The 115,343-nt window shown below is 39.4% G+C and carries 113 protein-coding genes (2 of these 113 running past the window's edge); 92 read left to right on the top strand and 21 right to left on the bottom strand.

Going from position 1 to position 115,343, the window contains the following annotated elements:
- From rplM to IGL36_RS12895, 6 genes are all read left to right on the top strand, one after another.
- Nucleotides 1–141: the end of a 50S ribosomal protein L13 gene (gene rplM, locus IGL36_RS12920; RefSeq protein WP_048670019.1), read on the top strand. 288 nt of this gene lie to the left of the window's left edge; only the last 141 of its 429 coding nucleotides appear in the window; its start codon lies off the left edge, out of view; the stop codon is at nucleotides 139–141.
- Between the two features lie 13 nt (nucleotides 142–154).
- The gene (rpsI, locus tag IGL36_RS12915) at nucleotides 155–547 is read left to right on the top strand and encodes a 30S ribosomal protein S9 (protein WP_002354786.1); all 393 of its coding nucleotides are present in this window, start codon (nucleotides 155–157) and stop codon (nucleotides 545–547) included.
- Between the two features lie 138 nt (nucleotides 548–685).
- On the top strand, nucleotides 686–3,703 hold the full coding sequence (locus tag IGL36_RS12910; protein ID WP_002398506.1) for an LTA synthase family protein: 3,018 nt from the start codon (nucleotides 686–688) through the stop codon (nucleotides 3,701–3,703).
- 189 nt (nucleotides 3,704–3,892) lie between these two features.
- On the top strand, nucleotides 3,893–4,453 hold the full coding sequence (locus IGL36_RS12905; RefSeq protein ID WP_002354788.1) for a hypothetical protein: 561 nt from the start codon (nucleotides 3,893–3,895) through the stop codon (nucleotides 4,451–4,453).
- Nucleotides 4,454–4,915: 462 nt separating this feature from the next.
- Nucleotides 4,916–5,056 carry a hypothetical protein gene (locus tag IGL36_RS12900; RefSeq protein ID WP_002392821.1) on the top strand — a complete coding sequence of 47 codons (141 nt, stop codon included), beginning with the start codon at nucleotides 4,916–4,918 and terminating at the stop codon, nucleotides 5,054–5,056.
- A 542-nt stretch (nucleotides 5,057–5,598) separates the two neighbouring features.
- Entirely contained in the window at nucleotides 5,599–8,526 is a 2,928-nt protein-coding gene (locus tag IGL36_RS12895; protein ID WP_430609056.1) for a CHAP domain-containing protein, read from the top strand.
- Between the two features lie 55 nt (nucleotides 8,527–8,581).
- Here IGL36_RS12895 and IGL36_RS12890 read toward each other — a convergent pair whose 3' ends face one another.
- The 5 genes from IGL36_RS12890 to IGL36_RS12870 form a co-directional block, all read right to left on the bottom strand.
- A complete protein-coding gene (locus IGL36_RS12890) occupies nucleotides 8,582–11,101 on the bottom strand; it encodes a sigma 54-interacting transcriptional regulator (RefSeq protein WP_002398196.1) in 2,520 nt (839 codons plus the stop codon).
- A gap of 147 nt (nucleotides 11,102–11,248) precedes the next feature.
- Nucleotides 11,249–12,076, bottom strand: a complete 828-nt coding sequence (locus tag IGL36_RS12885; protein ID WP_002360964.1) for a PTS system mannose/fructose/sorbose family transporter subunit IID — start codon at nucleotides 12,074–12,076, stop codon at nucleotides 11,249–11,251.
- Nucleotides 12,073–12,888 carry a PTS mannose/fructose/sorbose/N-acetylgalactosamine transporter subunit IIC gene (locus IGL36_RS12880; protein WP_002365419.1) on the bottom strand — a complete coding sequence of 272 codons (816 nt, stop codon included), beginning with the start codon at nucleotides 12,886–12,888 and terminating at the stop codon, nucleotides 12,073–12,075. The genes IGL36_RS12885 and IGL36_RS12880 overlap by 4 nt, the downstream gene beginning before the upstream one ends.
- Before the next feature lie 16 nt (nucleotides 12,889–12,904).
- Complete coding sequence (locus IGL36_RS12875) at nucleotides 12,905–13,396, bottom strand: PTS system mannose/fructose/N-acetylgalactosamine-transporter subunit IIB (RefSeq protein ID WP_002354800.1); 492 nt, start codon at nucleotides 13,394–13,396, stop codon at nucleotides 12,905–12,907.
- 12 nt (nucleotides 13,397–13,408) lie between these two features.
- A complete protein-coding gene (locus tag IGL36_RS12870) occupies nucleotides 13,409–13,828 on the bottom strand; it encodes a PTS sugar transporter subunit IIA (RefSeq protein WP_002354802.1) in 420 nt (139 codons plus the stop codon).
- Nucleotides 13,829–14,085: 257 nt separating this feature from the next.
- Between IGL36_RS12870 and IGL36_RS12865 the strand changes: the two genes are divergently transcribed.
- The 3 genes from IGL36_RS12865 (at nucleotide 14,086) to IGL36_RS12855 (ending at nucleotide 16,946) form a co-directional block, all read left to right on the top strand.
- On the top strand, nucleotides 14,086–15,021 hold the full coding sequence (locus IGL36_RS12865) for an ABC transporter ATP-binding protein (protein WP_002354809.1): 936 nt from the start codon (nucleotides 14,086–14,088) through the stop codon (nucleotides 15,019–15,021).
- Entirely contained in the window at nucleotides 15,014–15,784 is a 771-nt protein-coding gene (locus tag IGL36_RS12860) for an ABC transporter permease (protein WP_002354811.1), read from the top strand. The genes IGL36_RS12865 and IGL36_RS12860 overlap by 8 nt, the downstream gene beginning before the upstream one ends.
- Before the next feature lie 187 nt (nucleotides 15,785–15,971).
- Complete coding sequence (locus IGL36_RS12855) at nucleotides 15,972–16,946, top strand: tRNA dihydrouridine synthase (RefSeq protein ID WP_002413934.1); 975 nt, start codon at nucleotides 15,972–15,974, stop codon at nucleotides 16,944–16,946.
- 199 nt (nucleotides 16,947–17,145) lie between these two features.
- Here IGL36_RS12855 and IGL36_RS12850 read toward each other — a convergent pair whose 3' ends face one another.
- From IGL36_RS12850 to rpsN, 5 genes are all read right to left on the bottom strand, one after another.
- Nucleotides 17,146–18,681 carry a zinc ABC transporter substrate-binding protein AdcA gene (locus IGL36_RS12850; RefSeq protein WP_002398195.1) on the bottom strand — a complete coding sequence of 512 codons (1,536 nt, stop codon included), beginning with the start codon at nucleotides 18,679–18,681 and terminating at the stop codon, nucleotides 17,146–17,148.
- A gap of 20 nt (nucleotides 18,682–18,701) precedes the next feature.
- On the bottom strand, nucleotides 18,702–18,824 hold the full coding sequence (locus tag IGL36_RS12845) for a putative metal homeostasis protein (RefSeq protein WP_002383181.1): 123 nt from the start codon (nucleotides 18,822–18,824) through the stop codon (nucleotides 18,702–18,704).
- Nucleotides 18,825–18,857: 33 nt separating this feature from the next.
- Complete coding sequence (locus IGL36_RS12840) at nucleotides 18,858–19,832, bottom strand: CobW family GTP-binding protein (RefSeq protein WP_002367488.1); 975 nt, start codon at nucleotides 19,830–19,832, stop codon at nucleotides 18,858–18,860.
- A 15-nt stretch (nucleotides 19,833–19,847) separates the two neighbouring features.
- A complete protein-coding gene (rpmG, locus tag IGL36_RS12835; RefSeq protein WP_002354818.1) occupies nucleotides 19,848–19,997 on the bottom strand; it encodes a 50S ribosomal protein L33 in 150 nt (49 codons plus the stop codon).
- A 110-nt stretch (nucleotides 19,998–20,107) separates the two neighbouring features.
- Complete coding sequence (gene rpsN / locus IGL36_RS12830) at nucleotides 20,108–20,377, bottom strand: 30S ribosomal protein S14 (RefSeq protein WP_002354822.1); 270 nt, start codon at nucleotides 20,375–20,377, stop codon at nucleotides 20,108–20,110.
- 200 nt (nucleotides 20,378–20,577) lie between these two features.
- Between rpsN and IGL36_RS12825 the strand changes: the two genes are divergently transcribed.
- The 8 genes from IGL36_RS12825 (at nucleotide 20,578) to lrgB (ending at nucleotide 27,380) form a co-directional block, all read left to right on the top strand.
- Complete coding sequence (locus IGL36_RS12825; protein WP_002398194.1) at nucleotides 20,578–20,976, top strand: OsmC family protein; 399 nt, start codon at nucleotides 20,578–20,580, stop codon at nucleotides 20,974–20,976.
- 361 nt (nucleotides 20,977–21,337) lie between these two features.
- Nucleotides 21,338–22,060 carry a methionine ABC transporter ATP-binding protein gene (locus IGL36_RS12820; RefSeq protein WP_002354824.1) on the top strand — a complete coding sequence of 241 codons (723 nt, stop codon included), beginning with the start codon at nucleotides 21,338–21,340 and terminating at the stop codon, nucleotides 22,058–22,060.
- Nucleotides 22,057–22,728: a methionine ABC transporter permease gene (locus IGL36_RS12815; protein ID WP_002368484.1), complete on the top strand. Its 672-nt coding sequence runs from the start codon at nucleotides 22,057–22,059 to the stop codon at nucleotides 22,726–22,728. Before IGL36_RS12820 ends, IGL36_RS12815 begins: the two co-directional genes overlap by 4 nt.
- Before the next feature lie 12 nt (nucleotides 22,729–22,740).
- On the top strand, nucleotides 22,741–23,559 hold the full coding sequence (locus IGL36_RS12810) for a MetQ/NlpA family ABC transporter substrate-binding protein (protein WP_002354826.1): 819 nt from the start codon (nucleotides 22,741–22,743) through the stop codon (nucleotides 23,557–23,559).
- 91 nt (nucleotides 23,560–23,650) lie between these two features.
- A complete protein-coding gene (locus tag IGL36_RS12805; protein ID WP_002367484.1) occupies nucleotides 23,651–25,420 on the top strand; it encodes a sensor histidine kinase in 1,770 nt (589 codons plus the stop codon).
- Entirely contained in the window at nucleotides 25,401–26,129 is a 729-nt protein-coding gene (locus IGL36_RS12800; RefSeq protein WP_002367483.1) for a LytR/AlgR family response regulator transcription factor, read from the top strand. The genes IGL36_RS12805 and IGL36_RS12800 overlap by 20 nt, the downstream gene beginning before the upstream one ends.
- Nucleotides 26,130–26,280: 151 nt before the next feature.
- Nucleotides 26,281–26,700: an antiholin-like murein hydrolase modulator LrgA gene (lrgA, locus tag IGL36_RS12795; protein ID WP_002354829.1), complete on the top strand. Its 420-nt coding sequence runs from the start codon at nucleotides 26,281–26,283 to the stop codon at nucleotides 26,698–26,700.
- Nucleotides 26,697–27,380: an antiholin-like protein LrgB gene (lrgB, locus tag IGL36_RS12790; RefSeq protein WP_002365411.1), complete on the top strand. Its 684-nt coding sequence runs from the start codon at nucleotides 26,697–26,699 to the stop codon at nucleotides 27,378–27,380. The genes lrgA and lrgB overlap by 4 nt, the downstream gene beginning before the upstream one ends.
- A gap of 188 nt (nucleotides 27,381–27,568) precedes the next feature.
- On the opposite strand, the gene IGL36_RS12785 is transcribed toward lrgB, so the two are convergent.
- The gene (locus IGL36_RS12785) at nucleotides 27,569–28,114 is read right to left on the bottom strand and encodes a cysteine hydrolase family protein (RefSeq protein WP_002398192.1); all 546 of its coding nucleotides are present in this window, start codon (nucleotides 28,112–28,114) and stop codon (nucleotides 27,569–27,571) included.
- Nucleotides 28,115–28,279: 165 nt separating this feature from the next.
- Here IGL36_RS12785 and IGL36_RS12780 point away from each other — a divergent pair, with 165 nt between their 5' ends.
- Together IGL36_RS12780 and IGL36_RS12775 are read left to right on the top strand one after the other, a co-directional pair.
- A complete protein-coding gene (locus IGL36_RS12780) occupies nucleotides 28,280–29,293 on the top strand; it encodes an alpha/beta hydrolase (RefSeq protein WP_002370135.1) in 1,014 nt (337 codons plus the stop codon).
- Nucleotides 29,294–29,659: 366 nt separating this feature from the next.
- A complete protein-coding gene (locus IGL36_RS12775; RefSeq protein WP_002398191.1) occupies nucleotides 29,660–34,516 on the top strand; it encodes a hypothetical protein in 4,857 nt (1,618 codons plus the stop codon).
- Nucleotides 34,517–34,642: 126 nt separating this feature from the next.
- Here IGL36_RS12775 and IGL36_RS12770 read toward each other — a convergent pair whose 3' ends face one another.
- Nucleotides 34,643–34,807, bottom strand: a complete 165-nt coding sequence (locus IGL36_RS12770) for a hypothetical protein (RefSeq protein WP_224799222.1) — start codon at nucleotides 34,805–34,807, stop codon at nucleotides 34,643–34,645.
- 19 nt (nucleotides 34,808–34,826) lie between these two features.
- Between IGL36_RS12770 and IGL36_RS12765 the strand changes: the two genes are divergently transcribed.
- From IGL36_RS12765 to IGL36_RS12720, 10 genes are all read left to right on the top strand, one after another.
- Nucleotides 34,827–34,925: a hypothetical protein gene (locus tag IGL36_RS12765; RefSeq protein WP_229201436.1), complete on the top strand. Its 99-nt coding sequence runs from the start codon at nucleotides 34,827–34,829 to the stop codon at nucleotides 34,923–34,925.
- Nucleotides 34,882–35,616, top strand: coding sequence for a WxL domain-containing protein (locus IGL36_RS12760; protein WP_002365407.1), 735 nt, complete (start codon nucleotides 34,882–34,884; stop codon nucleotides 35,614–35,616). The genes IGL36_RS12765 and IGL36_RS12760 overlap by 44 nt, the downstream gene beginning before the upstream one ends.
- Before the next feature lie 4 nt (nucleotides 35,617–35,620).
- Nucleotides 35,621–36,421 (top strand): WxL domain-containing protein, encoded by an 801-nt coding sequence (locus IGL36_RS12755; protein ID WP_002385162.1) that lies wholly within the window; start codon nucleotides 35,621–35,623, stop codon nucleotides 36,419–36,421.
- On the top strand, nucleotides 36,422–37,180 hold the full coding sequence (locus IGL36_RS12750) for a WxL domain-containing protein (RefSeq protein ID WP_002385163.1): 759 nt from the start codon (nucleotides 36,422–36,424) through the stop codon (nucleotides 37,178–37,180). It begins immediately after the preceding gene.
- Nucleotides 37,181–37,285: 105 nt separating this feature from the next.
- On the top strand, nucleotides 37,286–38,368 hold the full coding sequence (locus IGL36_RS12745) for a DUF916 and DUF3324 domain-containing protein (protein ID WP_002358992.1): 1,083 nt from the start codon (nucleotides 37,286–37,288) through the stop codon (nucleotides 38,366–38,368).
- Between the two features lie 101 nt (nucleotides 38,369–38,469).
- Nucleotides 38,470–38,955, top strand: coding sequence for a hypothetical protein (locus tag IGL36_RS12740; RefSeq protein WP_002354843.1), 486 nt, complete (start codon nucleotides 38,470–38,472; stop codon nucleotides 38,953–38,955).
- Nucleotides 38,930–40,411, top strand: coding sequence for a helix-turn-helix domain-containing protein (locus IGL36_RS12735; protein ID WP_002398190.1), 1,482 nt, complete (start codon nucleotides 38,930–38,932; stop codon nucleotides 40,409–40,411). The genes IGL36_RS12740 and IGL36_RS12735 overlap by 26 nt, the downstream gene beginning before the upstream one ends.
- A 236-nt stretch (nucleotides 40,412–40,647) precedes the next feature.
- Complete coding sequence (locus IGL36_RS12730; protein ID WP_002360979.1) at nucleotides 40,648–41,145, top strand: RNA polymerase sigma factor; 498 nt, start codon at nucleotides 40,648–40,650, stop codon at nucleotides 41,143–41,145.
- 24 nt (nucleotides 41,146–41,169) lie between these two features.
- Nucleotides 41,170–42,054: an RsiV family protein gene (locus tag IGL36_RS12725; protein ID WP_002354846.1), complete on the top strand. Its 885-nt coding sequence runs from the start codon at nucleotides 41,170–41,172 to the stop codon at nucleotides 42,052–42,054.
- A 129-nt stretch (nucleotides 42,055–42,183) separates the two neighbouring features.
- Nucleotides 42,184–43,320: an ArgE/DapE family deacylase gene (locus tag IGL36_RS12720; protein WP_002367472.1), complete on the top strand. Its 1,137-nt coding sequence runs from the start codon at nucleotides 42,184–42,186 to the stop codon at nucleotides 43,318–43,320.
- Nucleotides 43,321–43,372: 52 nt separating this feature from the next.
- Here IGL36_RS12720 and IGL36_RS12715 read toward each other — a convergent pair whose 3' ends face one another.
- Complete coding sequence (locus tag IGL36_RS12715) at nucleotides 43,373–44,164, bottom strand: hypothetical protein (RefSeq protein WP_002354848.1); 792 nt, start codon at nucleotides 44,162–44,164, stop codon at nucleotides 43,373–43,375.
- 163 nt (nucleotides 44,165–44,327) lie between these two features.
- On the opposite strand from IGL36_RS12715, the gene IGL36_RS12710 reads away from it, so the two are divergent.
- The 3 genes from IGL36_RS12710 (at nucleotide 44,328) to IGL36_RS12700 (ending at nucleotide 45,913) form a co-directional block, all read left to right on the top strand.
- Entirely contained in the window at nucleotides 44,328–44,711 is a 384-nt protein-coding gene (locus tag IGL36_RS12710) for a YccF domain-containing protein (RefSeq protein ID WP_002358999.1), read from the top strand.
- An 88-nt stretch (nucleotides 44,712–44,799) separates the two neighbouring features.
- The gene (locus IGL36_RS12705; protein ID WP_002383201.1) at nucleotides 44,800–45,225 is read left to right on the top strand and encodes an Rrf2 family transcriptional regulator; all 426 of its coding nucleotides are present in this window, start codon (nucleotides 44,800–44,802) and stop codon (nucleotides 45,223–45,225) included.
- 58 nt (nucleotides 45,226–45,283) lie between these two features.
- Complete coding sequence (locus IGL36_RS12700) at nucleotides 45,284–45,913, top strand: NAD(P)-dependent oxidoreductase (protein ID WP_002354854.1); 630 nt, start codon at nucleotides 45,284–45,286, stop codon at nucleotides 45,911–45,913.
- Nucleotides 45,914–45,992: 79 nt separating this feature from the next.
- Here the strand turns inward: IGL36_RS12700 and IGL36_RS12695 are convergent, their stop codons facing one another.
- Entirely contained in the window at nucleotides 45,993–47,192 is a 1,200-nt protein-coding gene (locus tag IGL36_RS12695; RefSeq protein WP_002398187.1) for a hypothetical protein, read from the bottom strand.
- Nucleotides 47,193–47,383: 191 nt separating this feature from the next.
- Here IGL36_RS12695 and IGL36_RS12690 point away from each other — a divergent pair, with 191 nt between their 5' ends.
- From IGL36_RS12690 to pepG1, 11 genes are all read left to right on the top strand, one after another.
- Entirely contained in the window at nucleotides 47,384–48,628 is a 1,245-nt protein-coding gene (locus IGL36_RS12690; RefSeq protein WP_010716771.1) for a competence/damage-inducible protein A, read from the top strand.
- Nucleotides 48,629–48,741: 113 nt separating this feature from the next.
- The gene (gene recA / locus IGL36_RS12685) at nucleotides 48,742–49,788 is read left to right on the top strand and encodes a recombinase RecA (RefSeq protein ID WP_002354860.1); all 1,047 of its coding nucleotides are present in this window, start codon (nucleotides 48,742–48,744) and stop codon (nucleotides 49,786–49,788) included.
- Between the two features lie 396 nt (nucleotides 49,789–50,184).
- A complete protein-coding gene (rny, locus tag IGL36_RS12680; protein ID WP_002354863.1) occupies nucleotides 50,185–51,741 on the top strand; it encodes a ribonuclease Y in 1,557 nt (518 codons plus the stop codon).
- Between the two features lie 159 nt (nucleotides 51,742–51,900).
- On the top strand, nucleotides 51,901–52,698 hold the full coding sequence (locus IGL36_RS12675) for a TIGR00282 family metallophosphoesterase (protein WP_002354864.1): 798 nt from the start codon (nucleotides 51,901–51,903) through the stop codon (nucleotides 52,696–52,698).
- A 73-nt stretch (nucleotides 52,699–52,771) separates the two neighbouring features.
- Nucleotides 52,772–53,158, top strand: a complete 387-nt coding sequence (locus IGL36_RS12670) for a RicAFT regulatory complex protein RicA family protein (protein ID WP_002359008.1) — start codon at nucleotides 52,772–52,774, stop codon at nucleotides 53,156–53,158.
- Nucleotides 53,159–55,735, top strand: a complete 2,577-nt coding sequence (gene mutS / locus IGL36_RS12665) for a DNA mismatch repair protein MutS (RefSeq protein ID WP_002398185.1) — start codon at nucleotides 53,159–53,161, stop codon at nucleotides 55,733–55,735. It begins immediately after the preceding gene.
- Nucleotides 55,736–55,766: 31 nt separating this feature from the next.
- The gene (gene mutL / locus IGL36_RS12660) at nucleotides 55,767–57,899 is read left to right on the top strand and encodes a DNA mismatch repair endonuclease MutL (RefSeq protein WP_010716772.1); all 2,133 of its coding nucleotides are present in this window, start codon (nucleotides 55,767–55,769) and stop codon (nucleotides 57,897–57,899) included.
- 24 nt (nucleotides 57,900–57,923) lie between these two features.
- Nucleotides 57,924–58,478, top strand: a complete 555-nt coding sequence (locus tag IGL36_RS12655) for a Maf family protein (RefSeq protein WP_002354869.1) — start codon at nucleotides 57,924–57,926, stop codon at nucleotides 58,476–58,478.
- Nucleotides 58,479–58,610: 132 nt separating this feature from the next.
- The gene (msrB, locus tag IGL36_RS12650) at nucleotides 58,611–59,048 is read left to right on the top strand and encodes a peptide-methionine (R)-S-oxide reductase MsrB (protein WP_002354871.1); all 438 of its coding nucleotides are present in this window, start codon (nucleotides 58,611–58,613) and stop codon (nucleotides 59,046–59,048) included.
- A 174-nt stretch (nucleotides 59,049–59,222) separates the two neighbouring features.
- Nucleotides 59,223–60,194 (top strand): ribose-phosphate diphosphokinase, encoded by a 972-nt coding sequence (locus IGL36_RS12645; protein WP_002381060.1) that lies wholly within the window; start codon nucleotides 59,223–59,225, stop codon nucleotides 60,192–60,194.
- Nucleotides 60,195–60,425: 231 nt separating this feature from the next.
- Nucleotides 60,426–60,569, top strand: a complete 144-nt coding sequence (gene pepG1 / locus IGL36_RS12640) for a type I toxin-antitoxin system toxin PepG1 (RefSeq protein WP_002392696.1) — start codon at nucleotides 60,426–60,428, stop codon at nucleotides 60,567–60,569.
- Nucleotides 60,570–60,808: 239 nt separating this feature from the next.
- On the opposite strand, the gene IGL36_RS12635 is transcribed toward pepG1, so the two are convergent.
- The 3 genes from IGL36_RS12635 to IGL36_RS12625 form a co-directional block, all read right to left on the bottom strand.
- Complete coding sequence (locus tag IGL36_RS12635; RefSeq protein ID WP_002398183.1) at nucleotides 60,809–61,402, bottom strand: PBECR4 domain-containing protein; 594 nt, start codon at nucleotides 61,400–61,402, stop codon at nucleotides 60,809–60,811.
- Nucleotides 61,403–61,863: 461 nt separating this feature from the next.
- Nucleotides 61,864–62,514, bottom strand: coding sequence for a beta-phosphoglucomutase (gene pgmB, locus IGL36_RS12630; RefSeq protein ID WP_002398182.1), 651 nt, complete (start codon nucleotides 62,512–62,514; stop codon nucleotides 61,864–61,866).
- Nucleotides 62,515–62,528: 14 nt separating this feature from the next.
- Entirely contained in the window at nucleotides 62,529–65,273 is a 2,745-nt protein-coding gene (locus IGL36_RS12625) for a glycoside hydrolase family 65 protein (RefSeq protein WP_025189669.1), read from the bottom strand.
- A 260-nt stretch (nucleotides 65,274–65,533) separates the two neighbouring features.
- Between IGL36_RS12625 and treR the strand changes: the two genes are divergently transcribed.
- The 3 genes from treR to IGL36_RS12610 all read left to right on the top strand — a co-directional run bounded on the left by treR (nucleotide 65,534) and on the right by IGL36_RS12610 (nucleotide 68,156).
- Nucleotides 65,534–66,247 carry a trehalose operon repressor gene (gene treR, locus IGL36_RS12620; protein ID WP_002367455.1) on the top strand — a complete coding sequence of 238 codons (714 nt, stop codon included), beginning with the start codon at nucleotides 65,534–65,536 and terminating at the stop codon, nucleotides 66,245–66,247.
- Nucleotides 66,248–66,646: 399 nt separating this feature from the next.
- Nucleotides 66,647–67,345: a WxL domain-containing protein gene (locus tag IGL36_RS12615; protein WP_002398179.1), complete on the top strand. Its 699-nt coding sequence runs from the start codon at nucleotides 66,647–66,649 to the stop codon at nucleotides 67,343–67,345.
- A 94-nt stretch (nucleotides 67,346–67,439) separates the two neighbouring features.
- Nucleotides 67,440–68,156, top strand: coding sequence for a WxL domain-containing protein (locus IGL36_RS12610; RefSeq protein WP_002398178.1), 717 nt, complete (start codon nucleotides 67,440–67,442; stop codon nucleotides 68,154–68,156).
- Nucleotides 68,157–68,196: 40 nt separating this feature from the next.
- On the opposite strand, the gene mscL is transcribed toward IGL36_RS12610, so the two are convergent.
- The gene (mscL, locus tag IGL36_RS12605) at nucleotides 68,197–68,646 is read right to left on the bottom strand and encodes a large conductance mechanosensitive channel protein MscL (RefSeq protein WP_002354883.1); all 450 of its coding nucleotides are present in this window, start codon (nucleotides 68,644–68,646) and stop codon (nucleotides 68,197–68,199) included.
- Nucleotides 68,647–68,854: 208 nt separating this feature from the next.
- Here mscL and yfmF point away from each other — a divergent pair, with 208 nt between their 5' ends.
- The 11 genes from yfmF (at nucleotide 68,855) to IGL36_RS12550 (ending at nucleotide 77,935) form a co-directional block, all read left to right on the top strand.
- A complete protein-coding gene (yfmF, locus tag IGL36_RS12600; RefSeq protein WP_002398177.1) occupies nucleotides 68,855–70,123 on the top strand; it encodes an EF-P 5-aminopentanol modification-associated protein YfmF in 1,269 nt (422 codons plus the stop codon).
- On the top strand, nucleotides 70,116–71,420 hold the full coding sequence (gene yfmH, locus IGL36_RS12595; protein WP_002380969.1) for an EF-P 5-aminopentanol modification-associated protein YfmH: 1,305 nt from the start codon (nucleotides 70,116–70,118) through the stop codon (nucleotides 71,418–71,420). The genes yfmF and yfmH overlap by 8 nt, the downstream gene beginning before the upstream one ends.
- Nucleotides 71,421–71,587: 167 nt before the next feature.
- Nucleotides 71,588–72,454: a RodZ domain-containing protein gene (locus tag IGL36_RS12590; RefSeq protein ID WP_002360992.1), complete on the top strand. Its 867-nt coding sequence runs from the start codon at nucleotides 71,588–71,590 to the stop codon at nucleotides 72,452–72,454.
- Nucleotides 72,455–72,756: 302 nt separating this feature from the next.
- The gene (locus IGL36_RS12585) at nucleotides 72,757–73,011 is read left to right on the top strand and encodes a hypothetical protein (RefSeq protein ID WP_002398175.1); all 255 of its coding nucleotides are present in this window, start codon (nucleotides 72,757–72,759) and stop codon (nucleotides 73,009–73,011) included.
- 9 nt (nucleotides 73,012–73,020) lie between these two features.
- Complete coding sequence (locus IGL36_RS12580; RefSeq protein ID WP_002354889.1) at nucleotides 73,021–73,383, top strand: hypothetical protein; 363 nt, start codon at nucleotides 73,021–73,023, stop codon at nucleotides 73,381–73,383.
- Nucleotides 73,374–74,774, top strand: a complete 1,401-nt coding sequence (locus tag IGL36_RS12575) for a T7SS effector LXG polymorphic toxin (RefSeq protein ID WP_002371653.1) — start codon at nucleotides 73,374–73,376, stop codon at nucleotides 74,772–74,774. Before IGL36_RS12580 ends, IGL36_RS12575 begins: the two co-directional genes overlap by 10 nt.
- A gap of 22 nt (nucleotides 74,775–74,796) precedes the next feature.
- Complete coding sequence (locus tag IGL36_RS12570) at nucleotides 74,797–75,096, top strand: hypothetical protein (protein WP_002365383.1); 300 nt, start codon at nucleotides 74,797–74,799, stop codon at nucleotides 75,094–75,096.
- A gap of 9 nt (nucleotides 75,097–75,105) precedes the next feature.
- The gene (locus tag IGL36_RS12565) at nucleotides 75,106–75,399 is read left to right on the top strand and encodes a hypothetical protein (protein ID WP_002354892.1); all 294 of its coding nucleotides are present in this window, start codon (nucleotides 75,106–75,108) and stop codon (nucleotides 75,397–75,399) included.
- Between the two features lie 132 nt (nucleotides 75,400–75,531).
- Nucleotides 75,532–75,996, top strand: a complete 465-nt coding sequence (locus tag IGL36_RS12560) for a hypothetical protein (protein WP_002354893.1) — start codon at nucleotides 75,532–75,534, stop codon at nucleotides 75,994–75,996.
- A 98-nt stretch (nucleotides 75,997–76,094) separates the two neighbouring features.
- Nucleotides 76,095–76,673 carry a CDP-diacylglycerol--glycerol-3-phosphate 3-phosphatidyltransferase gene (gene pgsA, locus IGL36_RS12555; RefSeq protein ID WP_002365382.1) on the top strand — a complete coding sequence of 193 codons (579 nt, stop codon included), beginning with the start codon at nucleotides 76,095–76,097 and terminating at the stop codon, nucleotides 76,671–76,673.
- Nucleotides 76,674–77,218: 545 nt separating this feature from the next.
- Entirely contained in the window at nucleotides 77,219–77,935 is a 717-nt protein-coding gene (locus IGL36_RS12550; protein WP_002354895.1) for a PBECR4 domain-containing protein, read from the top strand.
- 1,126 nt (nucleotides 77,936–79,061) lie between these two features.
- Here IGL36_RS12550 and IGL36_RS12545 read toward each other — a convergent pair.
- Nucleotides 79,062–79,949, bottom strand: a complete 888-nt coding sequence (locus tag IGL36_RS12545) for a MurR/RpiR family transcriptional regulator (protein ID WP_002383224.1) — start codon at nucleotides 79,947–79,949, stop codon at nucleotides 79,062–79,064.
- 376 nt (nucleotides 79,950–80,325) lie between these two features.
- Here IGL36_RS12545 and gnd point away from each other — a divergent pair, with 376 nt between their 5' ends.
- The 13 genes from gnd to IGL36_RS12480 all read left to right on the top strand — a co-directional run bounded on the left by gnd (nucleotide 80,326) and on the right by IGL36_RS12480 (nucleotide 90,243).
- On the top strand, nucleotides 80,326–81,261 hold the full coding sequence (gnd, locus tag IGL36_RS12540; protein WP_002378979.1) for a phosphogluconate dehydrogenase (NAD(+)-dependent, decarboxylating): 936 nt from the start codon (nucleotides 80,326–80,328) through the stop codon (nucleotides 81,259–81,261).
- Between the two features lie 12 nt (nucleotides 81,262–81,273).
- Nucleotides 81,274–82,275 carry a D-isomer specific 2-hydroxyacid dehydrogenase family protein gene (locus IGL36_RS12535; RefSeq protein WP_002398173.1) on the top strand — a complete coding sequence of 334 codons (1,002 nt, stop codon included), beginning with the start codon at nucleotides 81,274–81,276 and terminating at the stop codon, nucleotides 82,273–82,275.
- A gap of 14 nt (nucleotides 82,276–82,289) precedes the next feature.
- The gene (locus tag IGL36_RS12530) at nucleotides 82,290–83,396 is read left to right on the top strand and encodes an iron-containing alcohol dehydrogenase family protein (RefSeq protein WP_002388614.1); all 1,107 of its coding nucleotides are present in this window, start codon (nucleotides 82,290–82,292) and stop codon (nucleotides 83,394–83,396) included.
- Nucleotides 83,397–83,408: 12 nt separating this feature from the next.
- A complete protein-coding gene (locus IGL36_RS12525; protein WP_002354902.1) occupies nucleotides 83,409–84,245 on the top strand; it encodes a PTS mannose/fructose/sorbose/N-acetylgalactosamine transporter subunit IIC in 837 nt (278 codons plus the stop codon).
- Nucleotides 84,246–84,265: 20 nt separating this feature from the next.
- Nucleotides 84,266–85,138, top strand: coding sequence for a PTS system mannose/fructose/sorbose family transporter subunit IID (locus IGL36_RS12520; protein ID WP_002354903.1), 873 nt, complete (start codon nucleotides 84,266–84,268; stop codon nucleotides 85,136–85,138).
- A 21-nt stretch (nucleotides 85,139–85,159) separates the two neighbouring features.
- Nucleotides 85,160–85,666: a PTS system mannose/fructose/N-acetylgalactosamine-transporter subunit IIB gene (locus tag IGL36_RS12515; protein WP_002354904.1), complete on the top strand. Its 507-nt coding sequence runs from the start codon at nucleotides 85,160–85,162 to the stop codon at nucleotides 85,664–85,666.
- A gap of 77 nt (nucleotides 85,667–85,743) precedes the next feature.
- Entirely contained in the window at nucleotides 85,744–86,196 is a 453-nt protein-coding gene (locus IGL36_RS12510) for a PTS sugar transporter subunit IIA (protein ID WP_002398171.1), read from the top strand.
- Between the two features lie 23 nt (nucleotides 86,197–86,219).
- Nucleotides 86,220–87,293, top strand: coding sequence for a mannonate dehydratase (gene uxuA, locus IGL36_RS12505; RefSeq protein ID WP_002388613.1), 1,074 nt, complete (start codon nucleotides 86,220–86,222; stop codon nucleotides 87,291–87,293).
- Nucleotides 87,294–87,297: 4 nt separating this feature from the next.
- Nucleotides 87,298–87,951, top strand: coding sequence for a bifunctional 4-hydroxy-2-oxoglutarate aldolase/2-dehydro-3-deoxy-phosphogluconate aldolase (locus IGL36_RS12500; RefSeq protein ID WP_002359031.1), 654 nt, complete (start codon nucleotides 87,298–87,300; stop codon nucleotides 87,949–87,951).
- A 165-nt stretch (nucleotides 87,952–88,116) separates the two neighbouring features.
- A complete protein-coding gene (locus IGL36_RS12495) occupies nucleotides 88,117–88,587 on the top strand; it encodes an ASCH domain-containing protein (protein WP_002398170.1) in 471 nt (156 codons plus the stop codon).
- A 175-nt stretch (nucleotides 88,588–88,762) separates the two neighbouring features.
- Complete coding sequence (locus IGL36_RS12490) at nucleotides 88,763–88,981, top strand: YdbC family protein (RefSeq protein WP_002381076.1); 219 nt, start codon at nucleotides 88,763–88,765, stop codon at nucleotides 88,979–88,981.
- 16 nt (nucleotides 88,982–88,997) lie between these two features.
- Nucleotides 88,998–89,882 carry a YicC/YloC family endoribonuclease gene (locus tag IGL36_RS12485; protein ID WP_002398169.1) on the top strand — a complete coding sequence of 295 codons (885 nt, stop codon included), beginning with the start codon at nucleotides 88,998–89,000 and terminating at the stop codon, nucleotides 89,880–89,882.
- A 55-nt stretch (nucleotides 89,883–89,937) separates the two neighbouring features.
- Nucleotides 89,938–90,243 carry a hypothetical protein gene (locus IGL36_RS12480; RefSeq protein WP_002383233.1) on the top strand — a complete coding sequence of 102 codons (306 nt, stop codon included), beginning with the start codon at nucleotides 89,938–89,940 and terminating at the stop codon, nucleotides 90,241–90,243.
- A gap of 43 nt (nucleotides 90,244–90,286) precedes the next feature.
- Here IGL36_RS12480 and IGL36_RS12475 read toward each other — a convergent pair whose 3' ends face one another.
- Nucleotides 90,287–91,768 (bottom strand): DUF1958 domain-containing protein, encoded by a 1,482-nt coding sequence (locus tag IGL36_RS12475; RefSeq protein WP_002398168.1) that lies wholly within the window; start codon nucleotides 91,766–91,768, stop codon nucleotides 90,287–90,289.
- 222 nt (nucleotides 91,769–91,990) lie between these two features.
- Here IGL36_RS12475 and gmk point away from each other — a divergent pair, with 222 nt between their 5' ends.
- From gmk to IGL36_RS12415, 12 genes are all read left to right on the top strand, one after another.
- Nucleotides 91,991–92,605 carry a guanylate kinase gene (gmk, locus tag IGL36_RS12470; protein ID WP_002354915.1) on the top strand — a complete coding sequence of 205 codons (615 nt, stop codon included), beginning with the start codon at nucleotides 91,991–91,993 and terminating at the stop codon, nucleotides 92,603–92,605.
- A 4-nt stretch (nucleotides 92,606–92,609) separates the two neighbouring features.
- Nucleotides 92,610–92,912: a DNA-directed RNA polymerase subunit omega gene (gene rpoZ / locus IGL36_RS12465; protein ID WP_002354916.1), complete on the top strand. Its 303-nt coding sequence runs from the start codon at nucleotides 92,610–92,612 to the stop codon at nucleotides 92,910–92,912.
- Between the two features lie 148 nt (nucleotides 92,913–93,060).
- On the top strand, nucleotides 93,061–93,207 hold the full coding sequence (locus IGL36_RS12460; protein WP_002383235.1) for a putative holin-like toxin: 147 nt from the start codon (nucleotides 93,061–93,063) through the stop codon (nucleotides 93,205–93,207).
- 345 nt (nucleotides 93,208–93,552) lie between these two features.
- Nucleotides 93,553–95,985 (top strand): primosomal protein N', encoded by a 2,433-nt coding sequence (gene priA / locus IGL36_RS12455; protein ID WP_002398167.1) that lies wholly within the window; start codon nucleotides 93,553–93,555, stop codon nucleotides 95,983–95,985.
- A gap of 26 nt (nucleotides 95,986–96,011) precedes the next feature.
- A complete protein-coding gene (gene def / locus IGL36_RS12450) occupies nucleotides 96,012–96,506 on the top strand; it encodes a peptide deformylase (protein ID WP_002371656.1) in 495 nt (164 codons plus the stop codon).
- Complete coding sequence (fmt, locus tag IGL36_RS12445) at nucleotides 96,499–97,440, top strand: methionyl-tRNA formyltransferase (protein ID WP_002398166.1); 942 nt, start codon at nucleotides 96,499–96,501, stop codon at nucleotides 97,438–97,440. Before def ends, fmt begins: the two co-directional genes overlap by 8 nt.
- A 5-nt stretch (nucleotides 97,441–97,445) precedes the next feature.
- Complete coding sequence (gene rsmB / locus IGL36_RS12440; RefSeq protein WP_002354921.1) at nucleotides 97,446–98,825, top strand: 16S rRNA (cytosine(967)-C(5))-methyltransferase RsmB; 1,380 nt, start codon at nucleotides 97,446–97,448, stop codon at nucleotides 98,823–98,825.
- Nucleotide 98,826: 1 nt separating this feature from the next.
- Nucleotides 98,827–99,576 carry a Stp1/IreP family PP2C-type Ser/Thr phosphatase gene (locus tag IGL36_RS12435; RefSeq protein ID WP_002354922.1) on the top strand — a complete coding sequence of 250 codons (750 nt, stop codon included), beginning with the start codon at nucleotides 98,827–98,829 and terminating at the stop codon, nucleotides 99,574–99,576.
- On the top strand, nucleotides 99,573–101,729 hold the full coding sequence (ireK, locus tag IGL36_RS12430) for a serine/threonine protein kinase IreK (RefSeq protein ID WP_002370103.1): 2,157 nt from the start codon (nucleotides 99,573–99,575) through the stop codon (nucleotides 101,727–101,729). The genes IGL36_RS12435 and ireK overlap by 4 nt, the downstream gene beginning before the upstream one ends.
- Nucleotides 101,730–101,977: 248 nt before the next feature.
- The gene (gene rsgA, locus IGL36_RS12425) at nucleotides 101,978–102,871 is read left to right on the top strand and encodes a ribosome small subunit-dependent GTPase A (RefSeq protein ID WP_002359046.1); all 894 of its coding nucleotides are present in this window, start codon (nucleotides 101,978–101,980) and stop codon (nucleotides 102,869–102,871) included.
- Between the two features lie 23 nt (nucleotides 102,872–102,894).
- Nucleotides 102,895–103,548 (top strand): ribulose-phosphate 3-epimerase, encoded by a 654-nt coding sequence (rpe, locus tag IGL36_RS12420; RefSeq protein WP_002354925.1) that lies wholly within the window; start codon nucleotides 102,895–102,897, stop codon nucleotides 103,546–103,548.
- Nucleotides 103,545–104,189, top strand: a complete 645-nt coding sequence (locus tag IGL36_RS12415; protein WP_002361010.1) for a thiamine diphosphokinase — start codon at nucleotides 103,545–103,547, stop codon at nucleotides 104,187–104,189. Before rpe ends, IGL36_RS12415 begins: the two co-directional genes overlap by 4 nt.
- Nucleotides 104,190–104,291: 102 nt before the next feature.
- On the opposite strand, the gene rpmB is transcribed toward IGL36_RS12415, so the two are convergent.
- A complete protein-coding gene (rpmB, locus tag IGL36_RS12410; RefSeq protein WP_002354928.1) occupies nucleotides 104,292–104,480 on the bottom strand; it encodes a 50S ribosomal protein L28 in 189 nt (62 codons plus the stop codon).
- A 273-nt stretch (nucleotides 104,481–104,753) separates the two neighbouring features.
- Here rpmB and IGL36_RS12405 point away from each other — a divergent pair, with 273 nt between their 5' ends.
- The 10 genes from IGL36_RS12405 to opp2A all read left to right on the top strand — a co-directional run.
- Nucleotides 104,754–105,116 (top strand): Asp23/Gls24 family envelope stress response protein, encoded by a 363-nt coding sequence (locus tag IGL36_RS12405; RefSeq protein ID WP_002354933.1) that lies wholly within the window; start codon nucleotides 104,754–104,756, stop codon nucleotides 105,114–105,116.
- 82 nt (nucleotides 105,117–105,198) lie between these two features.
- Complete coding sequence (locus IGL36_RS12400; RefSeq protein WP_002354936.1) at nucleotides 105,199–106,875, top strand: DAK2 domain-containing protein; 1,677 nt, start codon at nucleotides 105,199–105,201, stop codon at nucleotides 106,873–106,875.
- A gap of 115 nt (nucleotides 106,876–106,990) precedes the next feature.
- Nucleotides 106,991–109,027, top strand: a complete 2,037-nt coding sequence (gene recG / locus IGL36_RS12395) for an ATP-dependent DNA helicase RecG (protein WP_002398164.1) — start codon at nucleotides 106,991–106,993, stop codon at nucleotides 109,025–109,027.
- A 102-nt stretch (nucleotides 109,028–109,129) separates the two neighbouring features.
- The gene (gene plsX, locus IGL36_RS12390) at nucleotides 109,130–110,131 is read left to right on the top strand and encodes a phosphate acyltransferase PlsX (protein WP_002395966.1); all 1,002 of its coding nucleotides are present in this window, start codon (nucleotides 109,130–109,132) and stop codon (nucleotides 110,129–110,131) included.
- 136 nt (nucleotides 110,132–110,267) lie between these two features.
- Entirely contained in the window at nucleotides 110,268–110,507 is a 240-nt protein-coding gene (acpP, locus tag IGL36_RS12385; protein ID WP_002354939.1) for an acyl carrier protein, read from the top strand.
- Nucleotides 110,508–110,770: 263 nt separating this feature from the next.
- Nucleotides 110,771–111,811, top strand: a complete 1,041-nt coding sequence (opp2D, locus tag IGL36_RS12380) for an oligopeptide ABC transporter ATP-binding protein Opp2D (RefSeq protein ID WP_002367425.1) — start codon at nucleotides 110,771–110,773, stop codon at nucleotides 111,809–111,811.
- Nucleotides 111,811–112,755: an oligopeptide ABC transporter ATP-binding protein Opp2F gene (opp2F, locus tag IGL36_RS12375; protein WP_002354942.1), complete on the top strand. Its 945-nt coding sequence runs from the start codon at nucleotides 111,811–111,813 to the stop codon at nucleotides 112,753–112,755. The genes opp2D and opp2F overlap by 1 nt, the downstream gene beginning before the upstream one ends.
- Entirely contained in the window at nucleotides 112,755–113,717 is a 963-nt protein-coding gene (gene opp2B / locus IGL36_RS12370; protein WP_002354943.1) for an oligopeptide ABC transporter permease Opp2B, read from the top strand. The genes opp2F and opp2B overlap by 1 nt, the downstream gene beginning before the upstream one ends.
- A 27-nt stretch (nucleotides 113,718–113,744) precedes the next feature.
- Nucleotides 113,745–114,668 carry an oligopeptide ABC transporter permease Opp2C gene (opp2C, locus tag IGL36_RS12365; RefSeq protein ID WP_002365358.1) on the top strand — a complete coding sequence of 308 codons (924 nt, stop codon included), beginning with the start codon at nucleotides 113,745–113,747 and terminating at the stop codon, nucleotides 114,666–114,668.
- A 28-nt stretch (nucleotides 114,669–114,696) separates the two neighbouring features.
- Nucleotides 114,697–115,343, top strand: partial view of an oligopeptide ABC transporter substrate-binding protein Opp2A gene (gene opp2A, locus IGL36_RS12360; RefSeq protein WP_002354945.1) — the start only. 1,132 nt of this gene lie beyond the right edge of the window; only the first 647 of its 1,779 coding nucleotides appear in the window; it begins with the start codon at nucleotides 114,697–114,699; its stop codon lies beyond the right edge, outside the window.

Genomic DNA, 115,343 nt, shown 5'->3' with positions numbered 1-115,343 from the left:
ATCGAAACTTCTGTAAAAGGTATGCTACCTAAAAACACTTTAGGACGTAAACAATTTACTAAATTGAACGTATACGGTGGAGCTGAGCATCCACATGCTGCACAACAACCAGAAGTATTAGATATCACGAACTTAATTTAAGGAGGGAAATTCATTGGCACAAGTACAATATAGCGGCACAGGCCGTCGTAAAAATGCAGTTGCCCGCGTACGCTTAGTACCAGGTACTGGTAAAATTACTGTAAACAAAAAAGACGTAGAAGAATATATTCCACATGCTGACTTGCGTGAAGTTATCAACCAACCATTTGGCGTAACTGAAACAAAAGGCGCTTACGATGTAATCGTAAACGTAAACGGTGGTGGCTATGCTGGACAATCAGGAGCTATCCGTCACGGAATCGCTCGTGCATTGTTACAAGTAGATCCTGACTTCCGTTCTGCTTTAAAACGCGCTGGGTTACTTACTCGTGACGCACGTATGGTTGAACGTAAAAAACCAGGTCTTAAAAAAGCTCGTAAAGCTTCACAGTTCTCAAAACGTTAATTATTTGGAGTCGTTGCGAACGTGTTCGCTTACGCAAACAATCTGGGACGAAGATTTCCTTGGAAATCGAGTGCCACTCAATTATCATTTTGAAAGACACTTTCCAAATGAGGAAACTAAAATTATAAACCGTCCATTTTGGACGGTTTTTTTAAATTAAAGATAGGTGAAAATATGATAGAATCAAAAAAATACCCAATAGTTACACCAATTATGGCATGTATTTTTATAATTGTTCAACGTGTATTATTTTCGGGTACAGCGATTCCACAATATGACCAAAATGGTACGCGTTTTTATCTTTATTCAGTAGCATTAGGATTAGTTGCAGTTGGTGGGAATTTATTGGCTTTATATATGGGGTACCACGGAAAAAAATCAGTAGGAACCAAGCCGCTAGCTAAATTTGCAAATTTTTATTTATTATATGTTTTTGGAACACTCGTTTTAAATTTGTCTTTGGCTTCTTTTTCATTAAATATACGTGATTATTGGACGATACTCTTTCCAATTAGTCAAAATATTTTTCCATTTGCTACGGCTTACTTGCTTTTGTTTTTATTAAGCCCTTATTTATACGAGTATTTAGATCGGTTAAAGAACGAACAAATCAAATGGACCATGTCACTACTAACATTCTTTTTAATCGCTTTACCAACTTTTTTTGGAAAAGATATTTGGGGAATGGCTAGCGGTAATAGCATTTTACTTTTAATTTATTTTTACTTAGTTGGCTACGCCATTTATCGGTTTAATTTTCTTCCTCGTTATCATTTGAAATTTATTCAGGTGACTTTTGGAATAGTAATATTAGCAAGTTTAGTCTTATTAATGACACATATCTCTCTATTTTTAAACAAAGGAACAAGTACTGCTACTCGATTCAATGTTCCTTGGTCTCTTTTTTCCGTGTACTATTCGATTTCTTTATTTATATTTTTAGAAAATGTAAATAAACGATTTTCCTTATTGCGTTTAAATTTTAATGTGTTATCTACAAGTTTATTGGTTGTACAAATCTTAGTGAACTGGCCAATTGTTACACGTCTAGTTTCTGAGAAATTTGTTCAAACGGAGGTGAAATCTGGTACTGTTTGGGCAAAACAAATTATCTATTTAACTATTGCTTATTTGATAGTAGCACTTCTTTCTAGCTGTGTTGTATTACTTTTACAAAAAATTCCGCTATATCGTAAAATTGAGCAGAATTTAAGAGTAGAAAATTTTTCACAACTAAAATTGAAATTAAGTAAGCTATGGAACTGGGTCTGCGCTTACCGCAGATTATTTTATAGTGCGCTATTTTTCTACTTATTCACGATTATGCAATTGTTATTAATTGCAGATTACGGATCGAAGGATATAGCACTTCGTTCTATTTTTACTATTTTTATCTATAGACAAGCACAAGTTTTCTTAAACGTAATCGTAATCATGGCATTCTTAATGTTAGTTATTTTATTGATTAATAGATTTTGGTATGCGTTTGCGTTTACCTTAGTGATAAATCTTGTTTTAACTATCGCGACAGTTTTGAAAATTAAATATAGACTTGAACCAATTTTACCGGCGGATTTAGCTTTTTTAAACAGTATTAGTGAAATTTTAGATATGCTAAATCCTGTCATTCTTATTATTAGCGTCATTGGTTTAGTTTTAGTAGGAATTTATTCTTGGATTCTACAAAAACGTTTGGAAAGAACCTATCATCTAAAAATAAACATAAAAAAACGAGTATTAGGAATTGTCTCAATTTTAGTGTTTTTTTCAGGGGTCTTTTTCGTTAACCATCAGAACTCGCTGCCTAATTTGGTGTTTAAGCTTTTTCGTATTGATAGTCAATTTTATAATCAAAGACGTGGGACACAGATTAATGGTCCAGTCATCCAATTTTTAAGTAATATTGATGTGAAAATTATGGAGGAACCCTCTGGATACTCACAAGAGAACATTAAAAAAATTATGGCAAAGTATGATGCAGAGGCTAAAAAAATAAATTCAGAGCGTCAGGATTGGCAAAAAGAGCAAACGGTTATTTTTACTCTTAGCGAAAGCTTCAGTGATCCGTCTCGATTGAAGGATATAACTTTGAACAATAATCCATTTCCGTTTATTACACAGTTATCTAAAGAAACAACATCGGGTTTAATGCTTTCCTCAGGTTATGGTGGAGGTACAGCAAACATGGAGTGGCAATCGTTGACAGGGATGGATTTAAGTAACTTGGGGGCTACCTTGCCTGTGCCTTACACTCAGTTAGTGAACAAGCAAAAAAAGACGCCTACTTTTTTAAATTTATTTGATGAAGCTGTGGCAATTCATCCATTTTCTGCAAATACTTATAGTCGTTTAAATGTATTTGAAAAGTTTGGATTTGATAAGTTTCATTATATTGGAAGTCCAGATGGATTGAATTATACACAAAAGATTGAAGCGAATCCGTATATTTCAGATGAAGCAGCCTATCAAGAAACAGTTGATGCGATAAATGCAACGGAAGGTAAGACTCAGTTTATCCAACTATCTACAATGCAAAATCATATGCCATATAACAATTACTACAAAGAAGACACATTTGATTTCGAGGGGGCTGGTGTCTCAGAAAGCAATAGAAATCAAATGAAGACCTATCTTCAAGGTTTAAATTATACAGATCAAGCAACGCAGAAATTTATTGAAGAAATTGATAAAATTGAAAAACCAATTACAATTGTTTGGTATGGAGATCATTTACCAGGTATCTATAAGGAACAAGATTTAGCGAAGTATCCTTTGTTGTATCGAGAAACAGATTATTTCGTATATAACAATAAATATGCACAACAACAAAGAAAACTGCCAAATTATTCATTAGTATCTCCGTATATGTTTTCTTCATTGGCGCTCGAGCAAGCTAATATTAAAGTGACACCATTTTATGCCTTGTTAACAGCAGTGACAAATAATTTACCAGCTACAACAATTGACCCTAATTCTGGTAGTCAAAACGTTCAGAATGGTAAAAAAGTATTTGCTAGTGATCAAAATAAAACGACAGAAGAAAAAGATCTTACTAAGGAGCAAAAAGAGTTGCTTCATGATTATGAATTGATTCAGTATGACCTAGTCGCAGGAAAACAATATTCAGCAGATTGGGCGGAAAAAAAAGTGAATTGATTGGCAATAAAAATGTTATATAAAGAAAGTAGGGCATAAGTCGAAACGACTTATGCCCTACTAGCTATATCTTAAAATAATTAGCTGAACAAAAGCAACTTCTTCAGAAATAAGCCGAATTCTCCAAAAAATGGTATCATTAAGTAATGAAACATAGCCATAAAAAATAACGAATATCGGAGGCAGAAAATGAGTAGTGTGGTTTGTCAAAGTTGTGGGGCGAATGCGTTTAGATGGTACGATACCGCTGATCAAGTGGTGGAATGTAAGTATTGTCATTCCAAGCAAGCTTTTATAAAAGGTATGGGCGTCGAGTCAGCCATAAAAGTTGTTGGGGGAAAAGAAGAAGCGGAGACGGATTCTGAATACCAAGAACGGATTATTCATCAATTTGGCTTGAAAGATCAAGTGATTGAAGTGAAGAATTATTCATTAATCGATATTCCGTTAACATTTATTGTTTGGTTGTATTTGGATATTTTATTAGGAGCATTGTTTATCTGTGGTGGTTTTCTTTCTAAAAACTATCGAGCTTGGTACGCCAATTTACTTCGTTGGCACTTTTATGGTTGGCGTTATACAAAGTCAGCGACTGAAAAAGAGAAGGCAAGTCAACGGATTAGAGGCAGTCTGTTGATTAAATGGCTACTTCAAGAGGACCCCGACAAAACGAAAAAATTAATAATGGTTGGCGTGTCCATCCTGTTCACTGTCCTGTTCGTTTACACTACAGGAAATGGCGCTGCCTAAACGAAATATTTATTGAAACACTTTCTGTTGATAGAAAGTGTTTTTTTGTCTCGATGCATAATTGAAATTGATTAATTTAATCATTCGTATGTCATCAAAATAAGCATTGACCTGTGCTTTTACTTATGTCTATAAAATATTATAGAAGGATAGTTCAAAACATAAAATCATGTGTTTAGCCTAAATAAAATCATAATAAAAAATTACTAATGGGAATGATAGGGGAGTCGTGTTGAGCGGTATATTGAGTAGTTATATGAACAAGAAGAGTCAAGCGAAAAAACTAAAAAAATCTGGCAAAATACTTTGTCCGAGGCTAGAGATATGGAAATAAAGATTTCGTTATCTGAACAAAGAAATACTTTAGCATAGGAGGGAGCGATTGAAATGATTATCCAAAATCAGCCAATTCAACTATATGAAGGAAAATGACAAAAATCGAAAAAAACTAAATGAACTGATTTGTCAACTGAAAAAACAATTGCTAACCAAATAGCGACAAATCAAGAATTAGATCAATTAGCACGGCAAGCACAAAGAAATGCTAAAAAAGCAGAAGTTGAGGGAGGTCTAGAGACTATCAACTGTTTATCGAGTGCTTGAGCAAGCGAAAAATGATGGACAACAAGCCATCCGTCGATCGTTGTTCCAACAGGAAGAAAAGTTAGAAGAGAACAGACAAGTGTATAGAAAGAAAATGAATACATATGAAGAAGAGTGGCAGGGGTTACGACGAAAGGAGAATCAGTAAATGTTTGATGAGGTTATGGAAGATGTAGCAGAAATACTCGCACGTTTACAGGAATAACTTTTACAAATTGAAAAAAACTATCAAAAAATCAACATTAGTAACTATGTAGCAAATAGAGGCCTGCGCCGATCAAAGAAACAGTAAGAAAAAATTAAAAAGAAAGAACAAGCAAAAGTAACAGCTTTAAAATCACAAAGTCAAAAGCTGTGCGCAAGAAGAGTTGAAAAATGCGGTGACGGAGTCGGAAAGTGTATAGCATGAAAAATCGGTATTTTATATCTTTGTTTTATTTACAAAACATTTAATAACTTTAGTCGTGATTGTGTTTTAATTCACAACTTTAAGTGTTATAATTTAAATGTTATAAAATATATTTATATGAAAGGGTTATTTTATGAGAAAGAATAAAAAAATATGGGCGTTTTTAGGGATTTTATTAGTTGTTATGAGCTTTTCTTTTAAATCAGGGGTAGTAAATGCAGAAGATAAAGTAATAGGTGATGATTATCCTGCTAAATGGAAAAATCTGCCTTTAGGTGCAACTACTGATGATTGGGGTATGGCTACAAGATACTGTACTTCCTTTGTGGCAAATCGATTGAGTGTGGAAAATAAGTTTGATATTAGACGTGATGGTTTAGACTGGAATGCTAACCAATGGGGAAATAATGCTAGAAGGCAAGGCTATAAGGTAGATATGATACCCAGAAGAGGATCAGTAGCCTATTGGAACAGTATGTATCATGTAGCTTGGGTAGCGGCAGTTGATGGGGATAGAGTTTTGATTGAAGAATATAATTATGGATATACAGGAAGATATAATTCTAGATGGATTAGTAAAAACTCTGTTGATGGGTATATACATTTTAAAGATATATCCTCTTCTCCTGAAAAACAAGCTATTAATAAATATATTACTATAACTAAAGATGGACAAGATTTTTTTGAAAATATTGAGTGTACTACCAAAAAAGCAAAAACAGTTAGAGGAAGAATTTATTATGTAAAGATAGCGTACAAATTGTCTAACGGACAATTATTGTACTCTGTATATGAAGATGAAAAAGGAACAGCCTGGATTGGATATTTAAGACAAGGATCTTCAGAATTTACACAGTTAGAAACTTTTAACAGAAAAAAAGTTTCTTTAACGAATAATGCGACAACACTTTGGAAAGATTTAAATTATCAAGGGAAATTAGGGATGTCAGTAGCTGGGAATGCATACACGGTAAATCGAGTATTCTATAACTCTACCAATAATGCATCTTATCATGAATTGTATCGAGGGAACACGTTCTGTGGGTATGTGAATAGTGGGGCAGTAAAAGATATAACAACGCAAACAGTTAATAAATATAGCACTATCACAGAGGCTAATCACGATATTTTTGGTAATATCGAATTGACAAGTACTAAAGGGAAAACAGAGAGAGGAAGAATTTATTATACTACGATAGGCTATAATTTAGGCGACGGTAGTGTTCTGTATTCATTGTACAAAGATGAGACTGCAGCAGAATGGGTAGGTTATGTAAAAGAGAATGTGTTTGAATATACACCAATAGAAACGTTTGATAAAAAACAAGTAATTTTAACAAACAGTACGACAACACTTTGGAAAGATTTAAATTATCAAGGGAAATTAGGGATGTCAGTAGCTGGGAATGCATACACGGTAAACCGAGTATTCTATAACTCTACCAATAATGCATCTTATCATGAATTGTATCGAGGAAACACATTCTGTGGGTATGTGAATAGCGGGGCAGTAAAAGATATAGTTAGTGAATCTATTAAAAAATATGTGACGGTGACAGAAGATAACCAAGAGATTTTTGGTAATTATGAACAAACAAATATCAGAGGAAAGACAGAGCGGGGAAGAATTTATTATTCTAATGTTTCTTACGATCTAGGAAATGGAACAATCTTACATTCATTGTATAGAGACGAGACAATGTCGGAATGGGTAGGTTATGTAAAAGAGAATGTGTTTGAATATACACCAATAGAAACGTTTGATAAAAAACAAGTAATTTTAACAAACAGTACGACAACACTTTGGAAAGATTTAAATTATCAAGGGAAATTAGGGATGTCAGTGGCTGGGAATGCATACACGGTAAACCGAGTATTTTATAACTCTACCAATAATGCATCTTATTATGAATTGTATCGAGGAAACACATTCTATGGGTATGTGAATAGCGGGGCAGTAAAAGATATAGTTAGTGAATCTATTAAAAAATATGTGACGGTGACAGAAGATAACCAAGAGATTTTTGGTAATTATGAACAAACAAATATCAGAGGAAAGACAGAGCGGGGAAGAATTTATTATTCTAATGTTTCTTACGATCTAGGAAATGGAACAATCTTACATTCATTGTATAGAGACGAGACAATGTCGGAATGGGTAGGTTATGTAAAAGAGAATGTGTTTGAATATACACCAATAGAAACGTTTGATAAAAAACAAGTAATTTTAACAAACAGTACGACAACACTTTGGAAAGATTTAAATTATCAAGGGAAATTAGGGATGTCAGTGGCTGGGAATGCATACACGGTAAACCGAGTATTTTATAACTCTACCAATAATGCATCTTATTATGAATTGTATCGAGGAAACACATTCTATGGGTATGTGAATAGCGGGGCAGTAAAAGATATAGTTAGTGAATCTATTAAAAAATATGTGACGGTGACAGAAGATAACCAAGAGATTTTTGGTAATTATGAACAAACAAATATCAGAGGAAAGACAGAGCGGGGAAGAATTTATTATTCTAATGTTTCTTACGATCTAGGAAATGGAACAATCTTACATTCATTGTATAGAGACGAGACAATGTCGGAATGGGTAGGTTATGTAAAAGAGAATGTGTTTGAATATACACCAATAGAAACGTTTGATAAAAAACAAGTAATTTTAACAAACAGTACGACAACACTTTGGAAAGATTTAAATTATCAAGGGAAATTAGGGATGTCAGTAGCTGGGAATGCATACACGGTAAACCGAGTATTTTATAACTCTACCAATAATGCATCTTATCATGAATTGTATCAAGGAAACACATTCTGTGGGTATGTGAATAGTGGGGCAGTAAAAGATATAGTTAGTGAATCAAAATTTAAGGAAAATCCTGATATGAATCAAACAGACGTACTGAAAACACAAGACAGTATGGATGAATTTATAGATTTTGATAATGATGGAAAAGAAAATAAGGAAAGTTTAAAAGAAGATATTACTGAAAAAAATCTGAGTTCTAAAGAAGAGAGTAACAAGGAGCAGACTGAAATATCTTACTAAACAAAAAACTAAAAAAAGCCACTTTCCAGAGGAAAGTGGCTTTTCCCATCCCCTCTCACCGAGAAGACAAAATTTCATAAATCACATAGAGTTCCCAGTTGGAAATCTCTATTCGATAAAACTGTTCTAGGGTATAGAAAATGTTTTTAGCATTTTGGAAAAATGGTTTTTGGTTAATGGTTAGTTCCTCGAGGTTAGCAGGGATTTCATAGTCTTCAACGCCGAGCATTGTCCGCTCTACCATGAGCGCGTTGTGCATCATTAAGTTAAATTTCATTTTGCCGCTGAGTGTGAGGTCGAAGCGTTTTTCAATGTTTTTTGTAACGTTTTCGACTTGTTTAATAATGACGTCAGGATTTAGAAATTCTAGTTTTTCTGACAAGCCTTCTTTCGAGAAGAAGTGAACAAATTCGTTAATCATGCTATCAATGTTATTGGGATGCATCAAGTTTTGGAAAGGTTCCATCAACTGTGTTCCTGCATCTTCGTCTAACATGTCTAAGAGATTCACGCTAGCAACATTCGTATGGTTGTCTAAGTAAGACGTCGTCAAAATGAGCGAGGTTTCTTTTAAATAATTTTCTTCGGCGTTGGCAATGTCTAACGTGTTTACCAAATCTTTGTATTTTAGAGTAATGACTTTAATATCAGTATACAGGTATTTTTGACAGATTTGTTTGATTTGCTTGGCAATATCCAGACCTGAAATACTAGAGACAATGATATTTTTTTCCACTGAAAAGCCTTCAAAGTACTGTACATCGGTTTTAAATTTTTTTTCAGCGGTTTTAGCAATACCATAGAAAAGTTGTTCGTTCATTAATTGATGACCAATTTCCAACGCATAGGCAGTGGTCAGGTTATTGATCACCAAAAGTTCTCCAAGAATTTGCGGTTTCAAACTTTTATAAAGTTGTGTCAGGGAACCCATATCGACGAGCATAATGACGCCTTGTGATGTGTCCCGCTGAGAAAGCCAGTCTTTAACTTCGGCGACGATATCTCGGACGGAAGAGGTTAAGGGCATGTTAATCGCATCGAAAATATAGGTACCACATAATTTGTTGGCAACGGCTTGAATACTTGTGGCAGTCGATTCACCATGCGCCACGAGGAGCGCTTGGTAAGGAATCGTTTCAGAAATTTCTCCGCTAAGTAATACAGATAAGAGTACCTCTGTCAAGAAACGGTATTCTTCTGGCAGCGGACTGACTAAGTTTTTGACGAGGGAAACCGTTCGCGGATAGTGTTCTTTTAATTGTGTTTGGACTGGAAGGAACACTGTTTCGTTAAATGTTGGCGGTAAAATTTTCAGCAATTTGGCAACATCTTTCATCGGTTTTTCAGTTTGTTCAGGTTGGTTAATAATTAGTTTGTTTTTGGTTTGGACTTCCGTGACTAGGTTTTGTAAAAAATAATCATTTTCTAAGGTTATTTCATCGTCTAAACAATATTTAATGAATTGTGTCAGTTCAGTTTTTAAGTGGGCCAGTGTTTTTTCTTTTGTAAATAAGGCTTCAAATGTTGCGAAAATATCGGAAGAAAGTGTGTCTTCTTCTAACACTTCTTTGTCTAAAGGAATCGCAATCATTGGTTGAGTCGCATCGCCAATGACGACAGGTTGATTGGGCAAAGTTTTTCGTAATTGCGACGCGCAAAGGAGCTGCACTTTGTTGGATAAACTCCCCACGTTGCCAGGTTCGTCATTTTCTAATAATGCCGTAAAGATTTCTTCGTCCACGTTGATGTCTTTGGTCATTCGTTTCGCTTCTCGGTGGAATAAGTTTTTTAAAATCGCAATCCGTTCTCGAATGGGGCGCTCTTTGAAGTTCGGAAGTGAGACGATTACGGAAATTCGGCGATAAAAGGTTGGCAATAAGACTTTTTTCGGGTTTTCGGTGGTCGCAAATAGTAGCCGGACCTTGGAATGCACCATTTTTCCTTCTTCACCAATGGGGCGGAAGGTCCCTGTATCCATAAACTGAAAGAGTTTTTCTTGGTTTTCATTGGATAATCGATGTACTTCATCTAAAAAGAGTACGGAATTATTGGCTTGGGCCAAGAGTCCTTGCTTTTCTGATTCAGCTCCAGTAAATGCGCCTTTGGTATGGCCGAAGAGAATGGATGATAGCAATTCGGGATTGTTGGCATAATCGGCACAGTTAAAGGTGTAGAATTTTTCCAGGCCAATGATTTGTTCATTTTTCAGATACTCATAAATCAGCTTTGCCAAAAAGCTTTTGCCGACACCACTGGCTCCATGGATTAATAAAGGCATACCCAATGGGGGATACAACATAGCGGCTTTGCATTGTTCGATGGCTTTTTTGGCGCTGCCTTGGCTACCGATGTATTGTCGAAACACATCGGTCGTGGGGGTTGTTGCACGGGTTAATTGCCAATAAACGGGTTTTTTTCCCGTTTGTTGGACTTCACCTTTTTCCAATAATTTATTTAAGTATAAGCTGGTTACCGAGCGGCTTAATTGAATTTTTGTGGCAATTTCTTGTGTGCTCATCGGGGTGTTGCTGGTTTCTAAAATATCAACTAAGTGTTGGTAGGTCTCCAAGCGCATGATTCATCGTCCTTCCAAAAGAGAGGTCGGGACAGGGGTTGCTTCTGTTCCCGCCGTTTATTAGCTTTTAAGCCTGAGATAAAAATCACTTTGGATTTTTATCTCAGGCTCTAAGTGTTTAATGATTAAATGTTTATTGTTTCAATTTTAACAGATGCCTAGTAATCCTAGCAAGATGCCTAAGAACATGATGCCAAACATCACTACGTTAACATTGACTTTTTTGCGTAATAGCCAGAAAGCAAGTAACGTCACGGCTAATGGTACGATACCGACGAATAGTTGATCCAAATAGTCTTGGATTTTAACTACGTCTTCGCTTCCTTTAACGGAAACTTCAAGAATCGTTTTGAATTTTACATTCGAAGCAGTCATACTGCCCATCATCATTAAGCCTAGCATACTCGATACTTTTGTGAGTATCTTCATTCCGCCTGATTCGTACATTTTTTGGATAAAACTTTCACCGATTGAGTAGCCGCTATACAACGCATAATAGTGAATTAAGAACGCAGGGACGTTGTATAAAAGTAAGAAGACAATCGCCCCTAATGGCGAACCAGTGCTGGCTAATGAAATCCCAATCCCAGCAGCGATAACACGTAAGATGCCCCAGAAGAAGGAATCACCGATGCCTGAAAGTGGCCCCATTAGTGAGGCTTTAACTGCTGTAATAGAGCTAGCATCAAAATTTTCGTCTTCACTGTTTTGTTTTTCCATCGAAGCAACGAGCCCCATGATGAAGTTATTGATATGCATGGTTGCATTGAACCAAGTGGTGTGACGCACCAATGCCTCGGCCCGTTCTTCCTTGGTTTTATAAAAACGATTGATAACTGGGAGTAAAGTGTACATGACACCCACTGCGTGGTATTGTGTAGCTCCTGTCCGGCTAGCGTTCATCGTCCAAGAACGCCAGAAAACAGAGCGCATCATTTTTTTCTCTTCTTTAGATAAATTCTCTTTTAACTTCATGCGAAAAAGTCCTCCTCTTCGATTTCTTTCGCGCTGCCTTCAACCGCAGAAGACGCCGCAGGTTTTCTTTTTAGAATGTCGCGAAATTCTACATCCCGTTGGGCACTCACGACACAAATTACTGTCCCGATGACCGCCACCGCAACGGCTGGTAATTGTAGGTACGCGGTTAAAACAAAGCCTAAAATGTAAAAGACGGCTAATTTATTATCCCATAACAGTTTCATTAACATAGCAAACCCAACGGCAGGTAAAAGTCCGCCAGCTGCGCTTAAGCCGTTCATCAAATTTTGTGGAATACTTTCAACAAACAGATTTACTGGCCCGCTTCCTGCTAAAATTCCGATAAATGAAATCGAAGCGATGATTAAATAATAAATAATCCACGTTCCGTAATGCAGTGTCACAACCATTTTTTGGTTGCCTTCACGTGCTGCTTTGTCAAGAGAAGGAGCAAAGATATTCATAAAGACATTTTTTAAAAACATCACCACGAAAGCGGCTAACATCCCAATTGGCACGGCTAACGTCATGGCGGCTTTTTGTTCGACATTTGAAATAATTGCAAACGTTGTGGCTAAAGTAGTCGCAGTTACAGGTTCCGCTGCGATAACACCACCGATATTAACATTTCCTAAGAAAATTGCTTCTAAAGAGGCCCCCATTAGAACCCCTGTTTTCATGTCGCCCATTAAAATTCCTGTGACTAATCCAACGACTAAGGGACGTTCCATCATACTTTGACCAGTTAAATAATTCCCAGCAAAACAGATAAATACAGCTAAGGCTGCCATTGTTGCATGCATAAGCATTGTTCATTTCCTCCTTTTAATTGACGGCTTGTTTTAGACTTAATTTTGAGTTGGTTGGCAGGACTTGGTTATAGCTTTCCACGTGAGTCAAACTGGCTAATTCTTTGGCAGCTTCTAACTCTTCAGGGTTTAATTGGACACTTGGGAAAACCATTGTTTTGGTGGCTGGATCTGATTTATCAAAGCGGCCAGCGTTGGCAACATTCACACTTTCAATATCTGTCACGTTTTTCGCAATTTTAGTAGCATCCGCTACACTGTTCACAATTACAAAAATTCGTTTGTCTTTACCACGAGGATCATTGAAGACATCAATCGCATCATCAACTGAGCGAATTAATAGTTTCATGCCATTAGGGACAGCCATTTTTAACGTCATTTGCATTACTTCGTTTTTGGCTGCTTCATCATTCGCTACAACTAATAAGGGGGCATTCAATTCTTTGGTCCAAACTACGGCTACTTGGCCGTGAATTAATCTGTCGTCTACTCGTACTTGTGTAATCATTTTAATTTCCTCCTAAAAAAAGTTTTCTTCTTCATTTGATGGGTTTAATTCAACGAATTGAATTTGTGCTTCAGCAATTGCTGCTTGAATATCTTCTTTGGTTAGCTTTTCGCCTTCTTTTAAGAAAATCAGCGACAAGGCAATGGCTAAGTTGGCATTGGAAATGATAAAAACATTGTCTGGTTTTGTCGTCATGACTTCTTGAACAATTTTTTGATTGACACTACCACCATATAAATCTGTTAAAATAATAGCTTGTTCTTCTGCGCCAAGGGACTGAAGAAACGTTTGAATAATTGGCGTGTAGTCCTCAGGAGTCACATAGGCATTGATGACCGCCAGCTCTTTTCCTTTGTCTGCGAGAATATCCAAGGAACTTTGGAAGCCTTTCGCTAAGTTTCCGTGACTAGCAATTAAAAATTTTCTTTTCATTCTTTTCACCTCACTTTTATATAAAGCAAGTTCTATGCCAAAAAAAGAGAACTCTAAATCCTTTATTTGAAAGGGTTTTAACGCTCTCGAAACTGTTTAAACAGTTTCGAGTCAAAATAAACACGTTAATCGTTGGCTAGTTTGTTGTTGAAAAATAGCTAAGCAAAACTGTGAAATTTAATCAAAATAACCCCCGTTTTTATCGAGAAGTGTTACAATAATACTCATGAATATTTATACATTAAGGAGAGTTACGAATGACTGATGCTCTTGTGATACAAGATTTACGCAAAGTGTACGCTTCAGGTGTTGAAGCGTTGCGGGGGATTGATTTAACAGTCGAAGAAGGCGATTTTTATGCTCTTTTGGGACCGAATGGCGCAGGAAAATCAACGACGATTGGGATTGTGACCTCGTTAGTTAATAAGACTTCGGGGAAAGTCAAAATTTTTGGGTATGATTTAGATACGGAAATGGTGCGGGCGAAGCAACAGATTGGGTTAGTGCCGCAGGAGTTTAACTTCAATCCGTTTGAAACGGTCCAACAGATTGTGGTCAATCAAGCGGGCTATTATGGGGTGTCTCGTAAAGAAGCCATGAAACGGAGTGAAAAGTATTTAAAACAATCCAATTTATGGGAAAAACGGAACGAACGGGCTCGAATGCTTTCTGGCGGAATGAAACGTCGCTTGATGATTGCTCGTGCGCTGATGCATGAGCCGAAGTTATTGATTTTAGATGAACCAACTGCAGGTGTCGATATTGAATTGCGCCGTGAAATGTGGGCCTTTTTACAAGAGTTAAATGCGCAGGGAACCACGATTATTTTGACGACCCATTACTTAGAAGAAGCTGAGATGTTGTGTCGCAACATTGGGATTATTCAGTCTGGTGAATTGATTGAAAACACCAGCATGAAGCACTTGTTAGCAAAATTACAATTTGAAACGTTTATTTTTGATTTAGCACCTTATACGCAGGCGCCAGTTATTGAAGGCTATCAAAGTGTGTTTGAGGACGAGCTAACGTTAGCGGTGGAAGTGGAACGAAACCAAGGAGTCAATCACTTGTTTGAACAGCTAAGTCAACAAGGAATCAAAGTATTGTCAATGCGGAATAAGTCCAACCGTTTGGAAGAGCTCTTCTTGAAGATTACCGAGGATACGTACCAAAGGGAGGATCAACATGTTTAGTCTGTATTTTACTGCTTTAAAAAGTTTAGCTGTGAAGGAAACCAACCGTTATTTACGGATTTGGGTCCAAACACTGGTACCGCCAGTGATTACGACGTCCTTATATTTTGTGATTTTTGGGAAAATGATTGGCGGGCGAATTGGCGACATGGGCGGTTTTTCTTATATGGAATTTATCGTGCCAGGTTTAATTATGATGTCAGCCATTACAAGCTCGTACGCCAATGTTTCATCTTCCTTTTTCTCACAAAAATTCCAGAAAAATATCGAAGAAATTCTCGTGGCGCCAGTTCCAACTCATGTGATTATTTGGGGATTTGTGATTGGTGGCGTTGGTCGTAGTATTTTGGTCGGTGCGTTAGTCACCATCATTTCTCTATTTTTCGTCCCATTGCACGTTGTTTCTTGGCTGATGGTCATCATGACTTTATTGATGACAGCGATTCTCTTTTCTTTAGCTGGTTTGTTAAATGGTATTTTTGCGCAATCCTATGATGATGTATCGATTGTGCCGACCTTTGTGTTACAGCCTTTAACCTATTTGGGTGGGGTTTTCTATGCCATTTCCATGTTGCCGCCATTTTGGCAAGCTGTCTCAAAAGTTAATCCGATTGTTTACATGATTTCTGGGTTCCGCTACGGTTTCCTAGGGGTTCAAGATGTGCCAATTGGTATTTCTATGACCATTTTAATCTTATTTATTGTCGTTTTATATGGCATTTGTTGGTACCTTGTAGAAACAGGGCGTGGCTTACGTAGTTAAGCCGTAAAAAGATTAAACTGTCTGAATCACTCATTCTAGCGAGCAGATTCAGACAGTTTTCTTGTTTCTAAGTATGCCTTTTTTGATTCTTCGTGCATTTCCCTGTATAATAGCAATGTTTCGCACCAGAATATGTCGACAATTGTCGTTGAAAATAAAGAAAAAATCAGAAACGGAGTATATGAAGATGAGCAAGAATTTTTGGGCAACATTGCCAAAGCCCTTTTTTGTTTTAGCACCGATGGAAGACGTCACTGATGTGGTCTTTCGTCATGTCGTGAAAGAAGCTGGAGCACCAGATGTGTTTTTTACAGAGTTTACTAATTCAGATAGTTATTGTCATCCTGAAGGAAAAGACAGTGTGCGCGGGCGCCTCGTTTTTACAGAAGATGAACAGCCGATGGTGGCACATATTTGGGGGGATAAACCGGAATTTTTCCGTGAAATGAGTATCGGCGTAGCGGAGATGGGCTTTCAAGGATTAGACATAAATATGGGCTGTCCTGTGCCCAACGTGGCTGAGCGTGGAAAAGGCAGCGGGCTGATTTTGCGCCCAGAAGTCGCGGCTGAATTGATTGACGCCGCCAAAGCAGGTGGCTTACCTGTTAGTGTCAAAACACGCATTGGGTTTACTGAAATGGCGGAAATGGAGGCATGGATCACGCATTTATTAGAGCAAGACATTGCGAATCTATCCATTCATTTGCGAACACGAAAAGAGATGAGCAAAGTGGATGCTCATTGGGAGGTCATTCCGCAAATTATGGCTATTCGGGACCGTGTCGCACCGCAAACGACAATTACGATTAATGGGGATATTCCCGATCGTCAAAAGGGCCTAGAATTAGCAGAACAATATGGTGTAGATGGCATCATGATTGGCCGGGGGATTTTTAAAAATCCTTATGCCTTTGAAAAAGAACCCAAAACACATACGCCACAAGAATTGCTGGGCTTGCTACGTTTACAATTGGATTTGCAAGACAAGTATGCAGAATTGGTGCCTCGCTCCATCGTTGGGCTGCATCGCTTCTTCAAAATTTATGTCAAAGGCTTTCCAGGTGCCAGTGATTTAAGAGCACAATTAATGAATACAAAATCAACGGATGAAGTGCGCCAGTTGTTAGCGACGTTTGAAGCAGAACATGGTGTGCTTGACTAAATAAAAAAAGAGAGGAGCGTGGGACAAAAATCACTTTGGATTTTTGCTCCACGCTCAAAAACTGATAAACGGCGGGAACAGAAGCAACTCCTTCGGAAATAAGCCGAAATTCTCCAAAAATTAAAGAACAATTTTCGGAAATTTCTTCTTATTTCTCGGAGTTAAACACTTCTGTCCCGACCTCCTCTCTTTTGAATGCTTAATGCGCAATCATTTCTTGGGCAATTTCTTGTTTGCTTAAGTCGTTTGGATAATACGTTGGCCAGTTGTCCATTTCATTGAACAGACTTTCTTGGCTATCGCCGCCGAAGAAGATGTGGAAATGAGCGGCTTTCGTTGGTGCGATGTTGTGGTCGCTAAATTGGACGTATTTAAACCGCCCAGCATTGGCATCGTCTGTTTCAAAAAGGAAACGGACGCCACGGTTGCCTTTTGCATAGTTTAAAATTTTATAACCGGCTGCTTTATAGGTGAATTTTTGTGGTTTGCCATCGACCAGAAACTCGATGGTGGAATCAGTGATGTTGATGTGGTCGACATCGGTTTGATAGCCGGCATCATAGTAGGTTTTGTATTCGGCTGGTGTTTTATCTTTTTTCAGTTTCGCTTTGTAATCGAAGACTTGGTCTAATGTGCCATCTTTTAATAAAGGATAGACGGATTGCCAATTTCCAGCGTAATCTGCCAGTGTTCTCTCAGCCACCTCACTGTCTTTGAAATAGCCGTTAGCCACGTTTTTTTCTGTTTTTTCAGAGGTTTCTGGCTGAACCTCTTTCCCAGCTGTATCTGTTGTTTTTTTCAAAGCAGTTAAGTTTTCTTTCATTACAGAAAGATAATCTTCGCCATTGTCCATTTGTTTTTGTGTCAAACTTTCTAGCGGGTTTAGGACTTCCAATTGAACATTCGCTTCGTCAGCTAACGTTTTAGCAATTTTATCGTTGGCATTTTTTTCAAAATAAATATAGCGAATTTGGTTGTCTGTGACATATTTTTTCAACTCTGCCAAGCGCCCTGCAGTTGGCTCTTGTTCAGGTGTTAAACCAGCTATTGGCACTTGTTTTAAGCCGTAATCTAAGGCAAGATAACCAAATGCAGCATGTTGGGTAACAAAACTTTTTTGCTTAGCGTCTTTCAAAGCTGTTTGGAACTCTTTGTCTAAGGCCGTTAATTTTGTTAAGTATTTTTCTGCGTTTGTTTCAAATGTTTTGGCTTTTTTAGGGTAAAGTTTGACTAATTGTTCTTTGATGTTTGTAACTTCTTGGATGGCACGATGGGGTGAAACCCAAGTATGCGGATCTAATTCATGGTGGTGGCCTTCTTCGCCATGTTCGTGGTCATGGTCGTGTCCGTCTTCGTCACTGCCAGGAAGTAAGACCATGTTTTCGGTACCTTTAATGACGTTCGGGGCTCCTTTTTTCCAGCCTTTAGCAGCTTTGGGTACCCAAGATTCCATATTTTCATTGTGGTAAACGAAAACATCCGCATCATGGATGGTAGCCATATCTTTGGCGGATGGTTCATAATCGTGTGGTTCAGAACCAGCAGGGATTAACAATTTGACGTCTCCTTCATCGCCTACAATATTTTTAGTGAAATCGTACATAGGATAAAAAGTCGTGACAATGGATAGTTTTTCTTTACCGTCAGCGGTTTTATCAGAGGTGTTTGTTTTGCCGCAAGCGCCGAAAAGGATTAGCGATAAGGCGGCTAACAGGGGAAGAGTAAATTTTTTCATAGGTGTGCTCCTTTAGTGAATTACGCAATTTTCTTTTGTTTATTGCGCTTATGTTCTTTAATGATTTTAAGTGCGCGTTTTCGTGTTTTGATGTTGGGACTTTTCAGTCGACGATAAGCGCTAGATAAGTCAGTTTTTTCCATTATATATAGGACCTCCATTTCGTAAAAAATAATTTACGGAGTAGCTATTTTGTTGAGGGTTTGAAAGGTTTCTTGAATTTTTTTTGTCTCTAATTCTTTGCCAATCAGAACAATTGTCGTTTCTTGAGGGGGTTGATTCGTCATTTGAAAGGCCACTTGCTGGTTGACGCCTTGCATGGCAATGGCCAAGTCATGCTCCTGTAAGGCGAGAATCCCTTTGAAACGGTATAACTTTTCCTGATGTGTATACATTAACCAATCAAGCCAACGAGTGAAAAGAGGTTCGTTGAGGGCTGAGGACGCCGTTAACGTAAGGGAGTGAAAGGTATGGTGATGATGCTCGTGGGCGTGCTCATGCGGGGAATGAGTCATTTCGTGTTCTGTAAGTGTTGCCGTAAACTTATTTAATTGAAAAAAGTCACTAGCCAAAAGAGGCTCGTTGGCTTGAAAGGATAAAATATCAGCAAAAGGATTAATGGTACGAAGGGTTTCTTGGAACGTTGGTAGCTGAGTGCTGTCTGCTGGTTCCTTGACAGAAAAAAAGAGGCGATCTGCTAAGGCCAGTTGTTTGATGGCTTCGGCTTCTTGAAGCTGCTGTTGCCAATGATGCCCATCAACGACCGTTAAGAGACTGTCTATATAGAAATGATTTTTGATGTGCGGGGTCGTTAAAATTGTTTGAATGATTGGTTGCGGATCAGCAATGCCCGTTGTTTCTAAAATGACTTGGGCAATGGGTTGTTGTTCTTCTTGGTACACTTCTAAGATTGCTGATAAAGAGGCAAGAAGATCTCCTCGTAAGCTGCAACACATGCAACCATTATTTAATTGAATAATTCGTTCCGTGGTTTGTAAAAGTAATGCGTGGTCAACGCCTGTTTGACCAAATTCATTTTCAATAATAATAATTTCTTCTTTAGGAAACGGTGATTGCGCAAGCGCATGGTTAATTAAGGTTGTTTTTCCTGCGCCTAAAAAGCCAGAAACAATGGTGATTGGAATGCCCATCAATTTTTCCTCCTGTTATTTGACTTCAGTGAAAAGTGCGCGGCGCCGTAGTTTTGGTGAATATTTTTTCAGCTGTAATTTTTCTGGTGTATTTCGTTTGTTTTTACTTGTTAAGTAAAGGCGCTCGCCAGTTTCAGCGCAAGCTAACGTAATGGTTTGGCGCATAGTGCCGTCCTCCAATTTGATTTTTTTAATTGCGTATAAAAGATAAAGGGGGCTGCGAGGTCAGCCCAAATGCGACTGTCCTCGCTAGTTGTCTTTATCGAAATAATGAGTTACCAGCTTGCTTTTTTGACGCCAGGAATCAAGCCTTGGTGAGCCAATTCACGGAAACGAATCCGAGACATGCCAAATTTACGCATGTAGCCACGTGGGCGCCCATCTGTTTGATCGCGGAGTTTTAAGCGACTTGGATGAGCATCTTTGGGCAATTTGCTAAGACCTTCATAATCGCCAGCTTCTTTTAAGGCTTGGCGAATAGGCGCATATTTTGCAATCATTGCTTGTTGTTTTTTTGCTTTAGCAATTTTTGATTTTTTAGCCATAAGGCACTTCCTTTCTTTTTGGATTTATAAAATCTAAATCGTAATGGTTACGATTTGAACGGAAGTATATTATCAGGTGTTACGTTGTTTGTCAAGTGAGAATTTTGTTTTTTTTAGGACTTGCTAAGTTGAGAAGTTAGAAATGTTTGTTTTAGCGCTGTTTTGTAGTATCTTTTAAGAAAGAGTAAAAAGGAGTGAAGATGGCAATGGTAGAACGTTTGACGATTATTCGTGGTGTGGAAAAATTTGAATTACAAACGAAAACAGCGCGCTGGGTGTTAGCAAAAGAAGAGGGATATTCGCCAGTTCAAATGCTCGTTTCGGCAATTGGCGCTTGTGGGGGGTACGTGTATCAATCCGTTTTGGAAAATTCGCACATTCCCTTTGAGTTTGAAAAAATAGAAGTCACGTATTCAAGAGAAGTAGAGAGACGCGCACAACCATTAAAACAGGTGACGATTCTCTTTTATGTGTCTGTTCCAGAAGCCTTTCAAGCACGGGCGACAAGGTGTTTGAAGCTTGTCGCCCCAAACTGTCCAGTGATTCAATCATTGGCTGAAAGAATTACTGTCGAAGAAACAGTTGTCTTTAAAAAGTAAACTATTAGAGACATTATCGTTACGAGCGCTTTTCCCATTTTGGATGCCTTGTTTCTGAGAATGTCTTTTTTTAGAGGAGCGTGGGGAAATAGCTGTAGAAACAGGAAATTTTTAATTCATTTGTACAAAATAATACAGACAAAAAACAGATAGTGTTTTTTTCACAAATAAAAAGGTTGCTTTTTTTTCTGTTTTAGTAGATGATGTAAGTAGTTACATCTCTGGTATAACGCTGTTTTTTGAAACGTGTGTTATTTTTTAATTCGTAATAGTTTTTTTAAATCGTTTCACAGAATTACTTTAATTGTTATACAGTTTTTTTAGTTGTTATAGTTTGTTTGTCGGCCTTTAGGAGGTAATCATGATTGAGTTAGTGAATGTGTCGAAAGTCTATCAAGAGACACACGCGTTAAAAAATATTCACTTTTCTGTCCAACCAGGAGAAATCGTTGGGATTGTTGGGAAAAGTGGCTCTGGCAAGTCCACGTTGTTACGTTTGTTGAATTTAATGGAACAACCGAGTGAAGGGGAGATTCGTATTGATGGCAGAAATGTTCAAACCTTCTCTAAAAAAGAAGTTCGCCAGCAGCAACAACAAATGGGGATGGTGTTTCAGCATTACAATTTGTTAGAAAATTTGAAAATTTATGATAATGTTGCGTTGCCTTTGAAACTTTTAAAAGAGAAACAGCCTGAAAAAATTGAGCGTTTATTAACGTTTGTTGATATGGCCCATAAGGCAGAAGCGTATCCTGCTCAGCTTTCTGGTGGGGAAAAACAGCGTGTCTCTATTGCTCGAGCGTTGAGCCGTAATCCAAAATGGTTATTATGTGACGAGGCAACGAGTTCATTAGATGAAGAAAATACAGAAAGTGTCGTTCGACTATTACATAAGACGCATCAGGAATTCCGACCGACTATTTTCTTTGTCAGTCACGAATTAGAAACCGTGAAGCGCTTATGTAATCGTATCTTAGTGATGGAAAAAGGTCAGTTAATTGGCGAATTTCTGAATAATCCTCAGCAATATGAGGAAGAACCGCTTTCCTATTTAGAAAAAGTGGAAAGGAGTTTGCGTCCATGACTTTTTCAGAAACCTTTGCCGAATATTGGCCATCTATGCTGGTTGGTTTAAAAGAAACAGGGATTATGATGTCGATTTCGATGGCTATCTGTTTGCTTGTTGGCTTGCCTTTAGGCTTAGGACTATTTTTGGCTAATCCGAAAGTCAAAGGACATCAACCTTGGCTGTATTGGGTTTTAAATTTCATTGTAACTGTTATTCGCTCGTTTCCTTATTTATTATTTGTGATTGCGTTGATTCCAGTCACTCGTTCTGTTTTAGGAAAGGCGTTTGGCCCAATTCCTTCATCTGTGCCATTGAGTATTGTTGCGATCGCGATTTTTGCTCGCTTGGTTGAACAAGTGCTGTTGGATGTTCCAGAAGAAATTTATTTTTTAGCTAATTCGTTAGGTACCTCGAAAGTCCAATACATTTGGCACTTTTTATTGGTGGAAGCACGTAGCGGATTAGTCCTTGCTTACACAACCACGACAGTGAGTATGGTTTCATATTCCACGGTGATGGGTGTTGTTGGTGGCGGCGGGATTGGCGATTTTGCAGTTCGTGTCGGGTATCAACGGTATGAATACGGTATTATGTATGTTGCCATTGTGATTATGATTGCACTGGTCTTCATTTTACAAATGCTTGGGAACTTCATTGCCCAAAAACTAGACAAAAGAAAGTAGGAGGACAAAAGAATGAAGAAGTTTTATTTAGCAACATTCGCTGTTATTGCAACAGTTATTTTAGCTGCCTGTGGGGGAAATAAACAAGCAGACCAGAAAGAAGACAAGGAGATTACCGTTGCCGTGCAATTGGAATCTTCAAAAGATATCTTGGAGATTGCCAAGAAAGAAGCTGAGAAAAAAGGGTACAAAATTAACATTATGGAAGTGAGCGACAATGTTGCCTACAACGATGCCGTGCAACATGACGAAGCGGATGCTAATTTTGCGCAACATCAACCCTTCATGGAAATGTTTAACAAAGAGAAAAAAGCTGATTTAGTGGCTGTTCAACCGATTTATTATTTTGCTGGTGGTTTCTATTCAAAAGAATATCAAGATGCGAAAGATTTACCTGAAAATGCCAAAGTGGGGATTCCTAGCGATCCAACCAATGAAGGTCGTGCTTTAGCAATTTTAAATGCAAACGGTGTGATTAAATTAAAAGAAGGTGTCGGCTTTAACGGTACGGTGGCAGATGTCGTGGAAAATCCTAAAAACATCACTTTTGAAAGCATTGATTTACTGAATTTAGCTAAAGCCTATGATGAAAAAGACATCGCTATGGTGTTCTGCTACCCAGCCTACTTAGAACCTGCTGGTTTAACAACGAAAGATGCGATCTTGTTAGAAGATGAAGAAGCAAGTAAACATTACGCATTGCAAGTTGTGACACGTAAAGGCGAAAAAGATAGCGAAAAGATCAAGGTTTTAAAAGAAGCGATGACAACAAAAGAAGTTGCTGAATACATCAAGAAAAATTCTAAAGGCGCCAATATTCCTGCGTTTTAATGAATAGAAAAAATGAAGCCTCTTTTTTGAGAAGCTTCATTTTTTTCTTTTCCTTGATTTATAGTATAGTTAATAGGAAGGAGGTGCCGGTGTGGTCGAATTATTTATTTTAATGATGGAACGGGTGGGCTTAATTATTTTACTGGCCTTTCTTTTAGTGAATGTGCCTTATTTTAAGCGTGTTTTATTAAGTCGTGAAAAAATGTCTTCAAAAGTTCAATTGATTTTGATTTTTGGTTTATTTGCTATTATTTCTAATTTTACAGGTATCGAAATCGCTAAGAATCAGATTGTTCCCAACAATTTACTAACCTATTTAAGCAGCAATGCTTCTATTGCGAATACGCGTACGTTAGTAATTGGCGTTTCTGGATTAGTGGGTGGTCCGATTGTCGGCAGTACGGTTGGTTTAATTGCTGGCTTTCATCGGGTTATTCAAGGCGGGGGGCATAGTTTCTTTTATGTGCCTGCTTCTTTAATTGTTGGCTTAATTGCCGGTTTTTTAGGGAGCCGCATGGCAAAGCAAACCGTTTTTCCGTCTGCCGGCTTTTCTGCCATTGTCGGAGCGTGCATGGAAATGATTCAGATGATTTTTATTTTCTTTTTCAGCGGTGATCTAGCGGATGGGGCCACGTTGGTTCGTTTTATTGCGCTGCCGATGATTTTGTTAAATAGCGTAGGAACGTTCATTTTTATGTCGATTCTAACGACGACATTGAAACAAGAAGAGCAGGCCAAAGCGGTTCAGACGCACGATGTTTTGGAATTAGCAGCGGAAACACTGCCATATTTTCGAGAAGGACTCAATAAAAATTCCAGCAAAAAAGTTGCGGAGATTATTAAGCATTATACAAAAGTCAGTGCGATTAGCATGACAAACAGTCATCAAATTTTAGCTCATGTTGGCGCAGGAAGCGACCATCATATTCCAGAGCTAGAAGTCATCACGGAGCTTTCTCGGGAAGTGTTACGGACGGGCCAAATGACCATCGCGCATGCCAAAGAAGAAGTTGGTTGTTCGGACCCTAATTGTCCGTTGCAAGCGGCGATTGTGATTCCATTATTTTCCCATCAGCAAATTGTTGGTACCTTAAAAATGTATTTTACGGATCCAGCGCAATTAACGCATGTCGAGGAACAGTTAGCAGAAGGTCTTGGGACAATTTTTTCTTCACAAATTGAATTAGGTGAAGCGGAAGTACAATCAAAATTACTTAAAGAAGCTGAAATTAAATCCTTGCAAGCGCAAGTGAACCCGCATTTCTTCTTTAATGCCATCAATACTATTTCCGCATTAATGCGGAAAGACAGTGAAAAAGCGCGGAAACTATTGCTCCAATTAAGCAAATACTTTCGAGGCAACTTGCAGGGAGCCGTGCAAACTACGATCCCAGTTTCACAAGAACTAGAACAAGTAAAAGCCTATTTGTCATTAGAACAAGCACGGTTTCCGAATCGTTATCAAGTAACATTTGACGTGGAAGAAGCGGTTGCTTCAGAAAAAGTACCGCCGTATGCGATTCAGGTGTTAGTGGAAAATACCATCAAGCATGCATTTGGCAGCCGGAAGGAGAACAATCAAGTCCGGGTAGTGGTCAAAGCAAAACAACACAAATTACATGTGGATGTGTATGACAATGGGCAAGGGATTCCTGAAGAACGCCGCTTGCTATTAGGAAAGACGACAGTGACTTCGGAAAAAGGCACCGGCACGGCACTGGAAAACTTGTCCCGCAGAATGGCGAACCTTTATGGATCAGAAGGTTGTTTTTTAATTGAAAATTTAGAGACAGGCGGGAGCCATGTTCATTTAGAAATCCCGATGGAACAGGAGGAATTAGATGCACGTATTAATCGTTGATGATGAGCCCTTAGCACGAGAAGAATTGAGCTATCTTGTTTCCCAACATCCGCAAGTGACGAGCGTTGCAGAAGCGGATTCTGTGGCGGAGGCAATGGAAGAGATGATGGATCAAAAGCCAGATTTGTTATTTTTAGATATTCATTTGACCGATGAAAGCGGGTTTGATTTAGCGGAAAAATTAACCCATCTTAAAAAAGCGCCCTACTTGGTCTTTGCAACCGCCTATGATCAATATGCGTTAAAGGCCTTTCAAGTGAATGCAAAAGATTATATTTTGAAACCTTTTGAAGAAGAAAAAATAACACAAGTCATTGAAAAAGCATCGAAAGAAATGGGTCAAGCTGTCCCAGAAAACACTGCCGAAAAAGGACCAAAATCTGAAGCAATACCTATTCAAGGGGAAGACCGCATTTATCTTGTGGCGCCAGAAGATATTTACCTCGTTTCTGTCGAAGAACGGCAACTGAGCATTTTTGTAGATCAACAGGTCTACAAGATGACAGGGACCCTCAACAGTATCGAACAAAAATTACCTGCCACGCTCTTTATTAAAACGCATCGAAGTTTCATCTTAAATCGAACAAAAATTCAAGAAATCCAGCCGTGGTTTAATAACACGTTGCAAGTAATTTTAACCAACGGCTCAAAAGTACCTGTTAGCCGTTCATACGTCAAAGAATTTAAAGAAAAACTTGGCTTAAGTTAAAAAATCACCACTTGAAATGTCGAATGCATTTCAAGTGGTGATTTTTGCATTTGGTGAAGAAATTCTGGCATTTCATGAAAAAAAGCCCTTAAAAAAACGTTTTCTTTATATACTTAACCCATAGAAAACAGACAAAAGGGAGCGAAGAAGAATGGAAAAGAAAGTATATTCATTTTTACAACAAGCAGCAGTTTTTGCCATTATTATGTTAATCGCCAACGGCTTGGCGTTCATTTCCCCAATACCAATGCCTGCTTCAGTAATTGGCATGGTGTTATTGTTCATTGGTTTATGTACAAAAGTTGTTAAATTGGAGCAAGTGGAAGGGCTAGGTAATAGCTTATCAACGGTTATTACATTTTTATTTGTTCCTTCAGGGATTTCCTTAGTTAATTCTTTAGGGATTATGCAACAATTTGGCGTTCAAATTGTTTTTGTTATTTTAGTAGCGACACTAGCGTTACTAGCAACGACTGGTTGGACGGGCGCCTTTTTATTGCATATGAAAGATGCTCGAAAAGAAAAAGAACCCGCAGCAACGAAGAAAGCGAAAGGAGAGGTTCGCGCATGAATCCGTATGTTGGCATTATTATTTCATTAGCTGTATTTGGCATAGGTACTTGGTTGTTTAAAAAAAGTAAAGGTTTCTTCTTATTTACGCCATTATTCGTTGCGATGATTTTAGGCGTTGTCGTTTTAAAAGTAACAGGAATTAGTTACGAGCAATACAATGAAGGTGGCAAATATATCAGCTTCTTTCTAGAGCCTGCGACAGTAGCGTTTGCGATTCCTTTATATAAAAAGAGAGACGTGTTGAAAAAATATTGGTTAGAAATTTTAACGGCGTTAACAATTGGTTCTTTTGGTTCGCTAGTGGCTGTTTATTTTGCAGGAAAAGTGATTGGCATGGATAATCATTTAGTGGCCTCAATCTTACCACAAGCAGCTACAACAGCGATTGCCGTACCTATTTCTCAAACTGTTGGCGGCATTGCTTCCATTACGGCGTTTACTGTAATCTTCAATGGTGTACTAACCTATGCCTTGGGCCGAATTGCATTGAAATGGTTTAAAATTAACAATCCAATCGCCAAAGGTTTAGCTTTAGGTGCGGCCGGACATGCCCTAGGTGTGGCAGTTGGCATAGAAATGGGCGAAACAGAGGCTGCTATGGCTAGTATTTCTGTCGTAGTGGTTGGTGTAGTTACTGTTTTAGTAGTTCCTTTCTTTGCAACGGTCATTGGTCTATAAAAAAGTGGGCTTCCCCACTCTTTTATGAGTAGCTAATTTCTATCAGCTAGCAGTCTCTGCTTATTCTGTTCCCGCCGTTTATCAATTTTTAAGCCTGGGACAAAAATCCAAAGTGATTTTTGTCCCAGGCTCTTTTGTGTTGTTCACAGGATTTTTTGAATATAGATAGGTCGGATTGACCGGTCTTTTTATAGAATGGTTGCTCCTAAAGTTTGTTTAAAGTGGCGTAATGCCCATTCGTGTCCTTGTTCATCAAAACTAGCAACGGCATGCTCGGGAATCATTAATTGATAGCCTAAATTATAGGCATCGACAGCCGTATGCAACACGCAAATATCTGTACAAACACCAGTTAAACAAAGCTCTGTAATTCCTCGTTCTCGTAACCGAATGTCCAAATCTGTGCCACTAAAAGCAGAATAGTGCCGTTTGTCCATCCAATAAACGGTTGCCTCATTTTTGTGAGCTTGATAAAAATCAGCTAGCGAGCCAAACAGATTACGCCCGTCAGTTCCTAAGACATTGTGGGGCGGGAAAAGTTTATTTTCAGGATGATAGTGATCTAGGGGGTCATGCCCATCAATGGCAAAAACCACAAAATCGCCATTGTCAAAATAGTGCTTTGTTTGTTGAACAAGGGCCGTTTCAATGGCTTGTCCAGCGGCACCAGTGGTTAGTTTTCCGTCTGTGGCGACAAAATCATTCGTATAATCAATGGAAATCAGAGCTTTCATTTGGCAACCTCCTAAAGGTTAAAGTCATTTTGTTCATTTTACAGCTTTTAAGAAAGCATTTCAAATGATAAAAGTACATCAAATTCTAAAAAAGCTGTTTCAAAATAAACGCTTTGGCTAAAAAACATGCTATAATTTTGCTACAAATTAAAGCAGGTGAATAGAGTGAAAAGAAAAATCGTACGTTTTATCCTTTGGTTGTTAGGAATCCTTGTGGTTATTTGCTTAGGCGTGTTTCTCGCCTTTCAATTATCTCCTAAGCCAGGCGCTTGGGTCATCAACCAGTTATTCGCAGGTGAAGTTGAAATAAAAGATTCAGCTTCCTATGATAAAGCATTGCCCAATGTCCAATTGCAAGAAAATCAAACATACCCTTCTTCAAGAAAAAAGAATACCTTTGATTTGTATTATCCCCAAACGTCAAAACAAGCGGTACCAGTCGTTTTATGGGTCCATGGTGGTGGCTATGTGGGAGGAGATAAGTCTGGGATGAAAGAGTTTGCGACACGTTTAGTGGCTGATTCCTCAGTTGCCTTTATTTCAATGAATTATGAATTAGCACCAGATGCACCTTATCCAAGCCAGCTCCAGCAGGTCAATGAACTTGTTCAATTTTTATTAGAAAAGAAACAAGCGTATCCCATGTTAGATTTATCTAAGCTTTTTATTGGCGGGGACAGTGCGGGTGCACAGATTGCTCTACAATATGCAACAGTTCAAACCAATGCCAACTATGCCAAAGAACTAGGGATGACTGCAGCATTGCCGGCTAGCCATTTAAAAGGCACGCTCTCGTATTGTGGTCCGGTGGATTTGAAACAAATGGCCAACCAACAAAGTGATAATCGTTTTATGAAATTTTTCGTTAAAACAGTGGCTTGGTCCTTGCTCGGCACTAAAGACTGGCAGACGAGTGCAGAACTGCAAGAAGTGAGTTTAGTGGATAAAGTCACCAAAGAATTTCCCCCGACGTATCTAACAGATGGCAATAGCTTTTCATTCCAAGAGCAAGGACTAGCCTTGGTTCAGCGGTTAAAAACTTTAAATGTTCCAGTTTCAGCTCTCTTTTTCAAAGATAAGAAAGCAACGATCACCCACGAATATCAATTCGACTATCAAACAAAAGAAGCTAAACAATGTTACCAAGAAACAGTCCAGTTTGTGAATACGTATAAATAAACAGAGGCCTTAGAAATATTTCTAAGGCCTCTGTTTATTTATTTTTGTCATTTTTTTAGCTGAGAAATATGTATAAATTAAACAAAAATGTTTATTTAATGATGTTTACATGAGAAAAAATCCGTGCTATACTACGAACTCGTTTGTTAATTTTAATGTTAAAAACAACGTTTTTGTTATTTTTGTGAACAAATTAACATTTTTATCTTACAAAAACAGCAAAAAATTCGTTTAGTTAACAAAAAGAAAATTAAAAAATAAATTTTTTTTTTGAAATTAAGAAAATATCTTTAAAAAAATCAGAAGAAAACTTCGTATACTTGAGCCATAGGTTGGTTGTGGAAAGTTTACTTCGAGGGAGGAGTGATGAAGTTAATGAAAAAGAAAATCGCTGTTTTATTGGCAACTTGTTTACTTGTACAACCATTTTTATCTGTTTCAGCGTGGGCGATTGAAGGGGAGCAACAAACGGAACGTACGCAGACACAGCCAAAAACAGCAGAAACCAGTACAAGTGAAGCAACAAAAGAAAGCAGCGCACATTCTACAGAACAGTCATCAATGACTGAATCTAGTGCTATCACAGAAAAAGTAACCACCTCTTCCACAGAAACAAAACCAAGCGAAGAGCAGAAGCAAATCACGTTGACCTTTGAAACAACGGATCAAGCTTTGTTTCAAAATGATGCCAAAAGTTATCAAGTGGTAAAAGAAAAAAATCAGCCACTTCGGACAGAAGAATTACCAAAATGGGCGAATAGTGAGGAAAATGCGACTTTCGTTGGCTGGTCTTACCAAGGAAAAACATATACAAATGAAGAACTTCTTCAATTAGAGTTTTCAGAAGATACACAACTTACGGCTGTCTTTAAACAGAAACTGACACGCATGGCCAGAGCTATCTCAGTTGATCAGTCCATTGCGGACACAATTGCCCCTGCAGATAAAACAAAAGTGATTGTTGTGCCAAGTCCTGCAGGAGATGGAGCAGCGTACAAAGAATATGCATCGACAGAGGCTGGTTTGAAAGAAGCCTTGTTTGATTTGTATCAACAGGGGAACAATGGCGATTTCACTCTTTATATAGGAAACAATATTACGACGAGTGCGGCGACCACCGCTAAAGTGATTCCTGACACCGTTACGGCAAGTAATATGACCTTTTACGCCTTGCAAGGCAAGGTCAATCATTTAGTGATTACTGGAAACAGCGCGGATCCGATTAGTATGGATACAACTTTACCTACAGGTTCCAAAACATTGGCACTAGGAATTGTTCACTTCGGTACAGATATTACTTTAAGAAATATTTCTTACACAGGATCACAAATGTATTTAAACGGTCATAGTTTGTCCTTGAATGGTGGTTCTATCGGGAATGGTTTCTCTGTGTTTGGCGGAACGGATTCAGGCGATGTTACAGGAAATCCTGTGATTACAGTAAATAGCACAGGTTCAGGTACGTGGTATTTTTATGGCGGAAATAATAATGGTGGAACTTTAAAAGGAAACCCAACGTTGCTCATTAATAACACGGTCTCCGGAATCAATACGCTATCAGGCGGTGCAAATCTAGGTACAGTCGATGGGAATGTAACCGTTTCTGTTAAACGAATCAATGGTGCTCTTTCTAATTATTATGGTGCAGGAATTGGTACAGCAGCAAACCCAATTTCTGTGACCGGGAGTGTTTTCAATGAGTTAGACATTGCAGCGGAAGCAAATAGTTCTTTTAGGATGTCCACTTACTATGGTGGCGCACTTTATGGAAACATTAATGGTACCATTAAAAATTCATTATCTGGATATGGCGGTTGGAGTTCAAGAGGGCCTTATGTTGGTGGTTCAGGTCGTGGGAATATTGGAACAAATCGTGGAACAAATGCAATTTCCACAACCCTCGATGCAAGTAATTATACAACCTATGGACCAAGTATTATTGGAGCCAATCGTTATAACGGCACAATAACAGGAAATATTGAAAATACGGTTATTGGTGGAACAACAGCTGCTCAAGGCGGTATAGGTAATTTTGATGGTGGTAGTGGAACGGAAGCTGATCGATTATCAAAAGCAGCACTAGGGGCTTCCAATGAAGGTATCTATGATGCTTATACATCAGAGCAACGGGCAAAATTAGCTTTTGATAGTGCAACTTATAAAATTTTAGGAAATATTCACTCACATCTTGTTAAAGGTTCATTTGGTAATGCGGATCTGTGGCGAACAACCGCAGCTGGTGTAGGTGGTTACGTAGAAGGTAAGGCAACTATAGAAGTTGGAACACAAACAGGCGATGGCACAGCTGGCGGCGATGGCTTGGTTTATAAAGGAAGTCGTCCAACTGACACGAATTATTCTTCTAGTAGAAATAATTTAGCGAATGCGAAAGATTTTGATATTGCTGGCGGTGGTCTTGTCATTGGCCGAGATGCTTGGACTATCTACATTCGCGGTGAGTCAAATACAGTAATTAATAATGCTGTAGCTCGACGAACATACGGTGGTTTATTTTCTGGCGTTGTTGAAGGGAACACCTCTAATACATTGAATGGAGGTATTGTCGATACCTTAGAAGGAAGTGGTTATGAAGGCGGTCGAGTTTATGGAAATGCCCAAGCAACTGTCAGGAATGGTCAAGTTGACTGGTTCTTATCTGGTGGTGGCTGGAATGATAAAAAAATTGTCGGGAATGTTGGAGTAACCGTTTATGATGGTGTCATTAATGCCTCAATGGGAGCATCTTATGGTGCTTCAAGTGATCATACTGTTACTGGAAATTCTAATAATATTGTTTACGGTGGCGACTTTTCTGGTACTCCTCGTGAAGGAACGAATGGTTTTTCTGGCGGAATAACAAATGTTGGTTCTTTGTTAGGAAACGCAAATTTGACCATTGATTTAAGAAACTACAATCGCGAGTTTAAATTGCCTTCGGGAACGTCTATTTCAGGAGGTGTTCCTTATAACGGAACAACTAATTTAGGAACAGATGATTCTAATACAATTACGCTAAATATCTATACAAAACCAGGTTCAGATGTTTTGAATGGTGCAGCTATATACGGAGATGGCGCGCGGACGTCCTCATATACAAAAAGTGGCAAAATTATTATGAATATTCAAGCAACAGGTTCAAGTATTGGTAACTTATATGCAACAAATTATGGTAATGCCCCTACGACAGGGCTGTTACGTGATGTCGAGATAAATTTACAAGGTGCCAAAACAATCAATGGATTATCTGGTGGAAATGCAACAGATAGTTTCACCAATACCATTGTTTCTAAAAATGCTCAGAAAGTTGTCATTAACATTGGCGAGAACGTTGACGGCACCAATAACTATCAAACAGAACCACTAAATGCGACAGGCTTAGGCGTTGTCAACTTTACGGAATTAAATGTCACCAATGGCATTAAATTAATGGCTAATGGTGGGAACATCAAAAATGGCGTTTCTGCTACTGCCGCGAACCATAGTACGACTTACAATGAATTCGGATCAATTCATCTATCTAAAAACGCTGGAATTGGGATCACCAACACAGCCAATTTAATTTCAGCTAGCAAACTAACGGTTCAGGATCATGCAACATTAGAAACAATTCCTGGTACAGGTAAAGTAAACATTGCGGATTTTGAAGCTGTCGATCCAACAAAAGATGAACTTTTATGGATTAAACCAACGACAGATACAACTGCTTTGGTGGATAGCACAGGGACTTGGTTTGGAAATGTCAAAGCCTATCAGGTCTTGACGATTAATCCAACGGTCAATAATGCTACAAAACTTACGCCAACAACGTTTCATGGGATTGAAAAAGCGACTGGAAAAACATTTATTGGCGATAACGATGTGACCAAGGGCGCCAATGGCTATGGAATAGCAATTCCTGGCTCTATCATCGATTATGAAGTGGAAACGCCTGGAATTGTGGCAGGTGCAGGTACTATTTCTCATGATGTAAAAGAGGTCAAAGCCGGCAATGCGCCATTAACCTTACAAGCGTGGGGCACCGAAGTAGCTGGACAAAAAGTTCAAAAAGGACGTTTGATGATTCCGACCTCAAGTGCTTTAACACCAACCCTAAGCTTCCTTCCTGACGAAGTAACAGGTTCTTGGTTGCACCAAGGAACGGTTAAGTCTAGTGAAGTTGGGAGCGCGATAGAGCAAATTCCAGAGCAAAAAGATACCACCCCGCTTTCATGGAAAGCGACGAATATGAACTACAGTTATCAGGTGAAAGTTCAATTTTCAAATAAAGTGGAACTTTCGGGGCAATCGGTGATTGTCACAGAAGATGAGGCAGCGCAACTAACGACTGTCGATAAAGTAATAGAAATGCTCGGTGCAAAAGGTCGGCCGTTTTTCAAAACCTCATTAAAAGAGACGGATTTACCACAAATTCAAGCGCCGTTAGCAGAAAAAACTGTATCGCGGACACATGATATTCAATTAGAAGCAGGGACGTCAGGAGATAATTTGCAAAACAAAACGGTTCATTTAGTTGTTGTGAAAAATGAAAGTGTCCTTGCCAAAGATCGTTCGTTTGCCTTGTATGCGACAAGTGCGCATTTGAAATTAAAAGAAGCAAATGGCTTAACGAATTCAGACGAGTTGGCACAATGGACACAAGCAACGGTGATTTTCGCAGATGGTCGGGCCAATCAAACACCAAGTCTTGATGCCGCAACCTTCCAAGCCATTCAGCAAGCGAAACCAGAAGAATTAGCCAAAACGGTGCCAGCCAATTATCAATTTACAGAAGCTGGTGAAACGTTAAATAAAAAAGTCAATGTGTCTATTTCAGGTGAATTAACGTTAGAAAAAGTACCTAAAACAATTGATTTTGGCAAACAAAAAATTTCTGCCAAGCCAGAAGTTTACTGGCCAACTCTTTCAGATGATTTAGTCGTTCAAGACACACGCGGGACAGAAAGTACGCCTTGGAAACTGAATGTTCAGGTAACGAATCCCTTAACGAACGGCACAAATCAATTGGAAGATTTGTCATTGGTTACAGACAAAGGAGAATTTTTACTCAATAAAGGAGATACGGTTGTTACAGAAAATGAAGGCTCCGGTTCAGGTAGTTATACAATTAACCAAGGTTGGGGTGCGGCAAACCAACGGGGACTTAAACTATCTGTGCCAGTCGAGAAACAAAAAGTTGGCGAATTCAAAGGGACATTGTCATGGTCATTAGTCATGGCACCATAACAAGGAGGAGAGAAGTGAGATGAAAAAATACCTTTTGCTTAGTTGTTTTTTAGGTCTTTTCAGCTTCTGTCATTCAGACACTGCGTTTGGGGAAGCAGCTTATGAAAATAGTGGTGTTGTCTCCTTTTATGGAACGTATGAATATCCCACAGAAGAGTCGACAACAGCGACTAGTAATTCTTCCACAACGACCGAACCCACCAAGCCAGCTGACGGAGGCGCTTCATCCGTCCTTTCTTCTGGCGTATATGGGTCGCGACAAGGAAGATTACCAGCGACAGGTACCATCAATCAAGCACCATTTATTTATTTGGGAATCAGCCTTATCACTATAGGCATATTATTTATTAAAAGGAGAAGAGAAGATGAAAAAAACAGTATTAGCAGTAGTAGGGATTGTAGGATTTAGCGGTGTCCTAGCGACACAACAAGCATTTGCGGAAGACATTAACGTGAACTATACAAGTAATGGCGCCATTACATTTGAACCAGATACAGATCCAACGAAGCCAGTTAATCCAACCAATCCAGATGAAAAAGTTGAACCAGAAGATCCAACTGACCCAACTGGACCAAAACCAGGGACTGCAGGCCCCTTATCAATTGACTATGCTTCAAGCTTTCAATTTGGCGCCCAAAAAATCACTTCCGATACGAAAGATTATTACGCACAAATTCAAACATTTAAAGATGGAACAACAGGTCCCAACTATGTTCAGGTAACGGATAAACGTGGGACACAAGAAGGCTGGACGTTAAGCGCTGTACAAAATGGGCAATTCAAAACAGCCCAAAATGAAGAATTAGTGGGGGCCGCTTTATCGATTGCCAATGCAGGTGTGACATCGATTGTTGATGCCGCATACGCGCCAACACCAACAGCAGCACATACCTTTGTTCCTGGAACAGAAGTAGAATTAGTCAAAGCAGAAGATGGCAAAGGAATGGGGACTTGGGTCTATCGTTTTGGGAAAGATGCGACAGAAGGTGCTACTGCCGTGAAATTAAATGTCCCAGGTAAAGCGATTAAATTAGCAAAAGAATATCGTACGACCTTAACATGGACATTGAAATCTGTACCAACGAATGTTGGAGGCTAAGTAAATGAAAAAAACAGTCGTCTACTCCTTGTTATTCGGAACAATGTTGCTTGGCGCCACTGTTCCTGCTGAAGCGGCGACGGTCGTTTTTGATAGCGAACAGTCGATTGTTTTTACCCCAAGCACAGATGGGACGGATCCAGTAAATCCAGAAAATCCCGATCCAGAAAAACCAGTTCGACCAGTCGATCCAACGAATCCTGATGGACCTAATCCAGGTACCCCTGGGCCACTTTCCATCGATTATGCCTCAAGTTTGGATTTTGGGAGTAATGAGATATCGAATAAGGATCAAACGTATTTTGCCAGAGCGCAAACCTATAAAAATCCAGATGGTTCAGCAAGTGAATTGGCAACTGCTAATTATGTACAAGTAAGTGATTTACGGGGAACCAATGCTGGCTGGGTTTTAAAAGTGAAACAAAATGGTCAATTTCGTAATGCAGAAACATTACACAAAGAATTAACAGGCGCCACCGTCGCCTTTACTGAGCCCAGTGTTCGCTCAAATGCGACGGACGTATTGCCGCCAACTGCTACCGCAAACATTCAATTAGATGCTGCGGGCGCAGAAACTGTTGTCATGCAAGCCCCAGAAAAGACCGGCGCCGGAACGTGGATCACGCTGTGGGGGCAAGCAGAAAAAGTGACCGAAAAAAATCAACAAGGACAGCAAGTAAATGCCACGATCACACGGGCAATCTCACTAACTGTTCCCGGGAAAACCCCTAAGGATGCAGTACAATATAAAACAACATTGACTTGGCTACTTTCAGATGTACCAGTAAATAATGGAGGGAAATAAATGAAAAAGACAAAAGTAATGACATTGATGGCAACCACAACTTTAGGCGCATTGGCACTTGTACCAATGAGTGCATTAGCAGTTGACGGTGGTGAATACCAAACAAACGGAGCGATTCAATTTGCACCAAATACGAACCCAACGAATCCAGTTGATCCGACGAATCCAGATCCGGATAAACCAATTACGCCAGTTGATCCAACTGATCCGACAGGACCTAAGCCAGGGACAGCAGGTCCGTTATCCATTGACTATGCATCTAGTTTATCTTTTGGGGAACAAACGATTACCTCAAAAAATATGACCTACTATGCAGAAACACAAAAATACAAAGATAATGCTGGTGCCGACCAAGAAGGCCCGAACTTTGTTCAAGTCTCAGATAATCGTGGGACTGAAACAGGTTGGACGCTAAAAGTAAAACAAAATGGTCAATTCAAAACTGAAGCCAACCAAGAACTAACAGCGGCCAAAGTAACTTTAAGCAACGGACGCGTGGTTTCAGCTTCACAATCTGCAAAACCAACGACAGCGCCAGCTACGATTGAATTAAACCCAACTGGGGCTGAATCAGTGGTCATGGCTGCTGGCGATAAAGAAGGTGCGGGTACGTACTTAATGAGCTGGGGCGATAGTGTAGATACCGCTAAAACAAGTATTTCCTTAGAAGTACCTGGTTCAACCACAAAATATGCGAAAAAATACACGACAACTTTTACTTGGACTTTGACAGATACACCTGCTAACACAGGAAACTAAGAACGACAGCATACACGCAAGATCGGGATATAAGTCAAAAATTTTTGGCTTATCTTTCGGTCTTTTGGTGCTTATAATACAACAAAGAATGACAGACATAGGAGAATGAATATGAACAGATGGAAAGTATATGCAACGGTAATCGCTTGTATGTTATTTGGCTGGATTGGCGTGGAGGCGCACGCTTCTGAATTTAATTTTGCGGTCACACCAACAATTCCCGAAAATCAAGTGGATAAATCAAAAACCTACTTTGACTTAAAAATGGCGCCTGGTGCCAAACAAACCGTAGAAATTCAGTTACGCAATGATACAGATGAAGACATTACCATTGAAAATACGGTGAACTCAGCGACAACAAATTTAAATGGCGTAGTAGAATATGGCCAAAACGGGATCAAACCTGACAAAACTTTACGCTTTAACTTAAAAGATTATGTGGAAGCACCGAAAGAAATCATCTTGCCGAAGCATTCCCAAAAGACCTTACCTTTAACCATCACGATGCCTAAAGATTCTTTTGATGGCGTGATGGCTGGCGGTATAACACTCAAAGAGAAAAAGAAAGAAACCACGACTTCTGCGGATCAATCAAAAGGGTTAGCTATTAATAATGAATACTCCTATGTTGTGGCCATTATTCTTCAGCAAAATGAGACAAAGGTTCAACCAGATTTAAAATTACTGGGGGTTAAACCAGGCCAAGTCAACGCGCGAAACGTCATCAATGTTTCTTTACAAAACCCACAAGCGGCCTATTTAAACCAATTACATTTAATCAACACTGTTTCAAAAGGAGGCGAAACGCTTTACCAATCCGATACTGAGGATATGCAGGTGGCACCAAACTCTAACTTTAGTTACCCAATTTCTTTAAAAGGGGAACGATTAACGCCAGGGAAATATGTCTTGAAATCAACGGCCTATGGTGTAAAAGATGAAAAGGGCACCTATCAAGTCAAAGGCGCCAATGGTGAAGAACGGTACCTGTACAAATGGGAATTTACAAAAGAATTTACTATTTCTGGGGACGTTGCTAAAGAATTAAATGAAAAAGACGTAACCATTAAAGGAACCAATTGGTGGTTGTATCTACTGATTGCATTAATCATTCTAGCGCTGCTCTTATTGATTTTCTTCTTGTATCGTAAAAAGAAAAAAGAGGAAGAACAACAATCTGAGCAATAAAAAGGGCTATCTATTGACAAAAAGGGTTTTCCTTGTAAAAGTAAAGGTACTTTTACAAGGAATTGCTTCCCATAAAGTAGAGGTAGAGAGAGTGAGAAGCCATGAGAAAAAAGTATCTTTTTTTATTTAGTTCTTTGCTAATTTTTACGGCTGTCGAAATAGAACCAATTCAAACATTGGCGACACCTATTTATAATCCCTTAGAACCAACGGAAGAAATTCAACCAAAACCAGAATCAATCACCCCTCAGGAAAAGTCAGAACCGGAACAACCTGCGCCAACCCCTCCGGAAGATCAAAAAACTACGGTTCCTTCTGAAGAAAAAAAGCCTTCACCAAAGAAAAAAGACAAACCTGTGGAGAAACCGGCAATGTCAAAAGAAAAAAAGAAACAAACAAAAGAAACAACGGCTCATCCTTTACAAGTGAATAAAGATTTTGTCTTTCCTAACGGACTTGGTGCAGGCGGCGATGAAGAATCTGAAAGCTATTTAGCAGCGGTTGGGTACTTTCTTTCAGGAAATGGATTGTATGGGAAAAAAATGGATGTGAGAGAAGTCTATGATATTGATGATGTTTTTAAATAAAGTGGATAAAAGAAAAATCGCCTTATTTCAGTTACTGGAAAATGCACCGATGTTAACAGAGTCAAAAGAAACTGTAATGCAGGAGTTAGAATTATCTGAATTTATCGTAAACAAAACGGTCGCTGAATTAAATGCCGATTTTATTGAATTTGGTTTATCAGAGGATTTTCAAATTGTGAGCGATGGTATTTTCTTAACGCTTAATGAATCAGGAACGGAAACTTCTGCTACTTTGATTGATTGCTATATTAAAGAGTCGTTACGTTTTGCTATGTTTCAAGATTTCTTTTTTCAGCGTTTTGATTCTGTAAATGAGTTTGCGTTAGAACACTTTGTTAGTCACACATTGGCTTATAAGGAGTTCAAGGAATTAAAGAAAATGCTGGAAAATTATCAAATTACAATTAATAAAGAATTTCACTTGGTGGGAAATGAAACCAATTTACGCGAAGTAACAACACTGGTTTTTTTACAATTATACCAACGTGATTTTTCATTGTACGGTAAAAAAGTTTTAGAGCAGATTCGGAACTTTGAGCTATTTTTTTCTGAGAAGGTTCATCTTAATCAGCGTGCGGGCTATGCACAAGCTAAATGTTTTCATTTTTTGGCGGTTTCTTTAGTACGAACGCAGCAACAGTTTTATGTAGAGAAAAAAGTAGATTCGCAAGTGTTAAAACAATTAGCCGGTGACAATCAGCAGAATGTTTTCAATTGGTTAGAGAGTCTTCAAATCCCAGAACCACAACGAACAAACGAAGGCAATTATTTACTCTTATTTTTAATTGCTGAAGAGTGGCTTCAAGTAGCTTCAGCAGCACTTTGCCAAAGATTTGCAGAAATTCAACAATTGAATCGTGACTTGTTAAGCTATTTAAAAATACAATTTCAGCTTTCCGAGGAAGTCCTGCGAGGTTTTGAACAAAAAGTAACAATCGTTCATTTTAAATTGTTCCATTTTCCAATAGAAGCAAACTATAGTTATCGCAAAATGGATATAACCTACTTTGCAGAAACGTATACAGAGTATTTTTCTGCTAGTCGACAATTTATTCAAGAACAAAAAACGAATCCCGCTGTTTGGGATGCCAGACGGTTTTTATTTTATCGGTATCTGTTGTTAATGGTGGATGCGTTACCATTGAAAAAAGTTTTGGCTCCGATTACATTGTGTGTCGACTTTTCCTTTGGTGAAGCCTATAATCGTATGATACAAAAAAATATTGAAAAAATTACGGAATGGAATATCATTTTCAAAGCACATGTAGATGAAAGTGTACAATTAATTTTATCGGATATTCATTTTGTCGATTGGCCTGAGATTACCCAAATTATTTGGCTAGCGCCACCACGTCCTGTTGATTGGTCGCATTTTATTAAAACGCTGAGTGCACTAAGACCGCACTCGGGAGAAGAAAACAAGGTCGGGACAGCACCGCTTAGCTCCGAGAAATAAGAAGAAATTTCCGGAAATTGTTCTTTAATTCTTGGATAATTTCGGCTTATTTCCGAAGGAGCTGGTTCTGTTCCCGCCGTTTATCAGATTTTGAGCGTGAAGCAAAAATCCAAAGTGATTTTTGTACCACGCTTTTTCTTTTAGAATATAAAAATTAAAAATAATAAAAAAGTTGAAACTTTTTATGCTTGTGATTCGTCTATATAAGTGTACAGGAAAGGAGGCTCCAGAAATCGATGGTTTTCGATGGTTGGAAAAGAAAAAAACAAATTCGCGCGTTAGAAACGCTTGTGGATACCAAATATGAAAAAATGTATCGCATTGCCTTTAACTATACACATTCGAAAGAAGATGCCTTGGATGTGATTCAAGAAAGCTTTGAAAAGGCACTGAAGGCCATCCAAAAAGGACCCGATATTAAGGATTTTGACGCGTGGTTCTTTCGAATTCTGCTTTCTGTAGCGACAGATTATTGGCGTAAAAAGAAACGAGAAGCTGTTCATATTGAAAAAGATGAACATGTGTTAGCCCTTTTAAATAATCCCCAACGCAGTTTTTTAGAAATTGAAGAAATTATTAATCAATTAGATAGTCCCAATCGTGAAATTATTCTATTAAAATTTTTTGAAGGATTTACGCTAAAAGAAATCGCTTTGATCCTGGATATTAACGAAAACACGATTAAAACGAAGATGTACCGCAGTTTGAATGAACTCCGAAGTCTATTGAATTAGTAAAAGAAAGGAAGCGAAAAAATAATGGAAGATTTTGTAAAAAGCGTTGTTAAAAACTTTTCAAAAGAATACCGCCAACAACCGTTGCCAACGGATCTACAAGCGGAAGTCAAAGCGCGTTTTCATAAAGAGAAAAAGCGGTACACCTGGCTTCGTTTTAGAAACCGCTCACTGCAAAGTAGTCTAGTAGTGGCTTGTGGCTTTGTCTTATCAGTCAATTTGTTTCCAGGTTTTAGTGAAGCAGCCCGCAACATCCCTGTGTTAGATAAAATTGTTCAATTAGTCACCATCAAAACGTTGACAGCGAAAAAACAGGAAAGTGAAGTAAACATCGATGTCCCTAAAATCCAAACATCCCAAGAATCTTCAGTAGCCGACACGCTCAACAAAAAATACTTGAAAGAAGCCCAAACAGAATTTCAACAAGTCAAAGGGCAATTGTTTGATGGTTCTCGTGTTTCAGTCACTGGAGATTATGAAAAAGTCGTGGACGACCGTCGCTTCCTAGTGGTCAAACGAACCTTCACAGAAATTAAAGGCAGTTCTGCGACGACAACAAAATATGACACCATCGATAAACGAGCCAATGTTGTCGTTTCACTCCCCTTAATTTTTAAAAATGATTTTTACATTGATGTCATTAGTAGTGAAATTAAACAACAAATATCAGACCAAATGAAGAACGATAGCAATAAAATATACTGGTCCGAAAAAGAGGATGCCCCCAGTGATGTTCAACCCTTCAAAAAAATTAAAAAGGACCAACCTTTCTATATCAATGAAAAACACCAATTAGTGATTGTGTTTCCTCAAGGAGAAATTGCGCCTTACTATATGGGCACCCCTGAATTTGTGATCCCTAATCAAGTCATTGAGAATGAATTGGCAGCGCCTAATTATTTAAAATAAACTCAGTAAAAAACACGCGACATTTCTTAAAACTGTCGCGTGTTTTTTGCTGACCTAACCAAGTCAGTTGCGGTTTTACTGAGAGAAGCGTACACTAGAATTAAGCATAACAAGAAAGGGCGAATGGCAATGGAAAAATCAGAAAAAATTAGTATTTTACAAGATGTGGTTAAAATTAAATCTGTAAATGGAAACGAAGAAGAAGTGGCAATCTATTTACAAAATCTTTTGAAAAAATATGAGATCCCTTCTGAACTTGTTTCTTATGCACCAAATCGTAGTAGTTTGGTTGCTTATTTAGGTGAAAACCGAGAAAAAGTCTTAGGGTTTAGTGGCCACATGGACGTGGTTTCTGAAGGGGATGAAAGTCAATGGACTTTCCCACCATTTGCGGCCCATATTGAAGGAAATAAATTGTATGGCCGTGGCGCAACGGACATGAAAAGCGGCTTAGTCGCAATGGTTTTAGCAATGATTGAATTAAAAGAAAAGGAAGTTCCATTAAATGGAGCGGTTAAATTTTTAGGTACAGTTGGTGAAGAAGTCGGTGAGCTAGGTGCTGGCCAATTAACTGAAAAAGGCTATGCGGATGATTTAAGTGCCTTAGTCATTGGAGAACCAACCAATTATAACTTGATGTATGCGCACATGGGTTCAATTAACTATTCTGTTGTGTCACACGGAAAAGAAGCCCACAGTTCGATGCCAGAAGAAGGCATTAACGCGATTAATAATTTGAACGAATTTATTACAGAAGCAAACCAACAAATGGCGGAAGTCACAGCAAACTATGAAAATCCTGAATTAGGTCGAACGATTCACAATGTAACCGTCATTAAAGGTGGCACACAAGTGAACAGTATTCCAGGTCAAGCAGCCTTGCAAGGGAATATCCGTTCAATTCCAGAATTCAGCAACGATCAAGTCATTGCATTATTACAAAAAATTGTCGATGAATTGAACAAAAAAGAAAAACATCAGTTAGAATTAACGATTGATTACAATAAAATTCCTGTAAAAGCTGAGAAAGATTCTGCGTTAATTCAAGCCATTCAAGCCCAATTTGATCAACCATTACCATTAGTGACAAGCGCTGGGACCACAGACTTAGCTGAATTTACTAAATCAGACAATACATTTGATTGCGTTGTCTTTGGACCAGGTGTGACCACTACTGCACACCAAGTCGACGAATATGTCGAAATTGATAATTATTTAGATATGATTGATAAGTATCAAGCGATAGCAAAAAGTTATTTAAATTAAAAAAATGTCGCGCCTGAATCGTAAAGTTCAGGCGTGACATTTTTTATAAGGTTTATTCCACCACAGTCCATTCATTTAAGGTTTTGCCGTTCTCATCAACTAGCTCTAACCAGCTGTTTGTTCCAGCAAAATAGAGAAACAAGCCGACTTCATTAACGCTTTTTAAGACGATATCTTCCGTTGTGACAAAGTCTTTAAATTGGCCCTTGCGTTCATCACGAAGTTTTTCACCAAATCTAGCGGAGAAACCGACAGACCCGTCTTTATTTAAAGGGGCTTCTGGCATCATTGTCGCGCCAGCTTTAATAAGCATTTCATTGCGCTTTTGCCAAAAAACAGTTGCTTTGCTTTGTCGAGTATCAATATAAAAAGGAATTTGGCTGACTTCTTTTGTCCATTTGTGGCGTGCTTTGGCTGGTCTGGCTTTCTTCGGCGCCGGTTTTTTAAACAGAGAGTAGCCAAAACGTTCCAAGATAAAGGTGACTGTTTCTTTATAGTTAGTCACTGTCGCTACCGCACTTTTCGGAATTTTGACTGTCGCTGGGGTTGCTTCCAATGTTAAACCACTTTCTTTCGCATCATCTAGGAAAGCTTGCGCTAAATAGGCAAGTTCTGTGTCCCAAGTCGGTTTCAACAAAATCGAGTGATCAAAAGAAACTTCTTTATATGTAGCTTTTTCTTCAGCAAGTCCTAAAGCAACTAGTTGGTTATCTCTTAGCAAGAAAAGAATCGCTGCCTCTTTTTTCGGTAATTTAGTTGTTTGTTCAATGATTAAGTGGGCCTGATCGGCTAAATCAATGAGTGTCTTTGTTTTTTTTAGATCAACGGTTAAATGTAAGTCCATGAAGTCTGCTCCTTTATCGTTAGTCTCTTCATTGTATCATGAAATAGCGTCTTCGTCTTTTAACGAGTCAGCGACCTTACAATATTGTTTGAAACAAAAAGAAGCTTTCGTGGTATACTTACTCACATACATAATTTTTAATGAGGAAAGTAGAGGAACAAGAATGAAAACACTTGGCAATATTTTATGGTTCATCTTTGGCGGCTTTTTTGGTGGCTTATCTTGGCTATTCGCAGGCGTGATTTGGTGTATTACAATTATCGGTATTCCGATTGGTTTACAATGTTTTAAATTAGCGGGGTTGAGCTTTTGGCCGTTTAAAAAGCGAGTCGTGTATAGTGATAGCGGCGTATCTTTGGTGGTAAACATTATTTGGCTGATTATCAGTGGACTACCATTAGCAATTGGGCATTGTATTAGTGGCTTGTTGCTTTGTCTGACAATCATCGGTATTCCGTTTGGGCAACAGTCCTTTAAATTGGCGAAATTAGCGTTAATGCCGTTTGGGGCCCGTGTTGTTTCAACAAATGATTTTTATTTTGAATAGTCAGAGGTTTCTCATTGACAAATAAAACGAAACAGCGTATTCTGTAAATGTAACAAATAACGTTACATTTAGTTTGGAGTGATTAGACATGGCCATGTCAACGAAATTAAGTGTTGCGATTCATATTTTAAGTTTGATTGAAACAGGTCCTCAAGAACAAGTGACTTCTGAATACATTGCTTCGAGCGTGAATACGAATCCAGTCGTTGTTCGACGACTAATGAGTCAGTTAAAAAAAGCCGGCTTGATTCATTCCATGCGTGGAGCCAATAAAAATACCTTATTAAAGAAACCAGAAGAGATCTCACTGTATGAAATTTATACAGCGGTTGAATTGGAACGAGAGATTTTCAATATCCATCAAAATCCTAATCCAAACTGTTCCGTTGGGGCAAATATCCAATCGGTACTAGAAACTGAATTTACTAAAGTGCAACAAAAAATGGAAGAAGAATTGAAAAGCATCACCTTAGCAGATGTGATTCATGAAATAGAAGTTAAGAGAGATAAGTAATCTCTCTACTTTTAAAGTATTAAATGTAACTATTTTAGTTCTATTTAAAAATGAAAGGATGATTTACATGAAAGTAGCAGTATTAGGAGCAACAGGAAAAGAAGGACAATTACTTTTAGCAGAAGCTAAACGTCGCGGGATGGACGTGACAGCCATCGTTCGTAATGCCTCAAAAATAACAGATGGCACACCGACCATTGAAAAAGATGTTTATCAATTAACAACAGAAGATATTCAAGCGTTTGATGTATTAATTAGTGCCTTAGGATTCCCTGATGTGCAAGATTTCCCAAAATCTACCCAGCATTTGATTGAGATTTTAACCAATCAAAAAACGCGCTTGTTTGTCGTTGGGGGCGCTGGAACCTTGTATGTGGACCCAGAACACACAACTCAATTAAAAGATACACCATCATTTCCAGCAGAAATTCAGCCATTAGCTTCGGCGATGGGCGAAGCTTTAAACTTATTGAAAGAAGCTCAAAACATCCACTGGACCTATATTAGTCCTGCAGCCATGTTTGATGCTGAAGGTCCTGCGACAGGCCATTATGAAGTCGCTGGCGAAGAATTAACAACCAATAGTCAAGGTGACAGCTACATTAGTTACGCAGACTACGCCGTTGCCATGTTAGATGAAGTGGAAAGTAATGCACACCCAAATCAACGAATTAGTGTGTATCAATAAAAGAAAAAAATCATAAATAAAGAAAGAAGTGAGAGATAAAATGTTTTATCTCTCACTTCTTTCTTTATTTACACAAAAATTAATAACATTTAGAACAAGGTGTTAAGCCTCTTGCTTGGGCATCTGCCAACGTAGTTGCCGTATAGGTTCCATTTCCACATTTACGTGCATGGTATTTACTGCCAGTTGGTGTCACAAGAACAGTTGCGCTTGTTTCTGGACCAGCATTTGCAGCAGCCGTCTCGACTTCCGCCGGCGCCTGTGCGGCTTGTTGCGCCTCTGCTTCAGCTTGCGCTTTTGCTGCCGCTTCGGCTTGTTCTTTTTGCGCTTTTTCAGCGGCTAGTTTCTGAGCTTCTGCTTCTTTTCGTTGTTTTTCTTTGTGGGCATCTAATTGAGTTTTAACAACGGTTACCCGTTTTGTTAAAGCTTGATTTGGGGAGTTTAAAGCGTCAATTTGTTTGACCGCTTCATTATAGTAAGCTTCATTGGTTGGTTCTTGTTCAGCTTTTTCAACAGCGGCAGTTGCACTGGCGACTAATTGTTCATTTTTTTCTTTTTCAGCGATAGCGGTTTGAACAGTCGTTAATCGTTGTTGAAATCCTTCTTTGCCAACTGGGGCAGCAGCTACTAATTTTTCAGCTGCTTGATAATCGCTTTTACTTTTAGATTTTTCAGCAGTTGTAACTGCTTCATCAACAGGTACTGCTTCTTTGATTTTTTCAAGGCGATCATTGTATTCCTCGTATTCTTGACTTAATGAAGATACTAAGGTTGCGGCTTCATCATAGTTTTTCTGAGAAGGTTGTTTTTCAGCGTAAGCTAAGGCTTTTTCTGTTTTGGCCAATTCTTGCTCAGAATCTGTGATGCTCGCAATAAATTCTTTTGATGGTGTGACTTCGACTGATTTTTCAACTTTGGTATCTTTCTTCTCAGCAACAAAGGTGATTTTTTGCGTTTTTTCATCGGACAGTTTTACTTTGTAAGCAAACGTTTTGTCTTTCGTTTTTACTTCCTTGCCATTGGCCGTTAGTTTGCTGTTGCCGTCGTATTCGCCTTTGATGGTGGCTGAGCCATTGGCATCGGTTTCAACACTCTCTGCATCAAGTGAAAGCGTTGGGGAAGAATCTGTCGTGGCAACCCCACCAATAAATAGAGCGGCACTTGCTAATGCGGCATAGCCATATTGTTTTTTAGGTTGTTTCTTAATTAATGCTTTGATAGTCAGTCCCCCGCTGACAAGTAACCCTAATAGACCCAAAAGTCCTAATACTACACTCATTCATTTCTCTCCTTTCGATATAACGTTATTATACAATGTATTGTGAGAAAATGAACATTTTTTTCGTAATAATTAATAAATTTCCTGATAAAAAAATTATTTCCTGAAGCTCAAATTCTTTTGTAAAAATTTTGTTGTGCTAAAATGGAAAGTGAGTTTAACTACGTATGTTATTAGAGAAGGGGAAATCAATGAAAGCAGAAATCATTGCAGTCGGAACAGAGTTATTACTGGGACAAGTAGTGAATACCAACGCCACCTTTTTATCAGAAGAGTTAGCTGCGCTAGGCATCGACGTTTACTATCAGACCGTTGTTGGCGATAACGGCGGCCGCTTAGAAACGCTACTAACAGAAGCAGAACAAAGAAGTGATTTAATTGTCCTATGTGGAGGGCTAGGACCTACAGAAGACGATTTAACCAAGCAAGTTGTCGCACAACATCTCCATAAATCATTAGTAGAAGATCAAGAAGGATTGAACCGCTTGCACCAGTTTTTCCAACAGTCTAAGCGGCCAATGACGGAAAATAATCTACGACAAGTGTTAGCCATTGAAAGTGGACAAGTTCTTCAAAACCCGACAGGATTAGCGGTTGGTTCTTTCGTAACAGAAGGCACAACAAGCTATTTGCTCTTACCAGGGCCACCCAATGAATTAATTCCGATGTTCCAACAAGCGGCACGACCTTTATTGATTGATGCGTTTCCACAAGAAGAACAATTGATTTCAAGAGTCTTGCGTTTTTATGGGATTGGTGAATCACAGCTGGTGACCGAGATTCAATCGTTGATTGCGAACCAAACGAATCCAACCATTGCGCCTTATGCTAAGCCTAATGAAGTGACACTTCGTTTAACAGTTAAAACAAAAGACTTAGTAGCTGGCGAAGAATTATTAACAGCGACGGAAGAAAAGGTTTTAGCTAAAGTGGGAGACTATTTTTATGGGTATGGGGATGACAATAGTTTAGCCAAGGTAACAGTGGATTTGTTATTACAAAACGGACAAACCGTCACGGCTGCTGAGAGCCTCACCGCTGGCCTATTCCAAAGTACACTGGGGGAAATTGCGGGTGCTTCGAAGATTTTTAAGGGAGGCTTCGTGACGTATTCGCAAGAAACAAAAGAGAACTTTTTAGGAATTTCTCATGAACTTTTAGAAGAGCATGGCACGGTAAGTGAAGCGTGTGCCAAAGAAATGGCAGAGAAAGCGCGTCAGTTAGCTAAATCTAACTATGGTTTATCATTTACTGGGGTCGCTGGTGACCCAATCGAAGGTCAACCGACAGGCACTGTTTGGATTGGGCTGGCGGAAGAAGGCCAACCAACCGTTGCAGAATGTTTCCATTTTAACCGTGACCGAAATTATATTAGACAGAGTGCGGTTATGCGAGGGTTAGATCTTTTGCGACGCCGAATCATTAATAAAAAATAAATATGCGAATGTTTGTTCGGTTTTTTCTTGCTTTTTTGGTACAAAAGAGATATGATAGACCTACTAACAGGAAATGAAAAATAAGTTTATATAAATTAAAGGAGGATTATCCATTGGCAGATGATCGTAAAGTGGCTTTAGATGCCGCACTGAAAAAAATTGAAAAGAACTTTGGGAAAGGCTCTATTATGAAATTAGGCGAAAAAGCTGATCAAAAAATTTCAACTATCCCTAGTGGTTCTTTAGCGTTAGATGTTGCATTGGGCGTAGGTGGGTATCCACGTGGCCGAATTATTGAAGTATATGGTCCTGAGAGTTCAGGTAAAACAACTGTTTCTTTACACGCAATTGCAGAAGTGCAACGAAATGGTGGAACAGCCGCTTTTATCGATGCTGAGCATGCATTGGATCCTCAATATGCGGAGAAACTAGGCGTTAACATTGATGAATTACTTTTATCTCAACCAGATACGGGTGAGCAAGGCTTAGAGATTGCCGATGCCTTAGTTTCAAGTGGTGCGATTGACATCGTTGTCATCGACTCGGTTGCTGCGTTAGTTCCTCGTGCAGAGATTGATGGTGAGATGGGAGCGAGCCATGTCGGCTTACAAGCTCGACTAATGTCTCAAGCACTACGTAAATTATCAGGCTCAATTAATAAGACAAAAACAATTGCTATTTTCATTAACCAAATTCGTGAAAAAGTTGGCGTGATGTTCGGAAATCCTGAAACAACTCCTGGTGGACGTGCATTGAAATTCTACGCAACGGTTCGTCTAGAAGTCCGTCGTGCAGAACAGTTAAAACAAGGAACAGACATCGTCGGTAACCGCACAAAAATTAAAGTCGTTAAAAACAAAGTGGCGCCACCATTTAAAGTGGCAGAAGTTGATATCATGTATGGCCAAGGGATTTCCCAAGAAGGCGAATTACTAGATATGGCTGTGGAAAAAGACCTTATCAGCAAAAGTGGTGCTTGGTATGGCTACAAAGAAGAACGAATTGGCCAAGGCCGTGAAAATGCCAAACAATACATGGCGGATCATCCTGAAATGATGGCAGAAGTGTCTAAATTGGTCCGTGATGCATACGGCATCGGTGACGGTTCAACCATTACAGAAGAAGCAGAAGGTCAAGAAGAATTACCCTTAGACGAATAAATAACGAGTGAATACGACTCGTTAAGAAGAAAGACAACACTTACTGAACAGGACAGGTGTTGTCTTTTTTTGTTTAGAACTAAATTGTTAAATAGACTGTTGTCCATGTCCGAACCCATCCACATCAAGCAGCTTAGTCAAACAGCAGACTATGCGGCGTTTGTTCTAAAATTTAAACAATTCGTGACGGCGGAAACCTAAAAATGTGACGTTGTCTAATATTTGCTGCCCTTTCCAAAAGAAAGGGCTTTTTTAAGTTGACACCTTTCGCGACAAACATTAGAATAAAATTGTGTGTATGCACAAATATGCAAGTAGGCATATTGATAATTGATTTTAGTTTATCAAAAAACTACAAGATATGAATTAACAAAAAGATAGTATGGAGGTGGAAATATGGTTTTAAATATTCTCCTCGCTATCGTCGGTTTGATTGTCGGTCTTGGTTTAGGATTTGTTATTGCAAAGTCACGTCATGATAAAGCAATAAATGGTGCAAAAATTTCAGCGTCCAGTATTCTTGAGAACGCTCGGAAAGAATCAGAAACACTGAAAAAAGAAGCATTGCTAGAAGCTAAGGAAGAGAACCAGAAGTATCGTTCAGAAATTGAAAGTGAGTTGAAAGAAAGCAGATTAGAACTTAAATCTCAAGAAAATCGTTTAATTCAACGGGAACAAACGTTGGATCGTAAAGATGACTCTCTTGAAAAACGTGAAGGCTCACTGGAAGAAAAAGAAGAGAAACTTGGTGCTAGACAGCAATTAATTGATGAGCGAGAAAAAGAAGTAGAAAACTTAATTAATCAGCAACATCAAGAATTAGAACGAATTGCTTCCCTTTCAAAAGAAGAAGCAAAATCGATTATTATGAAGTCAACAGAAGAAGAGTTGAATCATGAACTAACCTTGATGGTCAAGGAGTCAGAACAACGTGCCAAAGAAGAATCTGATCGCAAAGCGAAGAACTTGCTTTCCCTAGCAATTCAACGTTGCGCCGCCGATTCTGTTTCTGAAACAACTGTTTCCGTGGTCACTTTACCAAATGATGAGATGAAAGGTCGCATTATTGGTCGTGAAGGACGTAATATTCGTACATTGGAAACATTAACAGGGATTGACTTAATCATTGATGATACGCCAGAAGCGGTTGTGTTATCCGGATTTGATCCAATCAGACGAGAAATCGCTCGAATGACCTTGGAAAAATTAATCCAAGATGGTCGGATTCATCCCGCTCGTATCGAAGAAATGGTAGAAAAATCACGTAAAGAAATGGATGAACGGATTCGTGAATACGGAGAACAAGCAGCCTTTGAAGTAGGTGCTCATACGTTACATCCTGATTTAATTAAAATTTTAGGCCGTTTACGTTTCAGAACAAGTTATGGTCAAAATGTCTTGAACCATTCAATCGAAGTAGCAAAACTGGCTGGCGTTTTAGCCGCCGAATTAGGCGAAGATGTTCAATTAGCCAAACGTGCAGGTTTACTACATGATATTGGGAAAGCATTGGATCATGAAATTGAAGGTTCTCACGTTGAGATTGGCGCAGAATTAGCTGCGAAATATAAAGAAAATTCAGTAGTTATTAATGCCATTGCCTCGCATCATGGTGATGTGGAAGCAACCTCAGTTATTTCTGTTTTAGTGGCAGCCGCAGATGCGTTATCTGCAGCCCGTCCAGGTGCACGTAGTGAATCGTTAGAAAACTACATTCGCCGCTTAGAAAACTTAGAAAATATTTCTAATAGTTTTGAAGGCGTTGATTCAAGTTTTGCTGTTCAAGCAGGACGTGAAGTTCGTGTCATGGTGAAACCAGAAGAAATTTCTGATTTAGAATCTGTTCGTTTAGTTCGAGACATTCGGAAGAAAATTGAAGATGACTTGGATTATCCAGGACATATCAAAGTAACGGTTATCCGTGAAACACGTGCCGTTGACTATGCGAAATAAAATAAAAAGCGAATAAGTATCGCGTGTAGTGTCTCAACGAACAATTGCAAGGATTGTTCGTTGAGACACTTTTTTTAATCTTTTAAAACCAAAACTTTCTTTTCAAAGCGAAAACAACTATAATAAACAAGAGATGTTAAAAAGAGAAGAGGAACCTTTTTGCGTATATTATTTATAGGAGATGTTGTCGGTTCTTTAGGAAGAGAAGCCTTAGCAACGTATGTCCCTAAATTAAAGAAAAAATATCGTCCACAAGTGACCATTGCCAATGGTGAAAATGCGGCATCTGGTCGGGGAATTACTGGCAAGATTTATAAGAAATTTTTGCAAGATGGTGTCGATGTTGTTACGATGGGTAACCATACGTGGGACAACAAGGATATCTTTGAATTCATTGATGATGCGAAGAAAATGGTTCGTCCAGCGAACTTTCCAGAAGATGTGCCTGGTCAAGGAATGGTTTTTGTGAAAGTCAATCAATTGGAACTAGCGGTGATTAATTTACAGGCCCGCACATTTATGGTGCCATTGGAAGATCCTTTCAAGAAAGCCGCCGAGCTAGTGGCTATCGCTCGCAAACGGACACCGCTCATTTTTGTGGATTTTCATGGCGAAACGACGAGTGAAAAACAAGCCATGAGCTGGTTTTTAGATGGCCAAGTTTCAGCCGTTGTTGGAACACATACGCATGTTCAAACAAATGACGCTCGGATTTTACCGAAAGGGACAGCCTTCTTAAGTGATGTCGGTATGACCGGACCTTATGATGGGATTCTAGGAATGAAGCGTGAACCGATTATTGAGAAGTTTATGACAGCATTGCCGAAGCGCTTTGAGGTAGTCGAAACAGGGCGGACGATTTTATCTGCCTGTATTTTAGAGATTGATGACCAAACGGGCCAAGCGAAGATGATTGAGCCGATTCAGATTAGCGAAGATCGCCCGTTTCAAGAATAATAGAAGAAAAGTTAATCTCGGATCATTAAGAGGTTAACTTTTTCTGCTCTTATAGAAAAAGTGCCGGTGAAAGATGAAGGTGAAAAAAATGGAGCCGTTGAATTTAGATGCACAAAGTAATAAAGAATTAGAAAAATTGTTACATTTAATTGGACAAGATGAAGTCATTCAGCGCTACCAAGCGATTGAAGAAAAGGTAAAGAAAAACAAAAAGCTGACAGAATTAGTGGAAGAAATTAAAGCTGCGCAAAAAGATGCGGTTCAATTTGCTCACTATGGCAAACCAACTGCTGAAAAAGAAGCCATTCAACGAGCTGATGCGAAAACAAAAGAATTTGATGAGCACCCACTCGTTGTAGCCTACCGCGAACAACTGATCGAAGCCAATGACTTAGTCCAACATGTCACGGCGCTCATTCAATACCGCGTGAACGAAGAGCTAGAGAAGGAAGGGAATTAAATGCCACAAAAGACAAAAAATACACCCATGATGGAACAATATTTATCCATTAAGGCCCAATACAAGGATGCGTTTTTATTTTATCGCTTAGGTGATTTTTATGAATTATTTTATGAAGATGCTATCAATGCAGCGCAAATCTTAGAATTGACGTTAACCAGTCGTAACCGCAATGCGGATGATCCGATTCCTATGTGTGGCGTTCCTTATCATGCCGCGCAAGGCTACATTGATACGTTGATTGAGCAAGGCTATAAAGTAGCGATTTGTGAGCAAGTGGAAGATCCAAAGACTACCAAGGGCATGGTCAAACGAGAAGTGGTGCAGTTGGTAACGCCAGGAACGGTGATGAATAGTAAAGGCTTGGAAGCCAAAGACAATAATTACTTAACCGCTGTGCTAACAGATGGTAATCAGTTTGGTTTTGCCTATGTAGATTTGAGTACAGGCGAATTAAAAACAGCAGTCTTGGCTGATGAAGAGGGCGTTTTAAACGAAGCTTCTGCGTTGCAAACAAAAGAAATGGTCCTAGGCTCAGGGATTCCTGAATCGTTAAAAGAGAACTTAAGTTTACGTTTAAACATCATCTTTTCGACACAAGAAACGGTGGAAGAAAATGCCGAGTTTAGTTTTTTAACCAATGAACTGATTAATCCATTAGAAATTGAAATTACAGGCAAATTATTATCTTATTTATCCGTTACCCAAAAGCGGAGCTTGTCCCATATTCAGAAAGCTGTGGAATATCAGCCAGATCATTTCTTGAAAATGGATCATTATTCTAAATTCAATTTAGAATTGAGTCAGTCGATCCGAACAGGACAGAAAAAAGGGACTCTTTTGTGGCTATTAGATGAAACGAAAACAGCTATGGGCGGCCGTTTATTAAAACAATGGTTGGATCGTCCACTGATTCAGGAACGTCAAATTAAGGCGCGTCAAGAAATGGTGCAATCCTTATTAAATGCCTATTTTGAACGCTTAGATTTGCAAGCAGCATTGACGAACGTTTATGATTTAGAGCGGTTAGCAGGACGCGTGGCATTCGGCAGTGTGAATGGGCGTGATTTAATTCAATTACGGACCTCTTTAGAACAAGTACCAACGATTCGACAGTTAATTGTCGGGATCAATCAAGGGGAATGGGATGATTTGTTAGTCGACTTAAACCCTGTTGAAGATTTAGTGGTATTGATTGCGACGGCGATTAATGAAGAAGCCCCTTTACAAATTACTGAAGGAAATGTTATTAAAGACGGCTATAACGACCAATTAGATGAATACCGTGATGCCATGCGCAATGGTAAGCAATGGCTAGCGGAGTTAGAAGCGAAAGAACGCCAAGAAACAGGGATTAAAAACTTGAAGATTGGCTACAATCGTGTCTTTGGTTATTTCATTGAAATCACTAAGTCAAATTTAGCGAATTTAGAAGAAGGAAAATACGAGCGGAAGCAAACATTAGCTAATGCGGAGCGCTTTATTACGCCCGAACTAAAAGAACTAGAACGTTTAATCTTAGAAGCCGAAGAAAAATCAGTTGAACTAGAATATCAATTGTTCTTGGCCGTGAGAGAACAAGTGAAAACGAACATTGATCGGTTGCAAACACTGGCTAAAACCATTAGTGCGGTTGATGTTTTACAATCTTTTGCAACAATTAGTGAACGGTATCAATACGTTCGACCAACGTTAAGAAGTAACACGAAAAATTTGGCGATTGTCGAAGGACGACACCCAGTCGTGGAAAAAGTTTTAGGGCATCAAGAATACATTCCAAACAGTATCCGCATGAACCCAGAAACAGATATTCTCTTGATTACTGGACCAAACATGTCAGGGAAAAGTACCTACATGCGTCAATTGGCTTTGACGGTGGTCATGGCGCAAATTGGCTGTTTTGTACCAGCGGAAAGTGCTGAAATGCCAATTTTCGATCAAATTTTTACACGGATTGGGGCCTCTGATGATCTAATTGCAGGGCAAAGTACCTTTATGGTAGAAATGATGGAAGCCAACCAAGCACTGCGGCACGCCACGCCTAACAGCCTAATTTTATTTGATGAATTAGGACGCGGCACGGCAACCTATGATGGGATGGCGCTAGCGCAAGCCATCATTGAATATATCCATCGTGAAGTACAAGCCAAAACGTTATTCTCTACACATTATCATGAACTAACTGTTCTAGATGAAACCTTAAAAGGCTTGAAGAATATTCACGTGGGCGCTGTCGAAAAAGATGGCGAAGTGGTCTTTCTTCATAAAATGATGGAAGGACCTGCTGATAAGAGCTATGGGATACACGTTGCTAAAATCGCTGGTTTACCAAGCCCGCTTTTAGAACGAGCAGCCACCATTTTATCCGCTTTAGAAGCGGAAGAAACAACGATTCCAAGTTCAGTTCATCATGAAGAAGTTTCAGAAGTCCATGAAGAAACCGAGCAACTTTCATTATTTAAAGAAGTTTCAACAGAAGAATTAAGTGTCATTGACACATTGAAGAAAATGAATCTATTAGAAATGACACCACTAGATGCGTTAAACATGCTTCATCAATTGCAAAAACGTATCTAATTAGGAACCGAACCGGTTAGGAGGTCGTGAAATGGGGAAAATTCAAGAACTATCCGAACAACTAGCCAACCAGATTGCTGCTGGTGAAGTTGTTGAACGTCCCGCTTCTGTCGTCAAAGAATTGGTGGAAAATGCACTGGATGCAGGGAGCACCCAAATTGATATTTTTATTGAAGAAGCTGGCTTGAAAACCATTCAAATTATTGATAATGGTGAAGGAATTGCCAAAGAAGATGTACTGAATGCCTTCAAACGCCATGCCACAAGCAAAATTCATACAAGAGATGATTTGTTCCGAATTCGCAGCTTGGGGTTCCGAGGCGAAGCCTTACCAAGTATTGCCTCAGTTTCTGAAATGATTGTCGAAACTGCCACAGCTGAGGAAGAAGAAGGCAGCTATGTGATTCTAAAAGGGGGCAAGGTCGAAGAAAACCGACCAGCAGCCCTCCGTAAAGGCACAAAAATGACCGTTTCTAATTTATTTTATAATACGCCCGCTCGTTTGAAATACGTCAAAACGATCCAAACGGAATTGGCCAATATTGGTGACATTGTCAATCGTCTGGCGTTAAGCCACCCTAAAGTCGCTTTTCGCTTAGTTCATGACGGCCACAAAATGATGAGTACAACAGGCAATGGTGATTTAAAACAAACGATTGCGGGGATTTATGGCATTAGCACCGCAAAGAAAATGTTGAAAATTGAAGGAAAAGACCTTGATTTTACTTTGACAGGGTATGTCTCATTGCCAGAAGTCACACGGGCCAGCCGCAACTATTTATCAACGATTATCAATGGTCGCTATATTAAAAATTTCGCGTTAAATAAAGCAATTGTAGCCGGCTATGGTTCGAAACTAATGGTGGGGCGTTTTCCAATTGCTGTGTTAGAAATTGAAATGGATCCGCTGTTAGTCGATGTCAATGTCCATCCTACTAAGCAAGAAGTTCGTTTAAGTAAAGAAAAAGATTTAATGGCATTAATTGAACAGGCGATTCAAGAAGTGTTGAGCCAAGAACAGTTGATTCCCAATGCGGCAGACAATTTGCGTTTTAAAAAGAAACTACCGCCAGAACCTAAAGCCGAACAAATGGAAATTCCTTTATCGACTGAACAACCTGCGGTAAAACAACGACCGGGCAGCTTAAGCTATAATCCCGCAACAGGCCGCTTCTATGCGGAACATGCGACAGACGAAACACCAGCCTCAAGCGCCCCTGAAGCTGTCAACCAGACAGAAAGAGCAGTGGACCCAATGGACGATCCATTTGCGCCGCCAGTGCCAGAATCAACGAGTGTAGCGGAAGAAACGTCAGCTTACGAAACCTCTTCGGCAGCTGCTGATTCCGCAAATCATTGGGAAACAGCTAGTAATGAGCAACAGGTAATAGCCGAAGAAACGAAAATAACTGAAGTGCCTGATTCAGAACCTTCTCTGCGTTCATCAGAGGCTGCTGACGAGGTTTTCCAAGAAGAAATGAAACTTCACCCAGAATTCGATGCCAATAGCGCTGCGAGTCAAAGAGAACTGAAACAAGCCCTGAACAAGTTGGAAGAAGAACGACCGACAGAGCGTTTTCCTGAGCTAGAATACTTCGGTCAAATGCACGGAACTTATTTATTCGCACAAAGCAAAGATGGCCTGTTTATTATCGACCAACACGCTGCCCAAGAACGAATTAAATACGAGTACTTCCGTGAAAAAATTGGCGAAGTCAGTGATGATTTACAAGAACTATTGGTACCAATCGTTATTGATTATCCAAATAGCGATGCCTTGAAAATTAAAGAGCAGAAAGAAACCCTTGCGGAAGTTGGCATCCATTTGGAAGACTTTGGACAAAATAGTTTCATTGTGCGGGCGCACCCAACTTGGTATCCTGCAGGCGAAGAGGAAAGCATTGTTCGCGAGATGATTGACATGTTGCTAACAACTGGCTCGGTCAGCGTGAAAAAATTCCGTGAAGCAACTGCCATTATGATAAGCTGTAAGCGATCCATCAAAGCCAATCATTACCTCAATGAGCAACAAGCACGCGTGCTATTAAAAGATTTAGCCTTGTGCGAAAATCCGTTTAATTGTCCGCATGGACGTCCGGTGCTGATTCATTTTACGAATTCAGATATGGAACGAATGTTTAAACGCATTCAAGACCCCCATTAAAAAGAAACGAGGCGTCATCAATTTATGCAAATTATTTTAGCATCCCAATCTCCTCGCCGTCAGGAGTTATTAAAGCGTGTGGTTCCAACTTTTACGATTGCACCAGCCGACATCGATGAAACTGTTGGCAAAGACGGCTTACCAGCAGAATATGTGGCGCAAATGGCTGCCCAAAAAGCAGCGGCTATAGCAGAGCAATCCCCCGAAGCACTAGTCATTGGCTGCGATACAATTGTGGCATTGGCGGGAGAGATCCTCGGCAAACCCACTTCTCGGGAAGACGGTTATCGCATGTTGCGCCTCCTAAGTGGCAAAACACATGACGTGTATACAAGTGTGACGTTGAAACAAGGGGAAAAAGAGCGCTCCGCGACAGTTCATTCAACCGTGACGTTTTATCCACTGACAGACACGGAAATCCATGCTTACTTAGACACCGCAGAATATGCCGACAAAGCAGGCGCTTATGGTATCCAAGGACAAGGAGCATTACTAATTGAAGCAATCGCTGGCGATTATTACGCCATTATGGGCTTACCAATTGCCAAAGTAGCTCGACTGCTAAAAGAATTCAACTAATAAAAGACAGTCCTTTTCATTCGTCAAAAAGAGAAAGGACTGTCTTTTACTATGCAAACTATTAGGTGCCTGTTTGGCAAACGTGGTATCATTGAACCCAATAAATTGAACAGAAGAAAAGGAGTGGACAGAATGACAAAACCAACAGAAGAAGAATTAAAACAAACCTTGACGGATCTTCAATATGCCGTCACACAAGAAAACGCAACAGAACGCCCTTTTTCAGGAGAATATGATGACTTTTACCAAGACGGAATCTATGTAGACATTGTTAGTGGCGAACCGTTGTTTAGCTCCCTGGACAAATACGATGCTGGTTGCGGCTGGCCATCCTTTACCAAACCAATTGAAAAACGTGGCGTCAAAGAAAAAGCTGATTTTAGTCACGGCATGCACCGAGTAGAAGTTCGCAGTCAAGAAGCGGATTCACATTTAGGGCATGTTTTCACTGATGGCCCACTCCAAGAAGGTGGCTTACGTTATTGCATTAATGCGGCAGCTTTGAGATTTGTGCCAGTGGCAGATTTAGAAAAAGAAGGCTATGGCGAGTACCTTTCTTTATTCAAATAATCCTCATTTTTTAGACAAATACGATAAAATAGTTAGAAGAAAGCGACTTTTGATGAATATCTTGTATGAAATACAGAAAATCTCTTGATTTATTTGGCTAGGACTACTATTATTTTAGAAGGAAAGTATTGTTCAGTTTTAACGAATTGGCTGAAATAGAAAGTGGAGGTTCTAATGTCGAAACATTATTTTGATCCAAGATTGAAAATCTTTTCTTTGAACTCTAATCGTCCCTTAGCAGAAAAAATTGCGGATGCTGTGGGTGTGGAGCTAGGAAAGTGCTCTGTAACACAATTTAGTGATGGCGAAATTCAAGTGAATATTGAAGAAAGTATTCGTGGTGCACATGTTTACGTCATTCAATCAACAAGTAGCCCTGTTAACGATAACTTAATGGAACTATTAATCATGATTGATGCGTTAAAACGTGCGAGTGCTAAAACAATTAACGTGGTTATGCCTTATTATGGGTATGCACGTCAAGACCGTAAAGCACGTGCCCGGGAACCAATCACTGCTAAACTTGTTGCAAACATGATTGAAAAAGCTGGCGCAACAAGAATGTTGACATTGGACTTACATGCGGTCCAAATTCAAGGATTCTTTGATATTCCAGTGGATCATTTGATGGGTGCACCATTAATTGCCGATTACTTCATCGAACACGGCATTCAAGGCGATGACGTCGTTGTTGTTTCCCCTGACCATGGTGGTGTAACGCGTGCACGTAAATTGGCAGAATTCTTAAAAGCACCAATTGCGATCATTGACAAACGTCGTCCAAAAGCGAACGTAGCAGAAGTAATGAATATCATTGGTCATGTGGAAGGCAAAACATGTGTCTTAATTGATGACATGATTGACACAGCGGGGACAATTTCTCTTGCTGCAAACGCATTGAAAGAAGCCGGAGCAAAAGACGTTTACGCTTCTTGTACACATCCCGTTTTATCAGGACCAGCCTTACAACGTATTGAAGATTCAGCAATTGAACGCTTAGTTGTAACAGACTCTATTTACCTATCTGATGATCGTAAAATTGCAAAAATTGACGAAGTCAGCGTTGGTGAATTAATCGGAGATGCGATTAAACGTATCCACGAAAACAAACCAGTTAGTCCGTTATTTGAAACAAAAAATAAATAATTACAAAAAACCGCCCACATCATTTTTCTGATGTGGGCGGTTTTTTCTCTAAATCATTTTATCTAAAAATATATTGTAACCTGAATATTTATTAGGCATTCATGATATACGATAAGTGTAGAGAAGTTAATGCGGAGGCAAGCGCAAAGGAACATGCGCTTTGCGACGAGCATCGCAACAAAGTGAGAAGCGTAGGAGCAGAGACTTTCCTCTTTCGGTGAGGTGGTGCGTATGAGCGTACTTCCAAAATTTACAGAAAGGAGAGGCCTTTTGTCAGCATATGAAACAATTCAGACGATCCTAGGGTTTGGTATGTTTACCATTGCTTTGATTGCGCTGATTGTGAAATTGCTTAAAAATGACAATAAAAAATAACCGTTTACTTTGATCGAGTACGGTTATTTTTTGTAACAAAATCGGTCACCGTCTTAAACGGCTCTACATCAGAGAGGTATGTTGAAGCATATCTCTCTTTTCATTTTCATTATAGCACATTTTCCCGAAAAGCACGAATAAATTTAGCGTTAATCCGTGCAATCCTAAAAGCTGTTAAAGAGGAGAAAAACCTCTGGGCTTTTTCTCTTTCCCTATAGTCTGTTTAGCCCGCTTTTTTGTTAAAATTTATCGTAAACTTCAATTACTGAGGTGCTATTCAGCTCAGACTTACTTATTTTAATTACTTCATGGGATTCAGTTAAAGATTTCGATTGGCTCTTTCGTGGCTGATTTATTAACGATAATAAAGATTGTGGGACGTAATTTTTGTTATTCTCTTTACATGTTAACGCCACAATCATTTTGCCTGAGCGAATTGCTTTTTCATACTGTAAATTATAAAATTTTCCTCCATCGCATACTCGTACACCTGGAGAAATAAGCATTTCTAATAGAGGAATTACTTGTAATTTTTGGCCTGTGGTTCCATCATCTTTAGGTTTAATCCCGCGCAGTGAAACTTTATTATTTTTTAAAGCTCTGTAAAATTGAGTAGCCTTAAAACGAAATTTACAGCTCCCTTGTTTATCTATTTGATAATAGTCAACTCCGCATAAATGCATAAAATTCCCAGCTTCAAATTGAACGTTCATTTCTAACAATTTCTTTGTTTTCCGATGTTGATATGTATAAGTGAACATATGATTATTGAAGTTGGTGTCATAAATTAAGAACGCCTTTCTAATTGTGTCAAAATCTTTTTTCTCAATCATTAGTTTCTCCTATAAATAAAGAAGCCAAGCTTAGCTTGCCTTCTTTAAACTTCAAATATAATTCAGGTTTTTCTGTTGCTCACCAACTATTGGCTCTACGTCCAATTCTATATCGAGTTTTTCTGTTGCTCGCCAACTATCGGCTATTACTTCCGATTTCAGTATTGAGTTATTATGATGCCTGATCATCAAGAAACATCTACTTGTTTCTAATAAAAGTCTACCACAGAACCACGTTCAACTCAATCCTTTTTAATCCAATAATGGAGTGTAATGACAATAAAAAATAACCGTCTACTTTGACCAGTACGGTTATTTTTAAATAATACAATCGGTCACCGTCTCAAACGGCTCTACACTAGAGAGGTATGTTGACGCATCTCTCTCTTTTCATCTACATTCTAGCATAGATACAATGTAGATGAAAAGAGGTGCCTGCTGCTAAAGGTTCTTGTCATTCTTTAGCAATTGAGCAGTGCATCAATGCTTAGTTCAGTCATTTCAGAGACTTGCATGTCGGCTCCGATTAAGGGTTGGCTGGCCGATAAGCCGACGGCATAGATGCCTGCGGCTTTCAAGCCGTCAATGCCTGATTGTGCATCTTCAAAGCCAATGGCGTTTTGCGGTAGCACGCCAATACTGTCAGCGGCGGCTAAAAAGATTTCAGGATCAGGTTTGCCTTTACTTAACGAGTCGGGATCGACAATTGTGGCGAAGTACGCGCGCACGCCTAATTTTTCCAAAATCAAAGGCGCGTTTTTTGATGCCGAAGCCACGGCACAGGGAATGTGACGTGCTTGGGCTTGCTGTAGCAATGGCACGACACCAGGTAAAACATCTTCTGTTGTTAATTGTTCTAATAATTGAACGTAGTGGTCATTTTTTTGCTGAGCTAAGGCTTCTTTTTCTGCTGGAGTAAACGCATTTTCGCGGTGGCCATGGACTAAAATACGGTCCAAGGAATCCATCCGATTAATGCCTTTTAATGTTTCGTTGAAGGTTTCGTCAATGGGGATACCTAGCGAATCGGCCAACGCTTTCCAAGCTTGATAATGAAATTTGGCGGTGTCAGTAATGACACCATCCAAATCAAAAATAAATCCAATCGTCATTGTGGTTCGCTCCTTTATTGATAATGTACTTCTTTTGGTCGTTCGGCGGTTAACGGAATCAACGCGCCCTGAACCAATAATTGTGTGTCTTTATCTGCTGTAATCGTGACACTGGTTTGTGTTAATGAAAATTGATACGTCACGCCTTGATGAATTAACTGGAAGGCCAGCGATTGCCAATGTTCAGGTAAGTTTGGACAAATTGATAACTCGTTCTGGCGCGTGTCAACGCCTGCATACGTCGCTAAAGTAACGTGAATCGTCGCAGCCATGACCCCTGTATGAATCCCTTCAGCGGTCGTGCCACCTTGAATGTCACGATAATCGGAATACAACGCTTCTTGATAAAGTTGCCAAGATAGCTCATGGAATTGCGCCATTTCTGCCAATTGGGCATGAACAATTCGTGACAAAGTCGAACCATGAGACGTCCGTTTTAGATAATACAAAAGATTTTTTTCCAAATAATCCGCAGGCAATTGATACCCTAAATCTTCTAAAATTTGATCCACCCGAGTTTTGTCTAAGTTGTAGAACAACATTAACGTGTCGGCTTGTTTCGCCACTTTGTAATCATCGGGAGATTCTCCTTCGGCTTTTAAAATTCGATCCATGCGGTAAATATTGCCGTATTTCTCTTTCATCGCCGCCCAGTCAATCTCTTTTAAGCCGAAATACCCTTCATATTGCGCAATAATGCCGTCAGAATTAACTTCAATTTCCAGTGAATTTTGAATTTGCTGCATGCGGGCTAAATCAGCCGAAGTGGTCTGCGTTTTGGCAAAAAGTTGTGCCTGTTCTTCCTCAGAGAAAAGTGCCAAAATGTTGGTTAATTCTTCGAATAGCCAAACCACCATCAAATTCGTATAGGCGTTGTTTTTCAAGCCGCTTTCCGCTTGGTCTGGATAGCCCTCGTGAAACTCATCAGGTCCCATCACTTTATCAATAAAGAACCGTCCTGTTGCGTCATCTAACGTCGCAGCGCTGTTCCAAAATTGAGCGATTTCTAACAACATTTCGCCGCCATATTGTTTCATAAATTCATGATCCTGTGTACTATGCCAATACAACCAAGCATTGTAAGCAATCGCTAGGGACACATGCCGTTGCAAAATACTATGATCCTCGCCCCAATGTCCATTCAACGGATTTAAGTGAAGTTTTTGCGTGGTTTCACGCCCGTCACGTCCTGATTGCCACGGATACATTGCGCCACGATACTGGCTAGCCGCCGCATTCTCCTTCGCCTTCTCTAATCGGTGGTAGCGATACAGCAATAATTGTTTCGCTGTGTCAGGATAATGTTGAATATAAAAAGGTAAAATAAAAATTTCATCCCAGAAAATATGTCCACGATACGCTTCACCATGCAAGCCTCGGGCGGTAATCGAGACGTCCAATGCTTGCGCTTGGTTACTAAAAGGCGAAGCCGAAGCCAGCAAGTGATAACTGTGAATCCGTAAAAGTTTTTGAGACATCAAATCGCCTGTCACGGTAATGTTGGCTTGTTGCCAAAGGGTTTGCCAAGCGCGGGCGCTTTCCTGAGCGGCGGCCGCAAAAGAGTCCTTCGGCGTAAACGGTACCTGCCAACTTTGTTCGGCGTGGCTGGCTTGCACAAAGACTTGTTTTTCTAGCGTATAGCGCGTTCCTTGGTGCGCCATCACGGTCACCACTTGGGCGATTTTTTCCGCTTCTTCTTGAATCATAATGGCTTCTTTTTCAAAAAAATCACCAGTTATCAAGGCCGTTTCTCGGACGCTTAAGTTAGATTGATTGGTACAAACCTCAATCACGGTTTTGTTTTCCTGCGCGCTTAATGCTGTCACCTGAAAATGTTTTGCTGTTAAGTTGCGATACCGCGCCACGTTATAGTTGTAGACACTGCCATCCGTGACGGTTTTCAAAGTAATCGGGGCTGAAAAGTTTAACGGCTCAAACGTATATTGCAGATGATAGTCATTCGGCTGCGCCATATTGGCGATTTTTTTCGTCGTTAATTTAATTTGCTGATTGTCCGCATCTTTCAATATCATTTCTGCGACAAACAACCCCGTTTTCAAGTTCAATTGACGATGTAATTGTTGTAGCGTGTCTGGGGAAATCGTTAACCAGTCAGTGGCATCGCCAATTTTTAAAGCGATGTGTTGGTTATCAGGAGCATTGACGAAATCTTCATTTTCCACTACTTGACCCGCAACTTCCGAAGCCGCTGTATTATAAAGCCCCGCAATGTAGGTCGCTGGATAATGATCATCAGAAATCGTCATCTCAGGTGTTGTGCCGCGCAAGCCTAAAAAGCCATTGCCGACAGTTAACAGGGACTCCACCGCATATTCATTTTTCCCAGGCACGTAGCCATAATAGTCCAAATGCCAAGCCAGATACTGCCGTTTTTCTTCAAATGCTTCTAGCAGATTCGGTGCCGCCGCTTGTTCGGCTGCCGTTAAAAGTGGTGTGTTCAACTGTTCCGCGAATGCTTGAATCACCGCTTGCGGAACCAGCGCCAACGTTTCCTCTGGAGAAAAGAAGTCCGCTGGAAAATCAGCCACAATCCCTCCCAGAATCGGCGCAGCCTCTGCCACAATCAATTGGCACAGTTCAGGAACCGTTTCTTCGATAGTCAAGGCTTCAAAAGGGAACGTTTTTTGATGAAGCGGTTCCAATTTATGGTTAAAAAAAGTCGTCGTTAGTTGGTTCGTTGCGAATGTTAATTCTAAAATGGTCATGTTTGGCGCCTCCTTGTAAACTTGTATAGACATGTTGTGTTTGACTACAGTATAGTATGAACGAATCAGAATTACAAGGATTTTCCCTAGATTCTTGGGAAAACTTTTCCAGAAGGGGGCAGCAACAGACTGCGCTGGGTCCGAAAAAAAGCGGTCAATCAGTGGTTTGGCTGGGGGAGTCAGTGGCGTAAGCAAGGCAGAAAGTGCGGGGGATTTTTCTGACCAGCTCTAGGTTTTTCGGAGGGAATATGCTATGCTTTTAGAAAAGAAATTGTTGGTAGAGGAGGATCGGCATGAACAAGTTTCATGACATATTTTTAGAATTAGAACAACAAATTGTCCAAGGCGACTATCAGCCGGGCGATTTATTACCTAGTGAAAATCAATTAGTGGAAACCTACAATGTTTCCCGTGAAACAATTCGGAAAGCCTTGAATTTACTGATTAACGCTGGCTACATTCAGAAAAAACAAGGCAAAGGCTCGATTGTGCTCAACTTTAAAAAGTTTAATTTTCCTATTTCAGGGGTGACCAGTTACAAGGAGTTGCAACAAACGCAGCATATTGAAAGTCATACGCATGTGGTTTCCTTAGAAGAAATTCCTGTGGAGCGCAACTTGGCTCAGTTGACTGGTTGGAGGGAAGGGGCCCCTGTGTGGCGCTTAGTTCGGCAACGGGAGATTGAAGGGGAAGTCGATATCTTAGATATTGATTACTTGATTAAAGAGATTGTCCCTGAACTGCCGAAGCACCGTGCCGAAGATTCGATTTTCGATTATCTGGAAAACGACCTTGGCTTGGCAATTAGTTACGCCCAGAAAGAGATTACCGTGGAACCGCTCACAGAGATGGACAAGCAGCTGATTGGTGAAGTCGAAGGCAATCATGTCGTCGTGGTCCGCAGTATCATGAACTTGGAAGATACCCGCTGTTTTGGCTATACGGAATCTCGTCACCGCTTAAACAAATTTAAGTTTGTGGAATTCGCCCGTCGCCGTAAATTGTAAGTCTTAGTGACGAACAAATATAAAAACGGCTGTCATTAAATGAAAATTGACGGTTTTTTCACAAGAACCGCCGGTAAATGTATAAGATTTTAAGAGAAAACGTCAAAAAGTAGAGGTCTAACTCTTACTTTTTGACGTTTTCTCCTTGTTTTTTAAACGAATTTGACGAAAAAATCATTAAATAACATTTGTAAATATCAAAAAGTGCTGAAATTAAAGCTTGAAATCAAGAGGAATGCTTGGTTTTAAAGGAATCATCAGTTTTTACGAATGGCTGTTAAATATTTAAAATTACGAAGAGGGCAGATTCTTGTATAATAAAGCTATAGCTTCGGAAGCGCAGAAAAAAAGAACAACGCGCTCTGGAAATTCAGAACAGTTAAAGGAGACGTACATATTATGAAAAAGAAAATGATGGCAAGTTTATTAGTTGGTAGCGCAGTCGTTGGCGCAAGTTTAGCACCTCTTTCGGCACAGGCGACTACGACAGGGAATACACCAGTGCAGGTAGAGTTTGGTGGAGGTTTGTTGCCAGACCAAGAAGATAATACTGGCGGAAGTGTCGACCCAGATCCAACGAAACCAAATACAGATTTTGATTTATTGGCAATTCCGAAAAGTTTTGATTTTCCTCTTGCAAAAATTGGGGAAGATTTGTCTGCTCTCAAGGAAAGTTCATCAATGGTTAAATCTGTCATGGTGGGCGATGTCCGTGGTACTAAAGAGGGCTGGCATGTAACTGGCGAAATTGCGGAAATGAGTAATGGCACAGATAAATTAGACGGACAGTTTAATTTTGGTATGACACCGTTTTATGCCATATTTAATACTGAGACAGGTTCATATGGAGGATTTAATACCCTAAATGGCATGGATATTGCTAATGATCCAACGGCACCAACCTTTAGTGGAACAAGCATGAAGATTGGTGGCGGAGCTACGCCATTAGCAAGTGCGACTGTTGGTAAAGGGCAAGGAACATGGACAGGACGTTTTGATAACCTAACGCTAAACGTCACAACCCCTTACCAACAAATCAAAGCAGGGGCCTACACAGGCAGTATCACATGGAACCTTGTCGCAGGTCCATCAATCTAAGCACAAGCAACGAAAAAAAGAGGACGGACCAAGCTGGTAACTGCTACTGGTCTGCCCTCTAATAATCATTCAATCGTAAAGGAGAAGAACACAAATGAAAAAGAAAATGATAGCAAGTTTATTAGTTGGTAGCGCTGTGGTTGGTGCTAGTTTAGCCCCACTTTCGGCACAGGCGACTACGACAGGGAATACACCAGTCACAGCAGAATTTGAAGGCGGCACGTTGCCAGATGGCAACGGCGATGCCAATACCGTTGATCCAGACCCGAATGGCTCAAACAGTAACTTTGATTTACTGTTTATTCCTCGCGAATTTAATTTTGGGAAATTATCAATTTCAGATGATTTAACGAAACCAATTCTTAACCAAAGAGACCCCGAAGCCACCAACGGCCATACAGAAATGATTGGTGTCGGTGACGTACGCGGTGGCAAAGAAGGCTGGCATTTAACGGCCCAATCTAATGGCCTAAAATTAGGCACTGAAAGCTTACAAGGCAACATTAAAGTGGCGCTGATTACTCAACTTGATTTGGAATACGAGGCAACAAGCAATAGTTATGTAGCTCTGACGACAGCAGTCTCTGCACCAGAAGTCAGACCACAACTGGCTGCTCCGCAAAATTGGACCCTTGATTTAGGCGGGGAAGCCCAATTAATGGCGAACGCAGCAGCTGGTCAAGGCCAAGGATTATGGCAATTTTCACTGTTTAATACAGCTTTAAACATCACAACACCAGCCAACAATATTAAAGCAGGGGCCTACACAGGCAGTATCACGTGGAACCTCGTCGCAGGACCATCTGTGTAAGTCCAAACAAAAAAGTCATCCCCTCAGGATGACTTTTTGCTTATTTCTCTGTGAAAGTGCTGTCTGTTTTGACAGTTTCAGCAGGCGGTGTTTGCGCCGCTAGCAAGTCGCGAATTTCTTTTAAGTAATCTTCGCTCGTTGGTACCACTTCTTCTTCTGCCGCTTCTTCTTTTTTGCCACGGTTTTTCATTTTGTTCGCCGCTTTGACAATCAAGAAGAGGACGAAGGCCGTAATTAAAAATGTAATAAGTGCACTAATCACGCTACCAATATTGAATTCAACGCCTTCGACTTTATAAACAAGGGCACCCAATGCATCGTCGGCGCTCTTTTTCCCAGTCGTCAAGACAAAAATCAGACTAATTAACGGGGTAATCAAGCCTTCCACCACTTGTGTCACAATCGCTGTAAACGCACTACCAATGACAACACCAACGGCTAGGTCTAAGACACTCCCGCGCATGATAAACTCTTTAAATTCTTTAATCATTCTTTTTTCCCTCCTCACTTTAAAAACAGTATACCGAATCTTCTTGAAAATTTGAACTGAAAAACTCTTATCATTCAGAAAGCACCTGAAGCTGTGTTATAATGGAGCTATTGGAAAAAACATTAAAAAATGCTTTAGAATTTACGCGATACATATATTTCACAGCATTCTTTAGGTAAGATGAAGCAAATGAAGGAGCGATGCGGCAATGTCTGTTCAATTAGTTAAAGGCGTGAATTTACACGTCATTCCTACAGAAAAATATAAAACGGTGCGTCTTTTAGTCCGCTTTAATACACGATTAAATCATGAAACTATTACAAAAAGAACGCTGTTGTCCAGTTTGATGGAAACCAACAGCTTGAATTACCCGAATCAAGTCAAGTTAAGTGAGCGTTTGGCGGAACTTTACGGCGCCAGCTTCGGGATTGGCGTTTCCAAAAAAGGCAATCAACATTGGTTTAATATTTCTATGAACATTGTCAATGATCATTATTTACAGGATAGTCAGGTTCTCGCCGAAGCGGTGGACTTTTTGAAGGAAATTATTTTTGCCCCCAATATTCAAGCGGGCCAATTTGAGGCGGAAACCTTCCAACGGGAAAAAGAGAACTTGAAAGCGTACTTGGAAAGTATTGTGGAGGATAAGCAAACCTATGCTTCTTTGGCGCTTCAAAGTGTCTATTTTAATCAATCGGAGGATCAAAAAATCCCTAGTTTCGGGACCGTTGCGGCGTTAGCTGAGGAAACTGCGGCATCATTAGCAGCGTATTATCAAAAAATGCTGGCGGAAGATCAAGTGGATATTTTTGTTTTAGGTGATGTCAATGAGGCGGAGTTAGTGCCATTATTCAAGCAATTACCGTTTACGCCTCGTGAAGAAGGCAAAGCCGCGATTTTCTACAATCAACCAATTCGCAACGTGATTGAAGAGCGGACCGAGCGTGAGGTGTTAGCCCAATCGAAATTAAACTTGGCTTACAACACGGATATTTATTATGGCGATAGCTATTATTTTGCGTTGCAAGTGTTTAATGGGATTTTTGGCGGTTTCCCGCATTCTAAATTATTCATGAATGTCCGTGAAAAAGAGCATTTAGCGTATTATGCTTCTAGTAGTATCGACACTTTCCGTGGCTTCATGACGGTTCAAACAGGAATCGATGGCAAAAATCGGAATCAGGTCTTGCGTTTGATTTCGACAGAATTGGAAAATATTCGCTTAGGTAAGATTAGCGAATTAGAAATTGAACAAACGAAAGCAATGCTAAAAAATCAGTATATCTTAGCGTTAGATAATGCAGGCGCGTGGCTGGAAAAAGAATACTTGAACGAATTAATGCCGCAGACGATGCTGACGGCGGAGGAATGGATTGCACGGATTAATGCCGTGACTATTCCAGAAATCCAAGAAGTAGCCAAACGCTTGGAACTTCAAGCGATCTTCTTTTTGGAAGGAGAAACGGAAAATGATTAAAAAAGACTATGCACAAATTAAAGAAACATTGTATACAGAAACACTGGCGAATGGTTTAAAAGTTTACCTATTACCGAAAAATGATTTCCAAAAAACGTATGGCTTGTTTACGACCGATTATGGTTCCATTGACAACACGTTCGTGCCAATTGGTCAAGAGGAAATGATTGAAGTACCTGACGGAATCGCCCACTTTTTAGAACATAAAATGTTTGAAAAAGAAGATGGCGATGTCTTCCAAAAATTTGGACAACAAGGAGCTTCAGCGAATGCCTTTACCAGTTTTACGAAAACGAGTTATTTGTTTTCAACGACGGATCAAGTGACACAAAATCTAGAAACGTTGCTTGATTTTGTGCAATCGCCGTATTTCACGAAGGAAACGGTCGAAAAAGAAAAAGGCATCATCGGACAAGAAATTCAAATGTATTTAGATGATCCTAACTGGCGCTTGTTCTTTGGCATTTTAGGCAACCTTTATCCGAAACATCCATTGCATATTGATATTGCCGGTACAGTGGCAAGTATTGCGGAGATTACCGCAGAGGATTTGTATACATGTTACAATACGTTTTATCATCCAAGTAATATGACCTTATTCGTGGTAGGGAAAATGGACCCTGAAGCGTTAATGGCCTTCATTCGTGAAAACCAAGCGGCGAAAGAGTTTCCTGCCGCCCAACCTATTCGTCGGCATTTTCCTGAAGAAACAGCTGCTGACATTGTCAAAGAGAGCGCCATTGAAATGGCAGTCACACGGGCAAAAGTGCTTGTTGGCTTGAAAGGTTTAGATGAAGTGCCAACAACGGGTCGTGACTTAATGAAATATCAAGTCACCGTGAACTTGTTGTTACAATTATTGTTTGGTAATACCTCTCAAAACTATTTGGCTCTTTATGATGAAGGCTTGTTAGATGATAGTTTTAGTTATGACTTTAATTTAGATCGCAGTTTCCATTTTGCGGATATTGGCGGCGATAGTGAGCAACCAGAAGTCTTAGCAGAACGAATTGAAGCTATTTTATTATCTGCCACAACAAGTCCAGAATTAACGGAAGAAAATTTGTCCTTATTGAAGAAAAAAATGATTGGTAAATACTTCCAATCCTTAAACTCTTTAGAGTATATCGCCAACCAATTTTCACAATCATTGTTTGGGGAAACCACGCTGTTTGATAAGATTGAAGTCATTGAAAGCATTCAATTAGCCGACGTCCGCCAAGTAGCAGAGACCTTTATTCGTGAAGAAGGATTGAGCCGTTTCTACATGTATCCTAAAGGAGAAACCGAGCAATAAACCAACTGTTTAAGAAAAAGAAAAATCTTTGAAATCTTTCAATTTTGTTATCCTCAGTTGGCTTCTTTTGTGGTATTCTTAAAGGACGGGAATGTTTTCCTTGGCAATTGAAAAAGACTGATGAGACAATCGATAAATTAACAAAATAGACTGGAGAAGATGGACGAGTGGCCAGCGTAAATATTGGAGAAACACTAAAAGAAGCAAGATTGCAGAAGAACATCTCAATTGATGAACTGCAACAAATGACAAAAATTCAAAAAAGATATTTAGAAATTATTGAACAAAACGATTTTGAGTCCTTACCAGGCACCTTTTATGTGCGGGCGTTTATCCGCCAATATGCAAGTGCGGTCGGCTTAGATGGCAATCAATTGGTAGATATCTATGATGGCAAAGAACCAGCAATTGTCGAAGAACCCAAGCCAGTGTATGAAGAGCTTGAAGGATCACGTAAGCAATTGCATGACGAAGAAAAGCAATCCAGTTGGTTACTGCGGAACTTACCAGCCATTGCCTTTTCGTTAATTGGTTTAGCCATTGCGGTCGTGGTGCTGTATATTATGTGGCAAGATCAAAAAGCCGAACCGATTATTCAAACACCGGCAACTAGTGCCAGTGTGGAAAAGCCCAAAGAATCAAGTCAAGCCCCAGAAAGTAGCACACAAAGTAGTACACCGCCGTCTTCTTCAAGCGAACCAGAGAAGAAAACAGCTGTGGCTGTGGTGAGCGATGCTAACAATCAAGTGACTGCAACGGTTAAAGATGCGAATAGTCCAATCAACATTACCTTTAAAGGGACTGAAGGCTCTTGCTGGATTGGTGTGATGGTCGATGGCAACTATACGTACCAACACACCCTGCAAGCAGGAGAAACAGAAACAACAGCTTTACCTGCGAATGCCGCCAATGCAACACTGATTCTAGGCGCCTCAAATAACGTCGCCATTCAAGTCGATGGCGCCGATTTAACACTGGAAAAAACGCCAGTTTTAATTCGTAAGGATGTTACATTAGGGATTACGTATCGTTAGAAGAAGATAAAAAAATAACTGCCCAAAATTCTTATTTAAAGAATTTTGGGCAGTTATTTTTGTTTATAAGTAATAATATATTTATATATATTATTACGATAGCTAAACCATATTTTTTATTTTTGGTGAAAAATGATTTAATTTATGCATTATATGTTTTTTTTCTTTTTTAAAAAATAATTCAAATGTTATTTTAAAGGTATTTTATACAAAAATATGCGAATTCACATTTTATTGTTATCAATATTTTTGTATATAATTTAATTACACATTTAATAAAAAAGTTAAAAAGGAGGAAGTTGATGGTAAAAATTGCATCCAATCAAGGCACTGCCCAAAAGGCAATTGCCGGGATCAAGAATGTATCTGTGAGTAAAAATCAAACATGTCATTTAGGAGAAAGCAATATTTCAAGTATGAAAAAAGGGGTTAAAGTCAGTAATCAACTGCTCAATCAATTAGCAAAAGTAGTCAATGGTGTCAACGCACAAGCCAATAAATTCCCCAAATTAGCGGCAACGATAGCGGCTAGAGATAGCCAAACAACGTTCAAATAAGGAGAAACGATGGAAAAGGATACGAATGAAAAATTAAGAAGGAACTATGCGGAACAGATTGTCGAAAAAGAACGAGCGATGGATCAATTGTCGAAGGAAAAGAAGCAAATCCAAACCATTTTTGGTACACTAGAGTCTGAACTAACCAGAAATTTTCGCGAACTTGAGCAACTCAACGCAGAAGTGATTCATAAAGGCGGTAAGTCGACGCGTTGGGAGCAAGAGGAGCTCTCTGGAAAACAACGCTATTTAAGGGGCTTTTTACAACAACAGACACATGAATTAAGTCAAAGATACACAAAAGCAACCGCACAATCGAATGAAGAACGACTACAGCTCCAAAGAGAAAGGAGTCGGTTGTCATGGGATTAATCTACTCCAGTAGCGATTCTTCAGCAATGATGCGTGCGCTGTCCAGCAACCTAGCAGTTGCCCGAACAACCACCAGTGAGCTAACAGCTGGTTGTCAGCAACTAATCGCAGCCATCGACGGTCATACATTGTCTGGCGCTGCCTATAATGCGGGAAAAGGGCTATTTTCAGAATTAGTGATTCCGACGATTCATCGAATGACTGCCGCCGTTGATAACGTCCAAAGTGATTTGGCCAAATACAGCGCTGCGGATGCGTTTATTGCCAGTGAAGGTTTTTTAGATGAAGACAAACTCAAATTAAAAATAAAAATCATGAAAGCCAACCAACAATTATTGCACGATTCTGCTAGGGCAGTCGCCACATTAGCCCATAGTCAGCCGATTCCAGGAATTTATGAACTCTTACAAAATGCCCAACGGACCTTTATTAAGATGGCAGAAAGCATGCAACAGGACATTGACAAGCTCCACAAGCAAATACGAAAGCTCAATGAGTTTGACCGACAAACCAAAAACCTGTTCGCCACTAGCTTAGAGGAAATGCAGTTGGCGATGCAAGGCATCTTAGTCCTAAATGAAACAACTGTCAAAAGCAACGGCCTCTACACCTTACCAAGTGGTGTGGATAAAAGTTACTTCACGGAAATTAAAAAAGAAGCTTCTACGGTTCTTGAAACAGCCAAACCAAAAATAGAGCTAATCAATAAAACCGACAGTCTAGAAGAAATCAGCAGAAAAACCATTGCTTGTGCAAATATAGGCATTAATCCTTATACAGGAAAGAAAATTAGTCAAAAAGAAGCCAATAAATTCAAGTATGCGGCGTGGGCAGGCACACTAACAGAAGTTGGTAATGTGGTGCTAGGTTCTTATTATGGGAATAAAACAGCTTCACGATTGAAAAATTCTGGACAAGGGAAAAAATCAATAAAGCCTAAGTACGATGATATATATACTTATCAATACAATGGTTATGATAATCCTGGACCGTTAAACGACATTAAAGGGCAACCAAATAGAAACTTTTATGGTGGTAGATATGATATGGAAGTTTTAAAAGAACCTAAAATATTATATCGTGCAGGAGATGGGAAAAATCCATTAGGACAATGGTTTACAGAAAGTCCACCTAATTCAGTTGCAAATGTACGTATTGATACTGCAGTAAAACCACAATGGATAGATAGAAATGGTTCTTTTACAGGAGCTTCTAATATAGATAGAGTATATAAAATTGAGATTCCTGCAGGTACAACTATTTACTCAGGTCCAGTAGGTAATCAAGGTAGTATATACCAAGGAGGGATGAATACGAATCAAATATTCATTAAAAGGCCTTGGGAATTTGGAGACAAAATAACTATTTTAGGTTCCAGTCCTTTAAAATAAATAAGATAGGAGATGAATAATTATGATGAATTGTAATGAAATAGAAGAGGTTATTAAAGAGTTACTTCCCTTACTTAAAAAATACAACACGGGTGACATGAGTTACTATATTGACCAGTTAAGTACGGTCCTAGACATTCTTAATTCTAATATTTCAATAACTGAAAAAAATCAAGAATTATATAAAATAGGTAAAAAATTATTTCCTGCTCGTGGAGGCTTGACTGACTTCAACGTTTGGGTAGAAGATGGAGAAGAAAGAATATCTATTAATAAACCGATTGATGATTTAACTGACAAATTATGGAATTTAATAAAATAATGTCTACTAATGAAAGATATAAAAATATTGAAAACACAATACCAGATACTTTTAGACAATTTAATACATTATGGAGATAAATCAAATATTCCTCAAATTCAAACAATTAAATATATTTTAAATTTATTAGACAGCAATCCTGACATGACGCAGATAAAAACAATGAATGAATCGTTATATCCTCCAAGAGGTGGATTAGGTGAATTTTATGTTTGGGATGATGATTACGATAAAAGAATAGATTTAAATGAACCGATTGATAAAGCAAAATCAATTACATGGGAAATTTTGATGAAAGATTAATATTGAGCAGATAAACAACACACAATTGATACAAGACTCTAACAGGACATTGACAAGCTCCACAAGTAAATACAAAAGCTCAATGAGTTTGATCGACAAACCAAAAACTTATTCGCCACTAGCTTAGAGGAAATGCAGTTGGCGATGCAAGGTATCTTAGTCCTGAATGAAACAACTGTCAAAAGCAACGGCCTCTACACCTTACCAAGTGGTGTTGATAAAAGTTACTTCACGGAAATTAAAAAAGATACTAAAAATGAAATAATCGACAAACAATTATTAGAAGGCTGTACGATTATTCGTGTTCATGATAAATCACGTGGCTTTGAGCATTACATGCTAGAAAAAGACGACAATAATAATTCAAGAGAGAAGGGGTTATCAATGCTTAAAATAGTTAATAAAAAATTTAATCTTATCACCATATTTTCAATCGCTCTGTTGGTCATGGGCTTCTTGATTGTTGGCTTACAACTGTATTTCTACTTTATCTATGGTTCTAAATTTTTAGACAGTATCACATTGATTGGAATGATTAATTTAGGTTTAGGCTATTACCAGCTCTTTCTAAAAAAAGGCAAGAATATTTCTGAATAAACGGTCAAACGGCAATTATTCCAGATTCTTTTCTTTTTTTCGTGACACTGCCAGCAAGATAACGTAAAATAGAACAGGAGAAGGAAGGGGCAATTGAAGTGAATTTACCAAATAAATTAACAGTTTTAAGAATATTTATGATTCCGATTTTTATTATTATTGTGTCGGTGCCGATGGACTGGGGAACGATTAGTTTTGGCGACACAACGTTAGCCGTTACCCAATTAGTGGGCGCGATTATTTTTGCAGTTGCTAGTTTTACAGACTGGTTGGATGGCAAAATTGCCCGTGCACAAGGCTTGGTGACGAACTTCGGAAAATTTGCGGACCCATTAGCGGACAAAATGCTAGTGATGACCGCCTTTATCGTCTTAGTTGGTCAAGGCAAAGTACCTGCTTGGATTGTAGCAATTATTGTTTGTCGTGAATTGGCAGTAACTGGTTTACGGTTGTTATTAGTCGAACATGGCGAAGTAATGGCAGCAGCTTGGCCAGGAAAAGTAAAAACAGCTACCCAAATGGTTGCAATTATTTTACTATTCATTAACAACATTCCATTTTCAGCACTCCACCTACCACTAGATCAAATCATGCTATATGCCTGCTTGATTTTCACCATTTACTCTGGTGTTGATTATTTTGCTAAGAATAAAGATGTTTTTAAAGGTTCGATGTAACCATATAAAAAAATTGCTTGATAAAAGCATAAATGAAAAAAGGTTCAAAGGTAAAATTGGTGAATCTTTTTTCTGTTCAGTGGGAATAGATATCTTGTTTGAATTTAGAGAACAATTGTTTGCTTTTATTTGACAAGAGGCTATGATTTAGCTATAATGTGGATGAAAGAAGTCAGAAATTCTTATGGCTCATATAGAATTTCTGGAGGTAAAACTCACCTGAAAGGGTACCAGATTATCTGGAGTGATGATAGAGCCAATCATCGAAAACTTACTTTCAGTGTCACGGTGCATGACACTCCAATGATACTTCTCAATTCATAGCTGACTGTTTCAAGTCGTTATGAACAAAGGATCTAGAGGCTGATACATTTAGTAGCCAGAGGGTTGATAAACTATCAGCATATTTATTTAAAGTACGAAGGCTTAGAAGGAGCCTAGGCGAAAGCTGAAAATAATGCACCCTCTTATGAGATATTTCAACAAACGTGCTTTTTGCACGTTTGTTTTTTTTTATCAAAATGAAAACGTAGAGGAGGGATGGAATGGGTGAAGCTAAAGTAACTAAAACTTTCCGATTAACAGAATTAGTGGCAAGTGATTTAAGTTGTAAAGATTTATTTGATGAACTTATTGCCGTTTTAGAAATTTTAGATGTAGAAGTTGTTAATAAAAAAATAGTTTATTTCTATAAAAGAAACGTGAAAAGTAAACAAGAAAAACTAGAAGTTTGTTTTACTAGAGAGAGTATTCTGCACTTAATTGGGATAAGTTATTATGATATTAATGAAAGAGAAACCTCTAAGTCAAGAACGAAAAGTAAGTATGCTATTGAATTTTATAGAGACTTTAAAAGAAATAAATTGAACTTTTCAAAATGTTGGGTAGAAAGTACAAGAAAAGTAAAAGATAAGCTTCAGGTATTGAAATACATTAAAAGCATAAAGACAGATGTGGTCAGAATAGGCGCTGACGGACAATTAAGAACAATTCCTATGACGAACACAATCAGTACGCCTAAGATTGGTTTAGGGATTGGCTTATATCATGATCATCCAGAATTCTCAATTCCTCGTTCTTGTTTAAATCTTGCTCAGGATAAAGAAGCGAAACAACATACCTCGTTTCGTAACGCCTGTCGGTGTACAAAAATTTGGATATATGAAAGAACAGAACAGGGTACTTGGAAATTAGAAGATAGGCAAGAATTTTTTAAAAAAATACAGGCAGAAAAAAGTAAGAAAAAAAGAAGAAAAAAGTAAGATTACGTCATTAACTTAGTTTGTAATTTGCTATATATCGTCAGCTAATGATGTCGTAGAATGAAAAAAGGGGTTCTCTTATACTAATTTTTGTAAAGAATTAAATTTATTTTCTATTACAAGTCCAGTATAGAACTTATTACTTACATAACAGTACTTTTAGAAAAAATCAGAAACAAAATTAAAGAGAGTAGCCCCTTTGAATTTAAAATTTAATAACGATACGTTAAGAAGTACTATCACTTTTTAATTGGACGAACATCACAATCTGAAATGATAAGAGTTGCGAAATTTGGGGGATTTCGTTTTAATGATTTGCATAAGAAACATTAAAACATAAGCTTGGTTTCATTTCTAAAAAGCATACAAAAATTTGGAAAGTAACAATTTTTCTATAAATAAACTGCCAAGTAAATGTTTAGACAGGATATGTTGCTCAACTTTTACGTTTTAAAACACCAAACAACGTTCTGTTTCTTTGAACGATCATGTGAGAAAATGGGAAACGTGATTTACCTAAACCTTGAATAGTTAAGCAAGTTGAGTGGAGATGAAACGAAAAAAATTATGAATTATGAACATTTTTTTACTTATAAAGATATCATTATTAGTTTACTAATTTTCTTTGGATTGTTGTATGTAATAAGGCTGGAAAGCGTGACTAAATATTTTTCGTTAGTAATAGTCGCCATTGTTTGGTTTAATCCAATACTAGTTCAGCTATTTGACAAGCACACGATTACTGTATCGATAGTTGTTACTCAAATGGTTATGCACTTCCTCTTTATTCCTTTATTTTTATTAACGCTATTAATTATTTCAATAACGGAAAAAGAAGATAGGTTATTTTGCCTACCCATTATATTTTCAGTCTTTCTTGTCTGTTCGCAAGCAACTTGGCTGTATGAGTATAATCTACTTTTCAGAGTAGTCGATATCTGGATGATTCTAATGATACTGTTCGTAAGGATAAAAAATATAAATCCTGAGTAGTTGCACTGAGAAAGCAAAGGATTAAAACTTCAAAGGAAAAGCCTGGAACATCAATCATTTTGGATTTTTGTTCCAGGCTTAAAAATGATAAAGGGTGGGAGCAGAAGCAACTACTAACAAACAAGACTTTTCTTTACGACAAATAATGCGGATCGGTCTTAGTTGTGCTAATGTTATCACGGATTTTTTTCAAGGAATCGGCATTTTGATCAAAATTGTGATACATCGTATTTGTATATAAAATATCCATTACCGTTAAGTAACTAATCCGTGAAGCCAAGGATTCCGCACGAAACAAGCCTTCTTCGGTGACGACAATAATTGCTTCATCGGACAAGCCTGCCAACTCTGAACCGCTGTTACCGGTTAACGTAATCATTTTTGCGTTGGTTTTTTTTACTTGTCGTGCTAGGTTGATTGATTCTTTGGTTTTGCCTGAATGGGAAAAAATAAACACGCAATCTTCACTGGTTAATTTTGTGACAAAGCTTAACTGCATGTGGTAATCAAAAATGTAGTTGCATCGATAGTTGGTCCGAATGAATTTATGGAAACTATCAAAAGCCACAATCGAGGAGCCGCCTTGCCCAAAAAAGTGAAGTGTTTTGGCAGAGTACATCAAAGCCAACACGTTATCTAACAGCTCCTTTGTTAAGAACTGTGTGGCGTTACTGAGGGAATAAATATTGGCTTGTAAGACTTTTTTAGCAATGGTAATACTATCATCATCTGGTGAAATATCATCGGCGCCATTCACGCTATTGACGTTTTGAAAAGTCGGCTGATAATTAGAATTTCTGGCGATATCAATTTTAAATTCTTGGAACCCAGAATAGCCAATCTTTTTTACAAATTGATACACGGAAGATTGGGAGACGCCAATTTCGTTGGCCAGACTTTCTAACGTCATTTGTGTCAATAATGATTCAGAATGAACAAAGTAATCGGAAATTTTCTTTTCTGTGAGGCTCAAATTCGGTTTTTTGATCCGAATCCGTTGATCCAAATAGTGGTTTTTCATTAACACGTTCCTCCAATCTTATTTTTTTAAAATAAAATGAATGCCTTTTCATTGTTGGTATAGACTGATTATAGTGGAAAAAGAGGACAAATACAATTTCTCTTTTTCTCCACAAAAAAGAAATTCTTTAAAAAAAGCCAAAAAAAAATAAATAATCTTTTTTCTGAAAAATGAAGGGGTCTTGAAAAGACTTCTCTCAACTAAAGAAAGTAGCCAGTAAAAAGAACGTGATACCAAGAGATTTACTTGTGTTTTTTGTATGAAAGCTCCTTAAAAATAAAAACGTTTTACCTTTTGAGTAGGCAAGATTTTTGCTAAAAAATAAAAAAATATTTTTTAATTAGTGTAATCGTTTACATTATTTTTTTTATCCTTTATGATTGAAGTATCAAAAGAGGCAGGTGAAAGAAAAATGGACATTGGCTTTATTGGACTTGGGAAAATGGGTTTGAACATGGCATTAAATGTTCACGAACAAGGCTGGCCCATTATTGGCTTTGATGTAACAAAGGAAGCAAGAGCGACTGCTAGAGAACAGGGTCTTTCCGTTGTAGATTCGTTGCCGGAATTATTGAAAGCGCTTAATAAAAGGAAGGTGATTTTTTTAAGTACCCCCGCTGGTCAGATTACCAATCAATTAGTGGCAGAATTGGTAGAGCAATTAGCACCAGAGGATATCATTGTGGATAGTGGCAATTCAAATTTTCATGATAGTGTCGCGAATGCTCAACTTGCCAAGGAAAAAGGAATTTATTTTATTGATTGTGGTACTTCTGGTGGCATCAAAGGAGCGCGGGAAGGAGCGTGTTTAATGGTTGGCGGTGCGCCTGAAGCTGTCAAAGTGTTAACCCCATTTTTTGAAGATTTAGCTTGTGAACAAGGGTATCTTTATGCTGGGAAATCAGGAGCTGGTCACTATTTGAAAATGGTGCATAACGGGATTGAGTACGTCATGATGCAAGCCATGGGCGAAGGATTCAATTTATTAGAAGCTGCCGAATATGATTTTGCGTTGGAGAAAGTAGCCGATGTGTGGAATCACGGCTCGATTATTGAAGCTCGCTTGATGGGCTTAGCGAAAGAGGTTTTTGCGGAAAATCCTACGTTAGCCAATCTAGAAGGGAAAGTGGCAGCAAATGGCGAAGCCAAATGGATGATTGAAGAAGCATTGCGTTTGGAGATGCCCGTCCCAACTACGGCGTTGTCCTTATTTACTCGAAATGAAAGTATGCTAGCAAATCATTTTTCAAACAAAGTGGTCGCTTCTTTGCGACAAGGATTTGGCGGGCATGAAGTCGTAAAAAGTCAGTAAAGGAGTTTAGTCATGTTAAAAAAACAAAAAATTGCCATAGTGAATTCCAGTAGTTTTGGTCAAATTTTTCCTGAACACTTGACGCGCTTAGAAAAAATAGGCACCGTGAAGCATTTTACAGTCGACAGTGAAATTGGTGGCAAAGAGTTAGCGGAACGTTTACAAGGATATACGATTATTATTGCTAGCGTGACGCCATTTTTCGCGAAAGAATTTTTTGAACATAAAGATGAATTGTTGCTGATTTCTCGTCATGGCATTGGGTATAACAACATCGATTTAGACGCTGCAAAACAGCACGACACAATTGTTTCCATCATCCCAGCTTTAGTAGAACGAGATGCCGTGGCGGAAAACAATGTCACAAATTTGCTAGCTGTTTTACGGCAAACTGTGGCTGCAGATGCCAGCGTTAAAGCAGATCAATGGGAAAAACGAGCGAATTTTGTCGGTCGGACGTTATTTAACAAAACTGTGGGTGTCATTGGTGTTGGGAACACAGGAAGTTGTGTCGTGGAGACGTTACGAAACGGATTTCGCTGTGACGTGTTAGCGTATGATCCCTATAAATCCGCCACTTATCTGCAAAGTTATGGAGCCAAAAAAGTAGACTTAGATACGTTGCTAGCTTCAGCTGACATCATTTGTTTATGTGCCAATTTAACTGAAGAAAGTTATCACATGATTGGCTCGGCGGAAATTGCCAAGATGAAAGACGGCGTCTATCTTTCCAATAGCGCACGAGGCGCCTTGATTGATGAAGAAGCCATGATTGCCGGCTTACAATCGGGCAAAATTGCTGGGCTTGGGACAGATGTTTTAGAAGAGGAACCAGGTCGGAAAAATCATCCTTATCTTGCGTTTGAAAATGTAGTAATGACGCCGCACACCTCCGCTTATACCATGGAATGCCTGCAAGCGATGGGAGAAAAATGCGTGCAAGATGTGGAAGACGTGGTGCAAGGTATTTTACCTCAACGGGCAGTGCAAGAAGTCAGTCGTTACGTTAGTTAAGAAGGAGGAGGAGCATGTTAACTGATTTAAAAGTGAAAGTTGGACCGCAATTTTATCGTTACCACGAAGGCGCCTTAACTTCGGTGCCGTCACTTTTCAAGGAATATCACGCCCAACGAATTTTGGTGGTGCATGGCACCGTATCCTTTGAAAAAGCTCAGCCATTTTTGCCATTCTTGGCAGATTCAGAGTATCAATTCTTCTATCACACTTACACAGGAGAATGTAGTTATTTTGGCGCCGAACAAATTTCACAGCAAATAAAGGAACACCAGATTGACTTTCTTCTGGGAGTCGGCGGCGGTAAGTTAGCCGATTTAGTGGGCTACAGCGCCCATTTAAACAATCTGAATTTTGGCTTAGTCCCTACTTTGGCTAGTAACTGTGCGCCGTGGACACCGTTAGCTGTGATGTATCAAGAAAATGGCGCGGCCGAAGGCAAAACGGAACATTTCTTTCGCCAAGCTGCGTTTTTAATCACTGATCCTAAGTTGCTTCTGGATGCGCCCCGTGATTATTTTGTCGCTGGTTTAGCTGATACGTTAGCGAAATGGTATGAATCAGAGACCATTTTACGCCAAGCCCATTTGCAAGGGGAACCCTTTTTACAATTAGCGGGAGCGACCGCCAAGCTTTCGCAAGAAGCGATTATGCGGGACTCAAAAGCAGCCTTAGCAGCGATGGACGAGGGCAAACTCACGCCTGAATTTGTCCATCTTTCAGAAATTGTTTTCGCTGTTTCTGGATTAGTCGGCGGCTTCGGTGACAAATACGCCCGCAATGCAGCAGCACACGCCATGCATGATGCTATGAGTAAATTTTTACCCAAAAGTCATGACTATTTACATGGCGAAAAAGTAGCTTACGGCATCTTCTATCAATTAGCATTGGAAAAAAGGTGGGCCATCATAGACGCATTAATCCCCTTTTATCAAGAGCTAAACTTGCCCATGTCGTTACGACAAATGGGCCTTTACCCAGAAGAAGAAGCAGTACTCGATGCAATGGTTCAATTTATTGATTCAAAAGAAAAGGTTCATTTAATTCCTATTGAGATTTCGGAAGAACGTTTACGTCAAGGGATTGAAGAACTAGAAAAGTATATCCAAAACCAAGGATAAGAAGGAGGAACTATGGAAACGTTAAGTGTTTTACAAAGTTTGATAATGGCGCTTTGGGTGGCAGCAATTATGTCCAGATGGCTTGGAGGAGGAGCAACGTTAACGTTGCGTTTCTCGCCCTTAATGACAGGGTTAGTAGCAGGTTTAGTGATGGGCGATGTCCCGAAAGCGATGATTGTCACCGCAGCATTACAAATGATTTACATGGGTGTTTTTTCACCAGGTGGCTCTATGCCAGCAGAACCATCAATTGCGGCAGCGATTGCTGTGCCAGTTGCGTTGCTAGGGAATTTGAAGCCGGAAGCGGCTATCGCCGTAGCGGTTCCTGTCGGTCTTTTAGGAAGTTATTTATATCAATTCCGTTTCTTTATTAACACGTTTTTAGGGAAGTATACCGATCGTGCGGTGGCTGAACTAAATTCTAAAAAAATTGCCCGCTCAATTATCTGGTATCCAACGATTGCCTCATTTATTTTATTCGTTCCATTAGTCTTTTTTGCTCTTTATCTAGGGGCACCAGTCATTGCCGATATTATTAAAGCATTAGAAGGAACCGTTGTGATTCACGTGTTAGAAGTAGTCGGTGGTGGTTTAGCCGCAATTGGGATTGCGACAACGGTCTATGTCATTGGTCGAAAAGATTTCTTGGTTTTCTTTTTCCTTGCATACTTCATGAGTATCGTCTTTAAGTCATTGGAAATTACCATGGTAACGTATGCCATCTTTGGCGTAATTATTGCGTTAATTTTTGTGCAAGTCCAAAAAGGCAAACCTGTAGCAGAAAGTGCTGGTTCCGCCAGTGCCACCACTGATTTTGATGATGATGACGATTACGATGACGGGTTTTAAAAGAAAAAGGAGGAACTGAAATGACGGAAACAACAGAAAAAGTCGTGCCGAAAACAACGAATTTAGCACCAGAAGAAATTACCAATAAAGATGTTACAAAAGCCTATCTCCGTTGGCATTTTGCCAATGAAATTCCCCATTCCTTTGAACGTTACTTGGCGCCTTCGTTATTGTACGCAATGATGCCACTTTTAAAGAAATTATATAAAGACGATGAACAATTAAAAGCCGCTTATATGCGTCAACTGCTGTTTTTCAATACGCAATTAAGCTGGGGCGGCGGGGTCATTACTGGGTTGATGGCTTCCATGGAACAAGAGCGGGCCAAAGAAGAACATGAAGGCCGCGAAATCATGATGCAAGATGATTTAATGTATAACACCAAAGCTGGCTTGATGGGCGCGTTAGCGGGGATTGGTGATGCGATTGACTCAGGTACGGTTCAATATATTTTTATTGCGATTGCGGTGCCGTGGGCGCAACAAGGTAGCGCATTAGGTGCGATTTTCCCCTTTGTCGCGTTTGCCCTTTATCAAGTACTGTTAGGTGTGTTCTTTGCGAGACAATCCTTCAAAATGGGGCGGAATGCCACAGGCTTAATGCAAAGTGCTGGGATTCAAAAAGCCATTGAAATGTTATCTGTTTTAGGGTTGTTCATGATGGGAATTTTAGCTGGTAATTATGTCAAAGTTTCTTCAACCCTTCAATTTAAACTTTCTGGCCGTGAGTTTGTGGTCCAAGATATTCTTGATCAGATTGTCCCAGGACTCTTACCGCTAGCTGTCGTAATGGGCGTGTATTGGTTCTATACGAAAAAAGGTTTGAAAGTTACGCAAGCATTATTGTGGTTAACAGGTATTTTAATTGTCTTAGCAACAGTCGGTATTTTATAAAAAGAAAAGGACGTGAATCAGATGGGCGTAGTAAATTTAGCAAGAGTAGATGAACGATTAATTCATGGACAAGTGATGGTGACCTTGTCCCAAAAAAGTGGCGTTAATTCCATTTTCGTTGTCGATGAAGTGGTGGCAAAGGATAAATTTATGCGTGATTTATACAAAAGTGCAGGCAGTCGGACAGGACAAAAAACCATTGTCATTACGCCGGAAAAAGCCAAATTTTATTGGGATGAATACCAATTCAAAGAGTACAACTGTATTTTAATCGCTAAAACCGTCTCTGTAATTTATGACTTAGTAAAACACGGAGTCCCTATGAAGGAGTTAAACATCGGCGGTATTGCACAGAAAAATCCAGAAAAAGATTTATTAGTAACCAAATCTGTTTATTTAAACAAAGAAGATGCCGAAAAATTAAAAGAGCTACATGAGGTGTATGGCGTAGAAGATATTTATTTCCAAGCAACGCCTTCTGCACCAAAAACTAGTTTAAAAGAGGTTTTAGGCAAATTTAATTTATAAAAAAGGCCAGTCGCTTGAGTCATTGCATGACTGTTTGAAGTAATGACTCAAGCCACTGAACTGAAGGAGGAACTTTTATGTTAGGGATTGTGATTGCTACACATGGTGCACTAAGTGACGGTGCGAAAGACGCAGCTACCGTGATTATGGGCGCAACCGAAAATATCGAAACCGTTAATCTAAATAGTGGAGACGATGTCCAAGCACTAGGCGGGCAAATTAAAACAGCGATTGAGAACGTCCAACAAGGGGATGGCGTGGTGGTCATGGTTGACTTATTAAGTGCGAGTCCTTACAATCAGGCAGTTTTGGTGATTAACGAACTAGAACCAGCACTACAAAAGAAAATCTTTGTGGTGAGTGGTACCAACCTACCAATGGTCTTAGAAGCGATAAACCATCAATTATTGGGCACACCGATTGCTGAAGCGGCGCAAGCGATTGTTGCGCAAGGCAAAGAAAGTGTGCAAGCATGGGATATTTCTATGACTTCCTTTGAGGATGAAGAGGATGAGGACGATGATTTTTAAGAATGTAGTAAAGGGTGAAAGCAATGAAATGGGGATTTAGATGGTACGGAGCGGCAGGCGATGCCATTCCGTTAAAACATATTCGACAGATTCCAGGAATTACTGGTGTTGTCGGTACCTTGTTAAATAAACTACCAGGTGATGTTTGGACAGTAGCCGAAATTCAGGCACTTAAACAATCGGTGGAACAAGAAGGATTAGCACTTTTAGGAATTGAAAGTGTTGCTATTCATGATGCCATTAAAGCGGGGACGGATCAACGAGACCACTATATTGATAATTATCGCCAGACGTTGCGTAACTTGGGGAAATGCGGAATTTCCTTAGTGTGCTACAGTTTCAAGCCTATTTTTGGTTGGGCTAAAACGGACTTGGCGTATGAGAATGAAGATGGCAGCTTATCGTTGTTATTTGATCAAGCTGTGGTAGAGAACATGCAGCCAGAAGACATGTATCAATTGATTCACAGTCAGTCAAAAGGATTCCGGTTACCAGGTTGGGAAGAGGAGCGTTTGCAACAATTTCAAGAATTGAAAGCCATGTATGCCGGCGTAACAGAAGAAGATTTGGTCGAAAATTTGCGCTACTTTTTAGAACGTGTGATTCCTGTCTGTGAAGAAGAAAATATCAAAATGGGGATTCACCCCGATGATCCACCTTGGGAAATTTTTGGTTTGCCAAGAATCACTAAAAATTTAGCGGATTTAAAACGGATCCTTTCCTTGGTGGACTCACCAGCAAATGGGATTACATTTTGTACAGGTTCCCTCGGTGCGGACCCGACGAATGATTTGCCTACTATGATTCGTGAAATAGGTCACAGAATTAATTTTGTTCATTTCCGCAATGTGAAGTATTTAGGTGAGCATCGTTTTGAAGAAACGGCGCATCCGAGTGTCGCTGGTTCGTTAGATATGGCGGAATTAATGCAAGCACTGGTAGACGTAGGGTATGAAGGCGTTATTCGCCCTGACCATGGGCGGGCAATTTGGGATGAAAAAGCGATGCCTGGTTATGGTTTATATGATCGAGCAATGGGGTTGACCTATATTCAAGGACTGTACGAAGCAACCAAAGCCAAACAAAATAGGAAGTGACAGAATGGAAACAAAAGTTGAAAAAAATCAACTGTATCAACAATTAGCGACATGTAAACTTTTACCACTATACACTGCAACAGATTTACGCTATTTGCCACAAGTAGAATCAGTCTTAGTAGAAAACGAATTACCGTTTATTGAAGTCACTTTTCGGAGTCAGCTGGCCTTGCCTGCCATCAAACAACTTGCTGCTTCAGGGAATTTAATAGTAGGCGCAGGAACTGTTAGAACCTTGAAAGAAGCCCAAGAGGCAGTAGCGAACGGTGCACAGTTCATTGTTTCCCCAGCGATTGTTCCAGAAGTCATTGATTTTTGTCTGGCAAATGAGGTGCCTATTTTTCCAGGAACAGCTACGCCTGGGGAGATTCAGCGAGCGCTGGCGTATGGCTTACGAGTGGTTAAATTTTTCCCAGCCGATATTTACGGCGGGTTAAAAGCCATCAAAAGTTTAAGTGGCCCGTTTTATGATGTTCAATTTTTACCAACTGGTGGGATTGATGAAACAAACTTTATAGAGTATGTGGAAGCAGAAGAAGTATTAGCAGTGGGCGGCTCCTTTATTTTATCGGAAAAGATGCTTCAAGAAGATGAAGCTTCGGCACGCCAGCATGTTCAATCTTTACTTACGAAAATCAAAGAACGACAAGCAAAATAAAAAGATGGGCTAAGTTTTGTTACTTAGTCCTCTTTTTTCTGTCCAAATGTTACTGACATTATTTTAGTTTTCATTTTGTAAAAATAGTATAGGAGAAAAGCAATCAGTTATGTATAATTAGTGAAAGAAGGTTGCGTGAAGTAAAAATAAAAAGGAGAGCAAAGGATGTTAAAAAATGTAGAAGTGTTCTGGCAAAACTTTTTAGATAAACATGAATTAGATATGTTGATGCCCGATGTGTGGATGTTTGGTGATGGCTCTTCTGAGATGGGTAATCGTTTGGGTCAATTGGTTGTTTCTGGACGTAAGACAGCGACATGTTCTTCTTTAGATATTTATAAGATGGAAGAAGAACAACTCCCTAAAGCTGGTCAATACGACATAATTTTAGATGGTCAGTCTCAACCGCTGGCTATTATTCGAACAACCAAAGTTGAAATTATGCCCATGAACAAGGTCTCAGAATCTTTTGCACAAGCGGAAGGTGAAGGAGATTTGACGCTGGATTATTGGTATGAAGAGCATGCGCGGTTCTTTAAAGAAGAACTGGTCCCCTATCAGCTACAATTTTATCCCGACATGCTGTTAGTTTGCCAAAGTTTTGAAGTGGTGGATCTTTATACAGAAAAAGAATAGACAGAGAAGCGGTGACTGACACGATTGAAACGAGCAGTCGCCGCTTTTTTTACTGATTTTTTGAAAAAGTTGCGTATGTTTATATAGACAGGGTGATAGAAAAGAGATGTGTATTTTAAGTGTCGAGGAAAAGATGGTACAATAACCTAAGGAATACTAACAAGGAGTGAATGTTATGAAAGAAGAATTTTCATATGAAATTTTAGAAGAAGTCGCTGTGTTATCTGAGAATGCTCGTGGCTGGCGTAAAGAATTGAATTTAATTAGTTGGAATGGTCGTCCACCAAAATTTGATTTGCGTGAGTGGGCCCCTGATCACGAAAAAATGGGTAAAGGCATCACCTTAACTAACGAAGAATTTGCTGAATTAAGCAAAACAATTAAATCCATGTAAAAGGAGCACCCTGTCAATGAAAAGTATGACTGGATTTGGAAAAAAGACCATTCAAAATGAAAATTATCAATTGGATGTTGAAGTCAAAAGTGTCAACCAGCGGTTTTTAGATATTCTATTGCGTATGCCAAAGGAACTGAATGCCTATGAACTGGTGATTCGGCAAGTAATCAAACGCACGTTAAAACGTGGACGTGTGGAAGTCTATGTAAATCTCCAAAAAATCGGCAACAATCAAAAAGAAGTACGCGTGCAGTGGGACTTAATTGATCAATTATTAACTTCGGTAGATCAACATTTAAAGGAAAACTATCCGGAAGCAACGTTTGATGCAGGGGACACGGTCAACCATTTATTAAAGCAAAATGATTTTGTCGAAATAGTGGAAGCAGAAATCGTTGATCAGACATTTGAACCATTTCTTGTTCAAGCATTTGAAGCAGCCATCGCTAGTCTTGACCAAAGCCGTGTGCAAGAAGGAACGCAAATTAAACAAGTCCTGCTTGACTATGTAGCAGTGTTGACCCAATCAATTCAAGAACTGCAAGCGTTTGTGGGCGTTTTTGAACAAGAATACCGTCAACGTTTTGAAGCGAAATTAAACGAATGGTTAGGTAGCCAAGTGGATGAAACACGCTTATTAACAGAAATGGCCATTTTATTGGAAAAAGGCGATATTCATGAAGAATTAGATCGTTTGGATATCCATATTGATAAGTTGCATCAGTTGCTTGACGAAACAGAACCAGTGGGCCGAGAACTAGATTTCTTAATTCAAGAAATGAACCGTGAAGTCAATACGATTGGTTCGAAATCAAGTCCAATTGAAATAAAAAATAGTGTCGTTCAAATGAAAACAACCTTAGAAAAGATTCGTGAACAAATTCAAAATGTCGAATAGAGAAAATGGTTTCGTGTTTTTCCAGAAAACGCTATAATATAGAAGTAACGAATAAATGACAGAGGTGAAAGCAATGACTAAATTTTATGATGTAACCTTTCAAGAATTAAGTGGTCGTTCTGTGGTAAAAACAGAAGTCGCTTCAGACAGAGAACCATTTGACGTCTGGCAAGATGCTTGTGCAAGCTATTCTGAAACAGAATTAAATATCCAAATTAACGAAGACACGTTTGTTACTTTGAATCGTCATTTTGTTGTTCGCATTGACGTGAAAGAAGTTGACGGCCCTGTCGACAAACAAGTTCGTCGTCGCGATGAATTGATGAACGTGGTCAATACGCTTTCTAATATGGGCTTATAAAAAATGCCACCAAGCATTTCACGCTTGGTGGTATTTTTTTTAATTAGAATAAAAGAAACAAGCCAACGGCGCATAGGAAAGAAAGAACTGCGGCACTTAAAAAGATTGTCCGCATGGATGCAGTTTTACTGCTTTCTTTGCCGTGTTTTTTCTGACGTTCTAAACGTTTTTGAAGCTGACGGGTAATTACTGAGAAAATCAGCCCGAAAAGGACTAAAACACTTGTGGCAATCGATTTGGGAATAAAATGATTCGGTTCTGCAACGGTGGTGTCCCCAGAATGTTCGTTTGATTCTTCCGCAGCTTCCGCTGTTGTTTGTTTTGGCTTAACTTCTTGGTAAGCCACTTTTGGCGCTTGAACCGTACTATTTAATAATGTCAAGGGCGTGTCGACTTGCACCTGCCCTGCTACTAATTTAAAAGTAGGCTGACTGCCTTTGGGAACGACACCGTATAAATCGTTAGCCAAAGTGACTTTTTTGTGATCAATGGTTTGTGGTCCTTTGTCTAAAAGTTTTTTGCGTTCGTATGTCGTATAGGCATAGTCCAGCAAAGCATTCCCAGCCACATGCCGTTCGTATTCACCATCTTGGTTTTGCCAATTACCAACGCCTAAAATGACTTCAATTAAACGGAAATCTCCTTGTTTGACAGTCGCAATATAGTTAAAGCCGCCTGTTGGACTAGAGCCTGTTTTTAAACCATCCACGCCTTGATAACCATACTTAGCGCCTGGTAAAGAATAATTGTATGCTTCAAACGTTTCCTCGTAAGGCGTGCCGACCATTGTTTTCACCACTGGTTTATTGGTGATTTCTAAAATTTCTGGATAATTTTTCAGAAAATGATAGGTTAGTGAAGCTAAATCTCTAGCTGTAGAGACGTTATCGCCATTTGGGTCAATTCCTTGCATTTGATACAGGCCGTTAAAGGCACTTGCTTGCGCCCCACTGCAGTTGTAATAGGTAGTATTTGTCATCCCTAATTCAGCCGCTTTTTGATTCATTAAATGAACAAAGTCAGTAGGCTGGTCCCCTGAAATTAAATTTGCCAACATGAGAGTCGCCACATTAGAAGAGGGGACAGCAATCATTTTTAATAGTTCACGGACTGGATAAGCAACACCTAACGTAATTTTGTTATTACTAATGGCATATATTTTAGAAATATCGACATCTTTTTGCGTAGCAGTCACAGTGGTATCCATTGTAAATTTTCCTTGCTCCATTGCTTCAAAGGCCAAGTACATGGTCATCACTTTGGCAATACTGGCAGGATTCCACGCTAAATCTGGTTGCTGCGACCAGAGAATTTCTCCAGAATCAGCATCAACAACGATGGCTGCTTTGGGAATGCCATCCTCTTTCAGGGTCGTCCCCATTTTTTTAGCAATCGCGGTAATATCTTCTTCTGCGTGAGTCACAGTAGGTTGGGCAAAAAAGGCCCCACAACTGACGACTAAGCCTAGCAGAAACAATGTAAATGGTTTAATTCGTGCGATGTTTCTCAGTCCTTTCTTATTCACGTTTTTTCATCCTAAAGGAGTCATCACTTCATTTTACTTAAAAAATGGCTGCCTGTATAGGAATTCTAGGTAATTTGTTTAAAAAAAGAACAAGTTATGAAAGCCAAATTAAAGAAGAAATGTTATTTTTTCAGTGAATCTCCAAGAAAGTCTTGAAAATTGCAGAAAAAAAGTGCAAAATAGAACTAATACTGTGAAATTATGTTTTGAAAGGAAGTCGTTATGTCAGAGCGCGGGTTATTAATCGTATTGTCAGGTCCTTCAGGAGTGGGGAAAGGGACTGTAAGAAAGGCTATTTTCGACAGTGAAGAAAATGATTTTCAATATTCAATCTCAATGACCACTCGGAAACAGCGAGAAGGCGAAGTGGATGGAGTAGATTACTATTTCCGTTCAAGAGAAGAATTTGAAGCGATGATTGAAGCTGGAGAAATGTTGGAATATGCGGAATATGTTGGTAACTATTATGGGACACCATTAACGTATGTTAACCAGACGCTAGATGAAGGCAAAGACGTCTTTTTAGAAATCGAAGTCCAAGGGGCTAAACAAGTCAAAGACAAAGTGCCTGATGGCGTATTTATCTTTTTGACACCCCCCGATTTAGCGGAATTAAAATCAAGAATTATTGGCCGCGGAACAGACGAAATGTCTGTGATTGAAGAACGAATGGCTGTGGCCAGAGAAGAAATCGAAATGATGGCGCTGTATGATTATGCGGTAGTGAATGATGAAGTTCCTTTAGCCGTGCAACGAATTAAAGACATTATCGCGAGTGAGCACTTCCGTGTTGACCGTGTAATTGGAAAATATATTAAAATGTTAGAGGAGATGTAGCCTTATGATGTTAAAACCGTCAATTGACTCATTATTAAAAGAAGTCCCTTCAAAATATTCTTTGGTTATTTTAGCAAGCAAACGTGCGCATGAATTAGATGAAGGCGTTCAACCAACCGTTGAATCCTTTGATTCTGTAAAAAGTGTAGGTCGTGCGTTAGAAGAAATCGAAGCAGGAACAGTGATCAGTGATCCAAATCCTGAAGAAAAACGCGAACGTCTACGCATTGAACGTGAAGAACGCAAACGCCAACGTGAACAAGAACAAAAAGAATTAGAAAACCGTTTACGTGACGAAAAAAATTAATTGAATGAAAAACAAGTCTATGATTGAAGCTTTCTTCAAGTAAAGGCTTGTTTTTTTGTGATTGCAAATGTTGTGGGATGACTTTTGTGGTATACTGTTTTTGTAGATAAGTTATGACGGTGGCTACTTCTGGAAGGTGGTGGTGCTTATGAGCATAAGTACTGAAATCTATGAAAGGGGAAAGCCGTATTTGTCCGCATTAGATGTAATCGGACTAATTTTCGACTTTGGTTTATATACCATTGCGTTGATTAGTTTGGTTGTCACTTTGCTAAAAAAAGACAAAAAGAAATAACCAGTCATAAACTTTGAACGGTTAACTGGTTATTTCTTTTTAATTAAGTAAAAACTAAGTTACTGTCATGATTCTACAGTTAGAGAGATGGACCAACATCTCTCTTTCAAAATGATTATACCATAAAAAAATGTAGAGTGCTAACACTAGTTAGCAGTGTAAGTTTCAAAGTATTTTAAGAGGATTACTAAAAGCTACTTTCTTAGATCATTTGTTTAGGAAAGCTAGCTTTTTATATTTTAAGGGGAAATTAACTAAGCTTAACAACAACGAGACACACAAGACAAATCAGTCAATCTTTAGTACAATAGGCAAAGAGAATTTACATAAAAAGGAGGATGCACCATGCAAAAAGTAGCCAAAGTTATTGTGGATGTACCAACGATGCAAACCGATCAACCATTCACTTATTTAGTTCCTGAAAATTTAAATGAGCAATTGGCTGTCGGCATGCGTGTAGAAGTGCCTTTTGGTAACGGTAATCGGCATGTTCAAGGGTTTGTTTTAGCCATTGAACCAATGGCTGCAACGGTTCTTGACGAAACCAATGTTCAGTTGAAAGAACTAGTGGCGGTGTTGGATTTAAAACCTGTCTTAAATACAGAAATGTTGGCTTTAGCTGATTATATGAAGGAAAAAACGTTTGCCTTTAAAATCACTTGTTTGCAAACCATGTTACCTAGCGTAATGCGTGCCGATTACCAAAAATATATTTATTTAACGGATGAGCTTTCTGAAGAATTACAAGATCAGTTATTTTATGGTTTAGAGGAAATTTCGTGGGACCAAGCGCAAGAACGTGGGCTTTTGCCTCAACTAATGGCGTTGCGTAAACAGCAAAAAGTCGATATTCGCTACGAAGTTACGACGAGAAATAAAGTCAAAATGGTCCGCTTCATTCAAGCCGCTAAGGAATTTGAACAACTAGAGGAAATTCGTTTGGGGTTACGCAAGGGAGCTAAGAAGAAAGAGCAACTTCTTTACTATTTACAACGCTTGGGCACTGAAAAAGTCACCGCTGTGAAGGAAATGAAAGAATTAGGTTTCAGTACCGCATTTTTAAATGAAGCCGCCAAAAATGGCTGGTTAACGTTCATTGAAAAAGAAGCGTATCGTGATCCGTTTGCTAATCAGACGTTTGAAAAAACGACTGCGTTATCTTTGAATGCAGAACAACAGGTGGCTGTGGAAACAATCTTACAATCGGTCCAAGAACAGCAAAGCCAAACCTACTTATTGGAAGGTATTACAGGAAGCGGGAAAACAGAAGTTTATCTACAGGTCATTGCAGAAGTTCTTAACCAAGGCAAAACAGCCATTATGCTTGTCCCTGAAATTTCTTTAACTCCGCAAATGGTGCAACGCTTTAAAAGTCGCTTTGGCGAACATGTTGCTGTAATGCACAGTGGCTTATCGCAAGGTGAAAAATACGATGAGTGGCGGAAGATTGAACGAGGAGAAGCGGAAGTGGTGGTTGGCGCGCGTTCTGCCATTTTTGCGCCAATCGAAAACATCGGTGTGATCATTATTGATGAAGAACACGAGGCAAGTTATAAACAAGAAGAAACCCCCCGCTACCACGCGAGAGATTTAGCGATTTGGCGTTCGGAGTACCATCATTGCCCTGTTGTTTTAGGTAGTGCCACGCCGTCCTTGGAATCACGCGCTCGCGCACAAAAAAATGTTTATCAGCGGTTACGATTAACACAGCGTGCCAATCAAGCGGCAACCTTGCCCACGATTGATGTAGTGGATATGCGGCAAGAAGTAGAAAATGGCAATGTCTCTTCTTTTTCCATGTCGTTGCAAGAAAAACTCCAAGAACGCTTAGAGAAAAACGAACAAAGTGTTCTCCTACTTAATCGCCGTGGCTATTCGTCATTTGTGATGTGTCGCGATTGTGGCTATGTGTTGCCGTGTCCGAATTGTGATATTTCCTTAACTTTGCATATGGATAGCAAAACAATGAAATGTCATTATTGTGGACATGAAGAACGGATTCCTTATCGCTGTCCTAACTGTGGCCAAGATAAAATTCGCTACTACGGAACAGGCACACAAAAAGTAGAAGAAGAATTACAAACGTTGTTACCAGACAGTCGTATTCTCCGAATGGATGTTGATACGACCCGTCGCAAAGGTGCGCATGAAAAGATTTTGCGAACATTTGGTGAAGGACAAGCGGATATCTTATTAGGCACACAAATGATTGCCAAAGGACTGGACTTTCCAAATGTGACGTTAGTCGGTGTCTTAAATGCTGATACCGCCTTGAATTTACCCGATTTTCGTTCCAGTGAACGGACCTTCCAGTTATTGACACAGGTCAGCGGTCGCGCTGGTCGCGCTGAAAAACCGGGGGAAGTCATCATTCAATCTTTTAACCCCGAGCATTATGCGATACAATTGGCAAAAGCCCAAGATTATGAAGATTTTTATACAAAAGAAATGTATATTCGTCATCGTGGGGATTATCCACCGTACTATTTTACGGTCCAAATTACGGCTAGCCATCCTGAAGAAAATGAAGCAGCGAAACAAATGTTTCAAATCGCGACGAAATTAAAACAAGGCTTATCGCCGCAAGCTATTTTGTTGGGACCAACGCCCAACGCAATCATGCGTGTCAATAATCGTTACTTTTATCAAGTGATTATCAAGTATAAACAAGAACCAATGCTTCAACCATTATTGAAAGAAATTTTGACCGATACACAACGAGCAACGGCTCGTGGCTTAAAGCTTTCCATTGATGCAGAACCCATGAATTTTATTTAAAAAATACAGCTTTGAAAGGAGCACTTATGCGCTATCCAGTTGTGATTCACCCGAACGAACACTTAAAAATGAAGGCTCAACCTGTGACGATTATTACCGATGAAATTGTGCAGTTACTAGAGGATATGTATGAAACAATGCTGGCCCATGATGGGATTGGCTTAGCAGCCCCGCAAATTGGTAAAAATTTGCAAATGGCAGTGATTGAAATCGATGAAGAATCTGGTCGTTTTGAACTAATTAATCCAGTGATTATTGAAAAAAAGGGAACCAGTATTGATGTGGAAGGCTGTTTAAGTATTCCAGAAACATATGGAACCGTTGAACGAGCAGATGAAGTGACTGTCCGTTATTTTGACCGTGAAGGTGAAGAAATGGAAGTTACGGCTTACGGTTATTTAGCTCGAGCTTTTCAACACGAAATTGATCATTTGAACGGCGAGTTATTTATCGATAAAATGATTGAGAAAATTGCACCAGAAGATTTAGAAGCGTATATGGAGGAACATTTTGATGACTAAAATTGTATTTATGGGCACACCAGCCTTTTCTGTTCCGATTTTAGAAAGTTTAATCGAGGCAGGCTATGACGTTCAAGCGGTTGTCACGCAACCAGATCGACCAGTTGGCCGAAAAAAAGTGATTACCCCAACGCCTGTCAAAGAAGCAGCTTTAAAACATAACTTATTAGTCTTACAACCAGAGAAAATTTCAGGTTCTCCTGAAATGGAAAAAGTGATTGACTTAGCACCAGATGTAATTGTGACAGCAGCCTTTGGACAATTTTTACCAGAGAAAATTTTAAAAGCGCCCAAACTAGGTGCGATTAATGTCCATGCCTCACTTTTACCAAAATATCGTGGCGGCGCACCTGTACATTACTCGATTATTGAAGGAGAAAAAGAAACAGGCGTCACGATTATGGAAATGGTGAAAAAAATGGATGCTGGCGCGATTTTAGCGCAACGTGCAATTCCGATTACGAAACAAGACGATGTAGGCACCATGTTTGAAAAATTAAGCATTCTAGGAAAAGAACTTTTATTAGAAACGTTACCCAAGCTAATTGCTGGCGAAATCACGCCTATTCCACAAGTGGAAGAAGAGGCTACTTTTTCACCAAATATTACCCGAGAACAAGAACGAATTGACTGGCAAAAAACTGCTGAGGCAATCGATAACCAAGTGCGTGGTATGCGTCCTTGGCCAACAGCGTTCACAACCTATCAAGGGACCAACTGGAAAATTTGGGCAGTGACACCACTGACTGAAACAACAACTAGCGCCCCAGGAACGATTATCCAGCGTAGTAAAAAAGCGCTATGGATTGCTTGTGGTGAAGGGACAGTCCTTCAAATTGATCGCCTGCAACCAGCAGGTAAAGGTCAATTAACGATTCAAGAATTTTTAAATGGCGTTGGTCAAAATGTCGCAGAAAAAGATAAGGTGGACTAACAAAAATGGCTGAAAAAATCCCCAAGAAATTAAAACGTTCTGTTCGATACGTTGCTTTAGAAACCATCGAACGTGTGGATAAAGGTGGGGCGTACTCCAATCTTTTACTTAATGAAATGATGACAAAATCAGAACTAAGCGAGAAAGATGGCCGCTTGTTTACAGAACTTGTCTACGGCACAATTAGTCGCAAATTATTGTTGGAATACTACTTAACACCATTTGTTAAGAAACCGCAAAAAGTCGATAATTGGGTGAAAAATTTATTGATTTTATCGTTATATCAATTACTTTATTTAGATAAAGTGCCCGATCATGCAGTCATTAATGAAGCGGTTGAAATTGGCAAACGTCGTGGCAATCCTGGGATTGGTAAATTCGTGAATGGCGTGCTGCGGGCGTTCCAACGAAATGGAGCACCTAGTTTGGCCGCAATTAGCGATCCAGTTGATCGTTTAGCCACGGAAATTAGCATGCCACGTTGGTTAACAGAAAAATTACTTGCCCAATTAGGCGAAGAAGAAACACGGCAGTTAGGTTTATCATTATTTGAAAAAAGCCATGCGAGTGGCCGAGTAAACACACGGTTTATTTCACGAGAAGAAGCGCTGGAAGAATTACAAGAAACAGGGATTGCCGCGAAGGAAAGTCAACTTTCCCCTTATGGTGTTGTCGCTGAAAAAGGCTACTTAGCTGGCAGTGAACTGTTTATTAACGGTTGTTTAACCATTCAAGATGAAAGCTCTATGCTCGTGGCTCCAGCGATGCAAATTGAACCGCATCATCGTGTCTTGGATGCTTGTGCGGCTCCTGGTGGCAAAACGACTCATATCGCAACTTTTTTAGAGGCTGAAGCAGGTGGTCGTGTGACCTCTTTAGATATTCATGCGCACAAAATTAAGCTAATTAATGAAAATGCGCAACGCCTCCATGTGGCGGATGTCGTCCAAGCAGAAAAGCTTGATGCGCGACAAGTGGCCGAAGAATTTCCCGCAGAAACCTTTGATCGGATTTTAGTTGATGCACCATGTTCAGGCTTAGGGCTAATGCGCCGTAAACCAGACATTAAATACCATAAAACGGCCAATGATTTTCAAAATTTACCTAAAATTCAGTTAGAAATCTTAGAAAGTGTTGCCCCAACACTAAAACAATGGGGTATAATGGTCTATAGCACTTGTACTATTACGCCAGAAGAAAATCAGGAAGTAGTGGCAGCCTTTTTAGCCAAACACCCTGAATTTGAAAAAATTGAAATTGTTGCAAATGAAAATGTCCAAGCAGTAGTAAAAGAGCAAGAACTGGTTCTGTATCCCCATCAATACATGACAGATGGCTTCTTTATTTGCTGTATGCGGAAAGTTAGTTCAAATGAGGTGAAATAATTTGGAAATCAACGTTCAATCAGATGTCGGTCGCAAAAGAAATACGAACCAAGATTATGCCAACGTTTTTGAGAACCAACAACACATAACCTTTGCTGTTTTAGCAGATGGCATGGGTGGTCACCAAGCAGGTGATGTCGCTAGCCAAATGGCAGTCAATAATTTAGGTGAGAGTTGGTCCAATGCGTCTGTCGACTCAGCTGAAAAATCTGCACAGTGGTTAATTCAAGCAATTCAAAAGGAAAATGAAAAAATTTATGAACGCGGACAATCGAAACCAGAGTATTTAGGAATGGGGACAACCGTGGTTGGTGCCATCCTTTTACCGGATTCATTTGTCTTAGCAAATGTGGGGGACAGTCGTGCTTATTTAGTTCGTGACCAACACATGTTACAATTAACAGAAGATCATTCTTTAGTGAATGAACTAGTAAAATCAGGGGAGATTACTCGTGAGATGGCTGCAAATCATCCACGAAAAAATGTCCTAACACGTTCTTTGGGAATGCCTGGCACTGTCGAAGTCGATGTAACCAATCATGAATGGCTGCCTAATGACTATTTACTGTTATGTTCGGACGGTTTAACCAATATGGTTCCTGAGACAAAAATTTTAGAAATTTTAGAGACGTCAGATCCCTTAGAATCCAAATTAAGCCAACTCGTTGCCCAAGCAAATGAAGCAGGTGGTTTAGATAACATTACCGTGTTAGTGATACACTTTGACGAACAGAAGGAGGAAAACCAATGATAGAAATCGGCAAGAAGCTGAATGGTCGATATCACATTATTGGCAGCATCGGAAGCGGCGGCATGGCCAACGTCTATTTAGCACACGATTTAATTTTAGACCGAGACGTTGCAGTAAAAGTCTTGCGCTTTGACTTCCAAAACGATCAAGCCGCCATCCGACGTTTTCAGCGTGAAGCACTAGCCGCAACTGAGCTGGTTCACCCGAATATCGTCAGTGTGTACGATGTAGGCGAAGAAGATGGACTACAATATTTAGTCATGGAATATGTGAAAGGAATGGACTTAAAACGGTACATCCAAACGCATTTCCCAATTCCTTATTCCACAGTTGTGGACATTACGCAACAAATTTTATCTGCTGTCGCAATGGCACATGAACATAGAATTATTCACCGGGATTTAAAACCGCAAAACATTCTGATTGACGAACACGGCACAGTCAAAATTACTGACTTTGGGATTGCGATTGCCTTGTCAGAAACGTCAATTACGCAAACGAACACAATGTTAGGTTCGGTGCATTACTTATCGCCAGAACAAGCGCGCGGAAGCATGGCGACCAACCAATCAGATATTTACGCTGTGGGAATTATTCTCTATGAAATGCTAACAGGGAATGTACCTTTTGATGGTGAATCAGCCGTAACGATTGCCTTAAAACATTTTCAAGAAGAAATTCCCTCTGTCAAAATGTTTGATCCAGGGATTCCTCAATCATTGGAAAATGTGGTTCGTCATGCAACAGCAAAAGACCCAAGCGATCGCTACAAAACAGCGAATGAGATGGCAGAAGACTTATACACGTCCTTGTCAGCCAGTCGTTTAAACGAACCTGCGTGGGAACCAACGGCTTTATTAGGAGAAACGAAAGTATTAACTCCGATTCCCGAAGACATCGCTGAACCGGAAGAGACAACGCCTGTCGAAGTCCCAGAAGATATCGCAGATGACATTTTAGCTGAACAACCGCCGAAGAAAAACCGTAAAAAATTGTGGATTGGCTTAGCAATTGCGGCATTAATTGCTTTAGCAATAGGTGGCTTAGCCTTTGCAATGTCGGGTGGTAAAGACGTTGAAGTTCCTGATGTTACAAATGAAACGAAAGCGGACGCTTCACAAGCGCTACAAAGTGCCGGGCTGAAAGTCGATAGTGAAACCAAAAAAATTCCCGATGATAAGATTGAAGAAGGCAAGGTGGTCAAAACAGACCCCGAAGCAAAATCATCTGTGAAAAAAGGCCGATCTGTTACTTTGTACATCAGCTCTGGAACAGAAAAAATTGAGATGGCCGATTATACAAACGAATCGTATGAATCTGCTGTCGAAGCCTTGAAAAAACTAGGGTTTTCAGAAGACCAAATTACAACGAAAAAAGAATACAGTGATTCTGTGTCTACAGATAACATTATTAAACAAAAACCAGCTGCAGGTAAAAAAGTTGATCCGAAAAAAGACAACGTCACTTTAACGGTCAGTGAAGGACCAGAAGCGGTTACTTTGCCTAGTTACGCCGGTTATTCTTACACAAATGCAGTAAATGCACTGGCACAGTTAGGCATTTCTGAATCTCAAATTACGCGTGTCGACCAAGCAAGCGATACGGTAGAACCAGGTTTAGTCATTACGCAAGACCCCGCACCAGGGGGCACCGTGACACCTAAAAATGGTCAAGTGACATTATATGTAAGTAAAGGTAGCGACAAAGTGACACTTTCTGATTATAGCGGAATTTCTTACGATAATGCGGTAAGTCGCTTAATTGCTTTAGGTATCCCAGAATCTCAAATTAAACGAGTGGACGAAGAAAGCGACAAAGTTGAAAAAGATACCGTGATTAGTCAAGAACCAGCTTCTGGTACCGCTGTTGATCCGAAAAATGACACGATTACTTTACATGTCAGCAAAGGCAGTGACTCAGTAACTGTTCCTGATATTTCAGGTTATTCGCCAAAAGCTGCAGAAGACAGCATCAATAACGCTGGCCTTAAAATCAATGAACAAGGATTATCTGGCTCTGGCGATGGCCAAGTCGTTGAACGAACTAGCCCATCCGCTGGCAGCAAAGTTAAAAAAGGCGACTCTGTTACGGTTTATTATTCAAAAGCAAATGATTCAAAAAGCACCACTAGTGAAAGTAGTACGAGTAATTAAGACAAGAGGTTGGGACAGGAGTGTTTAGCTTCAAGAACCAAGTAGGTACTGTTTAACATCTATTTGCTTTTCAAATAGTGTTTCTCAGCAATAAGAAGAAGCTGCTCCTGTCTCGCCATTTATCTTAAGATTTAGGTCTAGGAAGGTAAGTCATTTCGACTTATGTCCTAGGCTCTTTTTAATTAATAGAATCGAGAGGCTCCCTTGATTTCTCTGCCACTATCCTGTATATTCGAAAGTAGTTAGGAGTGGTTTATCTGAAAGGTCAAATCAGAAAAGCGTTAAGCGGTTTTTATTATGTATACGCAGATGGAGAAACATATCAAACAAGAGCGCGAGGGAATTTTCGTAATCGAAAAATTACGCCACTCGTGGGAGATGAAGTGCTTTTTGAAAGCGATAATTTAACAGATGGTTATGTGTTGGAAATTTTACCAAGACGAAATGAATTAGTGCGCCCGCCTGTTGCAAATGTGGATCTAGGTGTGGTTGTCATGAGTATGGTTTCGCCAAATTTTTCGTTTAATTTGTTGGATCGTTTCTTAGTCAGCTTAGAGTATAAGGATATAGAACCAGTTATTTATTTAACGAAAGTTGATCTATTAGATGAGCCGCAACGTCAAGAAGTCACTGAAATTAAACAGATTTATGAAGCGTTAGGTTATGCGGTAATCGCTTCGGAAGACGTAGAAGCCACCAAAGAATTAGAACGCTTTTTCCCAGAACGGTTGACTGTTTTTATGGGACAATCAGGCGCTGGAAAATCAACATTGTTGAATCAAATTTCACCAGAATTACAACTAGCAACTGCGGAAATTTCCCAATCTTTAGGACGGGGCAAACATACGACCCGTCACGTGGAATTGATTCCGTTATACGACGGTTTGGTTGCTGATACACCAGGATTTAGTGCCATCGATTTCTTGGAGATGGAAGCAGTGGAATTACCAAAGCAATTTCCTGAATTTGTTGCCGCGGCCTCTCACTGTAAGTTTCGTGAATGTATGCACCACAAAGAACCTGGTTGTGAAGTGAAACGTCAAGTGGAAGCGGGAACCATTGCGACGAGTCGTTACGAAAATTATTTACAGTTTTTAATGGAAATCGAGAATCGACGACCTGTTTATAAGAAAAAATCATAGCAAATATAAAGGGAGCGAGCCAAATGAAACTAGCACCATCCATTTTAAGTGCCGATTTTGCCAATTTAGAAAGAGATATCCGTTTAGTAGAAGAATTAGGAGCAGATTATATTCATGTTGATGTCATGGACGGTCAATTTGTGCCCAACATTACCTTAGGACCGAATATCGTTTCAGCGATTCGTCCAGTGACAAAACTACCATTGGATGTTCATTTGATGATTGTACAACCTGAAAATTATATCAATGCCTTTGCGGAAGCCGGTGCGGATATTATTACCGTCCATCAAGAAGCAACACCCCATATTCATCGTGCCTTACAAATGATTAAAAATGCGGGTGTGAAAGCTGGCGTAACCATCAATCCTGGGACACCACTTTCGATGATCGAAAATGTATTAGATTTGGCAGATCAAGTCTTGGTAATGACTGTCAATCCAGGCTTTGGCGGACAATCATTTATTGAAAACTCACTAGAAAAAATTGCTCAATTAAAAGAATGGAAAGAAACAAAAGGATACACCTATGAAATTGAAGTCGATGGCGGGATTGTTCCTGAAACTGCCGCACGCTGCAAAGAAGCCGGTGCAGAAGTGTTTGTTGCAGGCTCCTACATTTATAATGCTGAAAATCCTCAAGAACGAATCGATGCACTGAGAGCAGTGCTAGACAAATGAGTCGTGTCTTACTGGTAGCTGGCGGCAATCCAAGTGATTGGCCAACCATTGAACCAGCTACGTATGATTATTTCGTAGGTATTGATCGCGGCTGTCTCCATTTATTAGAGGCCGATTTACCGTTACAATTAGCGGTGGGCGATTTTGATTCATTATCACGAGAAGAATACCATTTTGTCCAAGAAACTGCCGAAACACTCATTCAAGCACCTGCTGAAAAAGATGATACAGATACACAATTAGCGCTTCAAGAAGCTTTACAACGATTTCCACAAGCAGAGATGACGATTATCGGTGCGACAGGGGGCAGAATTGACCACCTGTTAGCCAATCTTTGGTTACCCTTTGAACCACGATTTCAAGGCGTACTTCGTCAAATCCGTCTATGCGATCGTCAAAATAGCATCCAGTATTACGCCCCTGGTTCGTATATCGTACCAAAAGAGCCAGATAAAGAATATCTGGCATACTGCTGTTTGACGCCTGTAGAAAACTTGACGCTACGACGCAGTAAATATTTATTAACCAATCAAGATGTTCCTTACCCAACATCGTATGCAAGTAATGAATTTATCGAAGAAGCCGCTGCTTTTTCCTTCGATGCAGGGATGATTGCGGTTATTCAAAGTAAAGACAAGTAAAAAGAGGTTGGACCTTCATCAATGCGATGAAGGTCCAACCTCTTTTTTTATGCAATAAAAAAAGCCGAACAACGAACGTCCAGCTTTGCTTATTTAAGTTTATTAAACACGTTCGATTTTACCAGATTTCAAAGCACGAGTTGACACCCAAACTTTTTTAGGTTTACCATCGATTAATACGCGAACTTTTTGTAAGTTAGGTTTCACAGTGCGTTTTGTTGAGTTCATCGCATGTGAACGGTTATTACCACTTGAAGTCTTACGACCAGTGAAGTAACATACTTTTGCCATTTTAAGTTTCCTCCTTTGCCTTGATCTTGGAGCGATAATATTCAGCTCATACTAAATTAATTTATCATATTAGGCACTGATTTGCAAGAAGATTTTTTTCTATGATTTGACTTTAGCAATCAAAAAGAGTAAATTGAAATCTTGCTAGAATGTTCACTTAGAAGTGGAAGAATGAAAATATCTGACGAACTTCCTTTTAATTAAAGGCTGGATATGATAAAATGTTATGGAAGAAAATAGGGCGAATGTGCTCTTATAAGGAGGCTTTCATCAATGGCTGTAAAAATTCAAACACCCGCAGGTACCATTGAGATTACCAATGATGTGATCGCTACAGTAGTTGGCGGAGCTGCGACAGATATTTACGGAATTGTCGGAATGGCAAGCAAAAATCAAATTAAAGATAACTTAAACGATATTTTACGTCGTGAGAATTACTCACGTGGTGTCGTTGTTCGTCAAGAAGACAACGGAATCGCAGTGGATGTCTACACGATTGTTAGTTATGGTACAAAAATTTCTGAAGTTTCTCGTAACGTCCAAGAAAAAGTAAAATATAATCTTGAAACATTATTAGGTGTCACTGCGAATTCAGTTAACGTTTTTGTTCAAGGAGTTCGTGTATTACCGGATTAGAGGTAGTGTACTGTCAACGATGCAATTGCACAAGGAAGTCGTGTGTTGCCGTTAGCGGTAAATCTGAAGGAGGATTTTTTAGGTGAATGTAACAGAAATCAGCGCAGGTCAGTTCCAGGAAATGGTCCAGGCAGGTGCGACTCGTCTGCACACAAATGCAGAATATGTCAACTCATTAAACGTTTTCCCTGTACCCGATGGTGATACAGGAACAAATATGAACTTATCAATGACCAGTGGTGCAAAGGCTGTGGCCGATTCTCGCTCTGAAAAAGTAGGAGAATTAGCAGGTGCGTTATCCAAAGGGTTATTAATGGGTGCTCGTGGAAATTCTGGGGTTATTTTATCTCAATTATTCCGCGGCTTCTCAAAACAAATTCCTGAGGTTACAACATTAAATGCCAAAGACTTGGCCGCTGCCTTTACACATGGTGTAGAAACAGCGTATAAAGCAGTGATGAAACCCGTTGAAGGAACAATCTTAACTGTTTCTCGTGAAGCGGCGCGTTCTGGTGAACGTAAAGCGAAAGAAACAGATGACTGTATCGAAGTTATGACAGCTGTTGTAGCAGGTGCTAAACGTGCCTTAGCGAAAACACCTGATTTATTACCTGTCCTAAAAGAAGTCGGCGTTGTAGATAGTGGGGGTCAAGGACTACTATTTATCTATGAAGGATTTTTAGAAGCGCTTAGTGGTGAATTTTTACCAACTGAAACGTATGAACCAAGTCCTGCCGAAATGGACGAAATGGTTAATGCTGAACATCATCGTGGTGTTAGTGGTCACGTTGCGACAGAAGACATTAAATTTGGCTATTGTACAGAAATTATGGTTCGTATCGGCGAAGGCCCAACCGTGGACAGCGCTTTTGATTATGAAACATTCAGAAACTACTTAAATGAACTAGGCGATTCTCTATTAGTCGTTAACGATGACGAAATTATCAAAGTTCACGTACACACTGAGCATCCAGGTGAAGTGATGAACTACGGCCAAAAATTTGGTTCGTTAGTAAAAATAAAAGTAGACAATATGCGTTTACAACATGAAACGTTAGTTGAACGCGATGCTCAGCAAGAAGCGTTGACTGAAAAAGTTCGCGTACCGTTTGCTGTGATTGCTATTGCAGCCGGTGAAGGCGTTCAAGAATTATTCCGAAGTTTAGGTGCAAGCTACATTATTAGTGGTGGCCAAACAATGAACCCAAGTACGGAAGATATTTTAAAAGCAGTCAAAGAAGTGAATGCAGAGCAAGTCATTATCTTACCAAATAACAAAAACATCTTTATGGCAGCTGATCAAGCAGCAGAAGTTGCCGATGTACCAGTAGCGGTTGTTCCATCTAAAACCATTTCTCAAGGAATGACAGCAATGTTAGCTTTCAATGATCAACAATCATTAGAAGAAAACAAAGCAAGTATGACGGAAATGTTAGACAGCGTTGTGAGTGGTCAAGTAACCACAGCTGTTCGTGACACAACCATTGATGACGTTGAAATTAAAAAAGATGACTTCTTAGGAATGATTGATGGTAAAATCGTCGTTTCTGAAGCAGATCGTTTTAATGCATCATTAGACACGTTGAACCGCATGATTGATGAAGACACTGAAATCGTGACAATTATTGTCGGCGAAGATGGCTCGGTTGAAGAAGCTGAAAAGCTAATTGCTATTTTAGTTTCTGAAAACGATGAACTAGAAACAGAACTTCATGAAGGTGGACAACCTGTATATCCATACTTATTCTCAGCAGAATAGGTTTTCGTGATGAAAAAATAAAAACGAATAGGCTGGTTCATTAGTTAGGGCTAATGAACCAGCCTATTTAATGAATGATCCATTTTTTTGCGTATATTAATGAGGAGGGGATTTTATGGACATCACAGATTTAGTCAGCGTATTGCCCGGTGTTGGCCCAAAACGTGCTGAAAATTTACAAGAACTGGGGATTGTTACAATTGAAGACTTATTGACGTATTATCCCTTCCGCTACGATGATATCCAAGAAAAGGATTTAAGCGAGATTCAGGATCAGGAAAAAGTTACGCTAAAAGGGCTAGTGGTTTCGGAAGCAGTCGTTAGTCGGTACGGTTATAAGAAGAGCCGGTTAACGTTTCGAATGATGCAAGAACATGCGGTCATTAATGTTTCCTTCTTCAATCAACCTTTTTTAAAAGACAAAGTAGTTCTTTCCGAAGAAATTGCTGTTTATGGCAAGTGGGATGCCAAGAGAAAATCATTAAATGGCATGAAAATCTTAGCTTCTAAAGGAGACAATGAAGATTTCGCCCCCATTTATCATGTGAATAAAAAAGTCCGCCAAAGCACGTTGGTTCAGTTAATCCGCACTGCTTTTGAAGAGTATGGTTCGCTGATTGAAGAGATTTTACCGAATGATTTATTAGAAAAGTACCGCTTGATGCCTAGAAAAGAAGCAATGTGGGCGATGCATTTTCCCAGTAATCCAGAAGAAAGCCATCAAGCCAAACGGCGAGTAGTCTTTGAAGAGTTTTTCCTTTTCCAACTTAAAATGCAAGGACTGAAGAAACAAGAAAAAGCGGAAAAAAATGGTTTAGCCATTCAATATGACGTGGATCGCTTAAAAACGTTCACCCAAGGACTGCCGTTTGAATTGACAGGCGCCCAAAAAAAAGTGACCAATGAAATTTGTCGAGACTTGCGAAGTCCGAAGCATATGCAACGATTGCTTCAAGGTGACGTGGGGAGTGGGAAAACGGTAGTGGCTGCGATTGCGCTATACGCCACCATGACCGCTGGCTTTCAAGGAGCGTTGATGGTTCCAACTGAAATTTTAGCGCAACAACACATGGAAAGCTTACAGCAGTTGTTTGATCCATTAGAAGTGCGAACGGCCTTATTAACAGGTTCCACCAAAACGAAAGAACGTCGTCTAATTCTCGAAGAACTGGCCAATGGCGAGATTGACATTGTGGTAGGAACCCATGCTTTGATACAACAAGATGTCAGTTTCCATCAATTAGGTTTGGTAATCACCGATGAGCAACATCGTTTTGGTGTGAATCAGAGAAAAATATTAAGAGAAAAAGGCTTAAAACCAGATGTTTTATTTATGACGGCCACTCCGATTCCTCGAACGCTGGCCATTACAGCCTATGGCGAAATGGATGTATCAATCATTGATGAAATGCCAGCTGGACGGATTCCAATCGAAACACGTTGGATTCGGCCGCCGCAGTTAGATACTGTTTTAGAATGGATGGAAAAAGAGCTAGCTCGAGGACATCAGGCCTATATTATTTGTCCCTTGATTGAAGAATCAGAAGCCTTAGATGTGAAAAACGCAACAGAAATTTTTGAACATATGCAAAGCTTTTATTCCCCAAGATATCAAGTGGGATTGCTACACGGTAAAATGAAAAACCAAGAAAAAGATGACATTATGCAGGAGTTCAAAGACAATCAGCTACAATTATTGGTTTCTACCACAGTTATTGAAGTTGGCGTGAATGTACCAAATGCCACGGTGATGTTAATTATGGATGCGGACCGGTTTGGGTTAGCACAGTTACATCAGTTACGGGGCCGTGTGGGGCGTGGCTCCAGTGCTTCTTATTGTATTTTAGTAGCCAATCCGAAAAATGAAATGGGCGTTGAGCGTATGAAAATCATGACAGAAACCACCAATGGTTTTGTCTTGAGTGAGCGTGATTTGGAACTTCGCGGACCTGGGGAAGTGTTCGGTGCACGGCAATCAGGGGTGCCTCAATTTGCGGTAGGAGATATCGTGACGGACTTTAACATTTTAGAAGTTGCGCGCCAAGAAGCAAGTGCCCTATGGAAAGTGAAAGAGTGGTGGCAATATCCTGCTTATCAAGGCTTAGCCAATCGAGTGAAACCCCAAGATGAGGCGGTCCAATTTTTCGATTAGAAGAGGTAATTTTTGAAGCCAGAAAGTAAAAGCCAATGCGTATTTCTTTGAAAAAAATATGTTATACTTGTTAGGAAACAAAAAAGTAGGAGGGAATCACTCATGAAAATTGCTGTAGATGCAATGGGTGGAGATAACGCCCCACAAGCAATTGTTGAAGGGGTTATGCTAGCCAAACAAGACTTCCCAGACATTGAATTTCAATTATATGGAAAAGAAGCCGAAATAAAAAAATACATCACCGATGAAAAAAACATTACGATTATTCATACCGATGAAAAAATTGCTAGTGACGATGAGCCAGTTAAAGCAATCCGTCGTAAGAAAACTGCTTCCATGGTTTTAGCAGCGCAAGCAGTTAAAAATGGGGAAGCCGATGCGATTTTTTCTGCAGGCAACACCGGAGCGCTATTAGCAGCGGGTCTGTTCATTGTCGGCCGCATCAAAAATGTGGAACGTCCCGGTTTGATGTCAACTTTACCTGTCATGGGAGAACCAGACAAAGGGTTTGACATGTTAGATTTAGGAGCCAATGCAGACAATAAACCAGAACATTTGGTTCAGTATGCCGTTTTAGGTTCATTCTATGCTGAAAAAGTTCGGAACGTTCAGAATCCTCGTGTTGGTCTATTAAATAACGGAACTGAGGAAACAAAGGGCAGTGAATTAACGAAAAAAGCCTTCGAATTGTTAGCAGCAGATGAAACGATTAATTTTGTCGGAAACGTTGAAGCACGAGAATTATTAAATGGCGTAGCTGACGTGGTGGTGACAGATGGCTTCACAGGGAATGCCGTTTTAAAATCCATCGAAGGCACAGCTATGAACATGATGAGCTTGCTGAAAACAGCGATTCTTTCTGAAGGTGTCAAAGGAAAAATGGGCGCCTTATTATTAAAGAATGCGTTGCGTGGCATGAAAGACGAAATGGACTACTCAAAACATGGGGGGGCGGTTTTATTTGGCTTAAAAGCGCCAGTCATTAAAACGCATGGGGCCACGGGTCCTGATGCCGTCCGCTACACCATTCGTCAAATTCATACAATGTTAGAAACCCAAGTTGTCCCACAATTAGTGGAATATTATGAAGGCAAAGTAGAGTAATTTGCAATTGTCTTGACATCAGTTTGTTACTCAAATGAAAAAAAGATGGACAAATACCCAAATTGTGAGTACAATGTATCTTAGCGTTTTAGTAAAAGAAAGAACCTTTTTTCAAAAGCAGTGGAGGTGAATACAGTTGACTCGTGAAGAAGTACTTCAAAAAGTAGCGAAGATTATCTCAAACCACTTTGATATTGAAGCGGATCAAGTAACAGATCAATTAAACATTAAAGATGATTTGAACGCTGACTCAATTAGCGTAATGGAGTTTGTTTTAGAACTTGAAGATGAATTTGGAACAGAGATTTCAGATGAAGATGCAGAAAAAATTGAAACAGTTGGTGCCGCTGTAGATTATATTGTGAGTAATTCATAAAAAATAATAAGACAAAGTCGATTAACATTCCTGTTAATCGACTTTTTTTGCGTACATAATGGTTATTTTATTAAGCAATAAGGCTATTTTTACACATATTTTTGTAAAAAAAATCATACATGTAAAAAAATAACTGCGAAAAAAGTTATTTTATCTTGCTTTTTATGGAATAATTCTATAAAATTATGAAAAAACAATGAGCTGTAAATTAACATTGATAAAAATTAGAAAGTGCTATCATTAAATATTAGTTAATTTATATAATGTTTTTGAAAGGACGTAAGGGGTGCGTATGGATGCAAGGAAATGAACAATTACTAGAGGTTTCAGGATTAGAAACAGCATTTAGAATCAAAGATGATTATTATAATGCCGTCGATGATGTTTCATTTGAATTGAAGAAAAATGAGATTCTGGCAATCGTCGGAGAATCTGGTTGTGGAAAAAGTACCTTAGCAACAACGATTATGGGCTTACATGATCCCAATCATACCAAAATTACTGGGGAAATTTTATACAACAATTTAAACTTAACTACGTTTAATGAAACACTGTACAACAAAGTCAGAGGAAACGATATTGGGATGATTTTCCAAGATCCGTTGTCTGCACTGAATCCGCTCATGCGAATTGAAGACCAAATTAAAGAAAGTCTCACGTATCATACCAAAATGACCGCACAACAAAAACAAGCACGGGCCATTGAACTGTTAGATCAAGTGGGGATTCCCAACCCAGAGCGTGTCGGGAAACAGTATCCTCATGAATTGTCTGGCGGCATGCGTCAACGGGTAATTATCGCCATTGCAATCGCGTGTAAACCACCGATTTTAATTGCAGATGAACCAACAACGGCCTTAGACGTTACCATTCAGGCACAAATTCTCGATTTGTTAAAAGATTTACAAGAAGAAACAGGGAGCGGCATTATTTTAATTACCCATGACTTAGGTGTAGTTGCGGAAATGGCTGATCGTGTAGCGGTTATGTATGCGGGTCAGTTTGTAGAAGTAGCCACTGCTGAAGAATTGTTTAGTCATCCGAAACATCCATATACACGTTCCTTACTTCAGTCCATTCCCCAAGAGAATTCAGATGAAGAAGAACTTCATGTGATTGAAGGGATTGTTCCTTCGTTAACCAAATTACCTAGAAAAGGTTGTCGGTTTGCCCCACGAATTCCTTGGATTGATGCATCGGAACATGAAGAAAATCCAACATTACATGAAGTTGCACCGAATCATTATGTTCGTTGTACATGTTATAAACATTTTCATTTTAGAGACGGGGAAGGGGAAGCGTAATGACAGAAATTATTCAAATTAAAGATTTAAAAGTTCATTATCCAATTCGCAGCGGCTTCTTCAATCGAATCACTGATCATGTTTTGGCGGTTGATGGTGTGGATTTCATGATTGAACAAGGTAAAACGTATGGGTTAGTTGGTGAATCGGGTTCTGGAAAATCAACGACAGGAAAAGCAATTATTGGTTTAGAAAAAATTACAAATGGTGAAATTATTTATCAAGGACAAGATGTAACCAAGCCGCGAAGTCGAAAAGCGATTGGATACAACAAAGATGTCCAAATGATTTTCCAAGATTCGATGTCAAGTTTAAACCCTAAAAAACGAGTACTAGATATTATCGCCGAACCAATTCGAAATTTTGAACGGTTAAGTGACCAAGAAGAAAAGAAAAAAGTCAAAAGTTTGTTGGATATTGTGGGGATGCCAGAAGATGCGTTGTACAAATATCCTCATGAATTTTCTGGTGGACAACGCCAACGTTTAGGCGTCGCCCGAGCGGTGGCTACCAGCCCCAAATTAATTATTGCAGATGAACCTGTTTCAGCACTGGACTTATCTGTGCAAGCACAGGTATTGAATTTTATGAAAAACATTCAACAGGAATATGGGTTAAGTTACTTATTTATTTCCCATGATTTGGGCGTAGTTAAACATATGTGTGACAACATTGCCATTATGTACAAAGGCCGTTTTGTTGAAATCGGTACACGCCAAGATATTTACACTAATCCACAACACATTTATACCAAACGCTTACTTTCAGCAATTCCTAAAATTGACGTAGCGAACCGAGAAGCTCACAAAGAAGAACGAAGAAGAGTTGAGCAAGAGTATCGGGAAAATCATAAAGACTATTATGATGAAAATGGGCGGGTTTATAACTTACATGCGATTAGTCCAACCCACCAAGTAGCGTTAAAAAATGGAGGTGCTGAATAATGTGGAAAACAATTTTACGCCGTTTGTTATTGATGATTCCGCAAGTGATTATTTTAAGTGTCTTGATTTTCCTGTTGGCTAAAATGATGCCTGGTGATCCGTTTACAGGATTGATTAATCCGAACCAAGACCCGAAAGTGATTGAAGCCATGCGCGAAGCTGCCGGGTTAAATGATCCTTGGTACGAACAATATTTCCGTTGGATTGGCAATGCCTTACATGGAGATTTTGGGCATAGTTTTATCTTTAAATTACCTGTGTCCACGCTCATTGCTGGTCGGGTGGGGAATACGATTGCATTGGCCGCTGTGTCAGTTATAATCACGTATTTAATCGCCATTCCTTTCGGTTTAATTGCTGGCCGTTACCAAAATTCATGGTTTGACAAAATGGTGGTTATCTACAACTTCTTCAGTTTTGCTGTGCCATTATTCATCTTTGCCTTGATTATGCTCTTTATTTTTGGGTATCGCTTAGACTGGTTCCCAACGAGTGGAACCGTGACTGTTGGTTTGGCTGAGGGAACGTGGCCGTATTATTTAGATAAACTGAAGCATTTAATTTTACCAGGGGTCACTCAAGCGTTGCTAGGGACAGCGGTCACTATTCAATATTTGCGCAGTGAAGTGATTGATGTTAAAAACATGGACTTTGTTCGTACTGCTCGTTCAAAAGGAGTGCCAACGAATAAAATTTTTAATCGACACATTTTTAGAAATGCAGCATTACCAATTGCCTCTCAATTAGGTTATGAAATTACTGCTTTGATTGCCGGATCAGTCGTTATTGAAAAGATTTTTGCTTTCCCAGGAATTGGAAAATTATTTATTGATAGTATCATTCAACGTGACTATTCCGTTATTACCGCTCTCGTGTTGATTTTGGGATTGGCAACCCTTATCGGAACCTTAATTTCTGATATTGTAATGAGTATTGTTGATCCAAGAATTCGAATTCAGTAGAAAAAACACGAAGAAAGGGTGATAAAAATGGAATTGACAGAAGAAAAAAGAGAAGAAGTCTTACAAGAAAGTATTCCACCAATGGGCTTTCGGATGATTGCGCGAGAATTCGTCAAAGAAAAAATGGCGATGTTTTCTTTAATCCTTTTGGTCATTATCTTATTAGCCGTTTTTATCGGTTCGTTAGTGTTAGACCAAAGTGCCGTTATGCATGTAAGTATTTTAGATAAATATGCGGAACCAGGTACCGTTACAATGAATGGCACCAAGTTCATTTTAGGTGCCGATGAAGGGGGTCGTGATGTTTTAGGACAATTGATTATCGGGGCTAGGAACTCGATTTTAATCGGTTTTGCCATTACGATTATTACGTCTATTATCGGGGTCGGTTTAGGGATTATTTCCGGTTATTATGGAGGCATGATTGATAATATTTTGATGCGTATCGTGGATTTTATTATGATTTTGCCAATTATGTTAATTATTATTGTGTTCGTTTCCGTGATTCCTAAATATAGTATCTGGTCCTTTATTTGGATTATGTGTGCGTTTTATTGGGTGGGAAAAGCGCGGTTGTTCCGCAGTAAAACGTTATCTGAAGGGCGCCGAGATTACGTTAGTGCCTCTAAGACAATGGGAACAAGCGATTTTAAAATTATGTTTCGAGAAATTATGCCGAATTTAAGTTCATTAATTATTACGAACTTAACGATTAATTTCGCGGCCAATATCGGGATCGAAACAACGTTAACTTTCTTAGGCTTCGGGTTACCACAAAGTGTCCCAAGTTTAGGAACCTTAATTGGCTACGCCAGCAGTGGGGATGTATTAGTCAATAAACAATGGGTTTGGTTACCTGCATCAATTCTAATTTTAGTCTTGATGTTAAGTATAAACTATGTTGGACAAGCATTTAAGCGCTCAGCAGATGCACGACAACGATTAGGCTAATTAGCCAAAAAATGAGGGAGGAAAAGAGATGAACAAGAAACGGATTTTAGGTGCAATCACGTTAGCTTCTGTGTTAGTATTCGGGTTAGCTGCATGTGGTGGCGGCAATAAAGGCGGGGGCAATAAAGCAACGGAAACAGAAGACATTTCAAAAATGCCAATCGCTGTTAAAAATGATAAAAAAGCAATTGATGGCGGGACATTAGATGTCGCTGTAGTTATGGATACACAATTCCAAGGACTTTTCCAGCAAGAATTTTATCAAGACAACTATGATGCACAATACATGCTTCCAACGGTACAGCCATTATTTAACAATGATGCAGACTTTAAGATTGTCGATGGGGGTCCTGCGGATCTGAAATTAGATGAAGATGCCAATACAGCAACCATTAAATTACGTGACAATTTGAAATGGTCTGACGGTAAAGATGTGACGGCAGATGACGTGATTTTCTCTTATGAAGTCATTGGTCATAAAGACTATACAGGGATTCGTTATGATGATAACTTTACGAATATTGTTGGCATGGAAGACTACCATGATGGTAAATCGCCAACCATTTCTGGCATAGAAAAAGTCAATGATAAAGAAGTTAAAATCACTTATAAAGAAGTTCACCCAGGAATGCAACAATTAGGTGGCGGTGTTTGGGGCTCAGTTTTACCAAAACA

The sequence above is a fragment of the Enterococcus sp. AZ011 genome, assembly GCF_050548355.1.
Classification (GTDB): domain Bacteria; phylum Bacillota; class Bacilli; order Lactobacillales; family Enterococcaceae; genus Enterococcus; species Enterococcus faecalis.
Note: the sequence above shows the minus strand (reverse complement) of the source record. Positions and strands in the feature narration are given on the sequence as shown.

Coding starts and splice junctions, on each gene's coding strand:
- IGL36_RS12905 (WP_002354788.1), top strand. CDS start 3,893: ATGAGTAGTGTGGTTTGTCAAAGTTGTGGGGCGAATGCGTTTAGATGG.
- IGL36_RS12895 (WP_430609056.1), top strand. CDS start 5,599: ATGAGAAAGAATAAAAAAATATGGGCGTTTTTAGGGATTTTATTAGTT.
- IGL36_RS12890 (WP_002398196.1), bottom strand. CDS start 11,101: ATGCGCTTGGAGACCTACCAACACTTAGTTGATATTTTAGAAACCAGC.
- IGL36_RS12885 (WP_002360964.1), bottom strand. CDS start 12,076: ATGAAGTTAAAAGAGAATTTATCTAAAGAAGAGAAAAAAATGATGCGC.
- IGL36_RS12880 (WP_002365419.1), bottom strand. CDS start 12,888: ATGCTTATGCATGCAACAATGGCAGCCTTAGCTGTATTTATCTGTTTT.
- IGL36_RS12875 (WP_002354800.1), bottom strand. CDS start 13,396: ATGATTACACAAGTACGAGTAGACGACAGATTAATTCACGGCCAAGTA.
- IGL36_RS12870 (WP_002354802.1), bottom strand. CDS start 13,828: ATGAAAAGAAAATTTTTAATTGCTAGTCACGGAAACTTAGCGAAAGGC.
- IGL36_RS12865 (WP_002354809.1), top strand. CDS start 14,086: ATGACTGATGCTCTTGTGATACAAGATTTACGCAAAGTGTACGCTTCA.
- IGL36_RS12860 (WP_002354811.1), top strand. CDS start 15,014: ATGTTTAGTCTGTATTTTACTGCTTTAAAAAGTTTAGCTGTGAAGGAA.
- IGL36_RS12855 (WP_002413934.1), top strand. CDS start 15,972: ATGAGCAAGAATTTTTGGGCAACATTGCCAAAGCCCTTTTTTGTTTTA.
- IGL36_RS12850 (WP_002398195.1), bottom strand. CDS start 18,681: ATGAAAAAATTTACTCTTCCCCTGTTAGCCGCCTTATCGCTAATCCTT.
- IGL36_RS12845 (WP_002383181.1), bottom strand. CDS start 18,824: ATGGAAAAAACTGACTTATCTAGCGCTTATCGTCGACTGAAAAGTCCC.
- IGL36_RS12840 (WP_002367488.1), bottom strand. CDS start 19,832: ATGGGCATTCCAATCACCATTGTTTCTGGCTTTTTAGGCGCAGGAAAA.
- rpmG (WP_002354818.1), bottom strand. CDS start 19,997: ATGCGCCAAACCATTACGTTAGCTTGCGCTGAAACTGGCGAGCGCCTT.
- rpsN (WP_002354822.1), bottom strand. CDS start 20,377: ATGGCTAAAAAATCAAAAATTGCTAAAGCAAAAAAACAACAAGCAATG.
- IGL36_RS12825 (WP_002398194.1), top strand. CDS start 20,578: ATGGCAATGGTAGAACGTTTGACGATTATTCGTGGTGTGGAAAAATTT.
- IGL36_RS12820 (WP_002354824.1), top strand. CDS start 21,338: ATGATTGAGTTAGTGAATGTGTCGAAAGTCTATCAAGAGACACACGCG.
- IGL36_RS12815 (WP_002368484.1), top strand. CDS start 22,057: ATGACTTTTTCAGAAACCTTTGCCGAATATTGGCCATCTATGCTGGTT.
- IGL36_RS12810 (WP_002354826.1), top strand. CDS start 22,741: ATGAAGAAGTTTTATTTAGCAACATTCGCTGTTATTGCAACAGTTATT.
- IGL36_RS12800 (WP_002367483.1), top strand. CDS start 25,401: ATGCACGTATTAATCGTTGATGATGAGCCCTTAGCACGAGAAGAATTG.
- lrgA (WP_002354829.1), top strand. CDS start 26,281: ATGGAAAAGAAAGTATATTCATTTTTACAACAAGCAGCAGTTTTTGCC.
- lrgB (WP_002365411.1), top strand. CDS start 26,697: ATGAATCCGTATGTTGGCATTATTATTTCATTAGCTGTATTTGGCATA.
- IGL36_RS12785 (WP_002398192.1), bottom strand. CDS start 28,114: ATGAAAGCTCTGATTTCCATTGATTATACGAATGATTTTGTCGCCACA.
- IGL36_RS12775 (WP_002398191.1), top strand. CDS start 29,660: ATGAAGTTAATGAAAAAGAAAATCGCTGTTTTATTGGCAACTTGTTTA.
- IGL36_RS12760 (WP_002365407.1), top strand. CDS start 34,882: ATGAAAAAAACAGTATTAGCAGTAGTAGGGATTGTAGGATTTAGCGGT.
- IGL36_RS12755 (WP_002385162.1), top strand. CDS start 35,621: ATGAAAAAAACAGTCGTCTACTCCTTGTTATTCGGAACAATGTTGCTT.
- IGL36_RS12750 (WP_002385163.1), top strand. CDS start 36,422: ATGAAAAAGACAAAAGTAATGACATTGATGGCAACCACAACTTTAGGC.
- IGL36_RS12745 (WP_002358992.1), top strand. CDS start 37,286: ATGAATATGAACAGATGGAAAGTATATGCAACGGTAATCGCTTGTATG.
- IGL36_RS12740 (WP_002354843.1), top strand. CDS start 38,470: ATGAGAAAAAAGTATCTTTTTTTATTTAGTTCTTTGCTAATTTTTACG.
- IGL36_RS12735 (WP_002398190.1), top strand. CDS start 38,930: ATGATATTGATGATGTTTTTAAATAAAGTGGATAAAAGAAAAATCGCC.
- IGL36_RS12730 (WP_002360979.1), top strand. CDS start 40,648: ATGGTTTTCGATGGTTGGAAAAGAAAAAAACAAATTCGCGCGTTAGAA.
- IGL36_RS12725 (WP_002354846.1), top strand. CDS start 41,170: ATGGAAGATTTTGTAAAAAGCGTTGTTAAAAACTTTTCAAAAGAATAC.
- IGL36_RS12720 (WP_002367472.1), top strand. CDS start 42,184: ATGGAAAAATCAGAAAAAATTAGTATTTTACAAGATGTGGTTAAAATT.
- IGL36_RS12715 (WP_002354848.1), bottom strand. CDS start 44,164: ATGGACTTACATTTAACCGTTGATCTAAAAAAAACAAAGACACTCATT.
- IGL36_RS12710 (WP_002358999.1), top strand. CDS start 44,328: ATGAAAACACTTGGCAATATTTTATGGTTCATCTTTGGCGGCTTTTTT.
- IGL36_RS12705 (WP_002383201.1), top strand. CDS start 44,800: ATGGCCATGTCAACGAAATTAAGTGTTGCGATTCATATTTTAAGTTTG.
- IGL36_RS12700 (WP_002354854.1), top strand. CDS start 45,284: ATGATTTACATGAAAGTAGCAGTATTAGGAGCAACAGGAAAAGAAGGA.
- IGL36_RS12695 (WP_002398187.1), bottom strand. CDS start 47,192: ATGAGTGTAGTATTAGGACTTTTGGGTCTATTAGGGTTACTTGTCAGC.
- IGL36_RS12690 (WP_010716771.1), top strand. CDS start 47,384: ATGAAAGCAGAAATCATTGCAGTCGGAACAGAGTTATTACTGGGACAA.
- rny (WP_002354863.1), top strand. CDS start 50,185: ATGGTTTTAAATATTCTCCTCGCTATCGTCGGTTTGATTGTCGGTCTT.
- IGL36_RS12670 (WP_002359008.1), top strand. CDS start 52,772: ATGAAGGTGAAAAAAATGGAGCCGTTGAATTTAGATGCACAAAGTAAT.
- mutS (WP_002398185.1), top strand. CDS start 53,159: ATGCCACAAAAGACAAAAAATACACCCATGATGGAACAATATTTATCC.
- mutL (WP_010716772.1), top strand. CDS start 55,767: ATGGGGAAAATTCAAGAACTATCCGAACAACTAGCCAACCAGATTGCT.
- IGL36_RS12655 (WP_002354869.1), top strand. CDS start 57,924: ATGCAAATTATTTTAGCATCCCAATCTCCTCGCCGTCAGGAGTTATTA.
- msrB (WP_002354871.1), top strand. CDS start 58,611: ATGACAAAACCAACAGAAGAAGAATTAAAACAAACCTTGACGGATCTT.
- IGL36_RS12645 (WP_002381060.1), top strand. CDS start 59,223: ATGTCGAAACATTATTTTGATCCAAGATTGAAAATCTTTTCTTTGAAC.
- pepG1 (WP_002392696.1), top strand. CDS start 60,426: ATGAGCGTACTTCCAAAATTTACAGAAAGGAGAGGCCTTTTGTCAGCA.
- IGL36_RS12635 (WP_002398183.1), bottom strand. CDS start 61,402: ATGATTGAGAAAAAAGATTTTGACACAATTAGAAAGGCGTTCTTAATT.
- pgmB (WP_002398182.1), bottom strand. CDS start 62,514: ATGACGATTGGATTTATTTTTGATTTGGATGGTGTCATTACTGACACC.
- IGL36_RS12625 (WP_025189669.1), bottom strand. CDS start 65,273: ATGTCTATACAAGTTTACAAGGAGGCGCCAAACATGACCATTTTAGAA.
- treR (WP_002367455.1), top strand. CDS start 65,534: ATGAACAAGTTTCATGACATATTTTTAGAATTAGAACAACAAATTGTC.
- IGL36_RS12615 (WP_002398179.1), top strand. CDS start 66,647: ATGAAAAAGAAAATGATGGCAAGTTTATTAGTTGGTAGCGCAGTCGTT.
- IGL36_RS12610 (WP_002398178.1), top strand. CDS start 67,440: ATGAAAAAGAAAATGATAGCAAGTTTATTAGTTGGTAGCGCTGTGGTT.
- mscL (WP_002354883.1), bottom strand. CDS start 68,646: ATGATTAAAGAATTTAAAGAGTTTATCATGCGCGGGAGTGTCTTAGAC.
- yfmF (WP_002398177.1), top strand. CDS start 68,855: ATGTCTGTTCAATTAGTTAAAGGCGTGAATTTACACGTCATTCCTACA.
- yfmH (WP_002380969.1), top strand. CDS start 70,116: ATGATTAAAAAAGACTATGCACAAATTAAAGAAACATTGTATACAGAA.
- IGL36_RS12585 (WP_002398175.1), top strand. CDS start 72,757: ATGGTAAAAATTGCATCCAATCAAGGCACTGCCCAAAAGGCAATTGCC.
- IGL36_RS12580 (WP_002354889.1), top strand. CDS start 73,021: ATGGAAAAGGATACGAATGAAAAATTAAGAAGGAACTATGCGGAACAG.
- IGL36_RS12575 (WP_002371653.1), top strand. CDS start 73,374: ATGGGATTAATCTACTCCAGTAGCGATTCTTCAGCAATGATGCGTGCG.
- IGL36_RS12570 (WP_002365383.1), top strand. CDS start 74,797: ATGATGAATTGTAATGAAATAGAAGAGGTTATTAAAGAGTTACTTCCC.
- IGL36_RS12565 (WP_002354892.1), top strand. CDS start 75,106: ATGAAAGATATAAAAATATTGAAAACACAATACCAGATACTTTTAGAC.
- IGL36_RS12560 (WP_002354893.1), top strand. CDS start 75,532: ATGCAGTTGGCGATGCAAGGTATCTTAGTCCTGAATGAAACAACTGTC.
- IGL36_RS12550 (WP_002354895.1), top strand. CDS start 77,219: ATGGGTGAAGCTAAAGTAACTAAAACTTTCCGATTAACAGAATTAGTG.
- IGL36_RS12545 (WP_002383224.1), bottom strand. CDS start 79,949: ATGAAAAACCACTATTTGGATCAACGGATTCGGATCAAAAAACCGAAT.
- gnd (WP_002378979.1), top strand. CDS start 80,326: ATGATTGAAGTATCAAAAGAGGCAGGTGAAAGAAAAATGGACATTGGC.
- IGL36_RS12535 (WP_002398173.1), top strand. CDS start 81,274: ATGTTAAAAAAACAAAAAATTGCCATAGTGAATTCCAGTAGTTTTGGT.
- IGL36_RS12530 (WP_002388614.1), top strand. CDS start 82,290: ATGTTAACTGATTTAAAAGTGAAAGTTGGACCGCAATTTTATCGTTAC.
- IGL36_RS12525 (WP_002354902.1), top strand. CDS start 83,409: ATGGAAACGTTAAGTGTTTTACAAAGTTTGATAATGGCGCTTTGGGTG.
- IGL36_RS12520 (WP_002354903.1), top strand. CDS start 84,266: ATGACGGAAACAACAGAAAAAGTCGTGCCGAAAACAACGAATTTAGCA.
- IGL36_RS12515 (WP_002354904.1), top strand. CDS start 85,160: ATGGGCGTAGTAAATTTAGCAAGAGTAGATGAACGATTAATTCATGGA.
- IGL36_RS12510 (WP_002398171.1), top strand. CDS start 85,744: ATGTTAGGGATTGTGATTGCTACACATGGTGCACTAAGTGACGGTGCG.
- uxuA (WP_002388613.1), top strand. CDS start 86,220: ATGAAATGGGGATTTAGATGGTACGGAGCGGCAGGCGATGCCATTCCG.
- IGL36_RS12500 (WP_002359031.1), top strand. CDS start 87,298: ATGGAAACAAAAGTTGAAAAAAATCAACTGTATCAACAATTAGCGACA.
- IGL36_RS12495 (WP_002398170.1), top strand. CDS start 88,117: ATGTTAAAAAATGTAGAAGTGTTCTGGCAAAACTTTTTAGATAAACAT.
- IGL36_RS12490 (WP_002381076.1), top strand. CDS start 88,763: ATGAAAGAAGAATTTTCATATGAAATTTTAGAAGAAGTCGCTGTGTTA.
- IGL36_RS12485 (WP_002398169.1), top strand. CDS start 88,998: ATGAAAAGTATGACTGGATTTGGAAAAAAGACCATTCAAAATGAAAAT.
- IGL36_RS12480 (WP_002383233.1), top strand. CDS start 89,938: ATGACAGAGGTGAAAGCAATGACTAAATTTTATGATGTAACCTTTCAA.
- gmk (WP_002354915.1), top strand. CDS start 91,991: ATGTCAGAGCGCGGGTTATTAATCGTATTGTCAGGTCCTTCAGGAGTG.
- rpoZ (WP_002354916.1), top strand. CDS start 92,610: ATGATGTTAAAACCGTCAATTGACTCATTATTAAAAGAAGTCCCTTCA.
- IGL36_RS12460 (WP_002383235.1), top strand. CDS start 93,061: ATGAGCATAAGTACTGAAATCTATGAAAGGGGAAAGCCGTATTTGTCC.
- priA (WP_002398167.1), top strand. CDS start 93,553: ATGCAAAAAGTAGCCAAAGTTATTGTGGATGTACCAACGATGCAAACC.
- def (WP_002371656.1), top strand. CDS start 96,012: ATGCGCTATCCAGTTGTGATTCACCCGAACGAACACTTAAAAATGAAG.
- fmt (WP_002398166.1), top strand. CDS start 96,499: ATGACTAAAATTGTATTTATGGGCACACCAGCCTTTTCTGTTCCGATT.
- rsmB (WP_002354921.1), top strand. CDS start 97,446: ATGGCTGAAAAAATCCCCAAGAAATTAAAACGTTCTGTTCGATACGTT.
- ireK (WP_002370103.1), top strand. CDS start 99,573: ATGATAGAAATCGGCAAGAAGCTGAATGGTCGATATCACATTATTGGC.
- rpe (WP_002354925.1), top strand. CDS start 102,895: ATGAAACTAGCACCATCCATTTTAAGTGCCGATTTTGCCAATTTAGAA.
- IGL36_RS12415 (WP_002361010.1), top strand. CDS start 103,545: ATGAGTCGTGTCTTACTGGTAGCTGGCGGCAATCCAAGTGATTGGCCA.
- rpmB (WP_002354928.1), bottom strand. CDS start 104,480: ATGGCAAAAGTATGTTACTTCACTGGTCGTAAGACTTCAAGTGGTAAT.
- IGL36_RS12405 (WP_002354933.1), top strand. CDS start 104,754: ATGGCTGTAAAAATTCAAACACCCGCAGGTACCATTGAGATTACCAAT.
- recG (WP_002398164.1), top strand. CDS start 106,991: ATGGACATCACAGATTTAGTCAGCGTATTGCCCGGTGTTGGCCCAAAA.
- plsX (WP_002395966.1), top strand. CDS start 109,130: ATGAAAATTGCTGTAGATGCAATGGGTGGAGATAACGCCCCACAAGCA.
- opp2D (WP_002367425.1), top strand. CDS start 110,771: ATGTTTTTGAAAGGACGTAAGGGGTGCGTATGGATGCAAGGAAATGAA.
- opp2F (WP_002354942.1), top strand. CDS start 111,811: ATGACAGAAATTATTCAAATTAAAGATTTAAAAGTTCATTATCCAATT.
- opp2B (WP_002354943.1), top strand. CDS start 112,755: ATGTGGAAAACAATTTTACGCCGTTTGTTATTGATGATTCCGCAAGTG.
- opp2C (WP_002365358.1), top strand. CDS start 113,745: ATGGAATTGACAGAAGAAAAAAGAGAAGAAGTCTTACAAGAAAGTATT.